74 protein-coding genes, 1 rRNA gene and 1 pseudogene are annotated in these 83,361 nt (G+C 31.8%); 45 read left to right on the top strand and 31 right to left on the bottom strand.

All coding sequences use genetic code 11. The features are described 5' to 3' along the window. Together VK164_RS04895 and VK164_RS04900 are read right to left on the bottom strand one after the other, a co-directional pair. Positions 1-1,211: pseudogene (locus VK164_RS04895) on the bottom strand (hypothetical protein); the annotation flags it as partial. 7 nt (positions 1,212-1,218) lie between these two features. After that, positions 1,219-1,644, bottom strand: coding sequence for a hypothetical protein (locus VK164_RS04900; RefSeq protein ID WP_324208289.1), 426 nt, complete (start codon positions 1,642-1,644; stop codon positions 1,219-1,221). Positions 1,645-1,800: 156 nt separating this feature from the next. Here VK164_RS04900 and folE point away from each other — a divergent pair, with 156 nt between their 5' ends. After that, positions 1,801-2,472, top strand: a complete 672-nt coding sequence (gene folE / locus VK164_RS04905; RefSeq protein WP_324208290.1) for a GTP cyclohydrolase I FolE — start codon at positions 1,801-1,803, stop codon at positions 2,470-2,472. 29 nt (positions 2,473-2,501) lie between these two features. Beyond that, positions 2,502-3,986 carry a cysteine--tRNA ligase gene (gene cysS / locus VK164_RS04910; RefSeq protein ID WP_324208291.1) on the top strand — a complete coding sequence of 495 codons (1,485 nt, stop codon included), beginning with the start codon at positions 2,502-2,504 and terminating at the stop codon, positions 3,984-3,986. Between the two features lie 124 nt (positions 3,987-4,110). Here cysS and VK164_RS04915 read toward each other — a convergent pair whose 3' ends face one another. Further along, positions 4,111-4,719, bottom strand: a complete 609-nt coding sequence (locus VK164_RS04915; protein WP_324208292.1) for a hypothetical protein — start codon at positions 4,717-4,719, stop codon at positions 4,111-4,113. Between the two features lie 149 nt (positions 4,720-4,868). On the opposite strand from VK164_RS04915, the gene yidD reads away from it, so the two are divergent. Beyond that, a complete protein-coding gene (gene yidD, locus VK164_RS04920) occupies positions 4,869-5,126 on the top strand; it encodes a membrane protein insertion efficiency factor YidD (protein WP_324208293.1) in 258 nt (85 codons plus the stop codon). 92 nt (positions 5,127-5,218) lie between these two features. Beyond that, positions 5,219-6,148, top strand: coding sequence for a prolipoprotein diacylglyceryl transferase (gene lgt / locus VK164_RS04925; protein ID WP_324208294.1), 930 nt, complete (start codon positions 5,219-5,221; stop codon positions 6,146-6,148). 31 nt (positions 6,149-6,179) lie between these two features. On the opposite strand, the gene VK164_RS04930 is transcribed toward lgt, so the two are convergent. The 9 genes from VK164_RS04930 to VK164_RS04970 form a co-directional block, all read right to left on the bottom strand. Continuing rightward, positions 6,180-6,650, bottom strand: coding sequence for a hypothetical protein (locus VK164_RS04930; RefSeq protein ID WP_324208295.1), 471 nt, complete (start codon positions 6,648-6,650; stop codon positions 6,180-6,182). 98 nt (positions 6,651-6,748) lie between these two features. After that, a complete protein-coding gene (gene secDF / locus VK164_RS04935) occupies positions 6,749-9,670 on the bottom strand; it encodes a protein translocase subunit SecDF (protein WP_324208296.1) in 2,922 nt (973 codons plus the stop codon). A gap of 301 nt (positions 9,671-9,971) precedes the next feature. Then, on the bottom strand, positions 9,972-10,904 hold the full coding sequence (locus VK164_RS04940) for a malate dehydrogenase (protein ID WP_324208297.1): 933 nt from the start codon (positions 10,902-10,904) through the stop codon (positions 9,972-9,974). Positions 10,905-10,933: 29 nt separating this feature from the next. After that, positions 10,934-11,962 (bottom strand): DUF6588 family protein, encoded by a 1,029-nt coding sequence (locus tag VK164_RS04945; RefSeq protein ID WP_324208298.1) that lies wholly within the window; start codon positions 11,960-11,962, stop codon positions 10,934-10,936. After that, positions 11,934-13,874, bottom strand: a complete 1,941-nt coding sequence (gyrB, locus tag VK164_RS04950; RefSeq protein WP_324208299.1) for a DNA topoisomerase (ATP-hydrolyzing) subunit B — start codon at positions 13,872-13,874, stop codon at positions 11,934-11,936. The genes VK164_RS04945 and gyrB overlap by 29 nt, the downstream gene beginning before the upstream one ends. 175 nt (positions 13,875-14,049) lie before the next feature. Next, the gene (asnB, locus tag VK164_RS04955) at positions 14,050-15,666 is read right to left on the bottom strand and encodes an asparagine synthase B (protein ID WP_324208300.1); all 1,617 of its coding nucleotides are present in this window, start codon (positions 15,664-15,666) and stop codon (positions 14,050-14,052) included. 236 nt (positions 15,667-15,902) lie between these two features. Continuing rightward, the gene (locus VK164_RS04960) at positions 15,903-16,352 is read right to left on the bottom strand and encodes a hypothetical protein (RefSeq protein WP_324208301.1); all 450 of its coding nucleotides are present in this window, start codon (positions 16,350-16,352) and stop codon (positions 15,903-15,905) included. A 65-nt stretch (positions 16,353-16,417) separates the two neighbouring features. Beyond that, positions 16,418-18,169 (bottom strand): TonB-dependent receptor, encoded by a 1,752-nt coding sequence (locus tag VK164_RS04965; protein ID WP_324208302.1) that lies wholly within the window; start codon positions 18,167-18,169, stop codon positions 16,418-16,420. Between the two features lie 53 nt (positions 18,170-18,222). Next, on the bottom strand, positions 18,223-21,234 hold the full coding sequence (locus VK164_RS04970) for a tetratricopeptide repeat protein (protein WP_324208303.1): 3,012 nt from the start codon (positions 21,232-21,234) through the stop codon (positions 18,223-18,225). A 188-nt stretch (positions 21,235-21,422) separates the two neighbouring features. Between VK164_RS04970 and VK164_RS04975 the strand changes: the two genes are divergently transcribed. Genes VK164_RS04975 through VK164_RS04985 form a run of 3 tightly spaced genes read left to right on the top strand, consistent with a single transcriptional unit; the run spans position 21,423 to position 23,928 of the window. After that, a complete protein-coding gene (locus VK164_RS04975) occupies positions 21,423-22,106 on the top strand; it encodes a cell division ATP-binding protein FtsE (RefSeq protein WP_324208304.1) in 684 nt (227 codons plus the stop codon). Further along, positions 22,107-22,991, top strand: a complete 885-nt coding sequence (locus VK164_RS04980; RefSeq protein WP_324208305.1) for a glycosyltransferase family 2 protein — start codon at positions 22,107-22,109, stop codon at positions 22,989-22,991. A gap of 1 nt (position 22,992) precedes the next feature. Continuing rightward, the gene (locus VK164_RS04985; protein ID WP_324208306.1) at positions 22,993-23,928 is read left to right on the top strand and encodes a glycosyltransferase family 2 protein; all 936 of its coding nucleotides are present in this window, start codon (positions 22,993-22,995) and stop codon (positions 23,926-23,928) included. Here the strand turns inward: VK164_RS04985 and VK164_RS04990 are convergent. Together VK164_RS04990 and VK164_RS04995 are read right to left on the bottom strand one after the other, a co-directional pair. Then, on the bottom strand, positions 23,925-24,329 hold the full coding sequence (locus VK164_RS04990) for an FdtA/QdtA family cupin domain-containing protein (protein WP_324208307.1): 405 nt from the start codon (positions 24,327-24,329) through the stop codon (positions 23,925-23,927). The genes VK164_RS04985 and VK164_RS04990 overlap by 4 nt on opposite strands. Then, complete coding sequence (locus VK164_RS04995; RefSeq protein ID WP_324208308.1) at positions 24,307-25,125, bottom strand: glycosyltransferase family A protein; 819 nt, start codon at positions 25,123-25,125, stop codon at positions 24,307-24,309. The genes VK164_RS04990 and VK164_RS04995 overlap by 23 nt, the downstream gene beginning before the upstream one ends. A 72-nt stretch (positions 25,126-25,197) precedes the next feature. Here VK164_RS04995 and VK164_RS05000 point away from each other — a divergent pair, with 72 nt between their 5' ends. Next, a complete protein-coding gene (locus tag VK164_RS05000) occupies positions 25,198-26,337 on the top strand; it encodes a glycosyltransferase family protein (RefSeq protein ID WP_324208309.1) in 1,140 nt (379 codons plus the stop codon). A 136-nt stretch (positions 26,338-26,473) separates the two neighbouring features. Further along, positions 26,474-27,169, top strand: a complete 696-nt coding sequence (locus VK164_RS05005) for a LytR/AlgR family response regulator transcription factor (RefSeq protein ID WP_166237298.1) — start codon at positions 26,474-26,476, stop codon at positions 27,167-27,169. On the opposite strand, the gene priA is transcribed toward VK164_RS05005, so the two are convergent. The 4 genes from priA to nadC all read right to left on the bottom strand — a co-directional run bounded on the left by priA (position 27,166) and on the right by nadC (position 32,112). Beyond that, a complete protein-coding gene (gene priA / locus VK164_RS05010) occupies positions 27,166-29,616 on the bottom strand; it encodes a replication restart helicase PriA (protein ID WP_324208310.1) in 2,451 nt (816 codons plus the stop codon). The genes VK164_RS05005 and priA overlap by 4 nt on opposite strands. A 126-nt stretch (positions 29,617-29,742) precedes the next feature. Continuing rightward, positions 29,743-30,306, bottom strand: coding sequence for a chalcone isomerase family protein (locus tag VK164_RS05015; protein ID WP_324208311.1), 564 nt, complete (start codon positions 30,304-30,306; stop codon positions 29,743-29,745). A gap of 21 nt (positions 30,307-30,327) precedes the next feature. Beyond that, positions 30,328-31,251, bottom strand: a complete 924-nt coding sequence (locus VK164_RS05020; protein ID WP_166237301.1) for a YihY/virulence factor BrkB family protein — start codon at positions 31,249-31,251, stop codon at positions 30,328-30,330. Then, positions 31,252-32,112, bottom strand: a complete 861-nt coding sequence (gene nadC, locus VK164_RS05025; protein ID WP_324208312.1) for a carboxylating nicotinate-nucleotide diphosphorylase — start codon at positions 32,110-32,112, stop codon at positions 31,252-31,254. It lies immediately after the preceding gene. A gap of 234 nt (positions 32,113-32,346) precedes the next feature. On the opposite strand from nadC, the gene VK164_RS05030 reads away from it, so the two are divergent. The 18 genes from VK164_RS05030 (at position 32,347) to pafA (ending at position 53,532) form a co-directional block, all read left to right on the top strand. After that, the gene (locus VK164_RS05030) at positions 32,347-34,533 is read left to right on the top strand and encodes a glutamine synthetase III (protein ID WP_324208313.1); all 2,187 of its coding nucleotides are present in this window, start codon (positions 32,347-32,349) and stop codon (positions 34,531-34,533) included. A gap of 73 nt (positions 34,534-34,606) precedes the next feature. Continuing rightward, positions 34,607-35,362, top strand: a complete 756-nt coding sequence (locus VK164_RS05035; protein WP_324208314.1) for an OmpA family protein — start codon at positions 34,607-34,609, stop codon at positions 35,360-35,362. A gap of 56 nt (positions 35,363-35,418) precedes the next feature. Then, entirely contained in the window at positions 35,419-36,240 is an 822-nt protein-coding gene (locus tag VK164_RS05040; RefSeq protein ID WP_324208315.1) for an OmpA family protein, read from the top strand. A gap of 10 nt (positions 36,241-36,250) precedes the next feature. Next, the gene (locus VK164_RS05045; protein WP_324208316.1) at positions 36,251-36,694 is read left to right on the top strand and encodes a hypothetical protein; all 444 of its coding nucleotides are present in this window, start codon (positions 36,251-36,253) and stop codon (positions 36,692-36,694) included. A gap of 75 nt (positions 36,695-36,769) precedes the next feature. Further along, positions 36,770-37,948 (top strand): AIR synthase related protein, encoded by a 1,179-nt coding sequence (locus tag VK164_RS05050; RefSeq protein ID WP_324208317.1) that lies wholly within the window; start codon positions 36,770-36,772, stop codon positions 37,946-37,948. Between the two features lie 72 nt (positions 37,949-38,020). Then, positions 38,021-39,553 carry a glutamine-hydrolyzing GMP synthase gene (guaA, locus tag VK164_RS05055; protein WP_324208318.1) on the top strand — a complete coding sequence of 511 codons (1,533 nt, stop codon included), beginning with the start codon at positions 38,021-38,023 and terminating at the stop codon, positions 39,551-39,553. A 98-nt stretch (positions 39,554-39,651) separates the two neighbouring features. Next, the gene (locus VK164_RS05060) at positions 39,652-41,538 is read left to right on the top strand and encodes a LysM peptidoglycan-binding domain-containing protein (protein WP_324208319.1); all 1,887 of its coding nucleotides are present in this window, start codon (positions 39,652-39,654) and stop codon (positions 41,536-41,538) included. After that, positions 41,538-41,942 carry an OsmC family protein gene (locus VK164_RS05065; protein WP_324208320.1) on the top strand — a complete coding sequence of 135 codons (405 nt, stop codon included), beginning with the start codon at positions 41,538-41,540 and terminating at the stop codon, positions 41,940-41,942. Before VK164_RS05060 ends, VK164_RS05065 begins: the two co-directional genes overlap by 1 nt. Positions 41,943-42,023: 81 nt before the next feature. Continuing rightward, complete coding sequence (locus VK164_RS05070) at positions 42,024-42,251, top strand: DUF3820 family protein (RefSeq protein ID WP_324208321.1); 228 nt, start codon at positions 42,024-42,026, stop codon at positions 42,249-42,251. Between the two features lie 137 nt (positions 42,252-42,388). Further along, a complete protein-coding gene (locus VK164_RS05075; protein WP_324208322.1) occupies positions 42,389-44,002 on the top strand; it encodes a CTP synthase in 1,614 nt (537 codons plus the stop codon). Positions 44,003-44,042: 40 nt separating this feature from the next. Then, positions 44,043-45,935 (top strand): membrane protein insertase YidC, encoded by a 1,893-nt coding sequence (gene yidC / locus VK164_RS05080; protein WP_324208323.1) that lies wholly within the window; start codon positions 44,043-44,045, stop codon positions 45,933-45,935. Between the two features lie 55 nt (positions 45,936-45,990). Next, positions 45,991-46,809, top strand: a complete 819-nt coding sequence (gene proC, locus VK164_RS05085) for a pyrroline-5-carboxylate reductase (protein WP_324208324.1) — start codon at positions 45,991-45,993, stop codon at positions 46,807-46,809. Positions 46,810-46,819: 10 nt separating this feature from the next. Continuing rightward, positions 46,820-47,578 carry a hypothetical protein gene (locus VK164_RS05090; protein WP_324208325.1) on the top strand — a complete coding sequence of 253 codons (759 nt, stop codon included), beginning with the start codon at positions 46,820-46,822 and terminating at the stop codon, positions 47,576-47,578. Positions 47,579-47,580: 2 nt separating this feature from the next. After that, positions 47,581-48,768: a tRNA 2-thiouridine(34) synthase MnmA gene (gene mnmA, locus VK164_RS05095; RefSeq protein WP_324208326.1), complete on the top strand. Its 1,188-nt coding sequence runs from the start codon at positions 47,581-47,583 to the stop codon at positions 48,766-48,768. Between the two features lie 63 nt (positions 48,769-48,831). After that, positions 48,832-50,436, top strand: a complete 1,605-nt coding sequence (locus tag VK164_RS05100; RefSeq protein WP_324208327.1) for a S8 family serine peptidase — start codon at positions 48,832-48,834, stop codon at positions 50,434-50,436. After that, positions 50,436-51,380, top strand: coding sequence for an NAD(P)H-dependent flavin oxidoreductase (locus VK164_RS05105; RefSeq protein ID WP_324208328.1), 945 nt, complete (start codon positions 50,436-50,438; stop codon positions 51,378-51,380). Before VK164_RS05100 ends, VK164_RS05105 begins: the two co-directional genes overlap by 1 nt. Before the next feature lie 11 nt (positions 51,381-51,391). Continuing rightward, positions 51,392-51,802, top strand: coding sequence for a hypothetical protein (locus tag VK164_RS05110; RefSeq protein WP_324208329.1), 411 nt, complete (start codon positions 51,392-51,394; stop codon positions 51,800-51,802). A 122-nt stretch (positions 51,803-51,924) separates the two neighbouring features. After that, positions 51,925-53,532, top strand: coding sequence for an alkaline phosphatase PafA (pafA, locus tag VK164_RS05115; RefSeq protein ID WP_324208330.1), 1,608 nt, complete (start codon positions 51,925-51,927; stop codon positions 53,530-53,532). A 73-nt stretch (positions 53,533-53,605) separates the two neighbouring features. On the opposite strand, the gene lysA is transcribed toward pafA, so the two are convergent. Beyond that, positions 53,606-54,811 (bottom strand): diaminopimelate decarboxylase, encoded by a 1,206-nt coding sequence (gene lysA, locus VK164_RS05120; RefSeq protein WP_324208331.1) that lies wholly within the window; start codon positions 54,809-54,811, stop codon positions 53,606-53,608. Positions 54,812-55,044: 233 nt separating this feature from the next. Here lysA and sucC point away from each other — a divergent pair, with 233 nt between their 5' ends. Beyond that, positions 55,045-56,238, top strand: coding sequence for an ADP-forming succinate--CoA ligase subunit beta (gene sucC, locus VK164_RS05125; protein WP_324208332.1), 1,194 nt, complete (start codon positions 55,045-55,047; stop codon positions 56,236-56,238). A 69-nt stretch (positions 56,239-56,307) separates the two neighbouring features. Here sucC and VK164_RS05130 read toward each other — a convergent pair whose 3' ends face one another. Further along, the gene (locus VK164_RS05130; RefSeq protein ID WP_324208333.1) at positions 56,308-56,817 is read right to left on the bottom strand and encodes a hypothetical protein; all 510 of its coding nucleotides are present in this window, start codon (positions 56,815-56,817) and stop codon (positions 56,308-56,310) included. A gap of 119 nt (positions 56,818-56,936) precedes the next feature. On the opposite strand from VK164_RS05130, the gene VK164_RS05135 reads away from it, so the two are divergent. The 3 genes from VK164_RS05135 to VK164_RS05145 are packed head-to-tail and all read left to right on the top strand — an operon-like array spanning position 56,937 to position 58,001. Next, on the top strand, positions 56,937-57,482 hold the full coding sequence (locus VK164_RS05135; protein WP_324208334.1) for a DUF1543 domain-containing protein: 546 nt from the start codon (positions 56,937-56,939) through the stop codon (positions 57,480-57,482). A gap of 3 nt (positions 57,483-57,485) precedes the next feature. After that, positions 57,486-57,626, top strand: coding sequence for a hypothetical protein (locus tag VK164_RS05140; protein ID WP_324208335.1), 141 nt, complete (start codon positions 57,486-57,488; stop codon positions 57,624-57,626). A gap of 3 nt (positions 57,627-57,629) precedes the next feature. Beyond that, positions 57,630-58,001, top strand: a complete 372-nt coding sequence (locus tag VK164_RS05145; protein ID WP_324208336.1) for a YchJ family protein — start codon at positions 57,630-57,632, stop codon at positions 57,999-58,001. Here the strand turns inward: VK164_RS05145 and VK164_RS05150 are convergent. Both VK164_RS05150 and VK164_RS05155 read right to left on the bottom strand, forming a co-directional pair. Then, complete coding sequence (locus VK164_RS05150) at positions 57,998-58,474, bottom strand: GyrI-like domain-containing protein (protein WP_324208337.1); 477 nt, start codon at positions 58,472-58,474, stop codon at positions 57,998-58,000. The two genes, VK164_RS05145 and VK164_RS05150, sit on opposite strands and share 4 nt — an antisense overlap. Before the next feature lie 70 nt (positions 58,475-58,544). Next, positions 58,545-61,970 (bottom strand): methylmalonyl-CoA mutase family protein, encoded by a 3,426-nt coding sequence (locus VK164_RS05155; protein ID WP_324208338.1) that lies wholly within the window; start codon positions 61,968-61,970, stop codon positions 58,545-58,547. Between the two features lie 130 nt (positions 61,971-62,100). Here VK164_RS05155 and VK164_RS05160 point away from each other — a divergent pair, with 130 nt between their 5' ends. Further along, positions 62,101-62,811 carry a DUF4197 domain-containing protein gene (locus VK164_RS05160; protein WP_324208339.1) on the top strand — a complete coding sequence of 237 codons (711 nt, stop codon included), beginning with the start codon at positions 62,101-62,103 and terminating at the stop codon, positions 62,809-62,811. 201 nt (positions 62,812-63,012) lie between these two features. Here VK164_RS05160 and VK164_RS05165 read toward each other — a convergent pair whose 3' ends face one another. The 4 genes from VK164_RS05165 to prfA all read right to left on the bottom strand — a co-directional run bounded on the left by VK164_RS05165 (position 63,013) and on the right by prfA (position 66,687). After that, positions 63,013-63,798 carry an alpha/beta hydrolase gene (locus VK164_RS05165; RefSeq protein ID WP_324208340.1) on the bottom strand — a complete coding sequence of 262 codons (786 nt, stop codon included), beginning with the start codon at positions 63,796-63,798 and terminating at the stop codon, positions 63,013-63,015. A 71-nt stretch (positions 63,799-63,869) separates the two neighbouring features. Next, complete coding sequence (locus VK164_RS05170; protein ID WP_324208358.1) at positions 63,870-64,667, bottom strand: helical backbone metal receptor; 798 nt, start codon at positions 64,665-64,667, stop codon at positions 63,870-63,872. 8 nt (positions 64,668-64,675) lie between these two features. After that, positions 64,676-65,488, bottom strand: a complete 813-nt coding sequence (gene pyrF / locus VK164_RS05175; RefSeq protein WP_324208341.1) for an orotidine-5'-phosphate decarboxylase — start codon at positions 65,486-65,488, stop codon at positions 64,676-64,678. 125 nt (positions 65,489-65,613) lie between these two features. Further along, entirely contained in the window at positions 65,614-66,687 is a 1,074-nt protein-coding gene (gene prfA / locus VK164_RS05180) for a peptide chain release factor 1 (protein WP_324208342.1), read from the bottom strand. A 187-nt stretch (positions 66,688-66,874) separates the two neighbouring features. On the opposite strand from prfA, the gene VK164_RS05185 reads away from it, so the two are divergent. From VK164_RS05185 to VK164_RS05200, 4 genes are all read left to right on the top strand, one after another. After that, positions 66,875-69,079: a TonB-dependent siderophore receptor gene (locus tag VK164_RS05185; protein WP_324208343.1), complete on the top strand. Its 2,205-nt coding sequence runs from the start codon at positions 66,875-66,877 to the stop codon at positions 69,077-69,079. Positions 69,080-69,109: 30 nt separating this feature from the next. Next, positions 69,110-69,661, top strand: a complete 552-nt coding sequence (locus tag VK164_RS05190) for a PepSY-associated TM helix domain-containing protein (RefSeq protein ID WP_324208344.1) — start codon at positions 69,110-69,112, stop codon at positions 69,659-69,661. Positions 69,662-69,878: 217 nt separating this feature from the next. Then, the gene (locus tag VK164_RS05195) at positions 69,879-70,952 is read left to right on the top strand and encodes a hypothetical protein (RefSeq protein WP_324208345.1); all 1,074 of its coding nucleotides are present in this window, start codon (positions 69,879-69,881) and stop codon (positions 70,950-70,952) included. 154 nt (positions 70,953-71,106) lie between these two features. Then, positions 71,107-71,598, top strand: a complete 492-nt coding sequence (locus VK164_RS05200) for a hypothetical protein (protein WP_324208346.1) — start codon at positions 71,107-71,109, stop codon at positions 71,596-71,598. A 248-nt stretch (positions 71,599-71,846) separates the two neighbouring features. On the opposite strand, the gene VK164_RS05205 is transcribed toward VK164_RS05200, so the two are convergent. Next, positions 71,847-73,313, bottom strand: a complete 1,467-nt coding sequence (locus VK164_RS05205; protein WP_324208347.1) for an aminoacyl-histidine dipeptidase — start codon at positions 73,311-73,313, stop codon at positions 71,847-71,849. 98 nt (positions 73,314-73,411) lie between these two features. On the opposite strand from VK164_RS05205, the gene VK164_RS05210 reads away from it, so the two are divergent. Next, positions 73,412-74,464, top strand: coding sequence for a DUF3810 domain-containing protein (locus tag VK164_RS05210; protein ID WP_324208348.1), 1,053 nt, complete (start codon positions 73,412-73,414; stop codon positions 74,462-74,464). A 348-nt stretch (positions 74,465-74,812) separates the two neighbouring features. Here VK164_RS05210 and VK164_RS05215 read toward each other — a convergent pair whose 3' ends face one another. Continuing rightward, positions 74,813-76,117: an NAD(P)/FAD-dependent oxidoreductase gene (locus VK164_RS05215; protein ID WP_324208349.1), complete on the bottom strand. Its 1,305-nt coding sequence runs from the start codon at positions 76,115-76,117 to the stop codon at positions 74,813-74,815. 132 nt (positions 76,118-76,249) lie between these two features. Here VK164_RS05215 and VK164_RS05220 point away from each other — a divergent pair, with 132 nt between their 5' ends. From VK164_RS05220 to VK164_RS05230, 3 genes are read left to right on the top strand one after another with little or no spacing between them, the layout of a single operon-like run. Continuing rightward, the gene (locus VK164_RS05220; protein ID WP_166237342.1) at positions 76,250-76,744 is read left to right on the top strand and encodes an RNA polymerase sigma factor; all 495 of its coding nucleotides are present in this window, start codon (positions 76,250-76,252) and stop codon (positions 76,742-76,744) included. A gap of 2 nt (positions 76,745-76,746) precedes the next feature. Then, entirely contained in the window at positions 76,747-77,388 is a 642-nt protein-coding gene (locus VK164_RS05225) for a hypothetical protein (protein WP_324208350.1), read from the top strand. Then, positions 77,388-78,242, top strand: a complete 855-nt coding sequence (locus VK164_RS05230) for a TraB/GumN family protein (protein WP_324208351.1) — start codon at positions 77,388-77,390, stop codon at positions 78,240-78,242. Before VK164_RS05225 ends, VK164_RS05230 begins: the two co-directional genes overlap by 1 nt. Before the next feature lie 27 nt (positions 78,243-78,269). Here VK164_RS05230 and VK164_RS05235 read toward each other — a convergent pair whose 3' ends face one another. Then, positions 78,270-79,079: a lysophospholipid acyltransferase family protein gene (locus VK164_RS05235; RefSeq protein ID WP_324208352.1), complete on the bottom strand. Its 810-nt coding sequence runs from the start codon at positions 79,077-79,079 to the stop codon at positions 78,270-78,272. A 117-nt stretch (positions 79,080-79,196) separates the two neighbouring features. Next, on the bottom strand, positions 79,197-79,838 hold the full coding sequence (locus VK164_RS05240) for a CoA pyrophosphatase (protein WP_324208353.1): 642 nt from the start codon (positions 79,836-79,838) through the stop codon (positions 79,197-79,199). 71 nt (positions 79,839-79,909) lie between these two features. Here VK164_RS05240 and VK164_RS05245 point away from each other — a divergent pair, with 71 nt between their 5' ends. The 5 genes from VK164_RS05245 (at position 79,910) to VK164_RS05265 (ending at position 83,111) form a co-directional block, all read left to right on the top strand. Next, complete coding sequence (locus tag VK164_RS05245; protein WP_324208354.1) at positions 79,910-80,353, top strand: DUF4268 domain-containing protein; 444 nt, start codon at positions 79,910-79,912, stop codon at positions 80,351-80,353. A gap of 160 nt (positions 80,354-80,513) precedes the next feature. Then, entirely contained in the window at positions 80,514-80,915 is a 402-nt protein-coding gene (msrB, locus tag VK164_RS05250; RefSeq protein ID WP_324208359.1) for a peptide-methionine (R)-S-oxide reductase MsrB, read from the top strand. A gap of 3 nt (positions 80,916-80,918) precedes the next feature. Next, positions 80,919-81,407: a DinB family protein gene (locus VK164_RS05255; protein WP_324208355.1), complete on the top strand. Its 489-nt coding sequence runs from the start codon at positions 80,919-80,921 to the stop codon at positions 81,405-81,407. Then, positions 81,395-82,084 (top strand): NRDE family protein, encoded by a 690-nt coding sequence (locus VK164_RS05260; protein WP_324208356.1) that lies wholly within the window; start codon positions 81,395-81,397, stop codon positions 82,082-82,084. Before VK164_RS05255 ends, VK164_RS05260 begins: the two co-directional genes overlap by 13 nt. Before the next feature lie 154 nt (positions 82,085-82,238). Further along, positions 82,239-83,111 carry a D-alanine--D-alanine ligase gene (locus VK164_RS05265; protein ID WP_324208357.1) on the top strand — a complete coding sequence of 291 codons (873 nt, stop codon included), beginning with the start codon at positions 82,239-82,241 and terminating at the stop codon, positions 83,109-83,111. 150 nt (positions 83,112-83,261) lie between these two features. Here the strand turns inward: VK164_RS05265 and rrf are convergent. After that, a 5S ribosomal RNA gene (rrf, locus tag VK164_RS05270) occupies positions 83,262-83,361 on the bottom strand; the annotation flags it as partial.

The following is an 83,361-nucleotide window of genomic DNA, read 5'->3' on the forward strand; positions in this document are numbered from 1 at the left end:
TGTCCTGCAGCATCTAATGTTATTGTTTGATTTGCTCCACCATCAACTGTATACGTCACAACTGCATTTGGTGTTCCTGTAAAAGTAACAGTTCCTGTATTGCCTGAACAAATTGTATTTGCTGTTACTGAAGCAGTGGGAGAAGCAGTACAATCATATATTAGTGTAACATACTCATCTGTATTATTACAACTTGGATTCCCTAAATTTTCTACTCTTATATATACATCTGTTGTAACTGTTGGAGAAAAAGCCGTAGGAGTTGCAATGAAGTTTGAGTTTCCATCCCAACAATCAACAATATCTGTATAAAAATAAACTACAAAATCTGCCGGAAGCTCTGGAGCTACCATTGCAGGAATAAGAGATGTTAAATCATAAGGTCCACAACCTATATTAATAGGCGATGGAGGTGAATTCAATGATGGTGGTGAGTCAAAACGAATTTCAACACTATCAGTTGCTGTATCCGAACATCCAGGACGAACCACTTCAACCGACCATGTACCACTTTGGTTTACCAAGTAAGTATTTGTAGAAGTTGTCCCTTGAAGAACCCCTCCTAAAAACCATGAATATGTAGGTGTTCCCGCAGCTGTTGGAGCTTGATTAAATGTAGCTGTTAAAAGGTGAGTAGTAATAGTTGTAGAACAATATAACTGATCTGGACCTAAATCAACCCCACAAACTATATCACAATCCGTATTACCAGCTCCTGCATTACCCAAGTTAGTTTGATTCATTTCAATAAAACCTGGATCATTGGAATAATTTGTTACCAATAACATATATATCTGACCTGCTACAGCACCTGGAACCGATACTGTTTCAATGGCTGCACCGCTAAAACTACAATCTACAATGTTGTTAACAGTAGCTCCAGCATTAAAATCAAACAAATCTGTACAGTTAGGTGCATTAAATGGACCCCATAGAATAAAATCAACATCCTGATTATTATATAATGGTGCATTATCCCCTTGATTTAATGTAAACTCAAGATTTCCAGACAAACCCACTTGAAAATAAAACCATGCTGGATTTGGAGCAGACCCCAAACACCCAGGTGAACCTATACTAGCAACCCCAGTTGTATTTGGAAAAGGAGCAACACTACCTGAACAAATAGCGGAAGCTCCAGCACACGTTGGAGATTGAGAATACGAAATTCCAACAATAAGTAATAAAAGTAGTTGTAAAATTTTTTTCATAGCTTATTTATTTTTGGCTTAAAAATGAAGAATATTTCCAATCCGTTGTTTCAACACATGAGTTTTTTTCATCGGTAATAACAACTCGCCATTTAAAACATTTCGACATTAAATCCATATGATTCAAAGACTTAAAACCTTTTACAGTAAAATTTTCATTTTTACTAGAAACCAATATAGGATCTTTAAACTTAATTGCATTTAATTCATTAACACAATCTTTTATTGGTAAAATTTCAATAACACAAGTTGTGTTTTTTAAATTTAATTTACTGAAATCCCAATGAATTTCAGCTTTGTAAATAGATTTAACTTCGTCTTCCAAAACCATCTCAGAAGACACTTTGTAATTAAATTTACAATCTTTCCCTTTATCTTGTGCATTAACCATTGCAACAGAAATAAATGCAAATAAGAGTAGTATTTTTTTCATTTTATAGTTGAATAAATTATATAATAGAACACAAATTTAACAAAAAATTAAACTTGGCAATTATTTTTCTAATAATTAACATATTCAAATTATTTTTAGAAGTTTATTATTTATCTTTGCATTCTTTAAAAATTGCTATTAAACTAATTACTGATAATGATACAAAACGAGGATTTTCAGGACGAAATCGGAAATAATCACATTGCTACAAATGCAGAAACTCCACTAAGAGATGATGCTTTTGCTATTTCTGATGATGAAAAAATTGAATTGATTAAAAAAGATGTTGAACACATTTTAAATACACTTGGATTAGATTTAACCGATGATAGTTTAAAAGGAACTCCCAATAGAGTTGCTAAAATGTTTGTAAAAGAAATTTTTGGCGGATTAAATCCCGTAAAAAAACCAAGCTCTTCAACTTTTGATAACAAATACAAGTACAATGAAATGCTTGTTGAGAAAAACATTGTGGTCTATTCTACTTGTGAACATCATTTACTTCCAATTGTAGGTCGTGCTCATGTTGCTTATATTTCAAATGGTACAGTAGTAGGTTTATCCAAAATGAATCGTATTGTAGATTATTTTTCAAAAAGACCTCAAGTTCAAGAGCGATTAACCATCCAAATAGTTCAGGAATTACAAAAAGTTTTAGGCACTGCTGATGTTGCATGTGTAATCGATGCTAAACACTTGTGTGTAAATTCGAGAGGTATTCGCGATATTGAAAGTAGTACAGTAACTGCCGAATTTGGAGGGAAATTCAAAGAAGAAAAAGTAAGAAGAGAATTTTTAGATTATATCAAATTAGAAACGCAATTCTAAAATTAAAAAATTATTGAGTATTACCAACAATGGAACTATATAAAAATCAACCGCTTAAAATATACAATACCCTTTCGGGTGAAAAAGACAACTTCACTCCTATCCATAATGGAAATATAGGAATGTATGTTTGTGGACCTACAGTATATAGTAATGTTCACCTAGGCAACGTTAGAACTTTTATGAGTTTTGATGTGATTTTTAGATACTTATTACATTTAGAATACAAAGTTAGATATGTAAGAAACATAACAGATGCTGGCCATTTAACTGATGATGGCGATGTAGATAATGATAGATTTGTAAAACAATCTCGCTTAGAAAAGCTTGAACCAATGGAAATTGTACAAAAATATTCTGTTGATTTCCACAAAGTTTTAGATACCTTTAATTTTCTACCACCCACAATTGAACCAACTGCCACTGGACATATACTTGAACAAATTGAATTAACTCAAAAATTAATTGATTTAGGTTTTGCCTACGAAAGTAATGGTTCTGTATATTTTGACGTATTTGCATACAATCAAAAAGGGCTAAATTATGGCGAATTAAGCAATAGAAATATTGATGAATTATTTGCTAACACAAGAGATTTAGACGGCCAAACCGAGAAAAAGAACCCACAAGATTTTGCTCTTTGGAAAAACGCATCTCCAGCACACATTATGCGATGGAATTCTCCTTGGGGAGAAGGTTTTCCAGGTTGGCATCTAGAATGTACAGCAATGAGCACAAAATACTTAGGCGAAACATTTGATATACATGGCGGGGGAATGGATTTAAAATTTCCTCATCATGAATGCGAAGTAGCGCAAGGTAAAGCATGTAATGGACATTCACCTGTGAATTTTTGGATGCACACCAACATGCTTACAATGAATGGTTTAAGAATGAGCAAATCAACTGGAAACTACATTCTACCTATGGAATTGGTTTCTGGAGAAAATTCTTTTTTTGAAAAGCCATTTGAGCCAAATATTGTTCGTTTTTGTTTTTTACAAGCTCATTATCGTAGTGTCTTGGATATTTCTAACGATGCAATGGTTGCCAGTGAAAAAGGATATAATCGTTTGATGGAATCATACAAACTTATACCTTCTTTAAAAGCAAGTACAACATCTTCATTAGATATTGCTTCGTGGAAACAAAGCTGTTATGACGCCATGAATGATGATTTCAATACCCCAATATTAATAGCGCAACTATTTGAAGGTGCTCGTTTTATTAATTTAGTAAACGATGGAACCGCAACTTTAACCACAGAAGATATCCAATTATTAGAATCAACTCTTTCAAATTTTTTATTTGATGTTTTAGGTATTAATAATTCTGCTGCAGGCACTTCAAATACTACCGAAAAATTAAAAGGTGTAATCGAAATGCTAATTGAAATGAGAAACGAAGCTAGAGCTAATAAAAACTGGGCACTATCAGATGAAATTAGAGACAGACTTCTTGCTTTAGGAATTATTATTAAAGACGGAAAAGAAGGGACTACATTTTCTGTATAAAAATTACTTAATATAAATAAAAAAGCACAACTAATTAGTTGTGCTTTTTTATTAAAAGAAATAGAGCTGTCTTATTCAGACAGCTCTACTTACTATTTAAACTAACCAATACTCTAACTAAATGTTAGAATAAGAATTTTACCCCTACTCTTAATCCTCCAACTTTTCTGTCACCAGGATTTAAATCAAATGGGTTTGCGTTAAAGCTAAAGCTGTTTGTGCTATCTCCTGAATCTGGTTTTATTGTAGTTGAAGTCATGTTTACTAATGAAAATGAAGTTTCAACTGTCATCCATTTGTTAACTACGAAATCAAAACCTGGAGCTAAATCAACACCAATAGAAGTTGTTTTGTCATCAGTGATTTTGTCTTTTCCAAAAGTCATTGGTAAAGATGCTTGACCGAAGAAGAAAAATTTTCCTCCTAATCCCCAATATTTTCTTACTAATGGCTGTACAATAAAAGTATTTGACTCAGCAATAGTTGTAGAACCAGAATCAGTAGTTGAGTTAATAACACCAATTCCTAAACCTACTGTAGTAGTTGGAGCAATGAAATACCCAGCGATTGGCACGATAGTGTTTGATTTAGTCTCTGTAGTTCCATTGTCTGTTGAAGAAAATGCAACTTGTCCAGCTACCCACCAAGTTCCTTGTAAACCTTTGTTCTCTTCTTGTGCGTTTGCGTTAAATCCTAATAATGCAATACCTGCTAATAATAATAATTTTTTCATTTTATGTTTTAGTTTAAAATTATGAGACAAATTTATAGGCTATAAATCACAAAAAAACTGATATAAATCATAGTTTGATTTTTTTTTTCGTTGTAAAATTTCGGGACTATTTTTTTTATATTGTACTTTTACAACTTAATAAATCTAATATGTGCAGCAACCATAGTACTTTGAAAACAAACAAAGTAAGAAGAATATTAATCTTTCCTTTCATTATATTAGTACGTTTTTATCAAGTCGCCATTTCTCCTTTTACTCCTGCAACGTGTAGATTTGAACCTACATGTTCAAATTATACTTTACAAGCATTAAAAAAACATGGCTTATTTAGAGGTGGTTGGCTAGCAACAAAAAGAATTTTTAGTTGTCATCCATGGGGAAAAAGTGGTTATGATCCGGTTCCTTAATCTTTATATTATTTCTCAACAATTTCTTTGGACAATTTTAACAAGATTCACAATTATAATATTTATTTTTACCCCATAAACAAAGAACAATTATGATTTACGCATTAAATATGGTTTGGAATCCTGCAGAAGGAATTGATTTAGGTTTTTTCATGTTACGTTTCTATAGTCTTTCTTGGGTATTAGCCTTTGGATTAGGTTGGTATATAATGAAACCTATATTTATTAGAGAAAATGAATCTGTAGATTCTTTAGACAAACTATTTGTTTATACATTAGTAGCAACAATGCTTGGAGCAAGATTAGGTCATGTAATTTTTTATCAACCTGAATTATTCAATGATGACCCTTGGAGTATATTATTACCAATAAGCACAAAACCATCGTTGCACTTTACTGGTTTCGCAGGATTAGCAAGTCATGGTGCGGCTATTGCTATTATAATAACCATGTTCTACATTCAAAAAAGAGTAATCAAGCGTTCTTTTTTATGGATTTTAGATCGAATTGTAATTCCAGTTTCACTTGGTGCCATTTTTATTCGTTTAGGGAATTTTATGAACTCTGAAATTGTAGGAACTCAAACAAATTCTTCTTTAGGAATTAAATTTTTAAGAGATAAATATTCTGCTAATGAAGCCATGCAATTAACTCAAATGAGTACTCCAAATGAGGCTTATAAAGCAATAGAAACCAATCCTCAATTTGCTGAATTATTAGCAAATGTATATCCAAAACATCCTGCACAATTATATGAAGCAATTTGTTATGTATTTGTTTTTGCAATTTTATTATTTTTATATTGGAAAACAAACGCAAGAAATAAAGCGGGTTATTTATTTGGACTATTTTTGATTTTACTATGGTCTATTCGTTTTGTTGTTGAATTTGTAAAAGAAAGTCAAGGCGGATTTGAAGAATATACTTTATTCAATGCCTTATCAACCGGCCAATGGTTGAGTATTCCATTTATAATTATTGGCTTTTACTTTGTTTTAAAAGCTAAAGAAGTTAAAGCATAAAAAAGGCGGTTAGAAATTCTAACCGCCTTTTTTATAATCTATTTTTATTTTTTTCAACTATCACTCCAACACCTAAAATATTGGGCAAATATACACCCGGAAAATTATTCTTAACTTTAATTGTATAAGTTCCATTTTGCAATTTAGTATTTGATTTTATTGTACAGTAGACATCACAAATATCACCTGTGCAATCTCCTATTTCCTTCCCTGAAGGATCTTTTAATTTAAAATCTATTAAAAGTACTTCCTTTGTTCCACTTGGAGCAATTAATTCAACTTCTATAGGTATTTCTGCAAAATCAAAATCATAGATATGAGATAACTGCAATTTAATTACATATAAACCATTGGATTCTGTATTGTTAAACTCGAATACTTTTATATCATTTTTAGCCCAACGATTATTCTCAAAATCGTTTTGAAAGTCATTAAAAACTTCATTTTTATTACAAGATTGCAATATGGTGAATAAAACCAAATACATTAGTTTCAATTTCATAATTATATATTTAGAAATTATAACGTGAATCTTAAAAATATAGTATAAAAAAAGCTGCTTTCAATGAAAGCAGCTTTTGAATTTATAAACTAACTGAATTATTCAGCGTGTCTTTTTTCAATTTCATCAACATCGCTTTTCTTCATTGTATCAACTAATACTGGAGTAGCAATGAATAATGATGAATAAGTTCCGATGATAATACCAATTAACATTGCAAAGATAAATCCTCTAATTGATTCACCTCCAAAGATGAACATAATTAAAAGCACCATAATCATCGTTAATGAAGTATTTAACGTTCTTGAAAGTGTTGTATTAATAGACGCGTTTACCACCTCTTTAAATGTTCCTTTACGTTTACCATCTAAAAATTCTCTAATTCTATCAAACACAATTACTGTATCATTCATAGAATATCCAATTACTGTTAAAATAGCAGCGATGAAATGTTGATCCATTTCCATGTGGAATGGCATAAATTTATAACATAATGAATAAACACCTAATACAAAGATTACGTCATGCGCAACTGCAGCAACCGCTCCAATTGAATATCCATACTTTCTAAAAGATACTACTAAATATAAAGCTACTACCAACATAGCACCAATAACCGCCCAGAAAGAGTTTGTTTTAATGTCGGCAGAAATTGTAGGGCTCACTTTTGAACCATACAATACTCCGAATTTTTTCCCTTCATATAGATTAATGAATTTTTCATAAGAAACATCTTCATTAAAATATTTTTTAAGAGCATGGTATAGTTTCTCGTTAACTTCTTTATCGATTGCTACACCTTCTTCTTTAATTTTATACTTTGTAGTAATTTTTAATTGATCTGCATCACCAAAAACTTTTGCTTCAACTGGCATTCCAAATTCTTTAGAAAGTTCTTCAGAAACAACATTTGATTCAACTGGTTTTTCAAACTTAACTTGATAAGTTCTACCTCCTACAAAATCAACACCTTCATCCAACCCATTAACAAAGAATGAAACACAACTTACTACTACTACTACTGAAGAAAATAAGTAAGACCATTTTTTAATTTTAATAAAATCAAAATGGAATCCTGTGAACCAATTTTTAGTAATTGGAGTAGAGAATGTTAACGCTCTATTATTAGCAATATCTTTGTCAATGAAAATTCTTGCAATAAAGATTGAAGTAAATAATGACGTAAAAATACCAATCAATAATGTTAATGCAAATCCTTGAATAGGCCCTGTTCCAAAAACAAATAAAATAATACCTGTTAGGATATGAGTAACGTTTGCATCTACAATCGAACGCATAGCTCCTTTCCATCCATAAGAAGCTTCTACTACATCTGCTAAAGACTTACCTTCACGTAATTCTTCTTTTGCTCTTTCATATATAATGATGTTTGCATCGACTGCAGTACCCAATGTTAATACTATACCTGCAATACCTGGTAATGTTAATACAAAACCAAAACTTGCCATTACACCAAACAAGAATAATACATTTAATAATAAAGCTGCATTTGCATACCAACCAGCTCTACCATAATAGAATACCATCCATACACATACTAAGAAGAAACCAACTAATGAAGATAAAATACCTGCATCGATTGCTTTTTGTCCTAATGAAGGACCTACTTCAGCAGATTGAATAATTTCTGCAGCTGCTGGCAACTTACCTGCTCTTAATACGTTAGCTAAATCCTTAGTTTCTTCAATTGTAAAGCTACCCGAAATTTCTGATTGACCACCAGTAATCGCTCCTTTACTTACTCCAGGCGCAGAATAAACTGTGTTATCTAAAACAATTGCAATTGCATTTCCTTGTTGAGAAACCGCTCCTGTAATTTTTTCCCATAATCTTGAACCATTAGCATTCATTTGCATTGAAACTGCTGGTTTACCAAACTGGTCAAATGTATCTTTTGCATCAACAATTACACCACCGCTTAAAGGAGCAACATTATCTCTTGTTCCTTTTAACACATACAATTCTGTTGCATCTGGCATTTTAGGATTTACTTTACCCCAAGCAAATCTAATATTTGTTAAATTAGCTGGTAACAAAGCTTTAATATCAGCTCTTTTTAAATAACCATTAATTACTGCAGTATCTTTAACATTAAAGAAACCTACTCCTTGTTGTCCAGGAGCTATCATTTTACCTAAGAATGGGCTTGATTTAGCAGCAGCAGTTGTATCAGCTTTGTCAGTTAATAAAGAATCTATACCAGCTGTTTTAACTGGTGCAGCTTTCACAGCAACTTCTGTTTTCTTTAATGCTTCCTCAGCAGCCATTATAAAACCTGAAACCTCTTCTACTTTATAAGTTTCCCAAAATTCAAGTTGAGCAGTTCCTTGTAATAAATTTTTAATACGATCAACGTCTTTTGCTCCAGGTAATTCTACTAAAATTCTACCTGAATTTCCTAACATTTGAATATTAGGCTGAGTAACTCCAAATTGGTCAATACGTTTTCTTAATACGTTGAATGCACTTTCTACAGATTCTTGTACTTTCTTTTTAACAATTGGTTCAACTTGTTTATTAGTCATACCGTTTTTAATCTCAGCTTCTAAGTTTCTGTTTCCAAAAATATCTGCAGCAGCTAAGTTTACATTTGCATTATTTGCTTCTACAAAAAATGCATCGATATAATCTTGATTTCCTCTTTGATTTGTTTTAGCATCTGCTAAAGCTTTAATGAAGGCTGGATTTTTAGAATCGTTAGCTAATCCTTTTAAAACATCTTTAACAGATATTTGAAGAATTACGTTGATTCCTCCTTCTAAGTCAAGACCTTTATTTAATTGTTTTTGTCTAACTTCGTTGAATGTGTATCCCAAAACTGGATATACTTCTACTTTACCTATTGAATCTAAATACGCTAATTCTTTTTTTGAATCTCCTTTTGCAAAAGCTTTAGCATCTTTTTCGATACCACTTGCAACAAAAGTAAAAGAAAGCTGGTATAAACATACCAAGGCAAAGATAATTGCGAAAAATTTAATTAGTCCTCTATTCTGCATTACTCTAAAATTTATTTATTCTATTTTATAAAAACGGACAAATATATAATTTACAATAGGATTAAGCAATTTTATTTTAGATTAAAATGCTGTTTTTATACAAGTTTCATTATAAAATCATTTTATTCTCTAATAATGAACCACTTGAACAATCAAAAACTTATTCCATTATTTAGATTTTATTCTAAAAAAGTATATTTTTTGATTCATAAAAATCCACAAACTATTTCTTTTTCCATTTAGTATCAAACAAAAAAAACTGCCAATTTCTTGGCAGTTTTTTTATTATTTTGATATTGTATTACAATACTGATTTCAAATCTGCATTCATTGCACGAACTGCATCAGCAGATTTTGCAAAAGCAGCTTTTTCTGCATCATTTAATTGAACATCAACAATTTGCTCAACTCCATTTTTTCCAATAATACATGGAACTCCCATACAAATATCCTCTTGACCATATTCTCCTTCTAACAAAACTGAACAAGGAATCATACGTTTTTGATTGTTTAAAATGCTATCTACTAAATAAGCTACAGAAGCTCCAGGCGCATACCAAGCAGAAGTTCCTAATAATCCAGTTAATGTTGCCCCTCCAACCATTGTATCTGCAGCTACTTTATCTAAAACTTCTTGAGACAAGAAATTAGAAACTGGCGCACCGTTGTATGAAGCTAAACGTGTTAATGGAATCATAGTTGTATCTCCGTGACCTCCAATAACCATACCTTGTACATCATTAGCCGGTTTATCTAAAGCTTTTGATAAGAAATATTTGAAGCGAGAACTATCTAAAGCTCCTCCCATTCCAATTACTCTGTTTTTAGGCAATCCTGTTGCTTTCAATGTTAAATAAGTCATTGTATCCATTGGATTAGACACTACAACAATGATTGCATTAGGCGAATGTGTTAATACATTATCGGCTACCGATTTTACAATTCCAGCATTTATTCCGATTAACTCCTCACGAGTCATCCCTGGCTTTCTTGGAATTCCAGATGTAATTACAACTACATCACTTCCTGCTGTTTTAGAATAATCACCTGTTGTACCACTTAATTGTGTGTTAAAAACTGTTGTTGTAGCACATTGCATGATATCCATAGCTTTACCTTCTGCAAAACCTTCTTTGATATCTACTAGCACTACTTCACTAGCAATTCCTCTGTACGAAATAACATCTGCACATGTTGCACCTACGTTACCCGCACCTACTATAGTTACTTTCATTTTGTTGTGTATATTAAATATTTATAAAATTAAAATTGATATTGAACACCAATATTTCCGTTTACAAATTTACCAAAAGCAATTGAACTTTGCACATAAAATTTGCTTATTTGGTATCTACCAGAAACTTCACCTAAAACATTGGTTTTATCTTCTGAAATTTGAGTCAACAAATCATTGATAACTTGCTGAATTGGAATTACTTCCTCAATTGAACCCTTTTCTCCACTCACAATATATTGAAAAGAACTTCTATTAATAATAAAATTTGCTATCAATTCAAATTTTTTAAATTCCTTAGAAGCACTTAATTGAAGATGATAAGTATCAACTAACCCATTCAATTGATTGATACCTAAATTTCCGTAAGCGGTATTAATATCTAAAAAATCAAAACTAATGTCTTCTTTTGAGTAAATAGCACTCGCCGAAAAATAGATGTTTTTTGCTTCAATTTTTGGAAAATATTGACTAAAATTATGCTTCAATCCAAAACCATAAACTTGATAATTTCCTTTTTTTAGTTTGGTTTTGGTTGAATATCTTGCTAGAAATTCAAAGCCATAAGGTAGCTCAATTGCTCCACTTAAATAAGGATAAACAACCGTTTCTTGGTCAATTCCTTTTGGTGTTTTTAAACGAATTTGTTCGCCTCCCAAGTCGCCTACTAAATAAACTTGATTTCCATTCCCTAAAGCAGTTGGAACTGTTGCCGTGGGAGCACCTTCTATTTCAAAAAACTGAAAATCTGAATTTTGAATATTGAATTTTCTATCGCTTTTAGGTACAAAAAAAACATTTGTATGCAATCCTAAAGTTACTTCCCATTTGTTTTTCTTTTTTGGTGAATTTACCCATGAAGAAGATGCTTGATATACTGCGGCATCTGTTGCCGGAATTATATATTGTTCAGAATACAAAAGGGCATCTGAAAGCAGATACCCTATTTGTTCTAATTCTGTAGCAGTTTGAGCTTTACTTTTTTGTGTAAAAAAGAAAGCCACAAACAATCCTATAATTATCTCCGATTTACGCATCAATTTTTGCGTAAGCGGCATTTTTCTCAATAAATTCTCTACGAGGTGGCACCTCATCTCCCATTAACATAGAAAAAACTCTATCCGCCTCAGTTAAACTATCAATTGTTACTTGACGCAATGTTCTGTATTCAGGATTTAAAGTTGTTTCCCATAATTGCTCAGCATTCATCTCTCCAAGACCTTTATAACGTTGAATAGCAGCACTTCCTCCCATTCTTTCGTTAGCTAAATCACGTTGATCATCATTCCAGGCATATTCTTTTTTATTTCCTTTTTTAACCAAATATAAAGGTGGAGTTGCTATGTATACATGACCTCCTTCAATTAATTCTTTCATAAATCTAAAGAAAAATGTAAGAATCAATGTTGAAATGTGAGAACCATCGACATCGGCATCACACATGATTACTACTTTGTGATAGCGCAACTTTTCTAAGTTCAATGCCTTGCTGTCTTCAGCGGTTCCAACTGTTACCCCTAAAGCAGTAAAAATATTACGAATTTCCTCGTTTTCAAAAACTTTATGTTGCATTGCTTTTTCCACATTCAAAATCTTACCACGTAATGGTAAAATAGCTTGAAATGCTCTATCTCGACCTTGTTTTGCAGTTCCACCCGCAGAATCTCCCTCTACAAGGAAAATTTCACATCTTGCTGGATCTTGTTCAGAACAATCTGATAATTTACCCGGCAATCCACCACCACCCATTACAGTTTTGCGTTGTACCATTTCACGCGCTTTTTTTGCAGCATGACGGGCTTGGGCAGCCAAAATAACTTTTTGTACAATAATTTTAGCATCATTTGGATTTTCCTCCAAATAATTTTCTAACATTTCTGAAACTGCTTGAGAAACTGGAGAAACCACTTCTCTGTTTCCTAATTTAGTTTTGGTTTGTCCTTCAAACTGAGGTTCTGCAACTTTTACAGAAATAATAGCCGTTAAACCTTCACGAAAGTCGTCACCAGAAATTTCGAACTTTAATTTATCTAATAATCCCGAAGAATCTGCATATTTTTTCAATGTACGAGTTAATCCCATACGAAAACCTTGCAAGTGTGTTCCTCCTTCGTGAGTATTAATATTATTTACATATGAAAAAATATTTTCTGAATAACTGTCATTATAAATCAAAGCAACTTCAACAGGAATTTCTCCTTTTTCATGCTCCATCGAGATTACGTGACCAATAATAGGCACACGATTTCCGTCTAAAAACTTAACAAACTCTTTTAACCCTTCTTTTGAATGAAAGGTTTCAACTGGTTGACTTCCGTCATCAGCTAAGTGTCTTTTATCGGTTAAAGTAATTGTAATACCTTTATTCAAGAAAGAAAGCTCGCGCAAACGAGAAGCTAACGTATCATAGGAATATTCTAATGTTTGTGTAAAAATAGAAGCATCTGGTTTAAACGTAACCATAGTACCTCTTTTATCAGTAGTTCCAATTTGTTTAACTGGATATAACGCTTTTCCTCTTTCGTATTCTTGCTCGTAAACTTTACCTTCACGGAATACTGTTGCTTTTAAATGGTCAGAAAGTGCATTAACACATGAAACCCCAACACCATGTAAACCTCCAGATACTTTATACGAATCTTTATCAAATTTACCTCCAGCTCCAATTTTCGTCATTACCACCTCAAGTGCAGAAACACCTTCTTTTTTGTGTAAATCTACTGGAATACCACGCCCATTATCTTCAACTGTAATGGAATTATCTTCGTTTATAGCTACATAAATTGTATCACAATGACCGGCTAGAGCTTCATCGATAGAGTTATCTACTACTTCATACACCAAATGATGCAAACCTCTTACTCCAGTATCTCCAATATACATGGAAGGACGCATTCTTACGTGCTCCATCCCTTCTAACGCCTGAATACTGTCTGCCGAATAATTGTTTTTCTTAACTTCTTCGCTCATATAATTATATCTTAAATATTCGATTTTTAATTAACAGACAAATATAACCATTCCACAAAAAAATCAACTACAAATAAGCACAAAAACCCATTAAGTTATTAACATTTGTTAAAAACAAAAACGCCAGCTATTTCTAACTGACGCTTTCCTAACAACAAACCATATTTATGAAATACTACACTAATTCTTGATTTGACGCAATTGCCACACCTGCTTTTACATGAGCGGCATTTGCTCTTCCACTTGGGTCTTGATTATCTTGCCATTTTGGTATCCATTTTCGTACCGTTTGCGCTGCACTATCTTGTGGAAAATGTTTATGGAAAATTTGACGATAGAAAAAAGCTTCTTTAGTAGCTGGCGTATTGTATGGAAACAATTCTTTTGCTCTTGAAAACTCTAAATCGTTTACTTGACTTGAACAGTATTCAATTAAAGTATCTATCCAGTTATAACCTACTCCATCAGAAAATTGTTCTTTTTGACGCCATAAAATTTCTTCAGGTAAGTATGGTTTTTCCGGAGTATCAAAAGCTTTTCTTACTATATATTTTTCAATTCCTTTGTACGTTTTTGGCATTTTCTCTTCTGGTTGAATTTTAATTGATAAATCCAAAAATGCTTTATCTAAAAATGGAACTCTCGCTTCCAATCCATGCGCCATTGTTGATTTATCGGCACGAAGCAAATCAGCTGTAAATAACTTTTGAACTCGTTCTATAGTTTCTTTTTGAAAATCCAATACCGATGGTGCATTTCTAAAATATAAATAGCCTCCAAAAATCTCATCCGCTCCTTCACCTGACAGTACCATTTTGATTCCTTTTTCCGTAATTGCTTTCGACAAGAAATACATTGGCGTACTTGCTCTAATTGAGGTTACATCATAGGTTTCCAAGTGCCAAATTAACTTATCCAAAATTTCGATGCCTTGCGCTACTGTAAAGTGGATTTCATGATGTGTAGTTCCTATAAAATCTGCAACTTTTCTTGCTGCAACTAAATCGGGTGCCGAAGCATCTAATCCAATTGAAAAAGAGTGCAATTCTTGTCCAGTTCCTTCTAACAATCTTGAAGTAATTGAAGCTATTAAAGATGAATCTAATCCACCAGAAAGCAATACTCCGAAAGGCACATCACACATTAAACGTTTTTCAACTGCTTGAGTTAAACTAGCTTTTAAAGCTTGTAAATCTAAAGTTTCCACAGCAGCTTCATGCGCTTCCCATCCTGGCTTGTAATATTTCACAAAACCTGTTTTTTCGGTGTAATAATGTCCTGGAGGGAAAGTTGAAAATGTTTTACATTGGTCTGCAATAGCTTTCATTTCTGATGCAAAATACAAACGACCTCTTTCGTCCATTCCGTAATACAATGGCTTTACGCCAAGCGGATCACGAGCAACTATATAATCATCGCCATCTATAACTACAAGTGCAAAAATTCCGTCTAGCATATCACAGAAATCATATCCAAACTCCTCATACAAATGCACGATAACTTCAGAATCTGATGTCGTTCTAAACGTATGATATTTTAAAGTTGTTTCTCTTAATTTTTTGTGATTGTATATTTCGCCATTATGTACCATCCAAGCTGAATCAGTTCCTTGAATGGGTTGTTTTCCCGTGTGTAAATCAACAATTGACAAACGCTCGTGTGCCAAAATGTGACCTTTCTCCGTAACATGTATATCACTTTCATCAGGTCCACGATGACTCATTCTTTTAGACAATTGTTGTACCAATGCTTCTTCTTTTCCTTTTCCTATAATGGCTAATATTCCGCACATAATTTTTTTAAGTTTAATTGTGTAAGTACTATTACATATTTAATTAATATGATGAAGCAAAATTGATTATTAAAGTTTAAATAATAAACCATAATTCAATTATTAGTTATAATTTAAAACTAAAAAATCATATTTTAATTAAATTATAAATAAAAAGTATTCTTTTAAGTTTATTTTGGTTACATATCATAAAAAAACCACTCGATTGAGTGGTTTAAAATTGTTGGTGCTAGCAATTACAATACTTCATATATGGTAAAAGAATTCTCATTTACAACAACTACATCGTGTTCCTTTTTGCCTATCAATTGGCTTCCTAAAGGCGATTGTGGTGAAACCGATAAAATAGTAACACCTTCAATATTAATCTTAGGCAGAGCAGCACTAATGAACAATTGCATCGTATTTACTTTTACATAACTCCCTAATGCAATAGTTGTGGTTGTTTTAGAAACATCAATTTTCTCAAGAATATCCCTTAAAGTAATAGCTTCTTTAAGTTTATTGGTTAACTTTTCTTGTTCTAAATGCATCATTGACAAAGCAGTCTCGTGCTTATCTCCTGCCGAACCTTTCGCATCATTTTGTGCATCATCAGACAAACCTGATATCATATCTTGATACACATCGATTTTGTCTTGTAACAATAATATATGTTGCTGTTTTATTTTTTGTTTGAATGTCATGGTTTAAATGATTAACCGCAAAGTTCGCAAAGAATATAAAAACTTTGTGTCTTTGCGGTTAAATATTAAAAATCAAACTTATAATTTGCACCAATTAAGACCTGAATGCCTTGCACTGGGAAATTTGCCCAGCGATTGTATTGCTGATTGGCTAAGTTGTTTCCTTTTAAGAAAGCTGTTAATCTTGCGTTGTATTTGTAGCCTATGTGTGCGTTTAAATCGAAATAACTATCCAAAGTCACTGTTTCTTGTACAAAAGAGGGTAACGGGAATATTAATTCTTGTTTAGTTATTAAATCTTTTCTTTCGCCAACAAAAAACACATTTGCACCAGCATACCACTTCTCATTGATATCAAAATCTACTGTAGTTCCAACTTTTAATTGTGGTAAGTTCCATGCTTCGGCTTGTATATCTGAAGAATAATTATTGTAGGTTCCGTTTATTCCAAAAGTCACATTCTTAGAAAAGTCGGCTTTTAATTCTCCAAAAAGACTCAAAGTTGTAATGTTGTCATATACTACACCAAAAGAATTTCCGTAAGCATATCCTTCAGTATTAGCAAATGTTGGATTGTATTCATTGCTTACAAAAAGTGCTTTATCATCTTGGTTCAAATAGGAAGCTCTAACATTAAAAGCAACCGAATTAGCTAATTTACCTTTTAAACCTGCATAAATATCGTATTTATTATCCGTTGGAGCAACTAGTAATGTTGGCGATACAAATGCATTTTCTTCTACAAAATCTGCATATGAATTTTGTTGTAAATTACCTTCAGCACCAGCATAAGCTACTAAAATATCGCTTACTAATTTATAAGACGCTTTTACGTTTGGATAAATAAATATCTTACCATCACTTTCACCGTTAATTTTTGCAGTTGCATAAAAAACTCCCGCTCCGATTTGTACTGATAAATCATCTTGTTGGTACAAAATACTTGGTTTCATTCCAGCAATTATTGTACTGTATTTTAATTCCGAATCAATGTTTAACATTCTTTCAAAACTACCACCAACATAATCTACTACAAAATCGGCTTTGATTTTTTGATTCATTACTTCAAAATCAAAATTTGGCTTGATAAAAAATCGATTTTCACCTGAATTTAATCCATCAGAAAAACGCTTGAATTGCATACTTGCTTCACTAAAAATTCCGTCCTTTAATGTCATTTTTCCGCCAAGAGCAATTGTATTGTAACTTTGTTTTGAATCGATGCTGTTAATTGTTGCATCATCAAAAACGATAGTTTCTGTAGGTAATCCATACCAATTATAAATTTGATTTTTTACCCCTAAATCTACATTCCAGCTTAAATCGCGCTCACGCACTCCATAAGTTACATCTAAACTTGTGTTGTAATATTTATCATCTAAAACCAAATCTTTGATGCCGCCTTGAGAAGACAAATGGCGCAACATTCCGCCTACATAATTGCTTCTGCTAAGATTTTGTGTAATGAACAATTCCGCATTAATAGTTGGGTAATTTCCAAAACCTAAAGTAGCGTAATTGTTGTATAATTTTTCTTTTTCAATTTTATCAACACCTGCTGCTTTTCCTTTTGCTGGCGTAAACGTTGATGCTACCGGAAACGAAAAAATATTGTACTGAATAGGTTCTTTTTTTTGCTCTTCCTCGTCTTCTAAAACTGGTGTTTCTTTTACTTTGAAAGCATCAGAGATAGTTGGCGTATATGGCTTTACAATATTTACCACTTCCGAGCCTATATTTTCATCTTTAACTTGGGAAAATGAAAATTGAATTCCGAATATTACTAAGACGATTGTGATTATATTTGATTTCTTCATATTAAAATTATTTAGATGCTAAATTTAATCAGCACGACAATGAAATAAAATTGTTAATTTGTAATTGATGAATTGCGTTTAGCTTCTTCTGCTTTAATAAAATCTAACTCTTTTTGAGCTTCAGCTATAACATCTTCAAACTCGGTAAAATTATCAATTACACTTTGCAAAATTTCTGTTGCTTGAAAACTATCTTCTAAGCTAAAATAATTTTTCGCCATAATGATTAATGCTTTAGAACCAAAATATTTATATCCCGAATAATCCACAGCAATTTTCTCCACTACTTTGTTTGAAGCATCAAATTTTCCTTCTTTATTTTTAAAGTAAGCATCATAATATAAAGCTTCGGCTTTTAGCTCTCCTTTTGCTATTTTATTTAATTTATCATAAGCTTCTTTTGCTTTTGCTTCATCATTTGTTTTTATAGCTGATCGTGCTACAATAATTTGTGCATCACTTTTGATTCTATCTTCAATTTTATCATTTTTCAAAACTTTATCAGCATAAACTACTGCGTTTGCAAAATCTTCTTTTTCGTAATACGATTTCATCAAATTAGATTGTGCATAAGTAGTGTTTTGAGGAAATTCTGCTTCTGTTTCTAAACGTTGCAACACAGGAATGGCACTATCATAATTTTTAGCTTTTAAATGTACTTGACACAAACGTGCTAGAGCTTGTTCGGTAAATTCGTTTCTTGGTTTTGAAATCACAAATTCATAGTGTTTTATGGCATTGTTTTCTAAATTATCTGCAAAATATAATTGCGCCAAATAGAAATTTGCTTTTAGAGCATGTAATCCATTTGGAAACTTACTTACATAACTTGTAAAACCTGAAATAGCTTGTTTAGCATTGTTTTGTAAATATTGTTTTTCAGCCGATTCATAGGTATCATTATCCAAATCTGCATTTGAAACCTCAACAAAAGAAAGTGTTTTTACCCAATCGGCATATTCATCAACTTTTCCATTATCAACATAAATTAAACGAGCCGTTGAAACCGCTTCTAAAGATTCTGGTGAGTTTGGATATTCAGCAACAACTTTTTTAAATTTCACTAACGCTTGTTCTTCTTTATTGCTGTTATAGTAAATTAATCCTTGTTTTAAAATTGACTTAGCCACATACGAACTTGATTTATAGTTATTAATCAATTTGTCATAGGTTGTAATTGCATTATTATCCTGATTTTGATTTACATAAGTATTTCCTAATTCATACAAAGCATCATCGGCATACTGAGAAGTTGAATATGTTTTTGCGAATTTTTCTAAATCTTCAATTTTTTTATCTGGTTTATTCACAAAACCATAACTGATTCCTTTCTGAAACGCCGCATAATCTGCATCTACACTTTTCATATCGATAACTTTGTTGTAAGCATCCATTGCAGGCCAGTATTTAGCAGAAATAAAATTACAGTCAGCCAAACGCAAATACGCATCGGTCAAACGAATTCTATCTTCTTTTTGTGAAGTAGTAAAATCTCCAAAATATTTAATAGCATTATCATATTCTTTTAACTTGAAATAAGCATATGCTATATTGTAGTTTGCATTTTTAAATTCGGGTGTAGCTGAAGCTTCAGTAGCATTTAAAAATTGTAAAAAACTTAATTTTGCCTCTTCAAATTGGTCTAAATTATACTCTGTTTCTCCTTTCCAAAAAGTAGCCCTTGCTAAAAATTTTGCATCTTTATTTTCTGCAATTGATTTTTTAAACAACGAATATGCTCCTTTAAAGTCACCATCGGTATACAGTTCTAAACCTCTATAAAAAGTTACTTTTTGATAGGCTAATTTGTTTTCTGGTGATTTATTTTTTTCTAACAAAATCAATGCTTCTTTATAGTTTTTTGATGTGATGTAGGAACTAATCAGTAAAGCATTAATTTCTTGCTTATAAGAAGTATTGGGATATTTTGCCAAATAAGCATTCATGATTTCAGGAACCGACTGATATGGGTTTCCAATTTCATAACTTAATTTTGCATAATTCAAATAAGCATCTTCTTGAATTTTTGCATCAAACTCCATTTCAGAGGCTGTTTTAAACGCATTTAAAGCTTGTTGTTTCTTGTCCGTTTTCAAATAACTTTCGGCTAAATGATAATATGCATTTTGAGCTACAGCATCATTTCCTTCAATAATTTTGTTGAATTGAGCTATTGCATTTTCATAATCTTTTTGCTGGTAATACGCATAACCCAATTGGTAAAAATCAGTATTATTCCATTTACCTTTCTTGCCTTTATAGTCTAATAAATAAGGTAATGCCTTGTCATATTTTTTTAAATTGAAATAACTCTCCCCAATAATTTTAGACAATTCACTTTTTTCATCAGCTCTTGATTTTGGCATTTGCGCTTCGCCTAAATCAATTGCTTTTTGAAAGTTACCAAGCTTGAAATTCATATCGGCTTGAAAATAGCCCATTTTTTCTTTGTACTTATCTTGATCTGATACTTGCTCAAAATATTCATTAGCACTTTTATAATCATCGGTTTCATAAGACATGTAACCTAAATAATATTTTGCTTGGCTTCCAAAAGTTTTAGAATTTACAACCATATTGAAATATTTGGTAGCCTCTTTATTGTTTTTAGCAGTAAAGTACGCATAACCTTTTTGAAAGTTATATTTTTCCTTATCTGCTTGAGACATTGAATTTGAATCGGCTTTATCAAACCACTCTAACGATTTTGGGTAATTCCCTTCGTCAAAATAATAATGTGCCACTTCAATATAAGCTTGATTTGTTTTAGTACTTGTTGGATAATCTTCAACAAACGCTTCTACCAAAACATCGGCTCCCATTTGGTTCAAACGAATTGCACAATTGGCTATATAATAAGCACAATCGGCTTCCACCTCTTGATTGTGTGTTTTGGTTTTTACTTTATCAAACAATATTTGAGCTGCTTGATACTGTTTGTCTTTATACAATTCAATGGCACGATTAAACTCATTTAAATCATGCGTGTAAACTGAAGATTGCTGTGCTAAAAGTGTTCCTGAAAAGAAAACTACTAGAAAAGAAAGTTTTAAATACTCTATCATTTGATGCGCTATTTATAAGTTTCAAATATAAGGCTTATTACAAGTATAAACGAAGCTTCTTAACATATTATTGTACTATTTTTGAACATAGTTTTTAACCAAATACACTATTTTTAACCGAAAAGCGTTTAAAATTTTGAAACCGAACCATAAGTTATTACTTTTACATTTTAAAATCTAAATTAACTATGTCAGAAGCAGTTCTATCTTTAAAAAATGCAACTATTTATCAAGATAAAAATCCAGTATTAACAGATGTAAATATCGAAGTTAAGCATGGTGAATTTCTATATTTAATTGGTAGAACAGGTTCAGGAAAAAGTAGCTTCCTAAAAACACTCTATGCTGATTTAGCACTAACTGAAGGAGAAGGTAGTGTAGTTGACTATGATTTAGCAACACTTAAAGAAAGTGATATTCCTTATTTAAGAAGAAAGTTAGGTGTAGTTTTTCAAGATTTTAAATTATTACCAGACCGAAGTGTTAAAGACAATCTATTATTTGTTTTGAAAGCAACAGGTTGGTCTGAAAAAGAAGAAATGGATTCTAAGATTGAAGAAGTTTTAGATAAAGTGGGCATGAAAGGTTTTGCACCAAAAATGCCACATCAATTATCTGGAGGGGAACAACAACGAGTAGGAATTGCTAGAGCACTACTGAATGACCCGGAATTAATTTTAGCCGATGAACCAACCGGAAACCTTGATCCACAAACGAGTGTAGAGGTTATGGAAGTACTTAGAAAAATTAATGCCAACGGAAAAACCATTTTAATGGCTACTCACGATTATGCATTAGTTTTGAAATATCCTTCAAAAACATTAAAATTTGAAGGTGGAAAAATGTTTGAAGTAGTTCAAAGAACCGTATAAATGCTGTCTATTTTAATTCCAATATATGACTATAATGCTTTTCCTTTAGTTGAAGAACTTTATAAACAATGTATTGAATGTAAAATAGCCTTTGAGATTTTATGTCAAGATGATGCTTCGATGTCATCATTAAACAAATTAAACGAACAGATAAATTCAATTCCGAATTGCTCTTTTATTGCTTTAGAAAAAAATCTTGCTCATCGAGAAAATAGAAACTTATTAGCCAAAAGAGCTCAATATCCCTATTTACTTTTTCTTGATGGAGATTCGGTAATTATTAATCCTAATTACATAAAAACCTATTTATCAAACTTAGGTGATTATGATGTGATTTATGGAGGCAGATTGCATCCAAAAAATTGCCCATCAGAACAACAAGCTTTGCGATGGAAATACGGGAAATTTATTGAAGACAAATTAGCCATTAAAAGAAAAAAAGAACCCTTTAAATGCTTACTTTTTAACAATACCATCATTGCAAAAGACTGTTTTAACCAAGTTAAATTTGATTCAGAGATTACACTTTATGGTCATGATGACACCCAATTGTCATACCAATTAAGCTTACTAAAACCATCCGTAAACCACATTGATAATCAAGTTGAACACGGAGATATCGACACAAATGAAGCCTATGTAGGTAAAACTAAAAACAGTATAAAAAGCCTAATGCTATTAGTAGGCTCAAAAAAAATTGAAGCAAATTATGTAAGGTTATTACAACTTTACAACTTCTTAAATAAAACAAAACTTAACATAATTGCATCATTATTTTATCGTATTTTTAAAACTGCAATGACAAAAAATCTGATTTCAAAAAAACCATCACTATTAATTTATAACCTATTTCGGGTGACTTATATGTGTTCAATCAAACAATAGTATGCCTTTTCTGTCAGTAATTATACCGCTTTACAACAAAGAATCATATATTCAAAATACATTAAATAGTGTTTTGAATCAAACCTATACAGACTTTGAAATTATTATTGTTAATGACGGATCAACAGACAAGAGTCTTGACATAGTTTCCAGTTTCAAAGATGAGCGAATTGTATTAATTAATCAGCAAAACTCGGGGGCTTCATCAACAAGAAACAAAGCCATTCAGTATGCTCAAACGGATTATATAGCTTTTTTGGATGCTGATGATTTTTGGTTTCCAAATCATTTAGAAGAATTGGTAAAACTTATCCTAGACTTTCCAAATTGCGGCATGTATTGTAGTCGTTACCAAACTGTTATCGCAAAAAATCAGAAAATCAATAATAGTTTTTCATACAGTTTTCCCGACTCTTTTAGTGGAATTATACCTGATTTTTTTAAAGCTAGCTTAGTGAATAGGGTTGCTACCTCTTCTTCGATAATTGTTCCAAAGCAAATTATTTTAGAAAACGACGGCTTCAATACAGCAATTTCAAGTGGACAAGATTTAGAACTTTGGACAAAAATTGGTATTAATCATAAAGTAGCTATTAACAACACCATTTCTGCTATTTATCATTTTGAAACGCCTAATTCATTAGCAAAAACACCAATTACAAAAAAAACATTGATGGATTTTTCTCAATTTTTAACTGCTGAAAAAGAAAATAAAAGTTTGAAAGAGTTTTTAGATATTCATCGTTTAGAATATGCTTTACAATATAGAATTGCAGGAGATATTAACAATTCCAAGAGCTTTTTAAAAAATATTACTTCAAATATTCCTCTAAAGACAAAAATTTTACTTTCAACACCAAGTTTTATTTTGCGATTGCTATTAAAAACAAAACATTTACTAAAAAAATATGGTGTAGATTTTTCAGTCTATCACTAAGATTTAGACTCTTGAAATTCTTTAAACTCCCTTATATAATCTTCTTCAGAAAACACATCGGAAGCAATTACTAAACAAACTGCACCTGAAGAAAAATTCTTCAATTCCCGCCAAATGCCATTTGTAATCAATAACCCCTGAAAAGGTTTGTTTAAAGTAACTACATTTTCTTTTTGACCATCATTCAAAATAACATCAAAACTACCAGAAAGCGCAATTAAAAATTCTTGTTGTTCAATATGTGAATGCCCACCTCGCTCTGCACCACTTGGCACATCATACAAATAATAAACACGCTTAATTTCAAAAGGAATCACATTGTTTTCAATAACTGAAAGATTACCTCTTGGATCTTCGATTTTTGGAATGGATAATAATTTACAATTTTGTAGCGTTGACATAAGCTTTTTTTCCTTTTTGTGCTTGTTTAAATAGATGAACAACTTCTGTAAAATTAATTTTACTTTGTTTTAAATCAAAAATCAATTTCAAAGCTATCCAAAATAAATACATTTTACCAAAAATTCGATAAAAAACTGCACTTTGAGCATAATATATTTTAGAAATAGCGGTTTTATGTCCTGTAGTTACTTGAGAATGCGACAAAATTTGTTGAGGAATAAAACCAACTTTTAAACCACTTTTAATTACATCAGAAACAAAGATAGCTTCCTCACCCATATAAAAATCTGTTCCCAACCCAAAATTTTCATCAAACTTAATTGCTGCTTTTTTTAGACTACTATTTTTAAAAACTAATTCAACAGAAGATGTATTCAAAATTTCAAATTGCGATAATTTAGATTGAAATGTTATAGGATATTTTTTAGCCAAGTTACCTTTCCTGTTTAGAAATTGAAAACGAAAACCATCAAAAATTTTATGACTATTAAACGAATCCAAAATGTTAGCTTCAAAATTTTGTTTAAAAACAATATCATCATCTGTAAAAATCAATAAATCTTTTGTTGCATATTGAAGTGCTAAATTTCGGCTTTTTGATAAGCCCTTTTCAAACATATTAAAAACCTTTATCTTTTCATTATCAGACACTAAAACTCTTTTTTCATCCGTTTGATTAACGATTAAGATATTAAATTGTGAAAAATCAGAAAACAAAAACATTGCCTTCAAAAAATCAAAATTGCTTTGATTCATGGTTGCAACTAATATTTCTATGTCTGATTTTTGATACATTTTTAGCAATTATACTATATTTACACAAAGATAGGAAATTAGAAATCAGAATTTAGAATTTAAAACCATTACATGAAAATACTTTTACTTGGCGAATATAGTCGTTTGCATAATTCTTTAAAAGAAGGATTAGTAGCGCTTGGTCATGAAGTAACAATTGTAGGTTGTGGTGATAAATTCAAACAATTTCCAGTTGATTTTTCGATTTATGCACGAATTTGTAACGATAATAAAATTGCTAATTTTCTATATAAAAGTATTCGAAAAATAATTGGTTTTAACTTTGAAAAAATTGAAAAAGCTATTCGTTTTTATTTGCTTTTATCAAAATTAAACAATTATCAGCATGTGCAATTAATCAATTCTGATGCACTAGAAACTTATCCTTTTTTATCTCGCTTTTTGTATAAAAAATTATTTCAAAATATACAAAGTAGAAGCTTACTCATTTGTGGTGATGAAACACCAATTATAGATTATTTGTTTAAAAAAGAATTCAAATATTCAATTTTAACTCCATATTTTGAAGACAATTCATTAGAGAAAGAATTTCAATTTCCGCTCAAATATAGAAACAAAAATTATACAAAAACCTTCAATTGGCTTGCCAATAATTGTCAAAAGCTAATTACTTCTGACTTAGATTATGAAATTCCGATGCAAAAAATGGGATTTCAAACTACGTTTATTCCAAATCCAATAAATACAGATAAAATTAGTTTTCAAAATATTGTAATTAAAGATAAAATTGTAATTTTCTTGGGAATAAATCGCTTAAGTTATAATAAAAAAGGGATTATTTACTTTGAAAAAGCGTTGGAAATTATCAAAAAAAAGTATGCTGAAAGAGTTGAAATAATCGTAACTGAGAACATTCCATATAACGAATACATTTTGATGTACAACAAAGCACATATTTTATTAGATCAAGTATTTGCATATGATCAAGGTTATAATGCATTGGAAGCTATGGCAAAAGGAAAGGTTGTTTTTACAGGTGCCGAAACAGAATTTTTAAATCAGTATCAGTTACAAGTAGACAATGTTTGCATCAATGCAACTCCTAATGAAAATCAAATCATTGAAAAAATTTCATACCTAATTGAGCACCCTGAAAGAATCATTGAAATCTCAAAAAATGCTCGAAATTTTATTGAAAAAGAGCATGCATATAAAATTATTGCCAATAAGTATTTAGCAAGTTGGAATTAAATACTTTTAACATATTGATTAGGTTTATTTAACATTATTCCTCAAAATTTGATGAATAGTAGTGTTAAAAAGAAAAAAAATTTGGTTAATAGCCGTTTTTATCATACTTTTAACTTGTTATAAAACATATAAGCCTATGAAGTTGAATTGTATTGTTGTAGATGATAGTGCTATCCAAAGAATTACTATCACAAAGCTAGTTAACGAATCAACCTTATTGAACTTGATTGGTGATTTCGCAAATGCTTTAGAAGCAAAGAATTGTATTAATAACAATACGATTGATTTGATATTTCTAGACATTGAAATGCCTTTAATCAATGGATTTGACTTATTAGATGGATTAAAAACTAAACCTCAAATTATATTTATTACTTCAAAAGCTGATTATGCTGTTAAAGCTTTTGATTATGAAGCTACTGATTTTCTTCAAAAGCCAATTTCAAAAGAGCGTTTTACAAAAGCGGTAAAAAAAGCTACTGAATTACACGCACTTCGCTATGAAAACCATGAAGAACAAGGTGAAAGTATTGTAATTAAAAGCAATCTAAAAAAACTAAAAGTTTATGTTTCAAGAATTAAATGGATCGAAGCTTATGGTGATTATATCAAAGTAGTTACTGATGATGAAAGTCATTTAGTCTTGTCAACTATGAAAGGTTTTGAAAAAGAGCTTCCGCCAGGTAAATTTATCAGAGTACATAAATCATATATTATCAACTTGGATCGAGTTGAAAAATTCAATAGTAAATTTGCTGAAATTGGAACTACTAAAATTCCATTGAGCAGAAACAAGAAAGAAGAAATTGTAAAAGCAATTGAAAATTCTTAATACACATCAACATTTACAGTAATCTTAATAGAACGATATTGCGGAATAGCCTCAAAACTGTTTCGCATCTTGTTTATAATCGTTTTAGTTTGTCCCAAATTTGAATTTACAGGAATCTTTACCATAATCGTTCTGATGTATTCATTACGAATTCGATTAATTGCTGGTTCTTCAGGACCTAAAACAGGAATAGGTAAACTTTGCACCAATACGTTATAAAACCAAAGCGAACCTTCTTTTAGCTTATCAAAATCACGGTGTTTTAAAGTCAGTTTTATCAAACGGAAGAAAGGTGGATATTTAAAATTCTGACGTTCGTAAATTTGCTCCTTGTACATTGAGATATAATCATTACCCAAAACCTGCTGAATTGTATTATGATACGGATTAAAAGTCTGTATTAATACTTTACCTTTTTTCTCAGAACGTCCTGCCCTACCCGAAACTTGTGTCATCATTTGAAATGCTCTTTCGTAAGCTCTAAAATTAGGCTGATTCAGTAAATTATCAGCATTTAAAATCCCTACTAAGGTAACATTATCAAAATCTAAACCTTTGGCAAGCATCTGAGTTCCAACCAAAACATCAATTTCTCTATTTTTGAATGAATCAATTATTTTTTCAAAACCAAATTTGCCTCTAGTAGAGTCTTGATCCATTCTTCCGATATTCTTCTCAGGAAAAAGCGCTTTCAGTTCCATTTCGATTTGTTCTGTTCCAAAACCCTTTGTTGTTAAATCCACCGATTGACAACTATGACAATGCGTAGGATTTGCAATTGAATAGCCACAATAATGACAACGCAATTGATTTTTGAACTTGTAATAGGTTAAACTCACATCACAACTAGGACAATGCGGCACATGGCCACACGTCATACATTCCACATAAGGCGAAAATCCTCTGCGGTTTTGAAACAAAATAACTTGCTCACCATTAGAAAACGTTTCTGTAATTGCTTCCAGAAGTTCATCTGAAAAATGTCCAGTCATTTTTTTTCTAAAATACTTGTCTTTTATGTCAATTAGCAAGATTTCAGGTAAAACCACATTTCCATAACGCACTTTTAATTCGGTTAAACCGTATTTCTTCGATTGTACATTATAAAAAGATTCTAAACTTGGCGTAGCGCTTCCTAAAAGCACTTTTGCATTATGTTGCTTTGCTAAAACAATGGCTGCATCTCTTGCATGATATCTTGGTGCTGGGTCGTGTTGTTTATAGGTTTGCTCGTGTTCTTCATCCACAACAATACATCCTAAATTTGAAAATGGTAAAAATAAAGCACTTCGAACACCAATAACAACTTTCGCTTTTGGTGAATTTTCTAACACTTGATTCCAAACTTCAATACGCTCGTTATTAGAATATTTCGAATGAAAAACAGCTACTTCATTTCCAAAATAAGCTGTTAATCTTTGTACTAATTGCGTGGTTAAAGCAATTTCGGGCAATAGAAACAAAACTTGTTTGTCATGTTGCACATATTGTTCTAAAAGCTTGATGTAAATTTCTGTTTTTCCAGAAGCTGTAACGCCTTGTAATAAATTTACATCAAAATTTTCAAAATTAACTTGAATGCTATCAAAAGCTTTTTGCTGTGATTCACTTAATTTGAAGTGACTATCTTCTTCTTTGTCAAAAACGACTCTATCTTGCGCTATATAATATTCTTCAAAAATGGTTTTATCTACTAACGATTTTACTACTGTGGAAGAACTGCCAGAAGTTTCAATTAGTTTTTTTACTGAAATTGGTGCTTTCTCTCGAGCCTGCAATTGGAAATAATGCAAAACTAACTCGCGTTGTTTTTTTGCTTTAGACAATACTTCTAATAAATTAGCTAATTTATCTTGTTGCAAAAAATCGTCATGCAATTTAATATAGCGCACTAACTTCGGTTTGTACTGTTCCGAAATTTCTTCTTGCAACACCAGAGCACCTTTTGCTAATAGTCTGTTAATAATTGGAAATACCGTTTTCTTACCTAGAATTTTAATCACATCTTGAACTGTAATTGACGATTGGCTTTTTAAGGCTTCCAAAATCAAATATTCATCATCTTTTAAATCATTCGCATCAATTTCAAGGTTTTCTTTAGCCGAAATAATCGTTTCGCTTTCCAAAATGTAACCAGAAGGCAATGCACTTCTAAATACTTCGCCCAACGAACACATATAATAAGAAGCTATCCATTTCCAATGTTCTATTTGGAATGAATTGACTACAGGTTTTTCGTCTAAAATTTGATGAATTTCTTTGGCTTGGTATAATTGCGGTGGAGTATTGTTTTTATCTAAAACTAATGCAGTATAAATCTTGGATTTACCAAACGGCACAGCTACTCGCATTCCCACTTGAATGTAGTTAAATTCTGCTTCTGAAACCTGATATGTAAAGGTTTTTGAAACTGCTAATGGTAAAACAACTTCGATAAAATACAACATAGAACAAATATAGTTTGAAAAAGAGAATAGAGAAAAGAAAATAGAAAAAAGATACCTGTGCATTTCATTCAATAAAAAAAAGCGCCCTCAATGAGAACGCTTTCACTATTATTTATGTGTTTGGAATTATTTTCCTAACATTTCGTTTTTCAAATCTGCATCTGCTGGTTTATCACATAACCAAATTCCGAATAACGCTTTTTTGAAATCGTGTCCTTCGATGGTTCCTTTTTTAACTCCATTTTTATACACTACAATTCCTTCATTAGGAACATTAATGATGATAAAAATATCCCCTTTTTTAATTTCCTCTTTAAAGAAACCTTTGAATTTATCAATTTTAGCTTTTAAAGGCGCTGTCTTTTTGTTTGTTGAATTTTCAAAACCTTCATTAATAGCAGAAACCATCTTATCTGAAGTAATCATTCCTGAAATAATATTTAGTTTTATTGCACCAGCTTCTTTACTATCTATGATATCTTTTGCACTTGAACTCTTTTTTGGTAAATATAAAGAACCAACATACAAATCAATCCACATTTTTTCTCTTGTACCCGCTCCGTTTAAAACCAAACTTTGTCCTTCTAAAGACATCTTACCATCTACTTTAACTCCTGAAACAGTTTCTTGTGCGTTAACCGAAAATGTGGTTGCAATAAGAACTAAAAATGTAATAATTTGTTTTTTCATAATAATTCGTTTTAAATTTTGTTAAATATATAAATTTTTTCTTTTTAATTTAGAAATAGTTGCATTTAGTTCGAAACCTAATAATAAAACCATGCAGTTAATCCAGATGTAAAACATTAATACAAGAAGCGTACCAATTGAACCATATAACTCGTTATAACGAGCAAACTTTTCAACATACACACCAAAAATATAGGAAGAAATAATAATTAAAATGGTAGTAAAAACTGCTCCATAGCTAATAAACGACATTTTAGAAGTTTCTTTGGTTCCAAATTTATACAAAATAGCTGTGGTAATTAAAATCATTAAAACAACAAAGCCATACCTACTCCATTCAACCAAATAAACATCATTTACATAACCACTAACATTGATTTTATGAATGATAATTTCAGAAATTACGATAGCTGAAACCGTAATAATTAAAATCAAAGAAAGCGAAAGTGCTATAGCCAATGATATAAAATACTGTCTAAAAAATCCTCGCGTTAATGTAATATGCTCAGACATTTCAAAACCTCCTAAAATAGCATTGATTCCATTAGTCATTAAAAGTATTGACAATACAAAACCTGATGACAATAACCCTTGATGACTATTGTTCATAATATCACTTATAATTTGAGCAATTGCATCATAGGTGTTAGGTGGCACTCCCTCTTCTACAAATTGTAAGAAATCTTTTTGAAAATTTTCTAACGGAATATAAGGAATTAAATTCAAAATAAATAAAGCGAATGGAAACAAAGCCATAAAGAAACTAAATGCTACTGCACTGGCTCTATATGAGAAAGCTCCTTTAAAAATTCCAATTACATATAATTCCAAGATATCGTACAAAGAAAGTCCTTCAAACGATTTTGGTTTTATAGTTTTTCCAAAAGCAACTAATTGCTTAACTACAGGAATTTTATTGAGCTTATTTTCAATTTCTTCAGACATCTAATCAATTGCTTTTAAACTTAAATCCATATTATATACCGAATGCGTTAAAGCTCCCGAAGAAATATAATCAACACCACATTCCGCATAATTACGAATGGTTTTTTCATTGATATTTCCAGAAGATTCTGTCAATGATTGATTTCCGATCATTTCTACTGCTTTTTTAGTAGTTTCGTAATCAAAATTATCTAATAAAATACGATAAACTCCTCCACTACTCAAAATTTGTGATACTTCGTTTAAATTTCTAGCCTCAACAATAATTTTCAAATCCTTATTATGATCAACTAAATATTGCTTTGTTTTAGCAATAGCTTGCGGAATACCACCTGCAAAATCAATATGATTGTCTTTTAGCATAATCATATCATATAAAGCAAATCTGTGATTTTCGCCACCTCCAATTTTTACTGCCCATTTTTCAATAGCACGAATTCCTGGTGTAGTTTTACGAGTATCTAATATTTTTGTTTGAGTTCCTACTAATAAATCAACAAACATTTTTGTCTTTGTTGCAATAGCACTCATTCTTTGCATCGAATTTAAAACCAAACGTTCTGCTTTCAGTATAGACTGCGAACTCCCTGAAACATGAAAAACAACATCTCCATATTTTACTGCTTCCCCATCATTTATAAACGTTTCAACAATCATGTCTTTATCTACATAATTGAATATCATTTTGGCAAATGCTACACCAGCAATAATCCCATTGTCTTTTACTAACAACTTAGCCTTTCCTTTTGCAGTTGCCGGAATACATGCTAACGAACTATGATCGCCATCGCCAACATCCTCGCGGATGGCGTTACTAATAATGAGTTCTAATTCTTTTTGAAACTGTACTTCTGAAATCATATACTATAATTGGACTGCTAATGTAAGAATTCATTTGTTGTTTTAAAAATTTATAAAATGATAAATCACTCTTTAAATTAAAACAATTTCAGTCTTACAGGTCCACAAAAACATCTTTTTTTTAAATAAAAATCATTTTACCCCCTAAAAAAATAGGGTATAATTTATTTTTTGATTAAATATTATTATATTTGCATAACTTTTCAAGGGTTTAACTTTTAAAAACACAACTTTATGTCAACATTTCGCTTTCAAGCTTTAAGAAAAGCAACAGACAGAAAACCAGTTCATGTAGAAGAATTGGATAGAAAATCAGTTATTTTTGGTAGTAATGTCTTTGGAGACAAAGCTATGCGACAATTTTTAACCTCTGAAGCTTACAAAGCGGTGAAAGCTGCAGCTGAAGGTGTAAAAATTGATAGAAAAATCGCAGACTATATTGCTTTAGGAATGAAAGAATGGGCTTTATCAAAAGGAGTAACGCATTATACACACTGGTTTCAGCCATTGACAGGAACTACTGCCGAAAAACACGATGCTTTTTTTGAAACATTTCCAGATGGAAGTGATCCTGTTGAAAAATTTGGCGGAAGTCAATTAGTACAACAAGAGCCAGACGCTTCTTCTTTTCCAAACGGAGGAATTAGAAATACATTTGAAGCAAGAGGATATACCGCTTGGGATCCAACATCGCCAGCATTTATTTTTGGAACTACTTTATGTATTCCAACGGTTTTTGTATCATACACAGGAGAAGCTTTAGACAACAAAACGCCATTATTAAGAGCGTTACACGCTATTGATTCAGCTGCTATTGACGTAGCAAAATATTTTGATAAAAATGTAAAAAGAGTAACACCAACTTTAGGTTGGGAACAGGAATATTTCTTAGTGGATACCGCACTAGCAAATTCAAGACCAGACTTATTAGCTACTGGAAGAACGTTGTTAGGACACACGGCTGCTAAAGGGCAACAACTAGACGACCACTATTTTGGTTCGATTCCTACACGAGTTTTAACTTATATGCGTGATTTAGAAAACGAATGTATGTTATTGGGAATTCCAGTTAAAACACGTCATAACGAAGTAGCACCAAATCAATTTGAATTAGCGCCAATCTTTGAAGAAATCAACTTGGCAGTAGACCATAATTCATTATTAATGGATGTAATGCAAAAAGTTGGTGAACGCCATGATTTTAAAGTATTATTCCACGAAAAACCATTCAAAGGAGTTAATGGTTCGGGTAAACACAACAACTGGTCATTAGCTACTGATACAGGAATTAACCTATTAAGTCCTGGAAAAACGCCAATGAGCAACTTACAATTCTTAACATTCTTCATTAACACAATTAAAGCTGTTCATGATCACGAAGAATTATTGAGAGCTTCAATTGCTTCAGCAAGCAACGACCACCGTTTAGGAGCTAACGAAGCGCCACCAGCAATTATTTCGGTTTTCATCGGACAACAATTGACTAAGGTTTTAGCAGAATTAGAAGGTGTTTCTAAAGGAAAATTGTCGCCAGAAGAAAAAACAGATTTAAAATTAAACGTAGTAGGAAAACTACCAGACGTTTTATTAGATAACACAGACAGAAATAGAACGTCACCATTTGCTTTTACAGGAAATAAATTTGAGTTCAGAGCAGTTGGTTCTTCTGCAAACTGTGCGGTTTCTATGACTACTTTAAATACGATTGTAGCAAAACAATTAAAAGATTTCAAAAAAGAAGTTGATACTTTAATTGAGAAAAAAGATTTAAAGAAAGACGAAGCTATTTTCAATGTATTAAGAGAATATATTAAACAAACAAAAGCTATTCTTTTTGAAGGCGACGGTTATAGTGATGCTTGGGAAAAAGAAGCTAAAAAACGTGGTCTAAGCAATCACAAAACAACACCTCAAGCTTTAAAAGCTAAAGTTTCCAAAAAAGCAATTGAATTGTTTGGCGAAATGGGTGTAATGAATCATGTTGAAGTGGAAGCGCGTTACGAAATTGAATTAGAAGAATACGTGAAAAAAATCCAAATTGAAGGAAGAATTTTAGGAGACATTGCTCGTAATCATGTAGTTCCAACAGCTATTCGTTACCAAAATGTGTTGATTGAAAACGTAAAAGGATTAAAAGAAATCTTTGGAAAAGACTTCGAAAAAATCGCCAAAGAGCAAATTTCGTTAATCAAAGAAATTTCAGAACACATCGAAGGCATCAACACGAAAGTGGAAAAAATGACTGAAGAACGTAAAAAAGCAAATGCTTTAAACAGTACAGAAAAAATGGCCGATGCGTATTGCGATAAGGTAAAACCATACTTCGAAGAAATTCGTTACCACGCTGACAAATTAGAATTGTTAGTAGACGACGAACTTTGGACACTAACAAAATACAGAGAATTGTTATTTACGAAGTAATTTTCATTTAAATATTTCATAAAACCTGTTCTATTGAGCAGGTTTTTTTTATTTTAGATAAAAATTTACAACGATGAAAAATATTGTCTTCATTTTTACTTTAATATGTTCAATATCATTTAGCCAAAACAAGTTTACAGTCTATTTTGATACCGATTCTGACCAATTAAAACTAAATGAACTAACTCGTTTTGACGACTTTTTTAGAAATAAAAAGGTTAAATTCACTAAACTTATTGGCTATTGTGATTATCGTGCCTCAAATCGTTATAACGATACTTTGGCGTTCAATAGAGCTAAATTTGTATCTCATATCATTGAGAAAGTTACCAATCAAAAGCAAATTGAAATTGAAGTCAAAGGTGAAAATTTTCAACAAGATGCTAATTTATCTTTAAACCGAAAAGTTGAAATTTATTATGAAGAAATAGAAACAGTAGCGATAAACGACTTAAATAACCAAGTAGCTACGGCAAAAGTAGGCGACAAATTGGTGTTAAAAAAATTATATTTTTACAATCGCTCTGGAATTTTTAGACCTGAATCTAGACCAGTTCTTGAAGAATTATTAGCAGTTATGAAAAATCATCCAAAACTAAAAATAGAGATTCAAGGTCACATTTGTTGTCAAGAAGGAACGGATATAGAAAACACATCAGAAGTTAGAGCGCTTGCCGTTTATAATTATCTAAAAGACAACAATATTGACCCTAAAAGACTTAATTACAAAAGCTTTGGAAGTACAAAACCAATACATAAAATCCCAGAAAAAAACGAAGAAGAAAGAAATGAAAACCGCAGAGTAGAAATTCAAATTATTGAAAATTAACTTTGGCATACTTTTATATATATTAAATTTGTTGTTAATTCGTAAAAAAGTTAAAAATGAAGATTGCCTTTTCACTTCTGTTTTTCTGCTACGGCTTTTGTGTTTTTGCACAAGAAAAATTTACGGTATATTTTGATTCTGATAAATTTGATTTAACTCAAAAAGAAAACAAACGATTGCAAGAGTGGATTACACTAAATCCAAACTCAAAAATACTTACAATGGAAGGCTTTACAGATGAAGTAGGTTCAAATGGATACAACGATACTTTGTCAAAAAAAAGAGTAGATTTTATTTATAATTTAGTTCAAAACAAAGTTGCCATTCGTAACGATTTTAAAAGTAGAAGTTTTGGAGAAACGCAACAAGCTTCAAAAATAAAAGCAGAGAATAGAAAAGTAATTATTTACTATTTATTAGAAAAAGATTTATCCAAAGAAAATGAAATTCTAGGTATCAAAGAGGAAATCACAGAAGAAGTTATTATTCCAGAAAATGCTACACTTGAAGAGAAAGTAAAACTAGCAAGAGTGGGCACAAAAATTGTTTTAAAAAACATTAACTTTTATCAAAATACTTTTGCAACAGTTCCAGAATCACAAGGTGCTATGTATGATTTGTTATATGTAATGCAAAACAACGAAAATCTTAAAATCGAAATTCAAGGTCACATTTGTTGTATTGATAAAGATTATAGAAATTTATCGGCAGATAGAGCCAAACAAATTAAACGTTTTTTGGTATATAATGGCATTCCACAACACCGCATTCAAACCAAAGGTTTTGGTGTTTCGCAACCAATTTACCCTATTCCAGAAGCGAGTGAAGCACAAGCAGCTGCAAACAGAAGAGTAGAAATTGAAATTTTAAGCAAATAAATTTTACATTATGAAAAAATACATCCCTTTTTTAATACTTATAATTGCCTTTTTAAACACAAATTGCGACAAATGTGTTGAAGGTGACCTTGTAGCACCTGCATCTATTTTTGTTGAAATTCTTGACGAAACTTCTTCCGAAAATGTATTTGAAAATGAAACATTTACTGCTACACAAATTACAATAAAAGACTCAGAAGATATAGCAGTTCCATTTAATTTTATTCCGAATACTAATCAAATTCAAATATTTCCTAATACAGAAAATTTAACTGGAAACACATTTATTGTCACTTTAAACAACGAAACCACATCAAATGTTGAGGAAATTACTATTACTCATGATGTAACCGCTGAAGAACAAGAATGCTACACCGTCTATAAAATAGAAAATGTTCAAGTGCCTAATAATACTTCTGAGTTAATTGATGGTATTTATGTTATAAAAATTTAAGAATTTCTAAATTCAAACTTCTAAATTCTAAATTTTAAAACTATCTTTGCGCCACAACTACAACACACAACATTCATGAGTTCTGATACGAGCAAACGCTACAATTTACGAGGAGTTTCGGCTTCTAAAGAAGATGTGCACCAAGCTATCAAAAACATTGACAAAGGCTTATTTCCACAAGCATTTTGTAAAATTATCCCTGATTACTTAACTAATGACGACCAATATTGCATCATTATGCATGCCGATGGCGCAGGAACAAAATCTTCCTTAGCCTATATGTATTGGAAAGAAACAGGCGATATTTCTGTTTGGAAAGGCATTGCTCAAGATGCATTAATCATGAATATTGATGATTTATTATGTGTTGGAGCAACCGATAACATTCTACTTTCATCCACTATTGGAAGAAACAAAAATCTAATTCCAGGTGAAGTAATTTCTGCGATTATCAATGGAACAGAAGAATTAATTTCAGAGTTAAAAAATCACGGTGTTACCATACATTCAACTGGTGGAGAAACCGCTGATGTAGGCGATTTAGTTCGTACCATAATCGTAGATTCAACCGTTACAGCTCGTATGAAACGTTCAAATGTTATTGATAATGCGAATATCCAAGCAGGTGATATCATTGTAGGATTAGCTTCTTTTGGGCAAGCAACCTATGAAAAGGAATATAATGGAGGAATGGGAAGCAATGGCTTAACCTCGGCACGTCATGATGTTTTTTCGAAATATTTGGCTGAAAAATATCCAGAAAGTTTTGATGCTTCGGTCCCAAATGAATTAGTATATTCAGGCCAAACTAAATTAACGGATTCAGTTGAAAATAGTCCAATTGACGCAGGAAAATTAGTGCTTTCTCCAACGAGAACATACGCTCCAGTAATCAAAAAGATTTTATCAAAATACAATTCAAATCAAATTCACGGAATGGTGCATTGCAGTGGTGGCGCACAAACAAAAGTGCTTCACTTTGTTGAAAACGTTCACGTGATTAAAGATAATTTATTTCCAGTGCCACCATTGTTCCAATTAATTCAAGAACAATCCAAAACAGATTGGAAAGAAATGTACCAAGTATTCAATTGTGGTCACCGTATGGAATTATATGTTCCTACTGAAGTAGTACAAGACATTATCGAAATTTCAAAATCATTCAACATCGACGCGCAAATCGTAGGAAGAGTAGAGAAATCAGATAGTAAGAAATTAACAATTACATCCGAATACGGAACATTTGAATATTAATCTGTAGAGACAAGTCATGACTTGTCTTTCTATTTTTAATGAAATTAAAATTTACAACACAACAACAATAAAATGCAACACAACGTATTAATTTTAGATTTCGGTTCGCAATACACCCAGTTAATTGCCCGAAGAGTAAGAGAATTAAACATTTTCTGCGAGATTTTTCCATTCGATAAAATTCCAGCAGATTTATCATCATATAAAGCAGTAATTTTAGGTGGAAGTCCATGTTCAGTGCGTTCAGAAGAAGCACTTCACCCAGATTTATCTCAAATTAGAGGCAAAATGCCATTGTTAGCAGTTTGTTACGGAGCACAATATTTAGCCCATTTTTCAGGTGGAGAAGTAGCAGCTTCTAACACAAGAGAATATGGAAGAGCGAATCTTTCTTACATCAAAGAGAACGAAGTGTTTTTAGAAGGTGTTTCTGAAAATAGCCAAGTTTGGATGAGTCATTCAGATTCAATCAAGAAATTACCGACCAATGGTATCATGATTGCGAGCACAAAAGACGTAGAAAACGCAGCTTATAAAATCGAAGGAGAAACTACTTATGCAATTCAATTTCACCCAGAAGTATATCATTCAACAGATGGAAAACAAATGTTAGAAAACTTCTTAGTAAAAATTGCTCAAGTACCTCAAAATTTCACACCAAACGCTTTCGTAGAGGAAGTAGTTGCCGAAATGAAGGCTAAAATCGGAAACGATAAAGTAGTTTTAGGACTTTCTGGTGGTGTAGACTCAACAGTAGCGGCGGTTTTATTGAATAAAGCAATTGGAGAGAACTTATATTGTATATTCGTAAACAATGGATTATTGCGTAAAAATGAATTCCAAAATGTACTAAATCAGTACAAAGGAATGGGCTTAAATGTAAAAGGAGTTGATGCTTCGGCACGCTTTTTGGATGCATTAGCTGGGTTGGATGATCCAGAAGCAAAACGTAAAGCTATTGGAAAAGCGTTCATTGAAGTTTTCGATGATGAAGCACACCAATTAACCGATGTAAAATGGTTAGGTCAAGGTACAATTTATCCTGATGTTATTGAATCCGTTTCAGCAACGGGCGGACCTTCAGCAACTATTAAATCACATCATAATGTAGGTGGATTGCCTGATTTTATGAAATTGCAAGTGGTAGAACCTTTACGAATGTTATTCAAAGATGAAGTTCGTAGAGTAGGAAGATCATTAGGAATTGACGAAGAATTATTAGGTCGTCATCCATTTCCAGGACCAGGATTAGCGATTCGTATTTTAGGTGATATTACACCAGAAAAAGTTGCTATTTTGCAAGAAGTAGATGCTGTTTTCATCAACGGATTAAAAGAACATGGATTATACGACAAAGTATGGCAAGCAGGTGCTATTTTATTGCCAGTAAATAGCGTGGGTGTAATGGGAGATGAACGCACATATGAAAAAGTAGTAGCATTACGTGCAGTAGAATCAACAGACGGAATGACCGCAGATTGGGTACATTTGCCATATGAGTTTTTAATGAAAATTTCTAATGAAATCATAAACAATGTTAGAGGTGTGAATAGAGTTGTATATGATATCAGCTCAAAACCACCTGCAACCATTGAATGGGAATAGATTAAGTTAATAACTATATAATGGCAATTACAAGTTTCAATTTAGATTTTTAGTACATTTGGGTTGATTTTTGAAATTGCCATTTTTATTTTTTTACAATGAAGAAAGTATTTTTTATTTATAGTTTTTTATTTGCTTTTGTAGTACAAGCTCAAATTAAGCATGTGGTAGCAAAAGGAGAATCTGTATATCAAATCGCAAAAAAATATCAAGTCACACCATATGATATTTACCGATTGAATCCAGATGCTGAAAATGGAATTCAAGAAAACACCACTTTATTGATTCCGAAAGCAAGCTCAAAATCATCAGGTATCACTCATAAAGTTGCAGCAAAAGAGACACTTTTTAGTATTGCAAAAAAATATAATGTTTCAGTTTCAGATATTGAAAATTGGAACAAAGAGACTTTAAAAGAAGGTTTAAAAATAGACCAAGAAATTTATGTTTCAAAACCTTCTACTACAAACAAAACTATTGCTAGCAAAGAGATAAAACCAGTTGATGTTGTCAAAGAAGAAAAAGTAAAGACTACTACTTCAACTTTTTCACACACAGTTATTGCACAAGAAACAAAATATGGAATTGCAGCAAAATATGGAATTTCAGTTGAAGAATTAGAAAAATTAAATCCGCAAATAGTGGAAGGATTGAAAGTAGGCGAAATTTTAAAAATCAAAACTACTCAAGAAAAGAAAATTTCAATTGTAGGAAAAGGACAATACGAAGTACAATCCAAAGAAACATTGTTTAGTTTGTCAAAAAAGCTAAATGTTTCTCAAGAAGATTTATTAAACTTGAATCCAGAATTAAAAGAAGGTTTAAAAGAAGGAATGGTTTTAAATGTGCCTTCCAGAAAGTTCACAAAAGATTCTGTTTTTTCTGCAAAACCAAAAGTTGATTTATTAAAAACGGTAGATAAAACCTCACAAAAAGAATTGGTTTTATTTCTTCCATTTAACATCAATAAAATAGAAAACGATTCGTTAAAAACAAAAACAGAGCATTTAAAAACCAATAAATTTTTAAACTTAACCTTAGATTTTTATGCTGGAGCATTAATGGCGATAGACTCAGCAAAAGTATTAGGATTGCCCGTTAATGTTAAAATTTATGATGTTGAAAGTTCAAAATATTCATCTAATGTAGCTTCCATCATTGCTAAAAACGATTTTTCAAAAGTAGATGCCGTTATTGGTCCTTTTCAAAGTTCGCATGTTGAAAATACAGCACAATTACTTTCAAAATATAATATTCCTGTTATTTCTCCTCTCTCAAAAGAAAAAGGATTAGCTCTACCAAATTTATATTATGCAATTCCTTCAGAAGAAAAATTAAAAGCTAACTTATTTGCTTATTTCAAAGAGAAAAATGGCAATGTAGTAGCAATTATTAGTACCAAAAAAACTGCTTCCAGAGATTATTTAACTTCAAATTTTCCAGAAACTAAATTGGCTACTTTTAATGATAAAGGAGCACTAGATGTCGCTAATCTTAAAACACAGTTAGTAAAAGGAAAACCAAATTTTGTAATTCTAGAAATTGAGAAAGCAGGAACTATTCTTAGTATTACAAATACTTTAAAGAACTTACAAAAAGAATATGAAATCCAATTAGTAGTTTTTGAAGTGTATGATGCGCTAAATTTTGAAGAAATTCCAATTAAAAATTTAACTGCTTTAAAATTGATGTATCCTTCAGCAAACAAAGTAATTACAACGTCAGAAGAATTTCTTTTTGCAAAAGAATTTAAAAAAGACAATAATATTACACCAAACACTGCTGCGATAAAAGGTTTTGATATAACTTTTGATACTATTTTACGCATTTGTCAAGAAGAAGGTTTTGTAGATTCGGTTTCAAAATACAAAACAGAATATGTTGAAAACAGTTTTGATTATTCGAATGAAAATGGCGCAAACAATAATAATGGTTGTTATTTATTATATTATGACAACGATCTAACAATTAAACAAGTACAATAATGGCAACTTCAAAAGTGACTTACTTAGGTGATTTACGCACCTCTTCGATACATTTACAATCGGGTTCTGAAATTATTTCGGATGCACCACTAGATAACAACGGAAAAGGAGAAGCTTTTTCACCAACCGACACTGTTGCTAACGGATTAGCCAGCTGTATGTTCACCGTTATGGGAATCAAAGCACGTGATTTAGAAGTAGATTTTTCAGGTTCTACAGCAGAAGTAACCAAAATCATGGGAACAGATCCAAGAAGAATTACAGAAATTCATGTAACCTTCAATTTTTCTATCAACCCAGATGAAAAAACAAAAACCATCTTAGAAAGAACGGCGATGACTTGCCCAGTTTTCTATAGCTTACATCCGGATATAAAGAAAGAAATTGTTTTTAATTGGAAGTAATAGATAAAAGAAAAAAGAGAGAAGAAGAAAGACTTTTTAAAATGGTCTATATTCTTTTATCTTTTTTCTATCCTCTCAAAAATGACCAACCACGAACTCCTCATCAAACTCGCGCACACCAAAATGCCATTTGGTAAATATGAAGGCTATCATTTAATTGACCTTCCAGAGTATTATGTGGTTTGGTATGCTAATAAAGGTTTCCCAAAAGGGAAATTAGGCGAACAATTAAAATTAGTCCACGAACTCAAGCTAAATGGCTTAGAAGAGCTTGTAAGAAACATCCGCAGAAACTTTCCGAAAAAGTAATTTTTAAAGACATAAAATAGTCTTTATTAACATTCTGTAAATCGGTATAAAATTTCTAATTCCTAATTTCAGAATTCTAATTTTATAACCTATCTTTGCACGTTTTTAAACTACAACAACGCACAAACAACAACACAATGAACCAAACTAAGTATATTTTTGTTACTGGAGGTGTGACTTCTTCTTTAGGAAAAGGAATTATCGCAGCTTCATTAGCCAAATTATTGCAAGCCAGAGGATACAGAACAACCATTCAAAAGTTTGATCCTTACATCAACGTAGACCCAGGAACATTAAATCCTTACGAACACGGAGAATGTTATGTAACAGACGATGGAGCAGAAACGGATTTGGATTTAGGCCACTACGAGCGTTTTCTAAACGTTCCAACTTCACAAGCGAACAACGTAACTACAGGAAGAGTGTATCTTTCGGTTATTGAAAAAGAGCGTAGAGGAGAATTTTTAGGAAAAACGGTTCAAGTGGTGCCTCATATCACAAACGAAATCAAGGAACGCATGCAGTTACTTGGAAAATCAGGTGATTATGATATTGTGATAACAGAAATTGGTGGAACCGTTGGAGATATTGAATCATTACCTTACATCGAATCAGTACGCCAATTGATTTGGGAATTAGGTGAAAATAATGGAATTGTTGTACATTTAACGCTAGTACCTTATTTAGCTGCTGCCGGAGAGTTAAAAACAAAACCAACACAACATTCGGTAAAAACGTTGATGGAAAGTGGAATCAAAGCTGATATTTTAGTTTGTAGAACCGAGCATGAAATTTCGCAAGATTTACGTCAAAAATTAGCGTTATTTTGTAATGTAAAAAAAGAAGCGGTAATTCAATCTATTGATGCGTCAACTATTTATGAAGTTCCAAATTTAATGTTGGAAGAAGGATTAGATAGAGTTGCTTTGAAAAAATTAGATTTACCAGAAAAAAATACGCCAGATTTAAACAACTGGAATGAGTTCTTATTTAGATTGAAGAATCCAAAGCATGAAGTGAATATTGGTTTGGTAGGAAAATATGTAGAATTACAAGATTCTTACAAGTCAATTTTAGAAGCATTTATTCATGCTGGAGCGGCAAATGAGACAAAAGTAAATGTAATTTCAATTCATTCTGAACATTTAGATGCCAATTCGGCAGAAAGTCAGTTGAAAGATTTAGATGGCATACTAGTTGCTCCTGGATTTGGCGGAAGAGGAATTGAAGGTAAAATAGACACTGTTCGTTATGCAAGAGAAAACAACATTCCATTTTTCGGAATATGTTTAGGAATGCAAATGGCGGTTATTGAATATTCACGTAACATTTTAGGTTATGCCGATGCAAATTCAACCGAAATGAATGAAAACACAGTTCATCCAGTAATCAACTTAATGGAAGAACAAAAAAATATTGAAAACAAAGGAGGAACTATGCGTTTAGGCGCATGGAAATGTAGTATCAAAGAAAACACGTTGGCACAAAAAATCTATGGTAAAACTGAGATTATGGAGCGCCACCGTCACCGTTATGAGTTCAATGGTGTGTATTTAAACGAATTAGAAAAAGTAGGATTAGTAGCTTCTGGAATAAATCCAGATACGAAATTGGTAGAAATTGTTGAAATTCCTACACATCCTTTCTTTATCGGCGTGCAATACCATCCTGAATATAAAAGTACAGTAGCTAATCCTCACCCACTTTTTGTGAGTTTTGTGGCAGCCGCTGTGCAACATAAGAATAAATAAACTGTTCAATTAATACTGAACACTGAACACTAATAAGTAGATGGAAGAAAAAAAATTAGACCTAAATTCGATTATCGGATTTGTATTGATTTCGGGGATTTTATTATGGATGTTATATGCTAACACTCCTACCGCTGAAGAATTAAAGGCAAAAGAGAAAAAAGAACAAGTTGAAAAACAAGCAAAAGAAGCACAACAAGCTAAAACAGTAACTCCAACAACAGTTGCTACTCCAACTGATTCTACACAAAATGTTGCTGCACAAGCAAAATTAGGTTCTTTTGGCTATTCTGCAACACTTCCATCAGCTACAGACGCTGTAACTGAAATTAAAAATGAAGTTTTATCTCTTAAAATTTCTAATAAAGGAGGTTATATAGTAGATGCAACCGTTTTAGGATTTGATCAGTTTGAAAAAAACTCTAAAAAAGCAGTACAAATCATTAAAGATAAAAATGCTTCTTTAGACATTACATTAAACACTACAGATAACAGAACGTTACATACTAAAGATTTATATTTTGAACCTAAATTAACAACAGAGGGGAAAAATCAAGTTTTAACTTTACAACTAAAAGCAGGGTCTGATCAGTATTTAGAATATCGTTATGTATTAAAGCCTAACGAATATATGTTAGATTTTGCAATTCGTTCTCAAGGTTTAGAAAAAGTAGTAAATACTTCAAAACCTTTGGATTTAGAATGGCAACTAAAAACATACAGAAACGAAAAAAGTGTAACTTATGAAAATCGTTATACTGAGTTAGTGTATGAATATGAAGATGGAAAAGATGATTATTTGAATGCAGCCAAAGACTCTGAAGGTGAAGCTGCTGATGTTACTTATGTGGCTTTTAAACAACACTTATTTACTTCTATTTTATTAACTGATACAAAGTTTAAGAATGTAAAATTCAAATCAGATAATTTAGTAGATGACGAAGAAAAAGATACTATTTTTACTAAAAATTTTACAGCTCAAATTCCATTGGAATTTAAAAATGGAGCTTTAAACTACAATATGAATTGGTATTATGGGCCATCAAAATATCAAATTCTAAACAAATATGACAAAAATCTAGACGAAATCATGCCATTAGGTTGGGGTATTTTTGGATGGATTAATCGTTATATTTTTATTCCAGTTTTCGGATTTATTTCTGCATTAGGAATTAGTTATGGTATTGCCATTGTTTTATTTACCATTTTAGTTCGTATTGTAATGTCGCCAGTAACATACAAATCATATTTGTCGCAAGCAAAAATGAAAGTATTACGTCCAGAGATTACTGAATTGAACGAAAAATTCAAAGATAATCCAATGAAAAAACAGCAAGAAACAATGAAATTGTATTCAAAAGCTGGTGTAAATCCTATGGCAGGATGTTTACCTGCATTGATGCAAATGCCTATTTTCTACGCATTGTTTCAATTCTTCCCTTCGATGTTTGATTTAAGACAAAAATCATTCCTTTGGGCTGACGACTTATCTTCTTATGACAGCATTTTCCAATTACCATTTCATATTCCTTTTTATGGAAGTCACGTTAGTTTGTTTCCTATATTAGCTTCTATTGCAATTTTCTTCTACATGAAAATGACTACGGGAGACCAAGCAATGACACAACCGCAACAAGAAGGAATGCCGGATATGGGTAAAATCATGAAAGTGATGATTTATGTTTCTCCAATCATGATGTTGTTTTTCTTTAACAACTATGCTTCAGGATTGAGTTTGTATTACTTTATCTCTAACTTAATTACAATTGGGATTATGTTAGTTATTAAAAAATACATTGTGAAAGAAGATAAAATTCACGCTCAAATTCAGGAAAATAAAACGAAAGAGAAAAAGGAAAGTAAATTCCAGAAAAAAATGCGCGAAATGATGGAGCAAGCAGAAGCTCAAAAAGCCGCACAAAAGAAAAAATAATTTTTATCTTTATATAAACCCTGTCTGCACCGACAGGGTTTCTTTTTTTAATATTATGAAAATAACAATAATTGGTTTTGGTAATATGGGGCAAACCTATGCTAATAGTTTTATTAGTTCAGGATTTGTAACTGATGCTGATATTTTTGTTTTAAATAGAAGTGAAATCGAGAAAAAGAAAGCTTATGGCATTAAGAAAGACAATTTTTTCACCAAAGCCTCTCCTATTTTATTTGAAGCTGATATTTTAATTATAGCCGTGAAGCCACAAGATTTTAAATCACTTTCAAATGAAATAAAATCATTTTTAAAGCCTGAACATGTAGTATTGTCAGTTATGGCAGGAATTACAATTCAAACTATGCAAGAAGCACTTGGAGTTGACAAAATTGTACGCTCAATGCCCAATATCCCAACCCAAATAGGAGAAGGAATGACTGTCTTTTGCGCTTCTCAATCAGTTGATAGGAAAGAATTATTTATTATTCAAAACTTAATAAACACAACTGGAAAATCAATTTATATTGAACGTGAGGATATGCTCAATGCAGCTACGGCTGTATCAGGCAGTGGTCCTGCTTATGTATTCTATTTTATGAAATCAATGATAGATGCAGCTATTTCAATAGGTTTTACACCTTCTGAAGCTGAATTTTTAGTAAGTCAAACATTTTCTGGCTCAGTACAATTACAAAACAGAAGTAAATTATCAAATGATGAATGGATTGATAAAGTTGCATCAAAAGGAGGTACAACTGAAGCAGCATTAAAAATATTTAGTACTTTTAACCTCTCAAAAATCACCAATGATGCAATTTTTGCGGCAAATAATCGTTCTGAAGAACTTGGCAAGTTATTTGATAAAATAAACTAAAAAAACACTTATGAAAAAGTATATCATTATATTATTCTTAACCATTTCTGCTTTTGCACAAGACAAAGTAAATCAGTTAGACGAACAAGGAAATCGACATGGATTATGGAAAGGAACACACAAAGAAACAAATCGTCCAAGATATGAAGGTACATTTAATCATGGAAAAGAAACTGGCGTTTTTAAATATTTTGATGATACTAAAGCTGGAACTGTAATAGCTACCCGAGATTTTTCTAAAGGAGATGGATCTTGTTATGCAGTGTTTTATGACCAAAAAGGAAATAAAGTAAGCGAAGGTAAATTAGTCAACAAAACACCAGATGGTGAATGGAAATATTATCATTTTGAATCTAAAACAGTTATGTCTATCGAATTCTATAAAGACGGAAAATTAGAAGGAAATAGAAAAGTATTTTATAAAGATGGTACAATTGCTGAAGATACTAATTATAAAACTGGAGTTAAAGAAGGTACATCAAAAACTTATTCAGAAAAAGGAAAATTAATTGATGAACACATTTATAAAAATGGTCAATATGAAGGATTAGCATCTTATTATGATGGCAATGGAAACAAAATGTATGAAGGAAATTATGTGAATGGAAAACGTGTCGGAAACTGGAAATTTTTTGAAAATAACAAAGTAATTAAAGAAGTAAAAGCTGCAAAATTCAGTAAAGAATTAATCAAATACGAACAACGATACACTGAAAAAGTCTCAAAAACATTTGAGCAAGTAAAAAAAGAACAAGAGAAAGGAAAATAATTATGAAACGAGTTGTTGTAGGGCTTTCAGGCGGTGTAGATTCGAGTGTTGCTGCCTATTTATTAAAAGAACAAGGTTATGAAGTCATTGGTCTTTTCATGAAGAATTGGCACGATGATTCGGTTACCATTTCAAATGAATGCCCTTGGTTAGAAGATAGTAATGATGCACTTTTAGTAGCTGAAAAACTTGGAATTCCATTTCAAACGGTTGATTTATCAGAACAATACAAAGAAAAAATTGTGGATTACATGTTCAACGAATATGAAAAAGGAAGAACTCCAAATCCTGATGTATTGTGCAATAGAGAAATCAAATTTGATGTTTTTATGAAAATTGCAATGTCGCTTGGTGCAGATTATGTAGCTACAGGACATTATTGTCGTAAAGGCACTCTTGAAAAAGATGGAAAAGAAATTTTTCAATTATTAGCAGGAAAAGACGATAACAAAGATCAGTCGTATTTTTTGTGTCAATTATCACAAGAACAATTAGCAAAAGCATTATTTCCAATTGGTGAATTAACCAAACCCGAAGTTCGAGAAATTGCTACAAAATTAGATTTAATCACAGCCGAAAAGAAAGATTCACAAGGACTTTGTTTCATCGGAAAAGTGCGATTACCAGAATTTTTACAACAAAAATTACAACCAAAAGACGGGATCATCGTAGAAATTCCGGCTGATGCTAACATTTATGCAGAAGATAAACCAACTTTTAACTCAGAAGAGGAATCTTTTACTTTTGAAGCGCAACGCATCAACTATTTAAAAGTACCTGGAAAAGTTGTAGGGAAACACCAAGGCGCTCACTATTTCACAAAAGGACAACGCAAAGGTTTGAATGTTGGAGGAACTAAAGAACCTCTTTTCATCATTGAAACTGACGTTGAAAAAAATATTATTTACACTGGCCAAGGCAATAATCATCCAGGATTATTCAAAAAAGCTTTATTTATTGCAAATGAAGAAATTCATTGGATTAGAGAAGATTTAGCATTAAAAGATGGAGAAAAATTAAATGTTTTGGCAAGAATTCGCTACCGTCAACCGTTGCAAAAAGCTACTCTACACCAATATAAAAATGGAATGTATGTTGTTTTTGAAAAACCACAATCTGCTATTACTGAAGGACAATTTGTAGCATGGCATCATAACGACGAAGTGTTAGGGAGTGGTGTAATTGCTTAAGAATGCATTTGCTAAGCACTTTAAATAAAATTTCTTATTTTTGATAAAACTAACCTTAAGCCCATGAAAAAAACTATACTCATATTTTTATTGATTTTTAACTTAGGTTATTCTCAAGAAGATGCTTGGGTTTATTTTTTAGATAAGCCAAATGCTGCAACTTATCTAGCAAATCCTTTGACAATGCTTACCCAAAGATCTTTAGATAGACGAGCAGCTCAGGGAATAGCTTTAGATAATCTTGATGTACCAATTGCTCAAACGTATATAGATCAAGTTACCGCATCTACTGGAATCACTGTAAAAGCTAAATCAAAATGGCTAAATGCATTACATGTTAGAGGAACTCAAACTGATATTCAAGCATTAACAAATTTATCATTCGTGAGCGAAATCGAATTTGCAAATCAGGCATTAAATGCAAGAATGACCACAACAAATACTAGCAATAGTATTAACAAAAACATGAATGTAGAAGTTACTTTTAATTATGGGACTTCAGTAAATCAAATTCAAATGTTAAACGGACATTTATTGCACCAACAAGATTATACTGGTGTAGGAAAAATAATTGCTGTTTTAGATTCTGGCTTTCAAAATGTAAATGTAGCTACTCCTTTTCAGCGTTTATTTACAAATAATTTAATATTAGGTGGATACAATTATGTGAATCAAAGTACGAATGTTTATGCACTTCATAATCATGGCACAATGGTTCTTTCATGTATGGGTGGTTATGTAGATGGGCAATTAGTTGGAACAGCTCCTGATGCACAATATTATTTATTTGTGACAGAAGATGTAGCATCAGAAAATCCAGTTGAAGAAAGTTATTGGGTAGAAGCAGCTGAAGAAGCCGATAGATTAGGTGTTGATGTAATAACCTCTTCTTTAGGTTATTTTGGTTATGATAATCCAAATTATAGCCACACTTATAGTCAAATGACAGGTAACCAAGCTTTTGCTTCAAGAGGTGCAAATATTGCTTTTACGAGAGGAATTGTTGTAATTGCAAGTGCAGGAAATTCTGGTGCAACAGCAGATCCTTATGTTGGTGTACCCGGCGAAGCTACAAATGTTCTGGCTATTGGTGCTGTAAAAGCAGACGAAACTTATGCTTCTTTTAGTTCTATTGGCCCTTCTTTTGACGGCAGAGTTAAACCAGATATTATGGCTCAAGGGCAAGCATCGGTCGTATCAAATACAAGCGGTGCTATAGTGACCGCAAACGGAACTTCTTTTTCTGGACCAATTATGGCTGGAATGATTACAAGCTTTTGGTCGGCTGTTCCTAATTTAACTGCTGCAGAAGTTGTTCAATTTGTAAAACAATCTGCTGATAGATACACTGCACCTACAAATCAATTTGGCTATGGAATTCCAGATTTTCAATTGGCTTTAACCAACGCATTAAATGCACAAAATTTTGACAATGAACTGTTTTCAATTTACCCTAACCCTATTAAAAATGTAATAACAATTACTATCCCAAATGAATCCATAAATGCTACTTTATATTTATATAATAATTTAGGACAAAGAGTAAATGAAATTCCTTTAACAACATCTAATCAAACCATAAATGTTGAAAATCTAGCTTCTGGAATCTATTTCTTTGAACTTTCATCAAAAAATAAATTAATTCAAGGGAAATTAGTAAAACAATAATGAATAAAATCACCCAACTTTTCAATATTAAATATCCAATTATTCAAGGCGGAATGATTTGGAATAGCGGTTACAAATTAGCAAGTGCTGTAAGTAATGCTGGAGGTTTAGGATTAATTGGAGCAGGTTCCATGTATCCTGATGTATTGCGCGAACATATTCAAAAATGTAAAAAAGCAACCGACAAACCTTTTGGGGTAAATGTGCCTATGCTCTATCCAAATATTGAAGAAATCATGCAGATTTTAAAAGAGGAAGGTGTAAAAATAGTTTTTACTTCTGCTGGTAATCCAAAAACTTGGACTCCGTTTTTAAAAGAAAATGGAATTACTGTAGTGCATGTGGTTAGTAGCTCAAAATTTGCTTTAAAAGCTCAAGAAGCAGGAGTTGACGCTGTTGTTGCCGAAGGTTTTGAAGCTGGCGGGCATAATGGAAGAGAAGAAACCACTACCCTAACCTTAATTCCAATGGTGCGTGAACAAATTGACATTCCATTAATTGCAGCGGGAGGAATTGCAACCGGAAGAGGAATGCTTGCAGCTATGATATTAGGTGCCGATGGTGTGCAAATGGGGAGTAGATTTGCCGCATCAACCGAAAGTTCAGCTCATGATGCATTTAAAAAAACTATCATTGAAACAGGCGAAGGCGACACACAATTGACTTTAAAAGAATTAGCACCTGTCCGATTAATTAAAAATAAATTCTACAACGATGTTCAAGAATTGTATACAAAATGCCCTTCAAAAGAAGATTTAATTGATTTACTAGGTAAACGCAGAGCAAAAAGAGGTATGTTTGAAGGTGATTTAATCGAGGGCGAATTAGAAATCGGACAAATTGCTGGATTAATTCAAGACATATTACCTGTTGAAACTATTGTTGATAATATAATTACAGAATTTAACGTTGCTAAAAAAGAGCTTACTACCTTTGAATTTTAATTCTTATACTAATGAAACTTTTTAAATACCTTTTATTTTTCCTTTTTCTAACTTCTTTTTCAAATTATGCCCAACAATTTCGTTTTAAAACAACGAGTTTATCTGTTTTAGAAAAAGACAGTAAAGACAACTGGGGAAAATGGTCAAAACCAGAAGCTACAGAAATGTATGTCACTTTAGACTACGACAAAAATAAGATTGTAATCTATTCAAGAGAAATTCAGCATTATACAATTGTTGAATATCTGGAAAAAGAAGTTACTAAGACTGATGAAATCAACTCTTATTTGTGTAAAAATCAAGAAGGAACAGCTGTTAAAATTTCATTCTTTACAAGAGTAGATTTAGGAAATAAACCTCAACTATATGTCTATTTCAAAGATTTTATATTTTGTTATGACATTGTTGAAGAAGTAAAATAATTTTCAAAAAACACAAAAAAATGACTCTTTACTTGAAATATTTCAATAAAGGGTCTTTTTTATATATAGTTAACACACTATTTCTCTCAAAACTGTACTTTTGTATAAATTTTTAGTCTCTTATGAAAAAAGCTTTTTTATTTATTTTCCTATCACTTACAACTGCAAATTTTGCACAAGATAAGCCTAAATTAGTTGTAGGAATTGTTGTTGACCAAATGAAAATGGAATACTTATATCGTTTTTCAAATGATTTTTCCGAAAATGGTTTCAAACGATTAATGAAAGAAGGTTACACTTTTCACAACACACATTACAATTATATGCCAACCTATACTGCGCCCGGACACGCCTCGGTTTACACTGGGACTACACCTGCTGTTCATGGAATTGTAGGGAACGAATGGTTTAACAAAGCCACCGGTAAAGAAATGTATTGTACCGATGATGCAACCGTTACAACGCTTGGTGATGATTCTGTAAACGAAGGAAAAATGTCGCCAAGAAACCTACAAAGCTCTACCATGACTGATGAATTGAAACTATCAACTAATTTCAAAGGAAAAGTTATCGGTATCAGTATTAAAGATAGAGGTGCAATTCTTCCAGCTGGACATTTTGCAGATTGGGCATTTTGGTACAGTAAAACTGGAGCTTTTATTTCTAGTACTTACTACGGTGAAAAACTTCCTGATTGGGCTACACAGTTTAATGCTGAAAAAAATTATTTAAAATATGTCACAAAGGGTTGGGATCTACTAAAACCAAAAGACACCTACAATGAAAGTTTAACTGATAACAATCCATACGAAGGAAAATTGTATAAAAAAGCGCCATTTATGCCCTACAATTTACAAGATATGTATGATGCAAACGATGCCGGAATTTTACGTTCAACTCCTTTCGGGAATAATTTATTAGCCGATTTTGCTAAAAAAGCTATTGAAAACGAAAATTTAGGAAAAGACAATATCACCGACTTTTTAGCAGTAAGTTTCTCCTCAACAGATTATATAGGACATGTTTTAGGACCGCGTTCTATAGAATTACAAGATACATATTTACGCTTAGACGAAACTATTGCTGATTTTTTAACTTATTTAGATAAAACTGTTGGAAAAGGAAATTACTTGGTTTTCTTAACTGCAGATCACGCTGGAGCAGAAAACGTAACATATTTAAAAGACAATAAATACAAAGTGGATAACATTAATTTTAAAAACATAGAAACATCATTAAAAGAATTTTCTGAAACTACTTTTGGAGAAAATGTATTATTAGATTATTCTAATTATAATGTTTTTATTGATAAAAATAAAGTCAAATCAAAAGGATTAAATTTACAAGATGTAAAACAAAGCTTTAAAGAATATTTGCAAAAACAAGATTACATAAAAAGAGCTTACACAGAAGAAGAAGTAGCCAATGCTAATGCAAGTGATTATTACTTAAACTTTATTTCAAAAGGTTATGACCCAACACAAAATGGAGAATTAGTATTGATTTTCAAACCAGGTTATGTAGAATATTCTTCAACCGGGACAACTCATGGTTCACCTTATTCTTATGACACACATGTCCCATTGATTTTCTATGGCTGGAATATCCAAAAAGGACAAACCTATGATAGAAAAGAAATCACACAAATAGCACCAACTATCACTCAAATGCTAAAAATTACCATGCCAAATAGTTCTGATGGTAAGGTTTTGTTGGAGGTTTTGAAATAATAACAAAAAAGCATCAAATTTTAGTTTGATGCTTTTTTTTATCTGCGTTAATTTGTGAAATCTATGTCAAAACTTAAACCTCAATCATCACTTGATTTTTCAAAATATCTTCAAACGTTTCTCGTGCTCTGATTAAGTGTCCTTTTCCATCTTTCCAAAGCACTTCAGCTGGTTTTAGTCTTGAGTTGTAGTTAGATGCCATTGAAAAGCAATAAGCGCCTGCATTTCGGAAGCATAAAATATCACCTTCATGAATTTCATTAATTCTTCGGTTACTACCAAAAGTATCCGTTTCGCAGATATAACCTACCACTGAATAGTATCGTTCTTTTCCTTTTGAATTGGAAATATTTTCAATATGATGTTGCGCACCATATAACATCGGTCGAATTAAATGATTAAATCCTGAATCAATTCCGGCAAAAACTGTTGATGTTGTTTGTTTTACTACATTAACTTTCGCCAAAAAATAACCCGCTTCGCTTACCAAAAATTTCCCAGGCTCAAAAGCTAGAGTTAACGGACGACCATATTCTTTTTCGAAAGCTAAAAAGCGTTTGGTCAATTTTCTTCCAAATTCTTCTACATTGGTTTCAATATCTCCTTTTTTGTATGGTACTTTAAATCCGCTACCAAAATCGATAAAGTCTAAAGATGAGAAATGTTTAGCAGTTTCAAATAAGATTTCGGCGGCATACAAGAATACTTCCACATCTAAAATATCTGACCCTGTATGCATGTGGATACCATTAATATGCATTTTTGTATTTTCAATAATTCTTAATATATGTGGCAATTGATGAATCGAAATTCCGAATTTACTATCAATATGTCCCACCGAAATATTTGCATTTCCACCTGCCATTACATGCGGATTAATACGGATACAAACTGGAACATTTGGATGTTTTGTTCCAAATTGTTCTAAAATTGACAAATTATCAATATTGATTTGAACTCCTAATGCTGCTACCGTTTCTATTTCTTCCATTGAAACACCATTTGGTGTATAAATAACATCATGTGGTTGAAAGCCTGCATGTAATCCCAACTGCACTTCTTGAATAGACACAGTATCTAAAGCCGAACCCAAACTTTTCAAATATTTTAATATAGAAACATTAGAAAGTGCTTTTACTGCATAATGTACCTTAAACTTTTCAACTTTGCTAAAAGCATTTGTTAAACGATTATATTGAGAAGCAATTTTTACTGCATCATAAACATATAATGGACTACCAAACTCATGGGCTAATTGAAGTAATTCTTCTTGTTTCATGCTACTTTTTTTTGCAAAAGTAGTTTTTAAAATTTCTAATACAATTTTTAAAACAATAAATAACAAATTATAACATTTTGTTTTATTTATAACAATATTAATCATAGTAATTATAAAAAAATATTAATTCATGTATATCAAATTCCCAAATTAAACCGAAAAAAGTTAGTCAATTAAAAATTACTTTGTTATTTTTGTGGCACTTTTTAAAACAAGATAAACGCATAACAATTATGAACATACACGAATATCAAGGTAAAGAAATCTTAGCAAGTTATGGTGTACGCGTACAACGTGGAATTGTAGCTAACAATCCAGTTGAAGCGGTTGCTGCTGCAAAACAATTAACTGCTGAAACAGGTACAAGTTGGTACGTAGTAAAAGCACAAATTCACGCTGGTGGAAGAGGAAAAGGTGGAGGAGTTAAGTTAGCTAAAAACTTAGACCAAGTAACTGAAATCTCTGAGCAAATCATCGGAATGCAGTTGATTACACCACAAACGCCACCAGAAGGAAAAACAGTACACAAAGTGTTAATTGCTGAGGACGTTTATTACCCAGGTGAAAGTGAAACTTCTGAATTTTATGTATCTGTTTTATTAAATAGAGCTACTGGCCGTAATATGATTATGTATTCGACTGAAGGTGGAATGGATATCGAAGAAGTAGCAGAACACACACCACATTTAATCTTTACAGAAGAAATTGATCCTGCTGTAGGATTACAAGGTTTCCAAGCAAGAAGAGTTGCCTTCAACTTAGGACTTTCTGGAAATGCTTTCAAAGAAATGGTTAAATTTATTGATGCTTTATACAATGCTTATATTGGTTCAGACGCTTCAATGTTTGAAATTAACCCAGTTCTTAAAACTTCAGACAACAAAATATTAGCAGTTGATGCAAAAGTAAATATCGACGATAACGCTCTATATAGACAACCAAAATATGCTGAAATGCGCGACGTTAGAGAGGAAAATCCAATCGAAGTTGAAGCTAAAGAAGCAGGTTTAAACTATGTTGACCTTGATGGTACAGTTGGATGTATGGTAAACGGAGCTGGTTTAGCAATGGCTACTATGGATTTAATTAAATATGCTGGTTTTGAACCAGCTAACTTCTTAGACGTAGGTGGAACTGCTGATGCAAAACGTGTTGAATTAGCTTTTAGAATTATCTTAAAAGATCCAAACGTTAAAGCAATTTTAATCAACATTTTTGGAGGAATCGTTCGTTGCGACCGTGTAGCTCAAGGTGTTGTTGATGCATACAAAAACATGGGTGATGATATTAAAGTACCTATCATTGTGCGTTTACAAGGTACAAATGCTGAAATTGCAAAAGAATTAATTGATAATTCAGGAATGCCAATCTTATCTGCTGTTCAATTCCAAGAAGCAGCTGACCAAGTAAAAGCAGCTTTGTCTTAATTCATAAAACATACAAATAAAAAATCCCGATTCTAGCGAATCGGGATTTTTTTATATATAAAAAGCGCTCTATTTTTTAATCATTTTTGTTTCATTAATATGAAATGCTTTTACAACAGCGTTATAATCTTTGAAATCAACTTGATTGGCTGATTTATTTCCAAAATATGCTGGAATAACAACTACTCTAAATACTTGATCTAATTTATAGCCATTACCCAAACCTGCTAAGTCATAACCATACAAACTAACTTGTGCATCATATTGTGTAAAATCATTATCATAGCCAAAATCTAAAGTTCCATCATTAAAATAATATGTTTCTGGCATCAATTTCCAAACATCTCCAGCAGAACCATAATCCGCTAATCGGTAAACCAATACCATATCAGAAGAGTAAATAGTGTGAGGAAAATCTAATAGGGCCGTATACCCATTTCCTGAAACCAAATCTACATTAGAGTATTCGAAAACTTCACTAATTGTATCGTTATCATAATCATCACGAACTTCATTCACTGTACAACTTTGTAGTGTTATCATCCCGATAAAAGCAAACAATAAAGTAATTTTTTTCATAATATATTTTTTTTAGAGTTTAATGATATTAAACCATAACCAATTGTTGTGCCAAACTTTTAAATCTCAAAATTTTGTATCTTCGTCAAATGAAAAATCAAGCTAGTTTATAAATGATTATGCTTGGCTGTAAACCAAAAGGGCGTTTTACAGAGCAGCATGATATTTTTTTTGGTATTGCAAATTCTTTATTTGATTTAGTTGAAGATTTGAAACTTTTTTGGCCCGAAGCAAAAGGTCAAATTCATATTGATGCGTGGCAAAAAGTAACTCAAGTAGATGGATTCACAATAGAAATTATTTCCAAAGCTGAAAAAACCTCAACGAATCAACAGCAATTATTTTTTATCAATCTAGGAGGCTACAAAGAGAATGAATTTGAAGAATATCATTACAAAGTACTAACTATAGCACAAAACAAAGCTGAAGCAATTAAAAAAGCAAAATTGACCTCTTTCTATAAACATTTTGGGTTCAAAGGAGCAACTTCACATATTGATGATAAGTATGGTATTGATGTAGATGACTTATATGATGTTCAAGAAATTTTAGGAAAACAATTCAAACAGAGGTATCAGTTGCATTTTAAACCTAGTGCGTCAATTCATAAAAATGAATTGCACATAGGTTATTTAAAAATTGATAAAATAACATCATCTATGTAAATTATGGGAAGAAATAATCCAAAAAACATAAAAGCACATAACGACAAATTACACAAAGAACAGGCAAAAGAAAAAGCTAAAAAAAATGCACGTGCCGAAAAATTAAAAGAAATTACAAGAAAATTCAACGAATCTAAATCGTAATTTATGTCCTACTGTTATTGTGGAAGTTCGCTTTACTTTCAAGATTGTTGCAAACCGTATATCAAAGGAAATACAAAAGCACCAACAGCTGAAGCTTTAATGCGTTCAAGATATAGCGCATATGCAACAGGTGAAGCAGATTATTTAATCGCTACTACACATTTATCAACTCGAAAGTTTTATAAAAAATCTGATATTATAGCTTGGTCCAAAAACAATCAATGGCTAAAATTAGAAATATTGAATACTGCAGAAACTACCGTTACCTTCAAAGCTTATTTTCTTGATGAAAAACTGAAAGCTCAAGTACATTATGAGCATTCAACTTTTAAATTTGACAATGGTAATTGGTTTTACGTTGATGGTGAGTATTAAATTTTTCTCTTGACTGGAATCCATATTTCTTCTTCAGAGTTTGGATCATTATTTTTATATCTTTCACCTAAAATTTCAAATTGGGGACGATTTTCTAATTCATAACCAAAGTTAGGCAGCCATTTAGTATAAATTGAATTAAAAAATGCCGCAACACCATTTTGATCTCCTATGTAGTTAAAAACAGCATACAAACCCTCTCTTATTTCAAGTTCTTCCATTCCTTCAGGAACCTCTTCAAATAATGAAACGGCAACAGCAGCCCATTTTACAAAAGGAGTATTTGGATTAAAATCAAAATTTTCAGGGTTAATTTGAATGTTGTATAACTCAGTTCCAATTGCATTTTGAATTTCTTTTCGTCTTGGTATAAAACTACTCCATAATTCAAAAACACGATAATCAGCATAAGTAAACGAAAGATTTTTACCTATAAATTTTGTAGTTGGAAAGGATTTTATTGTTGGTTTCATTTTTCAAAAATAAAAAAACCTTTCAGAAATGAAAGGTTTTTTTATGAATATTCTTTAATCTAATTTTTGATTACATATTACGGCGGTATTGTCCACCAACTTCAAACAATGCACTTGTAATTTGCCCTAACGAACAAACTTTAGTGGCATCCATTAATTTTTCAAAAATGTTTTGGTTATTAATAGCTGCTTCTTGAATTACATTCAATTGCTCTGCAACTTTTTCTGCACTTGTTTTATGAAGATTGTTTAACATATCAATTTGATATTGTTTTTCTTCTTCTGTTGCACGAATAACCTCCGCTGGAATAACCGTTGGTGAACCTTTTGAACTTAAGAACGTATTTACTCCAATAATTGGGAATTCTCCTGTATGTTTCAAGGTTTCATAATACAATGATTCTTCTTGAATTTTTGAACGTTGGTACATCGTTTCCATTGCACCAAGAACCCCGCCACGTTCTGTGATTCTGTCGAATTCTTGTAAAACAGCTTCTTCAACTAAATCCGTTAATTCTTCAATAATGAATGAACCTTGAATTGGATTTTCGTTTTTCGCTAAACCTAATTCTTTATTGATAATCAACTGAATTGCCATTGCTCTACGCACTGATTCTTCTGTTGGCGTTGTAATTGCTTCATCATAAGCATTCGTATGTAACGAGTTACAGTTGTCGTAAATAGCATACAACGCTTGTAAAGTCGTACGAATATCATTGAAATCAATCTCTTGAGCGTGTAATGAACGTCCAGATGTTTGAATGTGGTATTTCAACATTTGTGCTCTTTCGTTGGCTCCGTATTTATTTTTCATGGCTTTTGCCCAAATTTTACGCGCCACACGACCAATTACGGCATATTCTGGATCGATTCCATTTGAGAAGAAGAACGATAAATTCGGACCGAAATCGTTGATGTTCATTCCGCGACTTAAATAGTATTCTACATAAGTGAAACCATTTGCCAACGTGAAAGCTAACTGCGTAATAGGATTTGCTCCTGCTTCAGCAATATGATATCCTGAAATCGAAACCGAATAGAAATTACGAACGTTTTGCTTAATGAAATATTCCTGAACATCACCCATCAAACGCAAAGCAAATTCCGTTGAGAAAATACAAGTATTTTGCGCTTGATCTTCTTTTAAAATATCGGCTTGAACTGTTCCACGAACTTGGGCTAACGTTTTAACTTTAATATCTTGATATACATCTAAAGGTAAAACTTGGTCACCGGTAACTCCTAAAAGCATCAAACCTAAACCATTATTCCCTTCTGGTAAAGCACCTTGATATCCTGGACGCTCTACTCCTTTTTTCTTATAGATTTCGTTGATTTTAGCTTCTACTTCATCTTGTAGACCATTTTCAACGATGTATTTTTCACAGTTTTGATCGATGGCAGCATTCATGAAGAATCCTAACAACATTGGTGCTGGACCATTAATCGTCATTGAAACCGAAGTTAACGGATGACTTAAATCGAAACCTGAATATAATTTCTTCGCATCATCTAAGCAACAAATTGAAACTCCTGCATTTCCAATTTTTCCATAAATATCAGGACGAATATGTGGATCATTTCCGTATAAAGTAACCGAGTCAAAAGCGGTTGACAAACGTTTTGCAGGTAATCCCGCAGATACATAATGGAAACGTTTGTTGGTACGTTCTGGTCCTCCTTCTCCTGCGAACATTCTACTTGGATCTTCTCCTTCACGTTTGAATGGATATAATCCTGATGCAAATGGGAATTCTCCTGGCACATTTTCTTGTAAATTCCATTTTAAAATATCACCCCAAGCTTGGTATTTTGGTAAAGCCACTTTTGGAATTTGAGAATGCGATAACGATTCAGTATGCGTTGCAATTTTGATTTCTTTATCACGAACTTTAAAACTATAAACTGGATTTTTGTATTTGTTTACTTTTTCGTCCCAAGTTAAAATGATTTCCCAGTTGTATGGGTCAAGGTTCATTTTAACTCTATCAAACTCTTTAGTCAATAACGAAACGAAATCTTTGTTATCAGCAGTAATTTTTAAAGAACTCTCAACAATTCCTGCTTTATCTAATTGCGGAACATTTCCGTTAACGGTTTCAACAGTTTTGAAAATTCCATATAATTTTTGCGCTACCTCAACTTGAGAAAGTGCTGTTTCGTCGTATTTTCTATTGTTTTCTGCAATTTCAGATAAATAACGTGTTCTGTGAGGCGGAATTACGAAGATTTTCTCGCTCATTTCACGTGTAATTTCAAAAGTCGATTTTAAATCAGCTCCTGTTTTGGCTACAATCTTATCCATGATAGATTTGTAAAGCGTATTCATTCCTGGGTCATTGAATTGCGAGGCGATTGTCCCAAAAATTGGCATTTTATCAGTATCTACATCCCATAAATTATGATTGCGTTGGTATTGTTTTTTTACATCACGAATGGCATCTAAAGCACCACGTTTGTCAAATTTATTCAAAGCAACTAAATCAGCAAAATCTAACATATCGATTTTTTCTAACTGCGTTGCAGCTCCAAATTCTGGTGTCATTACATATAATGAAACATCAGAATGTTCTAAAATTTCAGTATCGGATTGTCCAATTCCAGATGTTTCTAAAATAATGATGTCATATTTAGCAGCTTTCAACACTTCAATTGCTTCAGCCACATATTTTGATAAAGCCAAATTAGATTGACGTGTAGCCAACGAACGCATATAAACACGAGAATTATTAATCGCATTCATACGAATTCTATCGCCTAACAAAGCACCTCCCGTTTTACGTTTTGATGGATCAACTGAAATTAATCCAATTGTTTTTTCTGGGAAATCAATTAAGAAACGACGCACTAATTCATCCACTAAAGATGATTTTCCGGCACCACCCGTTCCTGTGATTCCTAATACTGGGATTTTAGACGTTTCATTCTTTTGGTGAATTTGGTCAAAAACCGATTTTGCAATTTCTGGAAAATTCTCAGCGGCCGAAATCAATCTTGCAATTGCCGTTGGATTTTTCTCTTCGATATGTGATAATTCTCCCGTTAGTTTATCACCAATTGGATAATCCGAACGTTGCACTAAATCGTTAATCATACCTTGTAATCCCATAGCACGACCGTCATCTGGCGAATAAATTCTTTCGATTCCGTATTCGTGTAATTCTGAGATTTCAGATGGTAAAATAACTCCTCCTCCGCCACCAAATATTTTGATGTGACCTGCTCCTTTTTCCTTAAGCAAATCATACATGTATTTGAAATATTCGTTATGACCTCCTTGGTAAGATGTCATTGCAATTGCATTTGCATCTTCTTGAATAGCTGTATTTACTACTTCTTCCACACTTCTATCATGTCCAAGGTGAATTACTTCAACACCAGTAGCTTGAATAATTCTACGCATGATATTAATAGCGGCATCGTGACCATCAAAAAGTGATGCTGCGGTCACAATTCTTACTTTATTTTTAGGAATATAAGGAGTTTGTAGTTCCATCTGTAATTTTTATTCGTTTTAAAGGGTGCAATTTACGAATTTAATAATTTTATTCCTTTGAAAAAATTAAAATTATTCTTCCATAAAAAAGGCACTATATTTGTTCAGATATTCCCTAAAATCAATAAAAATGAAGAAAATAGTATTTATGTTCGTTGCCTTTGGCTTATTGAGTTGTGCCGAAATGCAGCAAGTTATGGCACAATTACCACAAGGAACAAGTGTTTTAAGTCAGGGAGAAATAGGTAATGGATTAAAAGAAGCACTGAATAACGGCATCTCCAAACAAGTTTCTAAACTAACGGCTACCGATGGATTTTTCAAAAATGAAGCGGTAAAAATTTTACTTCCAGACGAACTAAAAGCGGTTGATAAAAAGTTACGCCAAATAGGTATGAGTAAGTTAGCCGATGAAGGTTTAAAAGTAATCAATCGTGCAGCGGAAGATGCTGTTAAAGAAGCGACACCTATTTTTGTAGATGCCGTAAAACAAATGACTTTTACTGATGCTAAAAACATTTTAATGGGTAATGAAAATTCTGCAACAACCTATTTGCAAAATACAACTTCAACTGCTTTGTATGCTAAATTTAATCCCGTGATTAAAAGTTCGTTTACTAAAGTAGGTGCTGATAAAGTTTGGAAAGAAATTATTACTAAATATAATAGCATTCCATTGGTAAAGAAAGTAAATCCCGATTTAACAGATTATACAACTAACAAAGCAATGGATGGTGTTTTCAAAATGATTGCAGTGGAAGAAAAAGACATCAGAACTAATTTAGCCTCAAGAAGTTCTGACTTATTAAAGAAAGTTTTTGCTTTACAGGATAAAAAATAGTCTTTTGTAGTTGAATTTTTACAGAAAAATCGTTTTCGTAAAAATTTAGTAATCAATAACATAAGTATAACATATCCTTAACATTACCATTGAAAAAAACATCGGATATTTGCAGTGTAATAAATTTGAGTTTTTCTCATTTGGTTAGGGTTAGTTTAAAAAATCACCACGCTTTAGGGCGTGGTTTTTTGTTTTTATAATTTATCCTCGTTTCTTCAAATACCCAATCACTGTTTCATTAAAAACAACCGGTTGTTCAACATTAACTACGTGTCCGCAGTTTTGGATTACAAATAATTCAGCAGTTTTTACGTGGTTAGCAACTACTTGTTTTACTGCTGGTAAAAACATGTAATCTTCTTCTCCCATGACATAAAGTGTGGGAATATCTAATTCCACTTGACGAAACCAACGTAATACAGGATTAATTTCTGCTGTTAATTTAAACCATTTGATAAATTCTTTTTGATAGAGTTTCTTGGCCTCATTGATAAATAACAAGCGAGAGTTTTTATGATTCTTTTTAGGCATAATCACAAAGGCAAAAAATTTGTATAAAACCAAATATGGCAATACATATTTGAACATATTTCCTAATCGCATTAAAATTTGCGAGCGAAAATTCATTTTCAAAATTGCTCCGCCTAAAATCATGCTTTTTACTCGTGTAGGATACATCTCGGCTAATTGACGAATAACAATTGAACCTAGCGAGATACCTACAAAATGCGAACTTTCAATTTGAAGATGATCAATGACTTCAATTACGTCATTCGCGATTGACTTGAATGTATATTTTTGTTTAAAAGCCGTTTTAATTTGTTCATTTGAATTGCCATGACCTCTTAAATCAAGCAATAAGACATTGAAATGCTTTTGAAAATCACGAATTTGCTTGAACCATATAGAAGAACTTCCTCCTGCTCCATGAACAAAAGTAACCCATTCGGTACTTGCTTCGTTTTTATATAGTGTGTATGAAATCAATGCTAGTTATTTTGTCAAATGTAGGTTTTTAAGCTGAAAGAGAAAAGAAAATGTTAACAAAGAGCCGCTTACTATATTTTTGAATGTAGTAATTTAAAATAATCAAATGCTTTTAATAAGCGACTTCCATACCAAGAAAACATTTCACCATCGACAAAAACTGTTTTAGCATGATGGGTGAAACGACCAATCTCAAACGCATGTTCATCTTTAAACGGAAAAGGTTCAGAAGACAAAAAAACATAATCGGGATCGCCTTCTAAGCGGATTTTTTTTAATTCGATTTCTGGATAACGCCCTTCTTTTACGTTGTAAATATTCTCAAAATGATTCAATTGCAATAGTTCATTGATAAACGTATCATTTCCAGCCACCATGTGTGGATTTGCCCAAATGAAATACGCTACTTTTTTAATTGGTTTTTCTTTTATAAATTGTTGAAATTCAAGATAGATAAAATTGATTTTATCAATCCATTTTTGAGCTTCGATGCGTCGGTTGAACAATTGACCAAAATCGTGAATCATTTGTAAATTATCGGCGATTGTATGAATATCAGTTACCCATACTGGGCAAATTTGCGATAACTCCTCTACTATTTCTTTTGTGTTTTCTTCTTTGTTGCATATAATAATATCGGGCAGAAGTGACTTAATTTTATCAAATCTTACATTTTTGGTACCACCAACAATTGTTTTAACAGATCTAAAATGAACAGGATGTACACAGAATTTAGTAATACCAACAATAGCATCTTCTAATCCTAAATCATATAACAGCTCGGTTTGAGAAGGCACCAATGAGACAATTCGCTTAGGAGTTGTTTCAAAAAAAAGCTGGGTTCCTATTTGGTCTGTTAATTGCATTATTTTAAAAATTAACCCAAAATTTCGGCCATTTCTTGTTGTAATTTTTGGGCTTCTGCTCTAGCCTTTTCAGCAAAATCAGCTCCATTTGAAGCGTAAATAATGCCTCGTGAAGAATTAATTAACAAACCTACATTATCACTCATGCCATATTTGCAAACATCGGCTAAACTTCCGCCTTGGGCTCCTACTCCAGGAACTAATAGAAAGCTATTGGGAACTATTTTTCTAATTTCGGTGAAATATTCTGCTTTTGTTGCACCTACAACATACATCAAATTTTCAGCATTCTTCCATGATTTTGACGTTTCCAAAACCACTTTATACAATTCTTTTTCACCAATATTTTTTGTTTGAAAATCAAATGCCCCTTCGTTTGATGTCAAAGCAAGCATAATTGTATGCTTATTTTCAAAAGCTAAAAACGGTTCTACAGAATCTTTGCCCATATAAGGAGCTACTGTGACCGAATCGAAATTCAAATCTTCAAAAAAAGCTTTCGCATACATTGACGAAGTGTTGCCAATATCGCCACGTTTTGCATCAGCAATGGTAAAAATTTCAGGATAGTTTGAATTGATGTAATTAATCGTCTTTTGAAGTGATTGCCAACCTTTTATTCCATAAGCTTCATAAAAAGCTGTATTGGGTTTATAAGAAACACATAGGTCATGTGTGGCATCAATAATAGCTTTGTTAAACTCAAAAATTGGATCTTCTAAAGTTAGTAGATGCTGTGGAATTTTAGTCAAATCTACATCTAAGCCAATACAAAGAAAAGATTTTTTAGTTCGGATTTGGGTAATTAGTTGTTCATTAGTCATTGTGTTGTTGTTTAAACGCAAAGTTCGCAAAGTTTTTCGCAAAGTTCGCAAGGTTTTAAAAAAAATGCCAAACAAATTATTGTTTAGCATCTTTTCTCTTTATTCTATCTTCTGTTTTCTTTCATTTAGAAAACTTCGCTTTCTTTAAGTTTTTCAGTATTGGCTACTAATTGCAACTCATCAATCATTTTATGTAAATTTCCATTCATAAAACCATCTAAATCAAAGATACTCAAACCAATTCTATGATCAGTAATTCTTCCTTGTGCGTAGTTATAAGTTCTAATTTTAGCTGATCGGTCACCACTACTTACTTGCGAATTACGTTTTTTAGCATCTTCCTCTTGCTTTTTAGCCAATTCCATTTCGTACAAACGAGAACGTAAAACCGTTAGCGCTTTATCTTTGTTCTTATGTTGTGATTTTTCATCCTGACATTGCGCTACCAATCCCGTTGGAATATGCGTCATACGAACCGCAGACTTTGTAGTGTTTACCGATTGACCTCCAGGACCAGATGAACAGAAAAAATCAATACGAACATCATTCATATCAATTTGCACATCAAATTCTTCTGCTTCTGGTAAAACCATTACTGTAGCTGCCGATGTATGTACACGACCTTGTGTTTCAGTTTGAGGAACACGTTGAACACGGTGTACACCTGCTTCAAACTTTAAAGTACCGTAAACATCTTCTCCTGTTACTTCAAAAATCACCTCTTTGAAACCACCTGAAGTACCTTCACTTACATCTACTACAGAAGTTCTCCAACCTTTAGAATCACAATATTTAGTGTACATACGATATAAATCTCCTGCAAAAATTGAAGCTTCATCACCTCCAGTACCTGCACGAATTTCAACCATCACGTTTTTCGCATCTTCAGGATCTTTAGGAATCAACATAAATTTGATTTCTTCTTCTAATTGCGGTAAACGTTCTTTAGCTTCTTCTAATTGCATTTTGGCCATTTCAACCATCTCAGCATCAGAACCATCTGCTATAATTTCATTAGCTTCTTTAATGTTTCCATCCAAAACGATGTACTCATCTCTTTTATCTACTAACGCTTTTAGGTCTTTATATTCTTTGTTTAATTGTACATAGCGCTTTTGATCGGCAATCACATCAGGCTGAATAATCAAATCTGAAATTTCGTCGAAACGTTGCTTTACATATTGTAATCTGTCTAACATAGTAGTCACTTATTTTGGAGTGCAAAGTTACAATTTTAGTTGAAAGTATAAAAGTATAAATGTTTAAAAGTTTTTCGACTGAAAATCAATATTTTAAAATTTTTATTTAAAATAAGTCTAAATAAGTTTTGTGAATTCGTTTTCTCTATATATTTTTGCATTGTTATTTTAATTAAATCTAAATAAGATGTGTAAAAACATATTTAAATCCATAGCCCTACTGCTTTCACTTCAAGCAGTCGCACAAGAAAAAACAAATGAAGAATTTGAAAATTACTTTACAGAAAATGACACTGTAAAAAATTTAAAAGAAGTAGCCATCCTTGGAAAAAACGACAAAGGAAAATCGTCTGTTAATAGAGCTGGCATCAAACCACTAGATATGCCACAAGCTATACAAGTTATTGGAAACGAAATTATTTTTCAACAACAATCTATCCGATTAAGTGATGTTATTAAAAATGCTAACGGCGTATATGTAGGTTCGGCTCGTGGTGGCGCTCAAGAATCTTTTTGGTCTAGAGGCTATGATATGTCTTCCAATAATATGTTCAAAAATGGTTTCCGTTTTAATAGTGGTTCAATTCCTGAAGTTGCTTCATTAGAAAAAGTAGAAATTTTAAAAGGTAGTGCTGCACTTTTATATGGAAATGTGGCTCCTGGAGGAATTTTAAACATGGTAACTAAAATGCCAACATTTAAAAAAGGTGGCGAATTTACAATGCAAACAGGCAGTTATAATTTTTACAAACCTTCAATTGATATTTACGGCCCTTTAAATCATGCTATTGCATACCGTTTTAACGGCTCGTATGAAAATTCTGAAAGTTTTAGAGATTATGTAACCAAAGAACGCTATTATGTGAACCCTTCTTTCTTATTTAAAATAAACAATAAAACAGATATTACACTGCAAGGTGATTATTTGAGCGATGATTGGACGCCAGATTTTGGAACAGGTTCAATAGGAAAACAAATTGCAGATGTACCAAGAAATGCATATTTAGGTGCAAAATGGTCAAACGGTAGTACCAAACAAGCTACAGCTTCAATTTTAGTAAATCATCAATTCAACTCGAATTGGAAATTAAACTTTAACTCTTCATTCCAAAATTACAAAAGAACTTCCATTGGAACTGAACGTATTCAACCTGCTGCAAATGGCAACTGGAACCGACCTTTAGGAAGAAATAAAGCAGTGGAACAAATTTTTGCCAACCAAATCAGCTTGCAGGGTAATTTTAAAACTTGGAAAATCAAACATCAATTGTTTACTGGAATCGATACTGAAAATTCGTATGCAGATGCCTATACATTCCGCTTTTACAACAGCACTACAGGAGCAACTGTAACTACTTACGATACTGTTAATATATTTGACCCTACTTCTTATGCTGCTTCAAACGAAGGTCCAATTCCTGCTTCAGAAGTGACAAGAATTGTAAACACAGAAACCAATCGCTATGGTGTATATGCACAAGATTTGATTTCGTTTGGAGAAAAATTCAAAGCATTATTAGGTATTCGTTATTCGTACCAAGAAGCAAAACCAATTACAAATAACATTGCTACAAATACAGTTACCGAAGAAAAAATTCGCAACGACAGAGCTTTTTCACCTAAAGTTGGGTTAATTTACCAACCAACGAAAAACACTTCAATTTTTGCAAGTTATGCTAATTCATTCACTCCAAACACTGGAGTAACCATCTACAACGAAGCTATAAAACCATCAATCATTGACCAATACGAAGTAGGTGTAAAAAAAGAATTTTGGAAAGGTATTCTTACAACAAACGTTACTTTATATCAAATAGTAAACAGCAATTTAGCTCAAACTGCCGAATTTGATGCCAATGGAAACGTAAACACTAATACCAATGTAAAATCACTAAGTGGCGAAACAACTAGCAAAGGAGTTGAAGTTGATATTACTTATAAACCAATAGATGCATTAAACATTATTGCGGGTTACAGCTACAACGATATGCGTTATACCAAAACAACAGGCACAACAGGAAGCTTTATCGAAGGTGACCGATTAGTGAGAACACCCGCAAATACAGCAAATTTAAGTTTCTTTTACACAGTACAATCTGGTGTTTTAAAAGATGTTTCTTTTGGAGCTATTGGGAATTATATTGGAAACCGTGTGGGTGGTTGGAACAATCAAGTAGATCCAACACAACCTAATGGTATTTTAGACCGCGAAATTCCTTTGGATGGCTACACGACGATTGATGTATCTTTAGGCTACAACTGGAACCAATTTTCAGTATTGTGTAAATTATCTAATATCACAAACGAATTGAATTATACTGTCCACGAAAATTACAGTGTGAATCCAATTGCACCAAGACAAATAATGACATCTTTGCGATATAAATTTTAAACCATACCTTAGCTTTTTATTTTTTAGAACATGAAACAACAAAAATTAGTTAGAGATCTACACCGCGATTTTGGTTACTTCTACGTAGGATTAATTATTTCATTTGCTTTTTCAGGCATTTTAATGAACCACAGAGAACATTGGCATCCCGAAAAATATACAGTAGAAACGAAGAACATTAAAGTACAATTACCAGAAGAAAGCCAAATTACTGAAGCCTATGCCGAAAATTTAGGAAAACAATTGGGCATAGACGATAAAATGCGTCGCCACAATGTAAAAAAAGGCACCTTCAAAATTTCATTTGAAAAGCACGATGTCGAAATCGATATGAAAACTGGGAAAGGTGAAATTGTAGCGTTTAACAAAACACCTATTATTAGTCAAACGATGAAGTTGCACAAAAACACTTCAAACTGGTGGATATACTATTCTGATATTTTTGGGATTTCATTAATCTTAATTGCCATAACAGGGACAATGATGCTCACTCACGGCAAATACACCTTTAAACAACGAGGCTGGAAACTGGCCGTAGCCGGAATTATTTTTCCTATCTTAGTTTTAATTATTTTGAGTTAATAAACGAAAAGGTTCACGAAAGTGAGCCTTTTTTATTTCAAACAATTAAAATTTCAATTGATGACTTGTAAGAAAAATTTAATATATTTGATTTAATAAAAAAAGCGAAACAAAAAAACGCAAAACATTCGCCAATCTTGCCAATACAGCATAAAAGTAGGCGGAAAGTTTCGCATATATACAAGTTAGCTGAAATTTTAATACTACTGCATAAAAAATGAACATCGAAAAATTCCACGAATATGAAAAGCTATTTAATAATATCGAAAAAAAAATACAGAATCGGATTAAGCTGACGCTTGATGAAGAAGAGATGCTCGGTATTTTAAAACTTAGAGAAAAAAAAGACATTCATTTATTAGAAGATGAAATTTTTGAAAATTATAAATTCAGACATTTAGCATATATTTACTCAACAGATTATAGTTATAAATCTAATTATTATAAACTTAATTTTGATAAAAATCAATCTGATTTTCGCAAATATGAGAAAGGCAATGAGATAAATTCACAAGAATTTGACGTGGATAATTTTAACGCAATGATAAATTTAAGAATCCAATTGGGATTTTTAATTCTTATCGACCAAAATGAAGTAAAGCGTGACGCAGCTTATTTAAAAACAATATCGTTAAAATGGAGCAACGAAATGCTAAACGAGAGACATGTAGATAAAAATTTAGCAATTATTGCCAAAGAAACTCGTGACACAATTAAGAAATCAAATCTTGAAAGATATATTAGTGGCAATGTTTCTGAAGCAGAAGAAATTGACATCCGAAAGGCTTTATTAAAATCGAAATATATTCACAACGAAGCACTAATAATACAAGATATTATTACGGCTGAATCTTCTGAAACAAAGTTCAAACTGAACGGAAATATTATTCACTATGAGTATATCTCAATAATTCATATTTTAAATAGACACTTTGGTCCTGGAATTTCCAACATATCAATCACTGAAAGTAAAACATTTCATAATCCTAAGATAGTTCCGAGATCTCTACATAAAACATTCAAATATTTCATAGAACTCATTGAAAATTCAGGTTTACTAAGAGAAGATTTAACACCAAACTTTCCAATTTATCTAAATTATTATAATTGTATTTACGCAATGTACTTGGATTTAGACAAATTAGATAAGAATAAAATAGTTATCAAAACATTTTACGAGATTGATTCTTCAAATTCTTTTGGAAAAAATGAGCTTAATAAAATTAAAGAAAAGTATTCACTTGTATATTTAGATGCAAATTTAGGTTTATATACAAAAAACTTCAGCTAACAGGCGTTTGGCAAGATTGCGAATTTTGTAGTAAATTCACGTTTAGATTTCGCAAGAAATTTTATCTTTGATAGAAAATAATCGGTTCCGAAGCTCGCAACCTCGCCAAGCGCCGGAACGTTACCAACTATTTTTGCTCAAAAAAACTTAAAAATTGGAAAGAAAAACAGTATTCCGAATCGTTATCTTTAATTTAATTCTTTCAAGCCTAATAACACTTGATATTTTACTTCCTGGTAAAGAAGATGTCATTTCTGAATTAAATTCTATTTATGGCTTTACAGCAATTACAGGTAGTAATACACAAAAACCAAAAATGGATGATAAAATAATATTAGAATTAACTAACGGTGAAAGATTTCGTATTGGAAAAGCTCCAATTAAAGTTTATGATAAAGGTCAAAAAATAATCATTATTAAATCTTTTCTCTCGAACAATGTTAATAAAATAAAAGTATTAGATAAAAAATGGGAAATAATTAATGTTGGTTTATTCTCAAATAATTTACTTCTTATAACTTTTTTAATTTCAATAATAGTTAACATTCTAAATATTTACATTAAAAGTAAAGCGTTAAATATAGTTTTAGTTTTTTCAATGATGTTTACACCAATATTATTTGCAGTATATTATATTTTCTTCTAATTAAAACATTTGGTAACAGCGGTTTAGCCGCATTGCTAGTCTAAACCACAAAAGAAAATCCTTCGGATTTTCATGCACTGCATTTCATAATAAAATTCTTCGTAAATTGCCGCAACGACGGCCAAGCCGCAGAAACGTTAAAATTTTAAACTAAAAAGCTGTTTATGGCTACTCGCCATTTTCAGAGTATAAACACAAAAAATCCCTAGTTTCCAAGGGATTTTTTCTTTATTCTATTTTCAATTCTCCTATTTCTTAACCGGAATATTCTCCAAAATTTCAATAACAAACTTCCAAAATTTTTGAGACGATTTAATGGATGCTCTTTCATCAGGACTGTGTGCTCCGTGAATCGTTGGCCCAAAAGAAATCATATCCATGTTTGGATAATTCGTTCCTAAAATACCACATTCTAATCCAGCATGACACGCCACTACTTTTGGTTTTTCACCGTTTTGTTTTTCGTAAATTGATGTCAAAACATCTAAAATTTCAGATTTTACATTAGGTGTCCAACCTGGATAACTTCCTCCAAATTCTACTTCGCAACCAAATAATTCATATGCCGAACGCAAGCTATTTGCTAAATCCATTTTAGAACTTTCCACAGATGAACGCGTTAAATTCTGAATCGAAATTTGTCCGTCTTTTACAATCACTCGTGCAATATTATTCGAAGTTTCTACCAAGTCTTCCATATCAGCCGACATTCTGTAAACACCGTTGTGTGCTGCATAAATAGCTCGTAACAGACCTTCTTGCACACCCAAATCCATTACTTTTGCTGGAGTTGAATCACTTTTAACAATCTCAACCGTTAAATTTGGTTCCATTGTTTTGAATTCGGTTTTGATGTCGCCAATTACTTCTTGCATGTCAAAAACAAACGCTTCATCATACATTTCAGCAATAATTACTTTCGCTACACTTTCTCTCGGAATCGCATTACGCAAACTTCCTCCTGAAATTTCAGCGATTTGCAAACCAAAATTCTCAAATCCGTCAAATAATAAACGGTTCATGATTTTGTTGGCATTTCCTAATCCTTTATGAATATCCATTCCCGAGTGTCCTCCTTGCAAACCTTTTACAGTAATCGTATAACCTACAGAACCTTCTGGCGTTTCTTCTTCGCTGTAACCTCTTGTAGCCGTTACATCAATTCCTCCCGCACAACCGATATCGATTTCATCATCTTCTTCAGTATCTAAATTCAATAAAATTTCACCTTGTAACACACCACCTTTTAAGTTCAAAGCGCCTGTCATTCCAGTTTCTTCATCAATCGTAAACAAAGCCTCAATTGCAGGATGTTTGATATCTGTAGATTCTAAAATCGCCATAATCATCGCAACTCCTAACCCATTATCAGCACCAAGTGTAGTTCCTTTTGCACGAACCCAATCACCATCGACATACATATCGATTCCTTGCGTGTCGAAATCAAAATTTGTATCATTATTTTTTTGGTGTACCATATCCAAATGTCCTTGAAGAACAATTGGTTTGCGGTTTTCCATTCCTGGCGTTGCTGGTTTGCGAATGATTACGTTTCTGATTTCGTCTTCAAACGTTTCTAATCCTAAACTGGTTCCGAAGTTCTTCATGAATTCAATCACACGTTCTTCTTTTTTAGACGGACGTGGAACGGCATTCAAATCGGCAAATTTGTTCCAAAGTGGCTTTGGTTCCAGATTTCTAATTTCTTGGCTCATTATATTTTTGTAGTTTTTAAGTGTCTAAGCAACAAAGTTACAAAGTTTAATTTCTTTACAAATTGATTTGTGATTATATTTACGTTTTAAAATACACTGTGAAAAGAAAATTTGTCCTTCCTTTATTTTTAGTCATCCAAATCATCGTTGTGAAAACGATTGGTTTATTTCCTGATTTTGTAGAAAATTGGTACAGCAAAGGTTTTTATCCAAAACTATCTTTCTTGTCGAGAAAAGCATTGGGTTGGTTACCATTTTCATTTGGCGATTTAATGTATTTTATATTGATTTTTCTATTATTCCGATGGATTTGGAAACACCGAATTGGCTTTTTTAAAGAGTGGAAAAATAACGGATTAGCAATATTGAGTTGGGTTTCGGTGTTTTATTTTTTCTTTCATATTCTTTGGGGAATGAACTACTACCGCATTCCATTACATGAAAAATTACAGATTGAAAAAGAATATTCGAAACAACAATTGGAAGCTTTCATTGAAAAAATGTTGGTAAAAACCAATGAACTTCAACTCCAAATCACTAAAAATGATTCGTTAGCCGTTATGATTCCGTATTCGGATGACGAAATTTATAATTTGGCTTTAAAAGGTTATGAAAAGATCCCAACCGACTTACAAGAATTCCGTTACGAAGTAAAAAGTATTAAATCTTCGTTATTTAGTTATCCTTTGAGTTATATGGGATTTGGCGGTTATTTGAATCCGTTTACCAATGAAGCACAAGTCAATTATTTGAAACCTAAATACACTTCACCTTTAACCACTTGCCACGAAATGGCGCATCAAACAGGAATTGGAAGCGAGAGCGAATGCAATTTCATCGGATTTGTAACCGCTGCAAAAAACGAGGATTTGTATTTCCAATATTCGGCATATAGTTTTGCATTGCGTTATGCCTTGAATAATTTAGAAGCCTTACAAGAAGGAAGTTCGAAGCCTTTTGTAAAAAAAATCAACAAAGGCGTTTTGAAAAACTTTGAAGAAAATGAAATCTTTTGGGAAGAATACCAAACACCAATCAACACCTTTTTTGAATATTTCTACGACAATTTTCTAAAAGCCAACCAACAAAAAGATGGCATGGAAGGGTATAGTAAGTTTGTGGGATTAGCAATTGGGTATGAGAGAATTTAGTTCTTGGACTTTACTCTTAAGATTATATTATCAATATTTTCATTGAAGTAAACTAACAGTGCAATAATTATGTGATAAATTCCTAATAGAATATTTATGGTAGAACTATCCTTCATTAAAAATTGAAGACAAACTATTACATGATAAAAAGTAAACAAATAAAGAATTACTTTATTATTTGATTTTAACAATACTAATAAGAATAAAATTTGAATAAGAATCCTAATTGTACTCACAGTAATTCTATCGCTTCCAATTTTGTTATAAACTAAGACCGCAAGAATTGATTCAAATAGAAAAACTAATAAAATTGAAATATATAAAGTTGGTTTTGTTTTCATAATTTATTTACAACTCATCACTCGTAAAACTTACTAATTTTCTCTTTTTATACGGACGCATAATTAAACGAGCCTCTCTGTCAAAACGGATGTAATTATACACCCAATTTAAGAATACAACCGCTTTATTTTTGAATCCAATTAGCGAAAACAAATGCACAAACATCCAAACAAACCAAGCAAAAACACCACTAAATTTGTAATTTGGTAAATCAACAACAGCTTTGTTTCTTCCTATAGTTGCCATCGAACCTTTGTCTTTGTAAACAAAAGGCTTTAACTCTTTTTTATCTAGCAATCGGATTATATTTTCGGCTAATAATCTTCCTTGTTGCATGGCTGGTTGTGCCATCATGGGATGTCCTTGTGGATAGGTTTCTGAAGTCATAACTGCTATATCTCCAATTGCAAAAAGATTATCATAACCTTCTACTTGATTGTATTGATTGACTTTTATCCGATCAATTTTTTCAATAAAACTATCCGATTTTAAACCGTGAGGCAAAGCACCTTGTACACCTGCTGTCCAAATCACTGTTGCAGAATCAAAGGACAAATCGGAATTTGTGGTGACTGTTTTTCCATCGTAACCTGTTACACGAACGTTTTTCCAAACGCTGACCCCTAAATTCAATAAGAATTTTTCTGCTTTTTCAGATGCATTTTCACTCATTGAATCTAAAACTCTATTACTTCCTTGGATTAGATTAATTTCCATTTTACGAACATCTAAATCAGGGTAATCTTTTGGCAAAATAGCTTTTTTCATTTCAGCTAAAGCTCCAGCTAACTCTACCCCTGTTGGTCCACCGCCTACTAAAACAAAATTCATCAAACTATGACGTTCGTCGATATCATTGGTAAGCAAAGCTTGTTCAAAATTCTCTAAAATTAAACTACGAATGTTCAACGATTGCGGAATGGTTTTCATTGCCATACTATTGCGTTCAATTTCTTTATTTCCAAAATAATTGGTTTTTGAACCCGTTGCAATGACTAAATAATCATACTTGAGTTCGCCAATATCAGCAATTACTTTATTGTTTTTGGCATCAATTTCTCGCACTTCTGCCAAGCGAAAATAAAAATCTCTAAACTCTTGCACTACTTTTCTTATGGGATAAGCGATAGAATCAGGTTCTAAACCACCCGTTGCAACCTGATACATCAAAGGTTGAAAATTATGGTAATTGTGCTTATCTAATAAAACAACTTGCACCTTTTTATTACGAAGCTTTTTGGCCAAAGAAATTCCTGCAAAACCACCACCGATGATGACAATTCGAGGAAAACTACTACGAGGTATGTTCATTTATCATTGTAAATTTATCCTTTCAAAGATAAGAAGAAAAAAGAATTAAATCTTTCGGAAAAAAGTTAATGAATATTTAAATTTGAAATACTTAACTTGTAACAAATTAGTCCAAACGACTACTTATTGTATATGAAATCAGAATCGGAAGCACTTTTCGTAAAGCAACTCAAAGAGAATCAGAATATAATTCACAAAATTTGTCGATTATATACTACTGATGCTGATGCGCATAAAGATTTGTTTCAGGAAATTACGATTCAATTATGGAAGGCTTTTCCAAACTTTAGAGGCGATTCTAAATTTACAACTTGGGCATACCGAGTGGGCTTAAACACTGCAATTACACTTTACCGAAAAAAGAAACGAACCATTGATACCATTGAGTTTGATAGTACCTTTCATAAGGTAACACAAGACGATTACAACTTTGAAGAAGAAGAAAAATTAAAACTATTATACAGCGCCATAAGTGAATTAAATGATATTGAAAAAGCGCTCGTTTTCTTGTATTTAGAAGACAAAGATTACACCGAAATATCTGAAACCTTAGGTATTAGTGAAGTAAATGCACGGGTAAAAATGAACCGTGTAAAAGGAAAATTAAAAAAAATATTAAATCCGTAATCATGGATGAATTAGAAATATTAAAAAAAGATTGGAAGAAAAACGAAAATGCTTTCGACCAAGTTACAGAAAAAGAAATATACGGAATGCTACACAAAAGATCATCATCAATTGTGAAGTGGATTTTGATTATAAGTGTTTTGGAACTTTTATTATGGAGTGGAATTTCATTTTTAACAGCAGATGAAGAATATTTCAAAACATTAGAAATGTATCATTTAGATACAATTATGCCTATAATTTCTGTAGTTAATTATGGTATCATTTTATTCTTTATTTATTTGTTTTTTAAAAATTACAAAACAATTAATACTACGGATACTGTAAAACAATTGATGCAAAGCATTTTAAAAACTAGAAAAACCGTTAAATATTACGTTTGGTACAACTTAGGAATGACAGCTTTTTCATTCATTTTGGTTTTTATTTTCCAATTTATGTATGATCCAAATATTCAAAAATTGGTTGAAAAAATGTCTAAAAGTTTATCCGTAAATACTTTTTATTGTATAATGGTTTTGGTTTATATAATTGTAATAGTAGTATTCATTGGTCTAATTTGGCTATTCTACAGAATTTTATATGGAATATTAATGAGAAGACTACAAAAAAACTTTAATGAACTACAAAAAATAGATTTTTAATGAAACACCTTCTTTTAGTTGCCGGGCTTTTTACCTCGCTATTGGGAAACTCACAAGAATTAGAGAAAAGTTTATTGTGGAAAATTTCAGGCAATGGATTGCAAGAACCTTCATATGTATTTGGAACCATTCACGCAACTTGTGACGCCAGTTTAGATGAAAATACAATCAAAGCATTACAAGAAACAAAACAACTATATCTAGAGCTTGATATGGACGACAAAGCGATGCAAATGCAGATGCTCAAATACATGAAAATGAATAATGATGTAAAACTTTCTACTTTATTAAGTGCCGAAGATTTTAAAATTGTAGACGATTTTCTAAAAAAGCACATGAATATGTCGGCCAAAATGTTTGACACTTTCAAACCTTTCGTGGTTAGTAGTATGTTATTACCTAAAATGCTAGACTGTGAATTTCAATCAGTTGAATCAGAATTAATGAAGATAACCAAAGAACAAGGTGAAGAAATTTATGGTTTAGAAGAAATGAAAGATCAGATGAAAGTATTTGATGCTATTCCTTATCAAATTCAAGCTGATGAACTGTTAAAAACAGCAAAAAGCGATTTAAATCAAGACAAAGCAGAATTTCTTAGACTTTTAGAAATATACAAAGAAAAAGACATCGAAGGAATGCTAAAAGCAATGGATGAATCTGAAAATAAAATTTCTTCAGAAAATCAAGATCTTCTATTAAACAACAGAAATAAAAACTGGATTCCAATCATTTCTGAAACCGCATCAAAAACCCCAACCTTTTATGGTGTGGGTGCTGGTCATTTAGCGGGTGATGAAGGTGTCATTAAACTATTACGAAAAGAAGGATTCATCGTTGAACCTGTTCAATAAAAAAGGAGGCAATTGCCTCCTTTTTTATTAATATTTCCACATTCTTTCTTTGTCTAATTTTTCTTTTTCTTCCAATTCTTCTGCTGGAATAACTTTTAGCAATGAAGGATGTTGCTCAATTGCAAATTCAATCATTTCAACAATTTTATCTACAGAATCATTTTCATAATCAATCTGCAAAGGCTCTTTAATAACCATAGATTGCAAAATTCCTTTCTTTTTTATCATTAATCCTTTTCGGTCAAACGAACGACGGAAACCATCAATTACAATGGGTACAACAACGGGCTTGTGTTGCAAAATAATATGGGCAGTGCCTTTTCTAACTGGTTTAAAAGAACGTGTAGTACCTTGTGGAAAAGTAATTACCCAACCGTCTTGTAGGGCAATTTTTATATTTTCAGTATCATTTGGATTTACTTCTTTCTTTTCGGTAACATCTTTTCCTTTTGCTCTCCAAGTTCTTTCAACAGTAATTGCACCTGCATATGCTAAAATTCTTGGCAACAAACCTTCTTGCATCGTTTCTTTAGCGGCAACATAATACATATTAAGTTTTGGATTCCATAAATAAAAAACATTCTTAATATTATTTTCTCTACCTTTCAAACTAGCATTAAAAACATGAAACATTGCTACAACATCAGCAAAATAAGTTTGATGATTAGAAATAAACAACACATTGGTATCTGGTAAACTTCTAATTATTTCAGAACCTTCTATCTGCAATCTATTAAAGCTTTTATAGCGTCTGTGTGTTAAGAATCCCGCAATGCGAATTAACCACGTTTTTAAAAACAATATATGTCCAAAAGGATTTCTCTTAAATAATCCCATACTAATTCCTTTTTTAACAAAACAAGAAAGCAAATGTAGTAAAATAGAACATTTTTAAAAGAAAAAAAGAATAAAATCGCATGATGAAAATATAATTTTAAAGTAGATTAAAAGAGTTTACAACAAAACGCTTTTGATGGTTTCTTTTAACTCACTCATCATCATCGCAGTAGCACCCCAAACCACGTATTTATCTACCATAAAAGCAGGTACTTCAATATCTGTAGCATAGGAAGTTGACATTTTTACTTTAGTAATACTCCTCTCGTCTAAAAAATCAACAATCGAAAATTCGAGTACTCGTTTAACTTCATCTAAATCAGGAATAAACGTTAATTCTTCGTGCGAAATTCCCATAAATGGAGCAACTAAAAAGTTGCTAGGTGGAATATATATTTCGCTAAATGTTTTAATAATTTTTATTTTATCAGGATGAATTCCTACTTCTTCATGCGTTTCTCTCAATGCGGTTTCTTCTAAATTTAAATCCGATTCTTCAACTTTACCTCCAGGAAATCCTATTTGAGATGAATGTACGCCTGGATAAGAATTTCTAACAATTAATGCCAAATGCGTAATTTCATTTTTTGGATAAAACAACATTAAAACAGCTGCCTTTTTCGGGTTTTTATCTAAGTAATTTTCTTTTTTCAAATACGAAATACGTTCCAATGGCGCCATTTTTACATGCGCATCTGTAGAAAGCAATTTTTCTTTTTCTATCTTTGGAATATATTTTATAAAATCGTTAAAAAGCATACCTATAAAATTTTAGTAATCTTAAAGATAACTAAATTTTCAATGAAAATAACTTTTCCTAAAAAAATAATATGTTTAGTAAAGAAGAAGCACTTCGGATAAAAAAAGACTTTTGGATCGCGTTTGCCGAAACATATCCGCGCAAATGGTTGTTGTATAATACCAAAATTAAAGATGTTACTTTTAAGTTTTATGTTGACAATAAAAAAGCGCAAGTTTTATTAGATATAGAACCAAAAGACGAAAATAAACGTATCATATATTATGAAAAGGTAGAATCATTGAAAACTATTCTTTTGGAAGACTATTTGGAAGACGCCATTTTTGAGCGTAATTTTTATTTAGAAAACGGAAAAGTAATTAGTCGCATTTGGGTAGAGAAAACAGGAATTAGCATCAACAATAAAAACACATGGCATGATGTTTTTGACTTTTTTAGCGAAAAAATGGATGCTTTTGAACGCTTTTTCTATGAAAATGAGGATTATATTAAAGATTTAGAAATCAATACATAATTCGAATATTTTGTAACTTAGTTAACATTTTATTTGAATGATAACCATTAAATTTGAAAAAATGTCAACTATGAAAAACTTGGTTTTATTACTTTTAGTAATTTCATTTCAATCTTGTCAATCTCAAAACAAATCCGAAACCACGGAAAAAACTAGTGCTATGAATACAACAGTTAAAAAAACCGATGCTGAATGGAAAGCCCAACTTTCGGAAGTAGAATATGAAGTATTACGAAATAAAGGCACAGAACGTGCTTTTACGGGAGAATATTATGACCATTTTGAAAAAGGAAAATACGTTTGTGCGGCATGTGGAAATGATTTATTTACTTCTTCTACAAAATTTGATTCACATTGCGGTTGGCCATCTTTTGATCAAGCAATCAAAGGCGCTGTAATTTATAAAAAGGATCTAAGTTATGGAATGGTGAGAACCGAAGTAATGTGCGCTAAATGTGAAGGACACTTAGGTCATGTATTTGATGATGGTCCACAAGAAACTACTGGTCAACGCTATTGTACCAATTCTGTCTCTATAAAATTTATTCCAGAAAACGAGTAAATTATGCTAGTTTCTTTTGTGAAAGATAATTTAAAAGAAAACATCGATTTGCTTCGACAGCTTTCAAACGAAGAATTTTGTAAAAAAAATCCTGAATTAAGCCAAGCAACTATTGGTGAACACATGCGTCACATTATTGAATTATTTGATTGCTTACTTATAAACTATAATCAAGGAATAATAAATTATGACAAACGCAATAGAGATATAAAAATTCAATCTGATGTTAATTTTGCCATAGCAATCATTGAAAAACATCTTTCTAATATTGACAGACCAAACAAACAACTTTCATTGCAACACAATTGTTATAGTGCCGAAGAATTGCTTCCTACAAACTATTTTCGTGAACTATTATACAATTTAGAGCACAGCATTCATCATCAAGCCTTGATAAAAGTAGCTCTATACTATTTTCCGCATATTAAAGTTTCAAATTCATTTGGAGTTGCTCCATCAACACTTGAATACAGAAAAAAATGTGTACTGTAACGTTTATTCCAACTACAAATGGCTACATAATTACATCCAATCGTGATGAAAAAATAGCACGTAAAAAAGCAATTCCACCACAATCTTATGAAATAAATGGCAAACAAATATTTTTCCCAAAAGATCAAAAAGCTGGTGGCACTTGGATCGCACATACTAAAAATAAAATTGTTGTTTTACTAAATGGAGCAGAAGAAAAACACATTAAAAAACCTTCTTATAAAAAAAGCAGAGGTTTAATTGTAATTGAAATAATAAGCTCAAACAACAGTTTAGAACTATGGAAAACCATTGACTTAACTAATATTGAGCCTTTCACAATTGTCTTTTTTGAAAACAACAAATTGCTTCAATTGCAATGGAATGAAATTGAGAAAAGACAAGAAGAATTAGCTATTTCAGAGCATCATATCTGGTCTTCTTCTACACTGTATTCAAAAGAAATTAGAATTGAAAGAGCAAAATGGTTTGCTAATTTTATGCTTAAAAATACTAATCCAACGACAACAGATATTTTAAATTTTCACCTGTTTACAGAATCTGAAAATGAAGAATTTGGCTTACAAATCAACCGAAATAATCTTTTGAAAACTATAAGTATTACACAATGTTTCATTTCAGAAAACAAAATACAAATGTCTTATTTAGACCTAATGGAAAACCATGATCAAGTTTAAACTCTTCTTTCACAAACTTACACATTGGGAATATTGGCCATACCAAGTGCTCTATTTTCCAGTATATTTTCAATATTTGTATTATGTAATTCGGACAAAATCGTTTTTCTTTTTCAACGCATCTAATCCTACAATTAAAAATGGTGGATTTTTTATGGAATCTAAAAAAGAAATTTATGATTTAATTCCGCAAGAGTATTATCCAAAAACAATATTAATATCTCCTGATGAAAATTTAGAAAATATTTTACAAAAATTAATTTCCGAAAACATTAATTTTCCTTTAATAGCAAAGCCAGACATCGGTTTGAGAGGAACAGCTGTAAAAAAAATAAACACACGAGACGAATTAGCAACGTATCTTAAAAAAGCAAAATTTAATATTCTATTACAAGATTTAATCCCTTATGAAAACGAAATTGGGCTTTTCTATGTAAAATTACCTAATCAACCCGGAAAAATTACTGGAATTGTATCTAAAGAATTTATGATTTTAACAGGTAACGGAAAAAATACCATTCGAGAACTTTTACACCAAGATATTCGTTATGTTTTTCAAATTAAAGCACTTGAAAAAGAATACAATAACAAACTAAACATGGTTTTAAATAAAGGAGAGATAATAAATTTGGTACCTTATGGAAATCATTGCCGAGGTACAAAATTTATTGATGCAAGTCATGAAATCACTCCTAAAATGATTGAAAGTTTCAATACAATTTGTAATCAAATCGACGGCTTTTATTTTGGTAGAATGGATATTATGTACAAATCATATGAAGATTTAGCAAATGGAAAAAAATTCCAAATTGTTGAAATCAATGGAGCTATTAGTGAACCCACACATATGTACGATCCAAAACACAATTTATTATTTGGCTGGAAAGAACTCACTCGCCATTTTCATTACATGTACCTAATCAGTAAAAGCAATCATAAAAATGGTACAAAATACCTAACTTTTCAGCAAGGCATTCAAGAGTTTAAAAATCATCATAAGCATTATGATCGTATTTTAGAGTTTTAGATATGTAGAAATAAATAGCTATAAATTTTATTATCTATAGTTAAAAATGAGTTTTCATCAAAAACAAATAGGCTATCATTCTTTTTATATCTCCTTATCCAAAACACAAAAACAAAAAAGCCTGTCTATAACTAGACAGGCTTTTCAAAAGAAAGGCGGCGACATACTCTCCCACATAACTGCAGTACCATCTGCGCAGTCGGGCTTAACTTCTCTGTTCGGAATGGGAAGAGGTGAGCCCCGACGCAAT

The organism is Flavobacterium sp. (assembly GCF_035299005.1).
In the GTDB taxonomy this organism is placed as follows: domain Bacteria; phylum Bacteroidota; class Bacteroidia; order Flavobacteriales; family Flavobacteriaceae; genus Flavobacterium.

Coding starts and splice junctions, on each gene's coding strand:
- VK164_RS04900 (WP_324208289.1), bottom strand. CDS start 1,644: ATGAAAAAAATACTACTCTTATTTGCATTTATTTCTGTTGCAATGGTT.
- folE (WP_324208290.1), top strand. CDS start 1,801: ATGATACAAAACGAGGATTTTCAGGACGAAATCGGAAATAATCACATT.
- cysS (WP_324208291.1), top strand. CDS start 2,502: ATGGAACTATATAAAAATCAACCGCTTAAAATATACAATACCCTTTCG.
- VK164_RS04915 (WP_324208292.1), bottom strand. CDS start 4,719: ATGAAAAAATTATTATTATTAGCAGGTATTGCATTATTAGGATTTAAC.
- yidD (WP_324208293.1), top strand. CDS start 4,869: ATGTGCAGCAACCATAGTACTTTGAAAACAAACAAAGTAAGAAGAATA.
- lgt (WP_324208294.1), top strand. CDS start 5,219: ATGATTTACGCATTAAATATGGTTTGGAATCCTGCAGAAGGAATTGAT.
- VK164_RS04930 (WP_324208295.1), bottom strand. CDS start 6,650: ATGAAATTGAAACTAATGTATTTGGTTTTATTCACCATATTGCAATCT.
- secDF (WP_324208296.1), bottom strand. CDS start 9,670: ATGCAGAATAGAGGACTAATTAAATTTTTCGCAATTATCTTTGCCTTG.
- VK164_RS04940 (WP_324208297.1), bottom strand. CDS start 10,904: ATGAAAGTAACTATAGTAGGTGCGGGTAACGTAGGTGCAACATGTGCA.
- VK164_RS04945 (WP_324208298.1), bottom strand. CDS start 11,962: ATGCCGCTTACGCAAAAATTGATGCGTAAATCGGAGATAATTATAGGA.
- gyrB (WP_324208299.1), bottom strand. CDS start 13,874: ATGAGCGAAGAAGTTAAGAAAAACAATTATTCGGCAGACAGTATTCAG.
- asnB (WP_324208300.1), bottom strand. CDS start 15,666: ATGTGCGGAATATTAGCCATTATAGGAAAAGGAAAAGAAGAAGCATTG.
- VK164_RS04960 (WP_324208301.1), bottom strand. CDS start 16,352: ATGACATTCAAACAAAAAATAAAACAGCAACATATATTATTGTTACAA.
- VK164_RS04965 (WP_324208302.1), bottom strand. CDS start 18,169: ATGAAGAAATCAAATATAATCACAATCGTCTTAGTAATATTCGGAATT.
- VK164_RS04970 (WP_324208303.1), bottom strand. CDS start 21,234: ATGATAGAGTATTTAAAACTTTCTTTTCTAGTAGTTTTCTTTTCAGGA.
- VK164_RS04975 (WP_324208304.1), top strand. CDS start 21,423: ATGTCAGAAGCAGTTCTATCTTTAAAAAATGCAACTATTTATCAAGAT.
- VK164_RS04980 (WP_324208305.1), top strand. CDS start 22,107: ATGCTGTCTATTTTAATTCCAATATATGACTATAATGCTTTTCCTTTA.
- VK164_RS04985 (WP_324208306.1), top strand. CDS start 22,993: ATGCCTTTTCTGTCAGTAATTATACCGCTTTACAACAAAGAATCATAT.
- VK164_RS04990 (WP_324208307.1), bottom strand. CDS start 24,329: ATGTCAACGCTACAAAATTGTAAATTATTATCCATTCCAAAAATCGAA.
- VK164_RS04995 (WP_324208308.1), bottom strand. CDS start 25,125: ATGTATCAAAAATCAGACATAGAAATATTAGTTGCAACCATGAATCAA.
- VK164_RS05000 (WP_324208309.1), top strand. CDS start 25,198: ATGAAAATACTTTTACTTGGCGAATATAGTCGTTTGCATAATTCTTTA.
- VK164_RS05005 (WP_166237298.1), top strand. CDS start 26,474: ATGAAGTTGAATTGTATTGTTGTAGATGATAGTGCTATCCAAAGAATT.
- priA (WP_324208310.1), bottom strand. CDS start 29,616: ATGTTGTATTTTATCGAAGTTGTTTTACCATTAGCAGTTTCAAAAACC.
- VK164_RS05015 (WP_324208311.1), bottom strand. CDS start 30,306: ATGAAAAAACAAATTATTACATTTTTAGTTCTTATTGCAACCACATTT.
- VK164_RS05020 (WP_166237301.1), bottom strand. CDS start 31,251: ATGTCTGAAGAAATTGAAAATAAGCTCAATAAAATTCCTGTAGTTAAG.
- nadC (WP_324208312.1), bottom strand. CDS start 32,112: ATGATTTCAGAAGTACAGTTTCAAAAAGAATTAGAACTCATTATTAGT.
- VK164_RS05030 (WP_324208313.1), top strand. CDS start 32,347: ATGTCAACATTTCGCTTTCAAGCTTTAAGAAAAGCAACAGACAGAAAA.
- VK164_RS05035 (WP_324208314.1), top strand. CDS start 34,607: ATGAAAAATATTGTCTTCATTTTTACTTTAATATGTTCAATATCATTT.
- VK164_RS05040 (WP_324208315.1), top strand. CDS start 35,419: ATGAAGATTGCCTTTTCACTTCTGTTTTTCTGCTACGGCTTTTGTGTT.
- VK164_RS05045 (WP_324208316.1), top strand. CDS start 36,251: ATGAAAAAATACATCCCTTTTTTAATACTTATAATTGCCTTTTTAAAC.
- VK164_RS05050 (WP_324208317.1), top strand. CDS start 36,770: ATGAGTTCTGATACGAGCAAACGCTACAATTTACGAGGAGTTTCGGCT.
- guaA (WP_324208318.1), top strand. CDS start 38,021: ATGCAACACAACGTATTAATTTTAGATTTCGGTTCGCAATACACCCAG.
- VK164_RS05060 (WP_324208319.1), top strand. CDS start 39,652: ATGAAGAAAGTATTTTTTATTTATAGTTTTTTATTTGCTTTTGTAGTA.
- VK164_RS05065 (WP_324208320.1), top strand. CDS start 41,538: ATGGCAACTTCAAAAGTGACTTACTTAGGTGATTTACGCACCTCTTCG.
- VK164_RS05070 (WP_324208321.1), top strand. CDS start 42,024: ATGACCAACCACGAACTCCTCATCAAACTCGCGCACACCAAAATGCCA.
- VK164_RS05075 (WP_324208322.1), top strand. CDS start 42,389: ATGAACCAAACTAAGTATATTTTTGTTACTGGAGGTGTGACTTCTTCT.
- yidC (WP_324208323.1), top strand. CDS start 44,043: ATGGAAGAAAAAAAATTAGACCTAAATTCGATTATCGGATTTGTATTG.
- proC (WP_324208324.1), top strand. CDS start 45,991: ATGAAAATAACAATAATTGGTTTTGGTAATATGGGGCAAACCTATGCT.
- VK164_RS05090 (WP_324208325.1), top strand. CDS start 46,820: ATGAAAAAGTATATCATTATATTATTCTTAACCATTTCTGCTTTTGCA.
- mnmA (WP_324208326.1), top strand. CDS start 47,581: ATGAAACGAGTTGTTGTAGGGCTTTCAGGCGGTGTAGATTCGAGTGTT.
- VK164_RS05100 (WP_324208327.1), top strand. CDS start 48,832: ATGAAAAAAACTATACTCATATTTTTATTGATTTTTAACTTAGGTTAT.
- VK164_RS05105 (WP_324208328.1), top strand. CDS start 50,436: ATGAATAAAATCACCCAACTTTTCAATATTAAATATCCAATTATTCAA.
- VK164_RS05110 (WP_324208329.1), top strand. CDS start 51,392: ATGAAACTTTTTAAATACCTTTTATTTTTCCTTTTTCTAACTTCTTTT.
- pafA (WP_324208330.1), top strand. CDS start 51,925: ATGAAAAAAGCTTTTTTATTTATTTTCCTATCACTTACAACTGCAAAT.
- lysA (WP_324208331.1), bottom strand. CDS start 54,811: ATGAAACAAGAAGAATTACTTCAATTAGCCCATGAGTTTGGTAGTCCA.
- sucC (WP_324208332.1), top strand. CDS start 55,045: ATGAACATACACGAATATCAAGGTAAAGAAATCTTAGCAAGTTATGGT.
- VK164_RS05130 (WP_324208333.1), bottom strand. CDS start 56,817: ATGAAAAAAATTACTTTATTGTTTGCTTTTATCGGGATGATAACACTA.
- VK164_RS05135 (WP_324208334.1), top strand. CDS start 56,937: ATGCTTGGCTGTAAACCAAAAGGGCGTTTTACAGAGCAGCATGATATT.
- VK164_RS05140 (WP_324208335.1), top strand. CDS start 57,486: ATGGGAAGAAATAATCCAAAAAACATAAAAGCACATAACGACAAATTA.
- VK164_RS05145 (WP_324208336.1), top strand. CDS start 57,630: ATGTCCTACTGTTATTGTGGAAGTTCGCTTTACTTTCAAGATTGTTGC.
- VK164_RS05150 (WP_324208337.1), bottom strand. CDS start 58,474: ATGAAACCAACAATAAAATCCTTTCCAACTACAAAATTTATAGGTAAA.
- VK164_RS05155 (WP_324208338.1), bottom strand. CDS start 61,970: ATGGAACTACAAACTCCTTATATTCCTAAAAATAAAGTAAGAATTGTG.
- VK164_RS05160 (WP_324208339.1), top strand. CDS start 62,101: ATGAAGAAAATAGTATTTATGTTCGTTGCCTTTGGCTTATTGAGTTGT.
- pyrF (WP_324208341.1), bottom strand. CDS start 65,488: ATGACTAATGAACAACTAATTACCCAAATCCGAACTAAAAAATCTTTT.
- prfA (WP_324208342.1), bottom strand. CDS start 66,687: ATGTTAGACAGATTACAATATGTAAAGCAACGTTTCGACGAAATTTCA.
- VK164_RS05185 (WP_324208343.1), top strand. CDS start 66,875: ATGTGTAAAAACATATTTAAATCCATAGCCCTACTGCTTTCACTTCAA.
- VK164_RS05190 (WP_324208344.1), top strand. CDS start 69,110: ATGAAACAACAAAAATTAGTTAGAGATCTACACCGCGATTTTGGTTAC.
- VK164_RS05195 (WP_324208345.1), top strand. CDS start 69,879: ATGAACATCGAAAAATTCCACGAATATGAAAAGCTATTTAATAATATC.
- VK164_RS05205 (WP_324208347.1), bottom strand. CDS start 73,313: ATGAGCCAAGAAATTAGAAATCTGGAACCAAAGCCACTTTGGAACAAA.
- VK164_RS05215 (WP_324208349.1), bottom strand. CDS start 76,117: ATGAACATACCTCGTAGTAGTTTTCCTCGAATTGTCATCATCGGTGGT.
- VK164_RS05220 (WP_166237342.1), top strand. CDS start 76,250: ATGAAATCAGAATCGGAAGCACTTTTCGTAAAGCAACTCAAAGAGAAT.
- VK164_RS05225 (WP_324208350.1), top strand. CDS start 76,747: ATGGATGAATTAGAAATATTAAAAAAAGATTGGAAGAAAAACGAAAAT.
- VK164_RS05230 (WP_324208351.1), top strand. CDS start 77,388: ATGAAACACCTTCTTTTAGTTGCCGGGCTTTTTACCTCGCTATTGGGA.
- VK164_RS05235 (WP_324208352.1), bottom strand. CDS start 79,079: ATGGGATTATTTAAGAGAAATCCTTTTGGACATATATTGTTTTTAAAA.
- VK164_RS05240 (WP_324208353.1), bottom strand. CDS start 79,838: ATGCTTTTTAACGATTTTATAAAATATATTCCAAAGATAGAAAAAGAA.
- VK164_RS05245 (WP_324208354.1), top strand. CDS start 79,910: ATGTTTAGTAAAGAAGAAGCACTTCGGATAAAAAAAGACTTTTGGATC.
- msrB (WP_324208359.1), top strand. CDS start 80,514: ATGAATACAACAGTTAAAAAAACCGATGCTGAATGGAAAGCCCAACTT.
- VK164_RS05255 (WP_324208355.1), top strand. CDS start 80,919: ATGCTAGTTTCTTTTGTGAAAGATAATTTAAAAGAAAACATCGATTTG.
- VK164_RS05260 (WP_324208356.1), top strand. CDS start 81,395: ATGTGTACTGTAACGTTTATTCCAACTACAAATGGCTACATAATTACA.
- VK164_RS05265 (WP_324208357.1), top strand. CDS start 82,239: ATGGAATCTAAAAAAGAAATTTATGATTTAATTCCGCAAGAGTATTAT.